The organism is Phytopseudomonas dryadis (assembly GCF_004327355.1).
GTDB lineage: Bacteria > Pseudomonadota > Gammaproteobacteria > Pseudomonadales > Pseudomonadaceae > Aquipseudomonas > Aquipseudomonas dryadis.
Map to the genome: position 1 here is coordinate 168,402 of NZ_QJUM01000001.1, position 115,343 is coordinate 283,744.

A 115,343-nucleotide genomic window follows, 5' to 3' on the forward strand; every position below is an offset into this window, starting at 1 on the left:
ATCGACGTGCCCGAGACGCTGCACCTCGAATTGTGGGACGGCTACTTCGCCCCCCGCTACGGCGAGCCGAACGCGGGCACCCTGGATGCCATTCGCCTGCTGGCGGGCAGCGAAGGCCTGTTGCTCGACCCGGTCTATACCGGCAAGGCCTTCGCCGGCCTGCTCGATGGCCTGCGAACAGGCACACTCGCCGGCGATGGTGCGCTGGTCTTTCTGCATACCGGAGGCTCGCCGGCCCTCTTCGCCTACCACCCGAGCATGCTGAGCTAGACACGTCGAAACAGAAACGAATATGCAAATAATTTTTTAGTATTTTAATGCATATAAATAGGCCCTTAGAGTCATGCCTTTCAACGTCTTCGAAAAACGGCTATCGGGTAACGACAGCTATAAAGCCGCAAAGAGCGCTGAAGGCTGGACGAGAAGATCAACGCCGCATTTCGTCCAGCCTCAAGCCTCCAGCGCTCTTCTCGGCTGTTACCCCTCAGTTGCCAACATGTTGAAAGGCATGGCCCTTAGAGTTGCCGCACATTTGCCCACCACCCCACGAGGCTTACCCATGAAGTTTGCAATGTTGCGTCGCCATTTCCTGATTGGTAGCCTGGGCCTCGCCCTGTCCGCCGGCTTCGGCAGCCCTGCCTTCGCCGCCGACGACCTGCTGCAACAGATCCAGCAGAAAGGCACCCTCAAGGTCGGCCTGGAAGGCACCTACCCTCCGTTCAACTTCCAGGACGAGAGCGGCAAGCTGACCGGCTTCGAGGTCGAATTCGCCGAGGCCCTGGGCAAGCAACTGGGGGTCAAGGTCGAGTTCCAGCCGACCAAGTGGGACGGCATCCTCGCGTCGCTGGAGTCCAGGCGCCTGGACGTGGTGATCAACCAGGTGACCATCTCCGAAGAGCGCAAGAAGAAATACGACTTCTCCACGCCCTATACCGTCTCCGGTATCCAGGTGCTGACCCGTAAAGGCCGGGAAGGCGAGTTCGGCAAACCCGAAGACCTCAATGGCAAGAAGGTCGGTGTGGTGCTGGGCACCAACTACGAACAATGGCTGAAGGACAACGTGCCCCAGGCCGATATCCGCACCTACGACGATGACGCCACGCGCAACCAGGATGTCCGCGTCGGCCGTCTCGATGCCATCCTCGGCGACCGCCTGGCGGCCTTCGAGCTGATCAGCAAGACCGGCGACACCCTGGCCGTGGCCGGCGCGCCCTTCGCCCCCCAGGAAGCCGGCATCGCCCTGCGCAAGGGCAATCCGCAACTGCTGGCGGCGCTCGACGAGGCCATCGCCAAGCTGCGCGCCGACGGCACCCTGCAGGCGATCTCGGAAAAATGGTTCCAGGCTGACGTCACGCAATGATCGAAGCGAGCCTGCAGCTTGCGCTGGACTCCGCGCCCTTCCTGCTCAAGGGCGCCTTCTATACGGTGGTGCTGAGCCTCGGCGGCATGTTCTTCGGCCTGCTGCTCGGCTTCGCGCTGGCGCTGATGCGCCTGTCGCCGCTGAAGCTCCTGTCCTGGACGTCACGCATCTACGTGTCGTTCTTTCGCGGCACCCCGCTGCTGGTGCAGCTGTTCATGATCTATTACGGTCTGCCGCAACTGGGGATTCAACTCGAGCCCTTGCCGGCCGCGCTGATCGGTTTTTCATTGAACATGGCCGCGTACGTCTCGGAGATCCTGCGCGCCGCCATCGCCTCCATCGACCGTGGCCAGTGGGAAGCGGCCGCCAGTATCGGCATGAGCAAGACCCAGACCATGGTTCGCGCGATCCTGCCGCAGGCGGCGCGTACCGCGCTGCCGCCACTGGGCAACAGCTTCATCTCGCTGGTCAAGGACACGGCCCTGGCCGCCACCATCCAGGTGCCGGAACTGTTCCGCCAGGCGCAGTTGATCACCGCGCGGACCTTCGAGATCTTCACCATGTACCTGGCCGCGGCGCTGATCTACTGGCTGCTCGCCACGGTGCTGGCGCACCTGCAAAGCCGTCTCGAAGAGCGGGTCAACCGCCATGAGCAGGATGCCTGATGTTCTCTAGCGCGCAGTACGAGGTCCCTTCATGATCACCGTGCGTAACCTGACCAAGTCCTTCAAGGGCCAGACCGTCCTCAACGGGATCGACTTGAACATCGAGCCGGGCGAAGTGGTGGCCATCATCGGCCCCAGCGGGTCGGGCAAGACCACCCTGCTGCGTTGCCTCAACCTGCTGGAAGTGCCGGATGGGGGCACGATTCGGGTCGGCGACATCGAAATCGATGCGTCGCGTCCGCTTGGCCCGCAGCAGACATTGATCCGCAGATTGCGCCAGCATGTGGGCTTCGTGTTCCAGAACTTCAATCTGTTTCCCCATCGCAGCGCCCTGGAGAACGTCATCGAAGGCCCGGTGGTAGTCAAGAAGGAAGACCCCAAGGCCGCTGCCGAACGCGGGCGCCGACTGCTGGCCAAGGTCGGTCTGGCGGGCAAGGAGGATGCCTACCCCAAGCGCCTCTCCGGCGGCCAGCAACAGCGGGTGGCCATCGCCCGGGCGCTGGCCATGGAGCCCGATGTGATCCTGTTCGACGAGCCCACTTCCGCACTCGACCCTGAGCTGGTCGGCGAAGTGCTGGCGACCATCCGTGCCCTGGCCGAGGAGCAGCGTACGCTGGTCATCGTCACCCACGAGATGAGCTTCGCCCGCGACGTGGCCAACCGGGCGATCTTCATCGACCAGGGCTCGATAGTCGAGCAAGGCGACGCCCGCGAGCTGTTCAGCGCACCGCAGCATGAGCGTACACGGCAGTTTCTCAGCAAGTTTCTCGGCGATGCCCTGAAGTGACCGTGCCACCCAACAGTCATAACGGATAATAGGTGTCCCACAAACGGTTGCGAAACCTGTTGGTGGGATCCAGCTGGCGTTTGAGTACGAAGTATTCCGGTGCCCGCGGGTAAGCCTGCAGAAATTGCTCGCGGCTGGCATGAATCTGATAAGGCAGGTAGTGCCGCCCCCCGCAGCGCAATGCGGCGGCGATCAGGTCCTGCGTCCAGGCCGCAGCTTTGCGCCGTTCGCTGTCCGAGCTGCCCTGGCGGTAGTAGAGCACCAGGGCGAAGACTTCCTCGGGAGCCCAGCTCAGCAAGGTATCGGTATCGGCCTTGGCATGGCGAATGGAGACATTGATCAGCGTGGCCTGGTGCTGATGAGTCAGGCGCGCCAGCTCGCCGATGAAACGCTCCAGCTGTGCCGGCGGCACGAAATACTCTTGCAGCACATAGCTGAAGCCGGGGCCTGATATCGGCTCCAGCTCGCTGACGTCGAGACTGGCCTCATGGTTACGCCATTGCACCTTGGGGCTGCGAAACAACAGCGGGTCGAGCGCCGCTTCACGCAGCCTGATGCCCGGGGATGATCCGCTCAGACGAATCCCCGCGCGCTGCAACTGGCTACCCTGCTGCCTGGGGCTCAGCCGCTCCCCCTCCGTCAGTGCTGCTTCGGTACGCCGGTAGGACACGGCCCGCACCGTGGAAAAGTCATCGGGATAGAGAATGCCGTTGTGCATCACCAGATCCGCCTGGGAGTCGACCTCGCGATAGAACCAGGGGCGATAGTCCTGCAGCGACATGACCTGGCTTTCCCGGACGATCCGGGTGTTCTCCACCAGGCCCAGCGTGGCTTCGACTATCACCCCCAGGCCACCGTAGCCGCCAATCACACCATGGAACAGAGCGGCGTTGTGGCTCGGGCTGGCGTCCACCACGCTGCCATCGGCGAGCACCACACGGATGGCCCGCACCGAACCGACGATTGGCCCTTCACCCACGTAACGGCCATGCACGTTGACCGACAGCGAGCCGCCCACCGTGAAGTTGGCGTAGGACTGCATGATCTGCGGCGAGAGATGGTACGGGTCGATGTGCTCGAGTATGGCCCGCCAGGTGATGCCGCTCTGCACGCGAATCTCGCGACGCTCGGCGGAGAACTCGAGCACCTGATCGAGGCCACGCATGTCCAGTTGCAGCGCGCCGTCCGTGGCCGCCTGCCCACCCATGCTGTAAAGACCGCCGCCGATACTGATCGGCCCGGCATGGCCGCGCAACGCATCGACGACATCCTGCTCGCTTCGTGGCACGACGACCCGCTCGACCACGACGGGGTTGAGGCCGGTCACGTCATTGACCACCTCCCGAGCGGCAACGCCCAGGCTCAGCAGGCACAGACACAGGAGCAAACGATGCATAGACCTTCCTTGGCGAACACAAATGGGGACAGGAATTATGTGAACAGCCCGCCGATCCTTGATGTCAGTCGCGGTCGAGCAGGTGAAACCGGGGCAACGAAAAATGCCAGCGAATAGCGGCCAGGCGAATCGTCAGCACCACCAGCATGGAAACGCCGGTATCCAGCCAGTGTGGCGTTTCCAGCATGCGCAGCAGCACGAAGGTTAGCGCACCGGCCAGGCAGGCGGTGGCGTAGATTTCCTTCTGGAAGATCAGCGGGATCTCGTTGCAGATCACATCGCGCATCACCCCGCCGGCCACCCCGGTCATCACCCCCATGATCACCGCCGTGCTGGACGGCATGGCATACTGCAGGGCTACCTCGGTGCCGATCACGGTGAACACCGCCAGGCCGAAGGCGTCGGCGATCAGCAGGCCCTTCTCGTGGATCGGCCGGGTCAGCCGCACCCAGATCACCGTGGCGACCGCCGCCACCGAGGCGACGACGATATAGGTGTCGTCGCGGATCCAGCTGACCGGGTGGTTGTCCAGGATCAGGTCGCGCAAGGTGCCGCCACCCAGGGCGGTGATGATGGCGATCACCAGCACGCCGAACAGGTCCATGGACTTGCGCCCGGCCATCAGCGCGCCGGTGATGGCGAACACCGCGACGCCGAACAGGTCGGCGAAGTAGAAGAGTTGGGCCATGTCGCGCTCAGTTCAGCGGCGTGTGCAGCGGCGTGCGCAGCGGCGTGCGCAGGGTGACGAACTCTTCCGCCGCGGTCGGGTGCACGCCGAGGGTGTCATCGAACACCTGCTTGGTGGCGCCGGCCTTGAGCGCCACCGCCAGGCCCTGAACGATCTCCCCGGCCTCGGGACCGACCATATGACAGCCGAGCACGCGATCGCTGTCGGCATCGACCACCAGCTTCATCAGGGTGCGCTCGCTGGATTCGGTCAGGGTCAGCTTCATCGGCCGGAAGCGGCTCTCGAAGATGCGCACCTTGTGTCCGGCTTCGCGGGCCTGTTCCTCGGTCAGGCCCACCGTGCCGACGCTCGGCAGGCTGAACACGGCGGTCGGAATGTTCCGGTAGTCGACCTTGCGGTACTCCTCGGGCTTGAACAGGCGCCGGGCCACGGCCATGCCCTCGGCCAGCGCCACCGGGGTCAGTTGCACGCGGCCGATCACGTCGCCAATGGCCAGGATCGACGGGGCCTTGGTCTGGTACTGATCGTCGACCTCGATATAGCCCTTGTCGTCCAGGGTCACGCCGGTGTTTTCCAGGCCCAGGTTGTCCAGCATCGGGCGGCGGCCGGTGGCGTAGAAGATGCAGTCGGCCTGCAGCGCGCGGCCATCCTTGAGGGTGGCCTGCAGGCTGCCATCGGCCTGTTTGTCGATCCGCGCGATATCGCTGTTGAACTGGATATCCAGCCCACGTTTGCCAAGCTCCTCGTGCAAGTGCTTGCGCACCGCGCCATCGAAGCCGCGCAGGAACATGTCACCGCGGTACAGCAGCGCGGTCTCGGCCCCCAGGCCATTGAAGATCGAGGCGAACTCCACGGCGATATAGCCGCCACCGACCACCAGGATGCGCCGCGGTAGCTGCTCCAGGTAGAACGCCTGGTTGGAGTCGATCGCATGCTCGCGCCCGGGAATGGCGGGAATGTGCGGCCAGCCACCGGTGGCGATGAGGATGCGTTCGGCGCTGTAGCGCTTGCCGTCCAGTTCCACGCTATGCGCGTCGAGCAGGCGTGCGTGGCCCTCGAGCAGGGTCACGCCACTGTTCACCAGCAGGTTGCGATAGATGCCGTTGAGCCGTTCGATCTCGCGGTTCTTGTTGGCGATCAGCGTCGGCCAGTCGAAGCGGCTCTCGGCGAGCGTCCAGCCGAAGCCCCTGGCCTGTTCGAAGTCATCGGCGAAGTGGGCACCGTAGACCAGCAGTTTTTTCGGCACGCAGCCGACATTGACGCAGGTGCCGCCCAGGTAGCGGCTCTCGGCCACCGCCACACGGGCACCATAACCGGCGGCGAAACGTGCAGCCCGCACACCACCGGACCCGGCGCCGATTACAAACAGGTCGAAATCGTAGGTCATCACAGCCCTCCTGAACAGGCGCCCAGCATACCCCAAACAGGCCACGCTGCCCGCCTGTGGCGCGGCATGAAGCGAACGGATACGGCAAACTTATCGCCGCCGAAAGCGGTCTGCACAAGAACGGCAACAGCCAAGCACAGGAGCCCGAGCATGCGCCCCACCCTCACCCACCTGGCCCTGCACGTACCGGACCTGCAGGCCTGTATCGCCTTCTACGAGGACTTCTGCGGCATGCGGGTCATTCATCGGCGCCCCGGCAAGGGCGCGAGCATCGTGTGGATGGCCGAACCCGGCAAGGAGCGGGATTTCATCTTCGTCATCATGCCCGGCGGCGAGCCGCGGCAACTGGCCGCCAACGACTACAGCCATTTCGGCTTCGCCCTGCAGAGCCGCGAGCAGGTCGACGCCATCGCCGCCAAGGCCGAAGCCGCCGGCTGCCTGATCTGGGCGCAGCGCGACGAGCCCTACCCGGTCGGCTATTACTGCGGCGTCCGCGACCCCGCTGGCCACTACATCGAGTTCAGCTACGGCCAGCCGCTGGGCCCGGGCGCCGAGCAGGTCAGCCCTAGTTGAAGACGAAGAAGCCGCCCGCAGGCCGGTCGGAGCAGGAAGCGCCTACGGAAGAGCGAAAAACCGCCGCTCGTGTAGGCGCGTCGGCCTCGGCGTGATGCGATGGTGGCATCGCACAAAACGTGTCACGGCCAGCAATCGCCGCGGGGTCGCGGCTCCTACAGGGCCAGGGCAAAGCGCCTTTTGCGGGCCAAACGCTTGGCCCGCAGGCGGAAAAACCGGATCAGTACTTGCCGGTCTTGTACAGGTTCTCGAAGCAGAAGTTGGTGGCCTCGATATAGCCTTCGGCACCACCGCAGTCGAAGCGCTGGCCCTTGAACTTGTAGGCCAGCACGCAGCCGTCCCGTGCCTGCTTCATCAGCGCGTCGGTGATCTGGATCTCGCCGCCCTTGCCCGGCTCGGTCTGGGCGATCAGGCCGAAGATGTCCGGCGTAAGGATATAGCGGCCGATGATCGCCAGGTTCGACGGCGCCTCTCCGGGCTTGGGCTTCTCGACCATGCTGTTCACCCGGAAGATATCGTCACGGATCATCTCGCCGGCGATCACCCCGTACTTGTGGGTTTCTTCCGGCGGTACTTCCTGGATCGCCACGATCGAGCAACGGAACTGGTTGTACAGCTTGACCATCTGCTTCAGCACGCTGTCGCCTTCGAGGTTCAGGCACAGGTCGTCGGCCAGCACCACGGCGAAGGGCTCGTCGCCGATCAGCGGACGGCCGCAGAGGATCGCGTGGCCCAGGCCCTTCATCTCGATCTGGCGCGTGTAGGAGAAGCTGCATTGGTCGATCAGGCGACGGATGCCGACCAGGTACTTTTCCTTGTCGGTATTACGGATCTGCTGTTCCAGCTCGTAGCTGATATCGAAGTGATCCTCCAGCGCCCGCTTACCACGCCCGGTGACCATGGCGATCTCATTGAGGCCCGCCGACAGCGCTTCCTCCACGCCATACTGGATCAACGGCTTGTTGACCACCGGCAGCATTTCCTTGGGCATGGCCTTGGTCGCCGGGAGAAAACGGGTGCCGTAGCCGGCGGCGGGAAACAAGCATTTCTTGATCATTGGAAAGCCCCACACGGAGAGAGTGAACGACGCCGACGCAGTTTATCAGGACGCCGATGGCTTACAACGAACGGCAGAAAACGCGTCAAACGTTCAGCGCCCAGGATAGTCACAACTAATGACATCCCATGACAGCCACAAGCGAGGTCTGCATGTCCATCGACCACGATCTGAAAAAAGAAGTTCTCACCCGCCTGCTACACGCCCATCCAGCCGGCCTGGGCAAGGAAGTGCTGGACAATTTCCGCGGCGAGCACGCCGTCGCCGCCATGCTCAGGCATCTGCAGGAGGGCGGGCTCATTCATGACGGCAGCGTGTCGAGCGCCGCAGAGGAACAGGTCATCCACTACCCCATCAAACTCAGCGCCTCAGGCGTCGAAGCCGCCAAGCTTGTCGATGTCTGAGCCTCGTTGACGTCGCGCAGCGACGGCCCGCGTAGCGACCGCCAGGGATGGCAGGCCCATAAAAAAACCCAGCCATCGGCTGGGTTTTCGGCATGGTGCCCCGAGCCGGAATCGAACCGGCAAGACCTCACGGTCGGCAGATTTTAAGTCTGCTGTGTTTACCAATTTCACCATCGGGGCTTTGGTAAAACGCGAGGGCTGGACTATATACACCCCCACGCGCCCCTGCAAGGTCGATACCGGCAATAAAAAGCTCCGCAAATCAGTGATCTACGGAGCCCGTTTAGAGACCTGGTGAGAGCCGGCGCCGATGGTCGGGGCCTATGCAAGTAACGTTTCCGTCAGGCAGGCAGCCCTGGGGCGAGCATCGATTACTTGCTGCTGCGACCCAGCAACAGGCCGATCAGCAAGCCGAAACCCGAGGCCACAGCGACGGACGTCCACGGATTGCTCTCGATGCGATCCTGAGCGTTTTCGAGGGTTTCACGACCCAGTTCCACGGCTTCCTTGCCTTTCTCGCTGATCGAGCCCTTGGCCTCGTTGAGCAGCGCGATGACTTTTTCGCGAGCCTCGTTAGCCTTGTCGCCCGAGAAGGACTCAGCATCACCCAGCGCCTTGCTGGCTTGATCCAGCAGCTTCTTCAGCTCCTTGGTGCTCTCGTTCTGAAACTGTTCCAGTCCTGCTTCCAGTGAAGTCTTACGAGCCATGGTGATACTCCATAAAAAGTGATTGACCTCCATTTGGAAGGCCTACTGTTGACGATAGTTCAGGCTGTTTGCAGTTCGTTCAGGAATCGAGCCGAATCACGCCGGTATGCGCCGTGTACTCGCCCGCCATGCCGCGCACCCGGGCCCTCAGGTCGAAAGGCATGCTGGGCTTGAAGGTCACGGCATGACCGATCAGCCGGCCAGCGTCATCGACCCGTTCGGTTTCATCCTCCATCCAGGTTTCCAGCTCATCGACCGAGAGCCCGAGTTCATCGGCAAGGAGCGAGTGGTAGCGTTCCAGGTCGTAGTTGTCGAATTTTCCACCATCCATCGTGCAATCCTCCGCAAGCCTGTAGTGCTAGCTATGGCTGTACGAAAAACCACCAGTTCACTATGAATGACGGACTGCAGCCGAAACTCAGGCATCGCGCCTGGCGTTTCTGCCGATTGACCACGGCACAGCCCGGAATGCCTAGCCCAGTTTGTGCAGGTCGCTGCCTGAATTGAGGGTGCGCAGATCCTGGCGCAGTTGCAGCACGAGCGCGGAGATCTGCCGAGAGGACGACAACTCGGAACGGGATATGCCGGTGACATTCAGGTAAACCTGGGCAGTGACCGGATCCCTCACCTGGATGGTCACCGACTCACTGGAGTCGATGGTGCAATGGCAGACCAGGGGCAGAAACGCGCATTCGACGATGCGTCGTTGCTCGAGCACGGACATCATCCTGAGAACTCCTTTCTCGTGTTCATGGATAGGCAAGTCTAGCTCGCGAATGCATTCCGTCCTGGGACATTTTGTCTCAGCGCCTGGCCAGTTCTACGCCAGAATCGAGACGGGGGCCCGGCCGGTATAGCGAGCGCAACGGCATGTTCCGCCCCGAATGAGAACGAGCCGGCATGGCGCAAGTGTCCCGGTTGTAGTGCTCCATAGGCTGGACAAGAATGCTCGTCTCGATCAATAAAGGAAGGCTCTCCGATGCTCTCTGCCCTCTTCGACCGCCTCTTCAAGCGAACGCCGAGCCCCGAGCGCTTCGCCCGGTTGTTTATCGCCGCCGCTCGCAAGGCCGGTTACCGCGGTGAACTCGAGTTCGAGCCCGACGAGTTCCGTGTGTCGCACGACAATGGTTCGTTCTTCAACCTGCACAATGCCTACCATGCCTACAACAAGGCGGGCCGAGCGGAGCGCGACAACGTCCTGCAAGGCTTTGCCAGCACGCTGATGAGTGCCGGAGCGACAAGTGACCTGGACTTCGAGCAGGCCCGCCCCCTACTGCGCCCCATCGTGCGCAACCGGGGAATGCTCGAAGAGATTCGCCTGCACCATGTCCACAGCGAGGGCTGGGATAAGCCATACCCGATGCACTATCGGCCATTCGGTGAAGACTGCATGGTCCTGCTGGCCATCGACCAGCCCGAAGCCACCTCGACACTCACCCAGGGCCCACCCGAAGCATGGGGGATAAGCCTCGATGAAGCCCTCGCCATCGCATGCACCAACCTGCGCGACGACACGCCTGACGCTTTTGCCGAAGTAGCGCCCGGCGTCTTCCGCGGTGCCTGGGCAGATGCCTACGACACCAGCCGCGTCCTGCTTCCTGACGTATTGCAGCGCGTCGCGGTGCGTGGTCGGCCGGTGTTCATGCTGCCCACGCGCGACGTGCTGCTGGTCTCCGGTGACCGTGACGAGGCAGGCCTGGGACACATGCTGGATCTGAGTCATGAAGCCGTCAACGATGGCCGCTGCGTGTCAGCGCTGCTGTACACCTATGAAAACTCGAGCATAACGACCTACGAACCCGAGCAAGCGGCGCACCGCCAGCGCCGCGACGACCTGCGCCGGCTGATCGAGTACGGCAACTACGGCATGCAGAAACAATTCCTGGAAAAGATCCATGCGCGCAACGGGCATGACATCTTCGTTGCCAGTTACCTGCTCTACGAACTGGAGGCAGACAGCGGCCGCACCTTCTCCATGTGCACCTGGACCCGCGATGTGGATACCTCGCTGCCCCACGCCGACCGCCTTGTGCTGGTCATGCCCAGAAACGAGGAAGAGGCCGACACCCTGGTGGTCGGTTGGGAGGAAGCCATATCGGTACTCGGTGAGTTGCTCGAACCCGAGCACGATATGTTCCCGCCACGCCTGCTCACCCGCGGCTTCCCCAGCGCCGAGCAGCTTGCTCGGCTTACGCCCCTGTAGGGCCCGCCTGGCTGGCATTCAAACTCGGGGGGGACGCTCACCGGCGCAATGGAAAAAGCCCCGCAAGCACGAGCTTGCGGGGCTTTCTGTTTGGAGGCTGAGGTCGGAATCGAACCGGCGTTCACGGATTTGCAATCCGGTGCATAACCACTCTGCTACTCAGCCTTGAAACTGAACGGGCCGTACTGGACGGCCCGTTGAAACCGGAGCGGGAAGTCAGACTATAACCTAGCCTACAACTCTTTGATTAATAAGAGTTTTCCGCATCCCCGTTTCAGGAATGGTCGCCATTGTGGACTGGTTCATTGGCATTGGCAAGTCCTACTCCCAAATTTTTCCGTTACAGGTTGCAGAGGGCTATCAACGGCTCCCCTACAGTCCGGAGCCCGGAAACTGTACACCCCTCGGCATCCGACCGGCGTATCAGAACATCTTCATCGGTGCGCACACCGTGCGGTATCGAGTCTCACGCACCAGTCCCCGTCTGTCATAGCAGGCTTCGGCGGGAAGCCGGGGCTTGCACCCTAAACAGGTATTGTCCAGATCGTCCGGCGTGGGTCGGGGGTTCTCGGCCACGATGCGGCAAGCGTTGCGGAAGCTGTACAAGACCCTCTCGCGCGGCTCGCCTTCGATCGCCTCGCCGGTGACGTGATTCAGAAAAACGAAGCTCGCGAAGGGCTGTTCGATGGCGCATTCCTGCTTCAGAAGCGCCAGGTGGGCGTTGAAACGCTCGTCCGCCGCCTGGCGGGCATCGGCGTCGCACTGCCGGCGAATGGCGGCGACCCTGCTGTCTGACAAGGTTGGCGAAGTCCATACATCGTAGGCCTGCTGACTCGTGCCGAAAACGCAGCAGCCGGAAAGCGACAGGACACCAGCGGCGGCGATTAGGATCATGATGGCGCGCATGGCTATCTCCCCTCTTCCTGCCCGTGCAAAGAGTCGAATTGAAACACAGGCAAAGACAGGAAATGCACTACCACGTCCCAATGCAGCGTGCCTGTGCCATGACCTCTTCCTGGTCGGTGACAGAGCCCGCGCCGCGCCAGCAACAATCCGCAACCGAGCACCCGCCCACCAGGACTTGAAAATGGACTTAAAAGTCATGGCTGCGGGCGCTTTCCGGCAGATCTGCCTGGAACGAAAAAAGGACCCTAAGGTCCTGTTTTCAATGACTTACAGACGCCAATGGAAGCCTGCAGATCATAATAATTTGGAGCGGGAAACGAGACTCGAACTCGCGACCCCGACCTTGGCAAGGTCGTGCTCTACCAACTGAGCTATTCCCGCTTGTCTTGTCGACGGGCGCCATTCTATAGCTTCGATACCTCCAGTCAAGCCCTTGATTCAAAAAAGTTTATTTCTTCTCCGCGGTGGTGCTGAGGTGGGGCCAGGCGGCAAGCAGGTATTGCAGCATCGACCACAGGGTCAGTACCGCAGCGACGATCAGCAGCACGTAACCCAGTAGCACCCAGAAATTGAACAGGGGCGGGTTGCCCAGCAGGATCACCAGGGCGACCATTTGCGCGGCGGTTTTCCATTTCGCCAGGTTGGACACGGCCACATGGGCCCGTGCCCCGAGCTCGGCCATCCATTCGCGCAAGGCGGAGACGACGATCTCGCGGCCGATGATGATCGTCGCCGGCAAGGTCAACCAGAGGTTGGTGTGCTCTGCGACCAGCAGCACCAGGGCGGTGGCGACCATCAGCTTGTCGGCGACCGGGTCGAGGAAGGCGCCGAATGGCGTGCTCTGCTCCCAGCGCCGCGCCAGATAGCCGTCGAGCCAATCGGTAACGGCAGCAAAGGCGAAGACCCCACTCGCCGCCCAGTAGCTCCAGGGAAAGGGCATATAGAACAGCAGGATGAAGATCGGGATCAGCAGAACGCGGAGCACCGTAAGCAGGTTGGGGATATTCATCGGCTCGACTGGACGGTTAGGTGAGGCGGCATTCTACTCGCTGTGCAAGGCAGCATAAATCAACTCGGCAAGCTTTTTACTGATGCCTGGCGCTTTGGCGATCTCCTCGGTACTGGCCCGTGACAGCTCCTGCAGGCCGCCGAAGTGATGCAGCAGCTCACGCCGCCGCTTCGGCCCGACCCCGGCGACCTCCTCCAGGCTCGAGGTACGCCGCGTCTTGCCGCGTCGGGCACGGTGGCCGGTAATGGCGAAACGGTGCGATTCGTCGCGGATCTGCTGGATCAGGTGCAGGGCCGGCGAATGTCCCGGCAGGGTGAATTCATGGGCGGCATCGTTCAGGTACAGGGTTTCCAGGCCCGGCTTGCGGGTCGTGCCCTTGGCCACGCCGAGCAGGATCAGATCCGGCACGGCCAGCTCTTCGAGCACCTCGCGGGCCATGGCCAGTTGCCCTTTGCCACCGTCGACCAGGAGCACGTCCGGCAGCTTGCCCTCGCCGTCCTTGATCTTGCTGAAACGCCGCGTCAGGGCCTGGTGCATGGCGGCGTAGTCGTCGCCCGCGGTCACGCCTTCGATGTTGTAGCGCCGGTAGTCCGACTTCAGCGGCCCTTCCGGGCCGAATACCACGCAGGAGGCCACCGTGGCTTCGCCGCTGGAGTGGCTGATGTCGAAGCACTCCAGGCGTTGCGGCACTTCGTCCATGTGCAGGGCTTCGGCCAGGGCATCGAAACGCCCGGCCATGTGCTGTCGATTGGCCAGACGCGCGCCCAGGGCCTGCTCGGCGTTGGTCACCGCCAGGTGCTGCCAGCGCGCCCGGGTGCCGCGCACCCGGTAGCTGATGCCCAACTCGCGCCCGCGCATTTCCTCGATGGCGGCGATCAGGGTGGGGAAATCCTCGTGCTGTGCGTTGACGATCAGCTCGCTCGGCAGGTCCCGCTCCTGGCTGCCCAGGTAATACTGGGCGAGAAAGGCCAGCAGCACGTCCTGGATCTCTTCCTCGATGGCCACCTGGGGAAAGAAATTCTTGCTGCCCAGCACCCGCCCGCCACGCACGCTGATCAGGTGCACGCAGGCGCCTCCGGGATTGACCATGGCCGCCACCACATCGACATCGCCACTGCCGCCTTCCATGCTCTGCTGATCCTGCACGCGGCGCAGCAAGGCCATCTGATCGCGCAACTCCGCCGCCCGCTCGAAGTCCAGCTCCATGGCGGCTTTCTGCATATTGGCCGACAGCTCGTCGTTGAGGGCATTGCTGCGCCCCTCGAGAAACATCACCGAATGGCGTACGTCCTCGGCATACTCGGCCGGCTCGACCAGGGCCACGCACGGCGCCTTGCAGCGCTTGATCTGATACTGCAGGCAGGGCCGCGTGCGGTTCTTGAAGTAACTGTCCTCGCACTGGCGCACCAGGAACGCCTTCTGCAGCAGCCCCAGGCTTTCGCGGATGGCGCCGGCACTGGGGTAAGGCCCGAAGTAGCGGCCCTTGCGCTTCTTCGCGCCGCGGTGGATATCCAGCCGCGGATAGTCGCCGTCGGAGAGAAACACATAGGGGTAGGACTTATCGTCGCGCAGCAGGATGTTGTACGGCGGCCGCCACTCCTTGATCAGCGTCTGCTCGAGCAGCAGCGCCTCGGTCTCGTTGGCGGTGATGGTGGTTTCCACCTGGACGATCTTGCCCACCAGGGCGGCCGTCTTCGGCGCCAGCCCGGTCTTGCGGAAATAACTGGCGAGACGCTTTTTCAGGTTCTTGGCTTTGCCGACGTAGAGCAGATTGGCGTCCGCGTCGAACATGCGATAGACGCCTGGGCGAGCGCTGCAGGTGGCAAGAAAGGCACTGGCGTCGAACACGGGGGCTAGGTCAACTGGTGGCATCGACCATGCCGTGCCGCACAGCGAGCAATGCCAGCTCCACATCGCTGGTGATCGAGAGTTTCTCGAAGATCCGGTAGCGGTAGGTGTTCACCGTCTTGGGCGACAGGCAGAGCTTGTCGGAAATGCTCTGCACCTTCTGGCAGCCGGCGATCATCAGGGCGATCTGGATCTCGCGCTCGGAGAGCAGGTCGAATGGCGAATTGCTGGTCTGCGGCTGAAAGGACTTCAGGGCCAGTTGCTGAGCGATCTGCGGGCTGATGTAGCGCTGCCCGGCAAAGACCATGCGAATGGCCTGCACCATTTCCTCCAGCGCCGCGCCCTTGGTCAGATACCCCGCCGCACCGGCCTGCAGCAGTCGGGTCGGGAATGGATCTTCCTCGCAGACCGTTACCGCCACCACCTTCAGATCGGGATGACTGCGAAGCAGTTTGCGCGTCGCCTCCAGACCGCCGATGCCGGGCATCTTGACGTCCATCAGCACGACATCCGGCTTCAGTTCGCGCACCCGCTTCAACGACTCTTCGCCGGAACTGGCCTGGCCGATGACCTGAAGCCCCTCGATATCGGCCAACATGCGCGAAATGCCCGTACGAACCAGGTCATGATCATCGACAACCAATACCTTAATCAAACGAACACCTCATACCCTGCACCGACTGCCGCACAGTGACTTTATGGAGACGCGTCACCATAACAAAAAAGCTGACGCCTGAGCCAATTCCGCAACGTCAAATGGCAAGCGTCAATTATAGGTGCTGACGATGACGACTTCATCGGTACGCCGACGGATGTCCCTGGAAGCCGAATGGAGCGCATCAGCGCCCTCCTCCCCGCCGCACATGTCGCCGGTGACGCTCGGTTGCAAGCCCGCTGATTGATAGCGCTCGGGTTCGAGGAATGCAGGCGCGCAGGCACCCGCACGAGCAGAAACGCAAAAAGCCCCGATTTTCGGGGCTTTTTGTATCAAATATGGCGGAAGCGGTGAGATTCGAACTCACGGAAGAGTTTCCCCTTCGACGGTTTTCAAGACCGTTGCATTCAACCGCTCTGCCACGCTTCCGGATTGCTGGCGGGCGCATCGGACGGGCCGAAACATCCCTTTGCAACCTGCTCGGCTGCGGGCGGCATCTTACCGGAACGTAACACACTGTCAAACACTCTGATTTTGCAGTATCCAAGGCTCTGTTATCATCCCGCCACGGAACCATTAGCCTTTCTACAGGAGTGTCGCCATGCGCGAACAAGATTACGTAGCCTCTACGCAGGTTGCACAAAGCGAAGTCAGCAGCGTTTTGCGCAACACTTACGGCTTGTTGGCCCTCACACTGGCGTTCAGCGGCCTGGTGGCCTTCATGGCGCAGCGTGCCAACGTACCTTATCCGAACATCTTCGTGGTGCTGGTCGGCTTCTACGGGCTGTTCTTCCTCACCGCCAAACTGCGTGATTCGGGCTGGGGCCTGCTGTCCACCTTCGCCCTGACCGGTTTCATGGGTTACACCCTGGGCCCGATCCTCAACCGCTACATGGGCATGGCCAACGGTGCCGAAGTCGTCAGTTCGGCGTTCATGATGACGGCGCTGGTGTTCTGCGGCCTGTCCGCCTACGTACTGACCACCCGCAAGGACATGAGCTTCCTCAGTGGCTTCATCACTGCCGGTTTCTTCGTCCTGCTGGGCGCGATCATCGCCAGCTTCTTCTTCCAGATCAGCGGCCTGCAACTGGCCATCAGTGCCGGCTTCGTGCTGTTCTCGTCGGCCTGCATCCTGTTCCAGACCAGTGCGATCATCCACGGCGGTGAGCGTAACTACATCATGGCGACCATCAGCCTGTACGTGTCGATCTACAACCTGTTCGTCAGCCTGCTGCAGATCTTCGGCATCATGGGCGGCGACGACTGAGCACCGAAGCCCTGACACGAAAAGGCCCGTCTCTTCCAGACGGGCCTTTTTCTTTGCGCCACAAATCCGCTCACTGCACCTTGTCGCGCATGCCTTTGAGGGTGTTGAACGGCGCATCGACGACGAACTTGTTGGCCAGCCAGGAAGGCACGCTGCCGCCCGGCTCGGTATGCACCTGGTAGACGACCTCGACCATGCCATCCGCCTTGGGCGTCATGCTCCAATGGCCCTCCACGCTACTCACGCGCACATAGCCCTTTTCCTCGGGCAGGTAGTCGGGCACGCCGTGCAGCTTGCGGATGACACTGCCATCGCTGCCATGCTCGGTGGTGACCTCGATAACCGAGTCACGCGGGTCGACCGGCCACGGCGTGTTGAAACGCGTGTAGGTCCAGCTCTTGTCGCCGTCGCGCTTGAGCAATTTCTGCTCCTTGCATTCGTGGATCCAGGCGCAGGAAGCCGCCACGTCCTCCTGCAACGCGCTGAGGGTGCCGATATCGGCCTTGATCAGGGTCACGCCACGATAGGCCTTGTACTTCGAGCCGGCCACTTCGCTCAGGTATACCTTGATACCCGATTCATCCTTGGCCAGGCGCCACTCTTCGGCATGCGCGGCAGCCGCTACGCACAAGGCCATGCTTCCCAACAACAAGCGGGTCAACGCCATCATCTTCTCCCAGGCTCACGCCTTGCGATGCATCAGGTTGACTGCCTCAGCTGGCTATCGCCGTGCTGTGTTCCAGCCAGTCGAGCAGTCGTATAGCCTCTTCACGGCTATTACCGCAGACAGCGAAATCGGCCGAAAATGCCGAACAAACCTCGGGCCGCTCCGGGCGACCGAACAGGGCGCAGTGGTTGTCCGGGGACAGGTGCAGGCAGCGCTCACCCGCTGGCTTGCCGTCGGGCATGCCGGGAATGAACGAACTGATGGATGGGGCGATGCAGCAGGCGCCACAGCCGGGACGGCATTGCATGACGTGATACCTCGGATCAGCAAGGCTGCGAAAACGGCGCCAATTCTACCCTGCCGATATGGGCCTGGGCAGCCACTCAGGGCAGATCCAGACGAACGCTGAAGCAACTGCCCTGCCCCGGCGCGCTGACGACATCCAGTTGCGCGCCGAGGATGTCGACCGCCAACTGGTGGGTGATGTGCAGGCCCAGCCCTGTTCCACCAAGCCCGCGGCGCGTGGTGAAGAACGGATCGAAGATCTTCGCCAATATCTCCGGGGGCATGCCCTGGCCATTATCGCTCACCTCGATCAGGCAGTGCCGGGCACGCTCATCCAGCTCGATCCTCACGCGCACCACACCCCGCACACCCGGCTCGAATGCATGGATCAGGGCATTGTCGATCAGGTTCTGCAGAATCTGCCCCAGGGGGCCGGGGTAGCTGTCGATCATCACGCTCTGCGGCATATCCAGCTCGATGCGATGCTCGCTCTGCCTGAGCCTGGGCTGCAGCAACAGGATCACCTCGTGCACCACTTCGCTCAGGTCGAAGGTACGCCGTTCGGTGCCGGCCCGGTCGCTGGCCAGTTGCTTGAAGGCGCGGGTGAGCTGAGCCATGCGTTCGAGGCCGGTCAGAACGATGCCCAGTCCTTGCTCATTGCGCAGCACGAAGCGCTCCAGCGTGGCACGTTTCAGGCCTTCGCCCATGCTGGCCTGCAGCTCCTGGCTGGAGGTCAGCAGGCTCGAGGCCGCGACGCTGGCGGCACCGAGGGGCGTGTTCAGCTCATGGGCCACGCCCGCGACCAGCGTGCCCAGGGACGAGAGCTTTTCCGCCTGCAGCAGTGCCCGACGGGTTCGCTGCAACTGATCGACCGTATCCCGCAGCTCGCGGTTGCTATTCTCCAGGGCCTTGCTGCTGGCTTGCAGCTGGCGCTGGGCGCGCAGACGGCCTTCTTCGGTGACGGCCAGGCGCACGCTCACCAGCAGCCCGAGCCCCAGCATGCAGCCGAGCAGCAACAGAACGCGCCAGAGCACGACCAGGCGCAACGCCTGGATGCGCTCATTGGGCAGATGCGACAGTAACAGCCAGCGTTGCGTGGACACATGGGCCGAACCCGTGCCGTCGCCCGGCTGGAAATGACTGAACGCCCAGACCCCGGACGCATCGGTGAAAGAGCCACGCTCGCTCTCCTGCATACGTCGCCAGACCGCTGGCTGGCGGCTGGCCAGGGTCGCATCGGGCTTGCCCTGCATGAAACCCCAGGCATCCTCGGGACGTTCGCCGAGTAGCCAGTAACCTTCGTGATCGAGCAATTGCAGTGTGCCGCCGTAAGCCCGCGAGGTTTCTTCCAGGCGTTGCAGCAGGCGCTTGCCCAGGTAATCGAGAATCAGGATGCCGCGACGCTCGCCCTGCTCGCCGAATACCGGCGTGGCGGCCCTGAGTGTCGGTTTCAGGGGAATCTCGAGCCGTCCGTACTCGCGATTGAGGTCGAAACGTGACAGGTGGACATCGCCTTTCTGCAGGCGCATCGCTTCGGCGAAATAGTCATGACCCGCCTTGTTCTGCAGGCTGTCGCCAGGCACCTGGTGCGCCTGCCCTCCGACATGGCTGACCCGCACCTGCTCCATGCCGGACTCGTCCAGCCAGCGGATCCGATCGTAGCTTCCCCGGCTATCGGAAAACTCCCGGAACAGCTGTCCCAGGGCGGCATAACTGTCGGGCGAGGTGTATTTGATGGCCCTGGCCAGCAGGGGCTGCTGGCTGAGGAACTGCAAATCGCCGCGCAGGCTCGACAGGTGTCTCTCGAGTACGCCATTGCCCTCGCCGAGACTGTCCAGCTGATCACTCAGCAAGGGCTCGAGACGATCCTCCAGCATACGGTCATAGAGCAGCGCACTGAGCAGGCAGATCAGCGCCGCCCAGGGCAGGAACAGCACCAGCAGATTGCGTGGCAAGGGCAGCGCCAGGTTCCTTCGCCAGCGTGCCGACAGGTTCAACCTTGCGCCTCCGCCCGCCTATCCAGCCAACTCAGCAGGTGCGCCAGCGGCATGGGCCTGGCCAACAGGTAGCCCTGGGCCTCGATACAGCCATGGCTGAGCAGCCAGTCGGCCTGCTCGTGACTCTCCACGCCTTCGGCGATGACCCTCATGCCCACCCGGGCGGCGATCTGGATCACCGCCTCGGCAATCAGCTTGCCATCGTCCAGCGTCCCCAGCTCTTGCACGAAGCTGCGGTCGATCTTCAGGCGATCGGCCGGGAGCAGGCGCAAGTAGCTGAGCGATGAGAAGCCGGTACCGAAATCATCGATGGCCACGGTCACCCCCATCCGACGCAATGCCAGCAGCTGTTCGCAGACCAGCTCGAAGGAGCGCATGGCCACGGACTCGGTGATCTCCAGCTCGACCTGCTCGGGCCGTACTCCGCTCGACTGCAGGTGGCGGGTGAAACGCTCGATGAAATCGCGCTGCAGCAGTTGCGCGGCGGAAACGTTGATCGCGACGCGGATACCGCCATGCCCGGCCTGCTCCAGGCGCTTGGCCGCCTGCAGCGACAGGCGCATGAGCAGCTCGCCCAGCGGCAGTATGTAGCCGGTCGCCTCGGCCAACGGGATGAACTGCAACGGTGGGATCGACTTGCCGTCGGGCTGATACCAGCGCGCCAGTGCCTCCACGCCCGTCACCGCCCCCGTGAGCAGGTCGACCTGGGGCTGCAGCTCGACCGTGATGCGGTCACTGGCCAGGGCATCACGCAGCGCCAGCAACAGGCGGAAGGACTCGGCGTGGGCACTCTGCAGCTGCCGGTCATGCACCACATGCTGATCATGCCCCAGTTGCTTGGCCTGCTTGAGGGTCAGTCGCGCCTCCTGCAAAGCCACGCTGGCCGTGTCGTCGAAATCGCGCAGGTGCAGGGTCACGCTGCTGAGGCTGTGCACCTGGCCCAGTTCGTAGGGCCGGCTCTGGCGGCGGAACAAGGCGACGATACGTTGCGCCTGCACCTGCTCTTCAGGCCCGAGAATGGCGAACAGGTCGTCCCGCACCCGGGCGATGAGCACATTGTTGTCGAACGCATCGCGCAGCTTCTTGGCCACCAGCCCCAGAATGAAATCGCCATAGCCCGTGCCAAAGGCCGTGTTGGCGCCGGAGAAATTATCGATATCGATCAACACCAGCACCCGGTCGGCCTTGGCCGCGCCATTCAGGGTCATATCGAGCATGCGGATCAGGGCATTGCGGTTGGGAATCTTCAGCAGGTCGTCCTGATAGGCCATTTCCTCCAGGCGGCTGAACAGGGCGACGTTGTACAAACCGCGACTGATGCTGGCACTGAAGACTTCCAGCAGTTCCAGTTCGGTGTCGTCGAGGGTGCGTTCGGTGGCGACATAACAGGCGTAGTCCGCTCCGGCCTGGAAGCGCGGAAAGAACAGCACCGTGCAATCGTCGAAGCGCAGCGTGCTCTGTCTTTGCAGGCTGCAGCGCAGGGCGCCGGCCACGGCCTCGTCGTCGAGACTGTCCAGGTCGCCATCGATCGAAGGGTAGAAACGCCCGCTGGCGCTGACGATATGGGCATTGGACGGCGCTCCGGGCTCACTTTCCTTGGCCCGCACACAGACGATGCCCTCGGCCTGCAGATCCAGCAGGGAGGCGATTTCGGCGAGAATCCTGGCCGACAGCTCACGGGTATTCTTCGAGCAGGACAGCGCATTGCTCGACTCCACGATCATCTGCAGCCCGCGCCTGGCACGCGCCGTCGCGTGCAGCTGCGAATAGCCGCGCACCCCGACGGTGAGCACGGTGCGCAGCCGTTCCGCAGTCAACTCGCTTTTGCTCCAGTAATCGTTGATATCGTACTGGCTCATGACCTCCTGCACCGGCGCCATGCCCGGTTCGCCGGTCAGCAGCACGACACGAACCTCGGCATTGCCGATCACCTCGCGCAGCGTCCTGACCAGACGCAGCCCCGCATCATCGCTTTCCATCACCACGTCGAGCAGGATGAGGGCGATATCCTTCTGCTCGGCCAGCAGCATCGCCGCCTCACGATAACTGAAGGCCTGCTGCAGCTCGATGGGCTGGCCAAGGATTTCCATGTCGCTCAGGGCAAAGGCCGTGGCACGCTGGAAATCGACATCGTCATCCACCGTCAATATGCGCCACGCTGGCTGCGCACTGGCGCTGGCCGGCTCATCATCGAGGAACAGCACTGAATCTTCCATGAACCTAGCCCACCCGTTATCCAGAGGAAACCGCCCGAGCCGTGCAAGTATAGCCAGCGCCGAAAAGAGGCAAGAACCGCCCTGCATTCTTGTCAGGAAGAACAGGGATACGGCACAAATGGCACCTATCAACGGTCTCTGCGGTCGAAGAATCGGTTTGACGGTGTTGCCTGCTGCAGACAGGCTTTTGCGGACACAAGGAAAGGCGATGGGACACTGGCTGATAATCGACCTGGAGGCCACCACCGAAGAAGGCGGCTGGCCAGTCGAAGACATGGAGGTCATCGAGATCGGCGCCTGCCTGGTCAATGCGGCCGGGCATGAACTCGATCACTTCCAGCGCTTCGTACGCCCGCTGCGCCGCCCTCACCTGACGCGCTTCTGCCGCGACCTGACCCATATCAACCAGGCCGATGTCGACAGCGCCATGAGCCTGCCCGTGCTGTGGCCGCAGTTCGAACGCTGGCTGCTGGGCCATCAGCCTCGCCTGGTGGGCTGGGCCAGCTGGGGCGAATACGACCGCCGGCAGTTGGAGCAGGACTGGCGCCTGCACGGGCTCGACAGCTGCCTGAGCCGGATGGCGCATCTCAACCTCAAGCGGCGCTTTGCCGAAGTGCGCCAGTTGCCGCGCCAGGTAGGCCTGAACATGGCGTTGCAACTGGCGGGAGTGACCTTCAGCGGCCAGCAGCACCGCGCCCTGAGCGACGCCCGCAATACCGCCCGCCTGCTGCCGCTGGTGCTGCCCGCCTGAGCGAGCAGGTGACGCGACCAGCCGGCTTGGGCATACTTGCCAACCCTTTATTCAGGCCCTTTGCGAGGATGCATATGTTCAAGGTCAACGAGTATTTCGACGGTACCGTCAAATCCATCGCCTTCGGGATGGCTGAAGGGCCGGCGACCATCGGCGTGATGGCCGCGGGCGAGTACGAGTTCGGCACCAGCCAGCTGGAAGTGATGCACGTCATCGCCGGTGCGCTGACCGTCAAGCTGCCGGGCAGCGAAAACTGGGAGACCTTCACCGCGGGCAGCCGTTTCACCGTTGCCGCCAACAGCAAGTTCCAGCTCAAGGTCGCCGAAGACAGCGCCTATCTGTGCGAATACCGCTGAAGCGACCCGCGAAGGCCAAACGCCCCGACTGGATCGGGGCGTTTTTGCATCACTGAAGGATCGGCTGCCCGTCAGGGGCGGCCCCATGCTCAGTCGCGACGACGGTCGCAGTGCTTGCCAGGCGGAAACTAGACGCGCAGTTGCATGCCTTCGCGTAGGAATTGGGGGGCGATGTAACGCTCGTAATGCGCTTCGGAGAGCAGGAAGAACTCCCGGTCGATGGCATCGCGCAGCGCTGGCAGGGTCCAGTTGCGGAACTCCGGCAACAACACCATGCCATAGGCCTCCAGTTGCGTGATGACCCGCGCCCCGCGGGCGATGAGCTGGTAGGCCCAGCAATAGGGCGATTGCTGCGGCACGAAGCGGATCTGTCGCTGCTGCAACTGCTGGAGCAGGCGCTGCTCGTCGAAGACCTCCAGCTTGGCCGCCATCACCTGCACCAGAAGCACCTCCAGGCGCAGCCAGACGGCCTGTTTCTCCGCGTCGCTGTAGCCGTTCCAGTTGATCACCTCGTGATGGAAGCGCTTGCAGCCACGGCAGACGGTGTCACCGTAAACCGTGGAACACAGGCCGACACAGGGCGTCTTGATACGTTGATTGGACATGCGCGGAATCGATACACAGAAGTAAACGTCGTGCATCTTAGCCCTTTGTCTAAGGCAGATCACCCCAGGGGGAGACGGGTCTTTCGCTTAACTTTACCGCAGCTTTCCAGTAGAATCGTCCCGCCTTGCTAAAGGCGCCAATGTCCGTTGGAAGCTGTTTTCAAAGCGTCACGAGCACAGTCATCCTGCAGGTACGATGTTGGCGCGGTCATCGCCATGACCACGCCAACCCCTCATCTACCCCGTCCTGCCGGCGTAAAACTTTGAAAACAGCTTCTGGATGGAATCGTTGAAACCATCGCGTGCCGCTCATGAAGCGGCTGTGCGGATGTGTCTGGCGATTCCCTGCATGCGTCCCGGACACCCCTTTGGGACCACTGATGAGGGTAATAACTGTGCTTGAAGCCTACCGCAAACACGTAGCAGAGCGTGCCGCCCAGGGTATCGTGCCCCAGCCGCTAAACGCCGAACAAACCGCGGGTCTGGTCGACCTGCTGAAGAACCCGCCAGCCGGCGAAGAAGAATTCCTCCTCGACCTGATCACCAACCGCGTACCGCCAGGCGTCGACGAAGCCGCCTACGTCAAGGCCGGTTTCCTCTCCGCGCTGGCCAAGGGCGAAGCCTCCTCCCCTCTGCTCGACAAGAAGCGCGCCGTCGAACTGCTCGGCACCATGCAGGGCGGCTACAACATCGTCACCCTGGTCGAACTGCTGGACGACAGCGAGCTGGCGCCGGTCGCCGCCGCCCAGCTCAAGCACACCCTGCTGATGTTCGACGCCTTCCACGACGTCGCCGAAAAAGCCAAGGCCGGTAATGCCCATGCCCAGGGCGTGCTGCAATCCTGGGCCGACGGCGAATGGTTCAAGAATCGTCCGACCCTGGCCGACAAGATCAGCCTGCGCGTGTTCAAGGTCACCGGCGAAACCAACACCGACGACCTGTCGCCGGCGCCCGATGCCTGGTCACGCCCGGACATCCCGCTGCACGCCCTGGCCATGCTGAAGATGGCGCGCGAGGGTATCGTCCCCGACCAGCAGGGCGTCATCGGCCCGATGAAGCAGATCGAGGAAATGCGCGGCCAGGGCTTCCCCATCGCCTATGTCGGCGACGTGGTCGGCACCGGCTCCTCGCGTAAATCGGCCACCAACTCGGTGCTGTGGTTCTTCGGCGACGACGTGCCCTACGTGCCGAACAAGCGCGCCGGTGGCTTCTGCTTCGGCAGCAAGATCGCGCCGATCTTCTACAACACCATGGAAGACGCCGGCGCCCTGCCGATCGAGTTCGACGTTTCGAACATGAACATGGGCGACGTCATCGACGTATACCCCTATGCCGGCAAGGTCACCAAGCACGACAGCGACGAAGTGCTGACCACCTTCGAACTGAAGACCCCGGTTCTGCTCGACGAAGTCCGTGCCGGCGGCCGTATCCCGCTGATCATCGGCCGCGGCCTGACCGAGAAGGCGCGCGCCGAGCTGGGCCTGCCGCCGTCCGACCTGTTCAAGAAGCCGGAAGCCCCCGCCGAAAGCAGCAAGGGTTTCACCCTGGCACAGAAGATGGTCGGCAAGGCCTGCGGCGTCGCCGGCGTTCGCCCGGGCACCTACTGCGAGCCGAAGATGACCACCGTCGGCTCCCAGGACACCACCGGCCCGATGACCCGCGACGAGCTGAAAGACCTGGCTTGCCTGGGCTTCTCCACGGATCTGGTGATGCAGTCCTTCTGCCACACCGCGGCGTATCCGAAGCCGATCGACGTCACCACCCACCACACCCTGCCCGACTTCATCATGACCCGTGGCGGCGTGTCCCTGCGTCCGGGCGACGGCATCATCCACAGCTGGCTGAACCGCATGCTGCTGCCCGATACCGTCGGCACCGGCGGCGACTCGCACACGCGCTTCCCGATCGGCATCTCCTTCCCGGCCGGTTCCGGCCTGGTCGCCTTCGCCGCCGCCACCGGCGTCATGCCGCTGGACATGCCGGAGTCGATCCTGGTGCGCTTCAAGGGCAAGCTGCAGCCCGGCGTCACCCTGCGTGACCTGGTGCATGCCATTCCCTACTACGCGATCCAGAAAGGCCTGCTGACCGTCGAGAAGAAAGGCAAGAAGAACGCCTTCTCCGGCCGCATCCTGGAGATCGAAGGCCTGGAAACCCTGACCGTGGAACAGGCCTTCGAACTGTCCGACGCCTCGGCCGAGCGCTCCGCTGCCGGTTGCACCATCAAGCTGTCGAAAGAGTCGATCACCGAGTACCTGAACTCCAACATCACCCTGCTGCGCTGGATGATCGAACAGGGTTACGGCGATCCGCGCACCCTGGAGCGCCGCGCGCAGGCGATGGAAGCCTGGGTCGCCAATCCCGAGCTGATGGAAGCCGACAAGGACGCCGAATACGCCGAAGTCATCGAGATCGACCTGGCCGACGTCAAGGAGCCCGTGCTCTGCGCGCCGAACGACCCGGACGATGCCCGCCTGCTCTCCAGCGTCGCCGGCGAGAAGATCGACGAAGTGTTCATCGGTTCGTGCATGACCAACATCGGTCACTTCCGCGCGGCCGGCAAGCTGCTGGAGCAGGTCAAGGGCCAGTTGCCGACCCGTCTGTGGCTGTCGCCGCCGACCAAGATGGACGCCCACCAGCTGACCGAGGAAGGCTACTACGGCATCTACGGCAAGGCTGGCGCACGCATGGAAATGCCGGGCTGCTCGCTGTGCATGGGTAACCAGGCGCGTGTCGAACCGAACTCCACCGTGGTGTCGACCTCGACCCGTAACTTCCCGAACCGTCTGGGTGACGGCGCCAACGTCTACCTGGCCTCGGCCGAGCTGGCGTCCGTCGCGTCCATCCTGGGTCGCCTGCCGACCGTCGAGGAGTACATGGAATACGCCGGCAAGATCGACAGCATGGCGGCGGACGTATACCGCTACCTGAGCTTCGACCAGATCGCCGAGTTCCGTGAAGCGGCCGCCAACGCCAATATCCCGGTCGTGCAAGCCTGACGCGTCATCGGTAACTAAAGAGCCCCGCCCCGTGCGGGGCTTCTTTTTGCCCGACATGCAGGAAAGCCGCAGGCTTGAACAGGCTCTTGGCTGCCGCTTGCGTCTTGCCCGGCGTTTTTCACGAACCTCTCGACAAAGCCCGCGGCGGCGCTTATCGTCGCGTTCTGGCCACCGCAGTGGCCAACGTCGCTCGGACGGTTCCGGGCGCTTACGTTCTCCGAGGAAAGCATGGCTGACCAGGCTTCGCGCCGCTTTGCGCGCATCGATCGTCTCCCCCCCTACGTATTCAACATCACCGCCGAACTGAAGATGGCCGCCCGCCGCCGTGGCGAGGACATCATCGACCTGAGCATGGGCAACCCCGATGGCGCGACACCGCCGCACATCGTGGAAAAGCTCGTCCAGGTCGCCCGGCGCGACGACACCCATGGCTACTCCGCCTCGCGCGGCATCCCGCGTCTGCGCCGGGCCATCTCGCACTGGTACAAGGACCGCTACCAGGTCGACATCGACCCGGAAAGCGAGGCCATCGTCACCATCGGCTCCAAGGAAGGCCTGGCGCACCTGATGCTGGCCACCCTCGACCATGGCGACACCGTGCTGGTGCCCAACCCCAGCTACCCGATCCACATCTATGGCGCGGTGATCGCCGGCGCCCAGGTGCGCTCGGTGCCGCTGGTGCCGGGCGTGGATTTCTTCGTCGAGGTCGAGCGGGCAATCCGCGAGAGCATCCCCAAGCCGAAGATGATGATCCTCGGCTTCCCCTCCAACCCCACCGCCCAGTGCGTGGAGCTGGACTTCTTCGAGCGCGTGGTGGCCCTGGCCAGGCAGTACAACGTGCTGGTGATCCATGACCTGGCCTACGCCGACATCGTCTACGACGGCTGGAAGGCGCCCTCGATCATGCAGGTGCCCGGCGCCAAGGACATCGCCGTGGAGTTCTTCACCCTGTCCAAGAGCTACAACATGGCCGGCTGGCGCATCGGCTTCATGGTCGGCAACCCGGAACTGGTCAACGCCCTGGCGCGGATCAAGAGCTACCACGACTACGGCACCTTCACGCCCCTGCAGGTTGCCGCCATCGCCGCCCTGGAAGGCGACCAGCAGTGCGTGCGCGATATCGCCGAGCAGTACCGGCAACGGCGCAACGTGCTGGTCAAGGGCCTGCACGAGATCGGCTGGATGGTCGAGAACCCCAAGGCCTCGATGTACGTCTGGGCGAAGATCCCCGAGCCTTACGCCCGCCTGGGCTCGCTGGAGTTCGCCAAGAAGCTGCTGGCCGAGGCCAAGGTCTGCGTGTCGCCGGGCATCGGCTTCGGCGAATACGGCGACGACCACGTGCGCTTCGCCCTGATCGAGAACCATGACCGTATCCGCCAGGCGGTACGTGGCATCAAGACGATGTTCCGCAGCGACGGGCTGATCCAGCCTCCCGCCCTGAAGCCTGCGCGCAAGGCGCCTGCCGCGCCATAGGCGCCGAGCGTGGTACGCCCCGGCGTGCCACGCGCAACTGGTTTATGATCGGCGCACCCACTGCGCGCCGCGACCACGAGCGATATGAACAACCTCGGCAACTACCCCCACGTTCGCCAACTGGCGATACGGTCGCTGTTCGAAATCTTCGAGCAGTCCAGCGAAGGCACCATCATCGTCGACCGTGACGCGCGCATCGTCTGGATGAACGAGCGCTATGCCCAGCGCTTCGGCCTCGAGCGGGCCAGCGAGGCCATCGGCGAACCCTGCGAAAGCGTGATTCCCGGCAGCCTGCTGCGCGAGGTGGTCAACAGCGGCCGGCCGATCCTGCTGGACATGATGGATACGCCCAAGGAACCGCTGGTGGTCATGCGCCTGCCCATCCACGATGACGCCGGCGCGGTGATCGGCGCCATCGGTTTCGCCCTGTTCGACGAATTGCGCTCGCTGTCGCCGCTGCTGAGCCGATACCAGGCCATGCAGGAAGAACTGGCCTCGACCCGCTCGCTGCTGAAGGCCCGCCAGGCCAAGTACAGCTTCGCCCACTTCATCGGCACCAGCGCCCGCAGCCTGGAGGTCAAACGCCTGGCCCGGCGCAGTGCCGCCAGCGAGTCCCCGGTGCTGCTGCTCGGCGAGACGGGCACCGGCAAGGAATTGCTCGCCCACGCCATCCACAATGCCTCGGCACGGGCGAACAAGCCCTTCGTCAGCCTGAACACCGCCGCCATTCCGGAAACCCTGCTCGAAGCCGAGTTCTTCGGAACCGCCCCTGGCGCCTTCACCGGGGCCGACCGCAAGGGGCGCGCCGGCAAGTTGCAGATCGCCAGTGGCGGCACCCTGTTCCTCGACGAGATCGGCGACATGCCGCTGCCCCTGCAGAGCAAGTTGCTGCGCGTGCTGCAGGAAAAGGAATTCGAACCGCTGGGTTCCAACGAGGTGCTGCACAGCGACGTGCGCCTGATCGCCGCCACCTCGATCGATCTGGCAGCGGCCGTGCAACGCGGCGCCTTCCGCGCCGACCTGTACTACCGGCTCAACGTGCTGAGCATCGCCGTGCCGCCCCTGCGCGAGCGCCTGGACGACCTGCCGGCCCTGTGCGAAGCGATCCTCGATACCCTGCTGGGCCAGCACGAGCTGCATCCCGAAGCGCTGGCGCTGCTCGCCCACCACGCCTGGCCGGGCAATGTGCGCGAACTGCACAATGTCCTCGAACGCGCCTGCCTGCTCAGCGACGAAACGCTGCTGGACAGCGCCGCGCTGGCCTCGGCCATCGGAACCCTGCAGACGCCCAGCGCCCGTTCCCCGGCCGCGAACGGCGGGCAGGTCGAAGACTTTCATCAGGCCAGAGCCCATTTCGAACGCCAACTGATCGGCCAGGCGCTGGCCGCGACCGCGGGCGATGTGCGGCAGGCCGCGCAACACCTGGGTCTGGGGCGTTCGACCCTATACCGGAAGATGCTCGAACTCGGCCTCTCGTCCTGATTCCGGGACTTGTCCCAATACCGGGACAAGCGTCTGCGGCGGCCTTTCTGGCGCATCGCCACGAGCTTCTCGTCCCACAAATGGGAAAAACCTTCTTTCCCTGCCCCGAGCATAAAAATAAATCCTTACAAATCATAAAGTTATAAAAATGGCATGAATCTCGCTACAGAGCGATTGCGGGATACCCCGTCGCCGACAACAAAAACAAAAGCGCCCACAGCGCCTGTGCGAGTTTCTCGAATGGCCCCGGGCAGCCTTTCGCTTCGCCATGCTGCAGGGTCAGGAGATCGCCGATGAGTGTCATCATCGCCCTCGCTTCACTGGCTCTACTGATGCTGGCCGCCTACCGCGGCTACAGCGTCATCCTCTTCGCTCCCATCGCCGCCCTCGGCGCCGTGCTGTTCACCGACCCCAGCGCCGTGGCCCCGGTCTTCACCGGGGTGTTCATGGAAAAGATGGTCGGTTTCATCAAGCTGTACTTCCCGGTGTTCCTGCTCGGCGCCGTGTTCGGCAAGCTGATCGAACTGTCCGGCTTCTCGCGCTCGATCGTCGCCGCGGCCATCGGCCTGCTCGGCAGCGGTCAGGCGATGCTGGTGATCGTGCTGGTCTGCGCCCTGCTCACCTATGGCGGCGTATCGCTGTTCGTGGTGGTGTTCGCGGTCTATCCCTTCGCCGCCGAGATGTTCCGCCAGAGCGACATCCCCAAACGCCTGATTCCGGCGACCATCGCCCTTGGCGCATTCAGCTTCACCATGGACGCCCTGCCCGGCACGCCGCAGATCCAGAACATCATCCCCACCACCTTCTTCAATACCACGGCCTGGGCCGCCCCCTGGCTGGGCCTGATCGGCAGCCTGTTCGTCTTCGGCGTCGGCATGCTCTACCTGCGCCGGCAACTGGCCAAGGCCCAGCGCACCGGCGAAGGCTATGGCCAGGCGTTGCGCAACGAACCGGAAACCCCGGATGACATCAGGTTGCCGAGCCCCTGGCTGGCCATTGCGCCGCTGTTGCTGGTGGGTATCGCCAACCTGCTGTTCACCCACTGGATTCCCGAGTTCTACGGCACCAGCCACAGCCTGCAGCTGGCCGGCATGCCGGCGCCACTGCAGACCGACGTGAGCAAGCTGACGGCGATCTGGGCCGTGCAGGCCGCCCTGCTGCTGGGTATCCTGCTGGTGCTGGTGAGCGCCTTCGGAGTGATCCGCGAAAAGCTCGCCGAAGGCACCAAGAGCGCCGTGGGCGGTTCGTTGCTGGCGGCGATGAATACCGCGTCGGAATACGGCTTCGGCGCGGTGATCGCCGCGCTGCCGGGCTTCCTGGTGCTCGCCGATGCGCTCAAGAACATCCCCGACCCGCTGGTCAACGAGGCGGTTACCGTGACCTTGCTGGCGGGCATCACCGGCTCGGCGTCGGGCGGCATGAGCATCGCCCTGGCGGCCATGTCGGACAGCTTCATCGCCGCCGCCAACGCCGCCAACATCCCGCTGGACGTGCTGCACCGCGTGGCCTCCATGGCCAGCGGCGGCATGGACACCCTGCCGCACAACGGCGCGGTGATCACCCTGCTGGCGGTGACCGGGCTGAGCCACCGGGAAGCCTACAAGGACATCTTCGGCATCACCCTGATCAAGACCCTGGCGGTGTTCTTCGTGATCGCCGTCTTCTACGCCACCGGCATCGTCTGAAGCCACCACGGCGGGCGGCGCCCGCAAGGAGTCCAGCATGAACCTGAACGGCAAGCGCGCACTGGTCACCGGTTCCACCAGCGGTATCGGCCTGGGCATCGCCCTGGTGCTGGCCGAGGCCGGGGCCGACCTGATCCTCAACGGCTTTGGCGACAGCCAGGCGGCCATCGACGCGGTGGCGGCATTCGGCGGCAAGGTCGGCCACCACCCTGCCGACGTGGCCGATCCCGAACAGATCGCCGCCATGATCGCCTATGCCGAGGACGAATTCGGCGGCGTCGACATCCTGGTCAACAACGCCGGCATCCAGCATGTCGCGCCGCTGGAAACATTCGCCCCGGAGCGCTGGGACGCCATCATCGCCATCAACCTGTCCTCGGCCTTTCACAGCATGCGCCTGGTACTGCCCGGCATGCGTCGGCGCAACTGGGGGCGCATCGTCAATGTCGCCTCGGCCCACGGCCTGGTCGCATCGCCCGGCAAGAGCGCCTACGTGGCGGCCAAGCACGGGCTGATCGGCCTGAGCAAGGCCGTGGCCCTGGAAACCGCCACCACCGGCATCACCTGCAACGCCATCTGCCCGGGCTGGGTGCTGACGCCCCTGGTGCAGGCGCAGATCGACGCCCGCGCCGCGCAAAGCGGCGACAGCGAAGCGGCGCGGCGCGCCCTGCTGGCGGAAAAACAGCCGTCACTGGAATTCGTCACCCCGCAGCAGCTCGGCGAGCTGACCCTGTTCCTGTGCAGCGACGCCGCCGCCCAGGTGCGCGGGGCGGCCTGGAACATGGATGGCGGCTGGTTGGCCCAATGACCCGGCCGCAGCGCTGATCGACCATACTCTCCCAAGACAACAAGAATTAGAGGTAGCACGATGCAACAACCGCTCTGGACACCCTCGCCCGCCCGTATCGGCGCCACCCGCATGGACGCCTTTCGCCGCTTCGTCAACCAGCGCCATGGCCTCGAGCTGGCCGACCATGCGGCGTTGCACGCCTGGAGCGTGGCCGAGCGCGCGGCCTTCTGGCAGGCCATCGTCGAGGTCTTCGCTATCCGCTTCAACCAGGCGCCCCGCAGCGTGCTCGAAGAAGGCCAGCGCATGCCCGGCGCGCACTGGTTTCCCGGCGCCACGCTGAACTTCGCCGAGCAGTTGCTGCGCCGGCGCGACCCGCACCCGGCGATCATCGCGATCGGCGAGGATGGCAGCCGCGAACAACTCAGCCATGCCGAGCTGGCCGAACATGTGGCTGGCCTGCAGCGCAGCCTCCAGGCCGCTGGCGTGGGTGTCGGTGACCGCGTGGCGGCCTGCATGCCCAATACCTGGCAGACGGTGGTGGGCATGCTCGCCACCGCCAGTCTCGGCGCGATCTGGTCGAGCTGCTCGCCGGACTTCGGTACCCAGGGCGTGATCGATCGCTTTGGCCAGATCGAACCCAAGGTGCTGATCGCCTGCGCCGGCTACCGCTACGCCGGCAAGAGCCTCGACCTCACCGACAAGCTCAACCAGATCCTCGCCCAGTTACCCAGCCTGCAGCAGTTGGTGGTGGTGCCCTACTCCCGTGCCGAAGCCAAACCAACCGATTACAAGTCGGTGGCTCCAACCACCCTCTGGCAAGACTTCTACAGCCCCGGCGGCGAGCCGCAGTTCACCCCGGTACCCTTCGAACAACCGCTGTACATCCTCTACTCCAGCGGCACCACCGGCGTGCCCAAGTGCATCGTCCACGGCGTCGGCGGCACCCTGCTGCAGCACGTCAAGGAGCTGGGCCTGCACAGCGACCTGCAGGCCGAAGACACCCTGTTCTACTACACCACCTGCGGCTGGATGATGTGGAACTGGCAGGTTTCCGGCCTGGCCCTTGGCGCGACCCTGGTGCTGTACGACGGCTCGCCGTTCCAGCCCGACACCAACCGCCTGCTCGACCTGATCGACGCCGAGGACATCAGCATCTTCGGCACCAGCGCCAAATATATCGCCGCCCTGGAGAAGGCCGGCGCCAGGCCGCGCGAAAGCCACCGCCTGCAACGGCTCAAGGCGATTCTCTCGACCGGCTCGCCGCTGGCCCACGAGAGCTTCGATTACGTCTACCGTGACATCAAGGCCGATGTCTGCCTGTCGTCCATCTCCGGCGGCACCGATATCGTCTCCTGCTTCGCCCTGGGCAACCCGGTGTTGCCGGTGTACCGCGGCGAGATCCAGTGCAAGGGCCTGGGCATGGACGTGCAGGTCTGGAACGACGACGGCAAGGCGCTGCTCGGCGAAAAGGGCGAGCTGGTCTGCGCCCGACATTTCCCCGCCATGCCGGTGGGCTTCTGGAACGACGCCGATGGCGAGAAATTCCGCAGCGCCTACTTCGACACCTTCCCTGGCGTCTGGGCCCATGGCGACTACGCCGAACAGACGGCCCACGGCGGGGTGATCATCCATGGCCGCTCCGATGCCGTGCTCAACCCGGGCGGCGTGCGGATCGGTACCGCGGAAATCTACCGCCAGGTGGAAAGGGTCGAAGAAGTGCTGGAATCCATCGCCATCGGCCAGCAATGGGATGGCGATGTGCGCGTGGTGCTGTTCGTGCGCCTGCGCGACGGCGTCGAACTCGACGAGGCCCTGCAGGCGCGCATCCGCCAGACCATCCGCAGCCATACCACCGCCCGCCACGTACCGGCGCGGATTATCGCCGTGGCGGATATCCCGCGCACCATCAGTGGCAAGATCGTCGAACTGGCGGTGCGCAACGTGGTGCACGGCCAGCCGGTGAAGAACACCGACGCCCTGGCCAACCCGCAGGCACTGGAGTTGTATCGCGACCTGCCGCAACTGCAGGCGTGAAAGGCGCTTTTGTCGGTGCCGCGATCTGTCGCGAAGGCGCGCTTGGCCGCACCACGGCATTGCCCATGGGCGGACGCTGGCCGCTGGGCGATAATCGCCACGCCAGCGCCGCTGCCCTGGCCCCGTCCCCCCCCTTGCGCAAATGAGGTGCCATCATGGCCAAAGCAATGGCTCGTCACATCCTGGTCAAGACCGAGGATGAAGCCAAGGCCCTGAAGAAACGGATCGCCGCCGGCGAAGCCTTCGACGTGCTGGCCCGCAAGCACTCGACCTGCCCCTCCGGCAAGCGCGGCGGCGACCTCGGCGAGGTACGCCCCGGGCAGATGGTGCGCGCCATCGATCAGATCATCTTCAAGAAGCCGCTGCGCGAGATTCACGGCCCGGTGAAAAGCCAGTTCGGCTATCACCTGGTGCAGGTGTTCTTCCGCGATTGAGCGCTGGTCGGCGCGTCCGGCCGAGTCAAACGTCGGCGCTGGCGACAGCGGATGCTCAGCGCAGCCGGAGGCGCCTGGGTGACCGGCGGATGGCCGCCTGACGCCCGGCACGGAGCCCACCACCATTGCCATAGTCCGCTCGCTCGCGATCAGGCCCTCATCGACGGCACAAGCGCTTAGCGGTACCGGTAGCGTGCCACCCGTTTCTTCTCGCTCACGGTACGTCGACGCCGGACAGCCTGTGGCCATACCTGGCGCGCCACGACGATGATTTCGCATTACAGAAACAAATTTTATTCGATTAGTGAATAAAAATAGCAGCAAAGAGTATTGGTATATACCAGATGCCCTCTCATTAAATCCGCTGCGAGCCGCAAGACAAACGCACTGGAGCATCACGATGGTTACCCTGAGGGTCATGCTGGAGTACTTTCATCCCTGGCCAAACTCGGCCGGCTTCTACCTGGCCCGTGAGCGCGGCTGGTACCGGGAGGCCGGGCTGGATGTGCAACTGCTGGTGCCGGATACCTACCATGGCGACACCCTCGAACACCTGCTGCGCGGCAATGCCGATGTCGGTGTGTTTCCCAGCAACCGCCTGTTGGTACGCCGCGCGCTGGGCCAGCCGCTGCTGGGCATCGCGGCGATCAATCAGCGTGGGCTGGAGGCGATCCAGACGCTGACGGACTCCGGCATCCAACGTCCACGCGACCTGGCCGGCAAACGCCTGGCGCTCAACCCGACACCGCGCGGATTGGCCATGGTTCGCCATCTGGTGGCCGCCGACGGCGGCGATCCCGAGGCGATCGTCATCGTCGACAGCGGTGTGCGCGAACTGCGCCCCGAGCAACTGGCCGCCGGCGCGGCCGATGCCAGCTTCGGCGGCTACTGGGCCTGGGAGGCCCTCATGGACAGCCCCGTTCCCAGCACCCGCCGCGTGGTCTGGCCCGTGGATCAGATCGGCGCACCGGCCTATCACAGTTACCTGCTCGGCACCCACCAGCGCTGGCTCGAGGAGGATCCCGAGCGCGCCCGGGCCTTTCTCGCCGCGACCGCTCGCGGCTTTCTCGCCGCCGCCGCCGAACCCCTGAGCGTTCTGCCGGCCTACGAGGCCACTACGCCCTACTTCCCGAGCGAACTGCTGAGCCGCTCACTGCAGCACATCGCTCCGACCTGGTTGCACCAGGAGCGCTGGGGCGAACAGCGCGAGGCGCTGCTGGCACCTTATGCCGACTGGCTGCACCAGCATGGTGTACTCGCGGATGCCAGCGCCTGGCGCGGCGCGACCAGTAACGCCTACCTGCCGGACGTGCATCCATGAACGGACAGATACGTGCGGCCCATGGCCTGGGCCTGGAGCTGGTCGCCGCCGACTGGCCCGCATTGGGCGAGGAAGAGGTCGCCACACTGCTGCAGCATTATCCGGATAGTGGCACCCTGCACGGCCTGTCCTGGCACAGCCCGCGTCCCTTCTCGGCGGCGGCCAGGGCGCAGACGGCGACGGCAGAGGTATTCGTCAAACGCCACCATCGCCTGGTTCGCGAAGTCGACTGGCTGGAAGAGGAACACCGCTTCATTCGCCACCTGCATGCGCATGGCGCACCCGTGGTCGTGCCCCTGGCCGCCCGCGACGGACGCAGCGCCCTGAGCCTGGGCGACTGGACGTACGAAGTGCTGCCGCTGGCCGCCGGCGTCGACCTTTATCGCGATGCCCAGTCCTGGACGCCCTTTCTCGACCGCCACCACGCCCATGCCGCCGGTGTCGCGCTGGCCGAACTGCACCGGGCGGCGGACGGCTACGCGGCTGCGGCACGGCGCACGCCGGTATTGGTGGCCAATCTGCGCCTGTTCAGTCAGGCCGATCCGCTGGCGGCCATCGAACAGGCGCAGCGGCAACAGCCGGCACTCGCCGCTTACCTGGCGGACAAGGACTGGCGCCGCGACCTGGACGAGCTGATACCTCCCTTGCACCGTGCCCTGCTACCGCTGCTGGCAATCCAGAAGCCGCTCTGGACGCACAACGACTGGCATGCCTCGAACCTGCTGTGGAACGCTGAGCAGGTCTCGACAGGGGTGGCGAGCGTGCTGGATTTCGGCCTGTGCGACCGCACCTTCGCCATGTTCGACCTGGCGACGGCGGTGGAGCGCAATTGCATTCCCTGGCTCGAACTGGACGCCGGTGGCCGTGCCGCCGCGGATCTCGATGCGCTCGATGCGCTGCTTGCCGGCTATCGAAGCAGGCGGCCGCTGAGCCGTCTCGACCTGCTCACACTGGCCGCGCTCCTGCCCTTGGTGCATGCCGACTTCGCCCTGGCCGAAATCGCCTACTTCAACGGCATCGTGCAGTCCGTCGGCAGCGCCGATGTGGCCTACCACGCCTTTCTCATCGGCCATACCCGCTGGTTTCACGACGCGGAAGGTTCGCGCCTGTTGAACCATCTGCAGCGCCTGGCGCAGGCCGATACCTAGGAATCCGCATGCTCTCACTCGACCCTCGGCGAATCCTGATCGACCCGCCCGGCCTGCAGCTCATCCTGGACCAGCCCTCCACACTGGTTGTGGATGCCAGCGTCGAGCTGGCCGCGCCCCGTTTCGATGGCGACTACCAGGTCGCCAGCGGGCGCCAGGCCTGGCTGCAAGACCATATTCCCGGTGCCCGGCATGCCGATCTGCTGGAAGCGCTGGCCGACCCGTCGGCCGACTTCAGCTTCGCCCTGCCCGATCCCCGTTCACTCGAACACGCGCTCGGCGCGCTGGGTGTCGGTCGTGCCGAGAACATCGTGCTCTATGATCGCCACGACGGTTTCTGGGCCGCCCGCCTGTGGTGGATGCTGCGCAGCCTGGGCATCGCCGCACGCATGCTCGATGGCGGCTTCAAGGCCTGGCGTCGCGCCGGACTGGCCGAATGCAGCGGCGAAGAAGCCGGCGGCGAAAACCCAACCGAACTCACCCTCACCCCCCTGCCCGGCTACTGGGCCAGCCACGAGACGGTACAGGCCGTGGCCGCCGGGGAGGCGCCGGGAACCCTGGTCTGCGCGCTGTCGGCCGCGCTGTTCGAAGGGCGGGCGGTGACCCGCTATGCCCGCCGCGGACATATCCCCGGCAGCCTCAATCGCCCGGCTCGCGCGCTGTTCGATGCGCAGGGGCGTTACCTGCCGCCCGCCGCGCTGGCCCAGGCCCTGGGCGCCGACCTGCTGAACGGCACGCAACCCCTGATTCTGTATTGCGGCGGCGGCATATCGGCGGCGGCGACGGCGCTCGCCCTGACCCTGCTGGGCCGCGAACAGGTGGCCATCTATGACGGCTCACTGCAGCAATGGGCAGCCGACCACGCCTTACCAATGACCACCGGAGCAGCTCCGGCCTGACCTTCACAACAGTAGCAGGCACGTCAGCGCGAGGATGCGAGGCTTCCTCTCCCGCGTTGTCGGCCCTCAAGGAGTCGCCCATGGCACCCGTACCCCGACACCGTTTCCGCCTCGGCCTGCTGGCCCTGGCCCTTCACCCCGGCCTGCTCTGGGCGCAGTCGAGCACCGTCCTGGACACCGTCACCGTGCTTGGCCAGCAGAGCGATGGCTACCAGGCCACCAAGGCGGCGGTAGGCGGCTTCGACGAAGCCGCCCTGGTGGACACCCCGGCATCGGTGGCGGTATTCACCGAACGCCTGCTGCAAGACCAGCAGGCCAGGCTGCTCAGCGACGTCCTGCAGAACGACGCTTCGATCGGCGAAGCCTATGCGCCGATCGGCTATTACGAGAACTTCGTGATCCGCGGTTTCTCGCTGAACGCCGCCAGCAGCTACAGGATCAACGGCCGCACCATCGCCGGCGAGCAGAACGTCGCGCTGGAGAACAAGCAGCAAGTGGAAGTGCTCAAGGGCCTGTCGGGCTTGCAGAGCGGCGTGAGCGAACCCGGCGGGCTGGTCAACTATGTCACCAAGCGCCCGCAGAACGTGCGCTCGCTGAGCGTCTCGAGCAACGAGCAGGGCGAGCGCTACATCGCCACCGACCTCGGTCGCTGGTTCGGTAGCGAGCAGCAGTTCGGCATCCGCGCCAACCTCGCCCACGAGGACATCCGCTCCTACGTCGAGCACACCGACGGCAGCCGCGACTTCGCCTCCCTGGCCCTGGACTGGGGCATCAGCCCGGCGGCCCAGCTGCAACTGGATGCGGAATACCAGAGCCGCGAGCAACGCTCGGTACCCGGTTACCAGTTGCTCGGCGGCAGCGAGGTGCCCCGTGGCATCGACCCCAAGGATCTGCTGGCCTACCAACCCTGGTCCAACCCGGTCGGTATCGACTCGCTCAACCTCAACGGACGCTTCCAGTACCAGTTCGACGACAACTGGAGCGGCAGCCTGAGCGCCTCGCGCAGCCGCGTGGTGATCGACGACTACAGCGCCTTCGCCTGGGGCTGCTACGGCGCCGCCAGTTGCGCCACCGCGAGCGTTCCCAATTACTTCAGCGCCGAGGGCGAGTACGACATCTACGACTACCGCAGCCCCGACGACACCCGCCGCAATGACGAACTGCAAGCGGCGTTCGCCGGCAGCTTCGACAGCGGCCCGTTCAGGCATGAACTGACCATCGGCAGCAGTGCCTCGCGGCGCCTGGTCGACCGCCGCGGCTCGGTCAACGAATGGATCGGCAGCGGCACGATCGACCAACCCGTGGCCGAGCTGAGCCCGACCGACGTCCCGCTCGGGCATACCTACCAGCGCCTGGACAGCCGGCAGTACGGGCTGTTCGCCAACGACCGGATCAGCCTCGGCGAACACTGGCAGGCAGTGCTCGGCGCACGCCAGGTGCGCCTGGACGAGGAAACCTACGACCGGGACGGCGACACCACCCGCCATACCCGGCGTTCGGAGCTTCTGCCGAGCGTGGCATTGATCTACAAGCCACGCCCCGATACCTCGCTCTACGCCAGCTACAGCAAAGGGCTGTCGCTGGGCGGCGAAGCCCCCTGGTTCACCACCAACGCCGACGAATTCCTCGCCCCCACGGTATCCAGGCAGTTCGAGCTGGGTATCAAGCGCGACTGGCAGCGCCTGAGCCTGACGGCCGCCCTGTTCCAGATTCGCAAGGCCTATCAATACTCGCAGCCCAACGACGATGGCAGCTTCACCTACGTGCAACAGGGCCAGCAGAAGAACATCGGCCTGGAGCTGTCCGCCAGCGGCTGGCTGAGCGAACGGCTGCAGCTGTCGGCCAGTGCCGCGGCCATTCGCGCCCGGGTCGACGGCAGTGGCAGCGAGGCCTACGAAGGCCATCAGTCGCCCAACGTGCCGACCTTGCGCGCCAGCCTGTATGCGGACTACAGCGTACCCGGCGTGAATGGCCTGGCGCTGCTCGGCGGCGCCCGCTACAGCGGCAGCAAATACGCCAACCAGGCCACCGAGGCCAAGGTCGGCGCCTATACGGTGTTCGACCTGGGCGGCCGCTACAGCACCCGCATCGACGGTTACGAGACCGTATTCCGTCTGACCGTCGACAACCTGTTCGACAAGCGCTACTGGCGCGACGTCGGCGAATCCGCGGGGGATGGCTACCTGTTCCCCGGCGCGCCACGTACCGCGCGCCTCTCCGCCAGCGTGAACTTCTGAGGCATGCCCATGCGCCCATGCGGTTTTCTTGCCAGCCTGCTGCTGGCCGCCCTCACCGGCTGCCAGCAGCACCCGCCGGCCAACGACCAGCTCGACGCGGTGTTGTGGACGCAGACCTCCATCGAGCACGAACTGATCTATCGCCAGGTATTCGCCGCCGCCACCCGCCAACTGCAGACCGCCCTGGGCGATCCCGCCTGGGACGCACTGGCCCAGGCGCCACGCGAGCTGCACGGGCTGCCGCCGGCGCTGATCGTCGATATCGACGAAACGCTGCTGGATAACACGTCGCTGAACGCCCACGCCATCGTCGCCGACCAGCCTTATGACTACGGGCTGTGGAATCAGTGGGTCGAAGACGCCCGCGCCCCGGCGCTGCCCGGGGCGCTCGAGTTCATCCAGGCCGCCGTCCGCCTGGGGATCAAGCCTTACTACCTGACCAACCGTAGCCATGGCCAGGAACAGGCGACCCTGGCCAATCTGCAACGAGCCGGATTTCCCATCGCCGGCAGCGAACAGATTCTCACCGCCGGGACGCCGACGGGAGGCTGCCAGGCCAGCGGCTCGGACAAGACCTGCCGGCGCCAGTGGGTCGGGTCGCGAGCTCGCGTGCTGATGCTGGTGGGCGACTTCATCGAGGCGCCGAACAGCCTGGCAGCCGGGCGCGACGCCGCCGCGCCTTACCTGGCCTGGCTGGGGCAGCGCTGGTTCCTGCTGCCCAATCCGACCCATGGCGGCTGGTACAGCGCGCCCTACCAGGATCGTGAAGCCTTGCCCCTGCCCCGCAAACGCGCGCTCAAGCAACAGGCGCTGCGGCGCTAGCGGCGGCTAACCGTACCTGCCGGCTACGCCGGTCAATCGAGGAAACACCGATGTCTACGCTGGAAGTCGTGGCGGTCATCTTCAATATCGTCGGCGTCTGGCTCACCGCGCAGCGCATACGCTGGTGCTGGCCGGTCAACGTTGTCGCGGTGCTGCTCTACGCATGGATTTTCCATGGGGTGAAGCTCTACTCCGACATGCTCCTGCAACTGGTTTTCGCCGTGCTGCAGGGTTACGGCTGGTGGCGCTGGAGCAGCGGGCACAGTGTCTCCGGCAAGGTGCGGATCGAACGCCTGCCGGCACGCGAAGGCCTGCTGGGACTGGCCGTCGGCCTGGCAGGCGCGGGCCTGCTGGGGGCATTGATGCAGCACTTCACCGATGCCGCGCTGCCTTGGCTGGACTCGGCCCTGAGCGCCTTCAGCCTGGTCGCCAGCCTCTGGGCGGCGCGCAAGTATGCCGCCAGCTGGTATTTGTGGATCGTGCTGGATAGCGTCTATGTCGGTCTGTTTCTGTACAAGGATCTGTACCTCACCGCGGCCCTGTATGCCGGCTTCATCGTGCTGGCGGTTTATGGCCTGCGCACCTGGCAGAAGGATCTGCAGGCCCAGGAGCGGAGCCGGACAGCCCTCCCGGACGCCGCTACACAGGCGGCACGATGAGAGGAGATACCAGCATGGATGACGCTCAGGCACCTCCAGGGCAACGCCGGATGACCCTGCGCGCCAGCCAACCGCATTACCTGCGTATCCGCGATCAACTGGTCATCGACATCAGCCAGGGCGCCCTGGCCAGCGCGAGCAAGCTGCCACCCGAGCGCGACCTGGCCGAGCGCTTCGGCTGCACGCGGGTGACCCTGCGCCAGGCCTTGCAGTTGCTCGAGACCGATGGCCTGATCTATCGGGAAAACCGCCGCGGCTGGTACCTCAGCCCGCCGCGCGTGCGCTACGACCCTACGCGCACCAGCGGCTTCATGGAGTATGTCGTGGCCCAGGGGAGAATACCGGTCACCGAATGCCTGCACGCCGAGCTGCGCCCCGCTGGCGCCTGGCTGGCCAAGCGCATGGGGCTCGATCACCCCGAACAGGCGGTGTTCTATCTGCAACGCCGACGCTGGGTGGATCGACGACCGGTGCTGCTGGAATACAACGCCCTGCTCGCCAGCTGGTGCCCCGGGCTGCTCTCGCACGACCTCAACGGCTCATTGACCGCCCTGCTGCGCGAGCGCTTCGCACGGGTACATTCGCGCAGCGAGATGAGCATGCGCCCCGGAACGGTCAATGACGTGCAGGCCGAACTGCTGCAGGTATCCCCCGGCTCGAGCAGTTTCTACCTGGAACGGCTGAACTTCGGCGAGCACGATCAACCGGTGGAATTCGACCAGGAACTGTGGCGCTCCGACTCGCTGACCGTCGTGCTCGATACCCGCTACCCGGGCTGACGGCATCTTCAGTCCTTGCTGCCGAGCTGTTCGGCAAGCTCGTCAATCCGCCCGGGAATCCGTGGCAACCTGGAAAGCACGAAAGCTCGCTGGTTACCCACGAAGGTTTCGACGATGTAAAGCCTGTCACCCACATCCACCCCCAACTCCTGCAAGGCTTCGTCGGGTAGCCGTATGGCGCCGTCGCCGTCCCAGTCCTCGATCGTTACCGCCATCGTCTCCATGGTCTTTTCCTGTGTCAGTGAGAATGACTCGCTGCGAGCTGCAGGGCGGCTGGCACAAAGCCTTCAGCCGTTGGGGATTTATCCTGAACCTATATCGCGCCAGACAGTTCGATACCCATAGGCCTACCAAGGCCATGGGTACCGAGCCAGAGCAAGTACTACAAAAGCGCTCGATGCCTTCGACTGCAGACGAAACTGCGCCCAACCGATGCGCAGCAGCACCGATGAGGATAAAGCAAATGGCTTCGCGTAAACCGTCATCCCCGAAATCCCCGGCCGCCGACAGTGCCTATCTGAAAAGCGACAGTGCTGCCAACGCGGCACCGCCTGCCGGTACCGGCAAGGCCGTCATCGAGCAGAAGCGTGCCGTCGGCGAAACCGTCGATGCCATGCCGCACAACCCCAACAAGGCCGGCGAATACGGCGCGGCCTCCGGCAAACCGCAACGCGGGGCCACGGTCGGCTGCCCGTTCAGCGTCGGCGCCAGCAGCGTCAGCGAAGCCAACAGCAATGACAAGACCGGGCAAGCGCCGGAACCCGGCGTCAACGCCGCCAGCGGCGAACTGCCCAGGGTACGCGCCGACAGCACCGGCCAGGGGCTGACCACCAACCTCGGCGTGCCGATCGCCGACAACCAGAGCTCGCTCAAGGTCGGCCTGCGTGGCCCGGCGCTGCTCAAGGACTTCATCCTCCGTGAGAAGATCACCCACTTCGACCACGAGCGCATTCCCGAGCGCATCGTGCATGCCCGCGGCTCGGCCGCCCACGGCTACTTCGAGAGCTACGAGTCGCTACAGGATCTGACCTGCGCCTCGCTGTTCGCCGAAGCGGGCAAACGCACGCCGGTGTTCGTGCGTTTTTCCACCGTGGCCGGTGAGCGCGGCTCCAAGGATACCGCGCGCGACGCCCGCGGCTTCGCCGTGAAGTTCTACACCGATCAGGGCAACTGGGATCTGGTGGGCAACAACATCCCGGTGTTCTTCATCCAGGATGCGATGAAGTTTCCCGACCTGATCCATGCGGTCAAACCCGAACCCCATCACGGCATGCCGCAAGCGGCCTCGGCCCATGACACCTTCTGGGACTTCATCTCGCTGATGCCCGAGTCGGCGCACATGATCATGTGGGTCATGTCGGATCGCGGCATACCGCGTAGCTACCGGATGATGCAGGGCTTCGGCGTGCACAGCTTCCGCTTCGTCAATGCCGAGGGCAAAGCGCACTTCGTCAAGCTGCACTGGAATCCCAAGCTCGGTACCCATTCCCATGTCTGGGACGAAGCGGTGAAGATCTCCGGCGCCGACCCGGACTATCACCGCCGCGACCTGTGGGAAGCCATCGAGGCTGGCGAATACCCGGAATGGGAACTGGGCGTGCAGGTCGTTTCGGAAGAGGATGCCGAGTCGTTCAGCTTCGACATCCTCGACCCGACCAAGCTGATTCCCGAGGAACTGGTGCCGGTGCGGCCGATCGGGCGCATGGTGCTGGATCGCAACCCGGACAATTTCTTCGCCGAAACCGAACAGGTCGCCTTCTGCGCCGCCCATGTGGTGCCCGGTATCGACTTCAGCAACGACCCGCTGCTGGCCGGGCGCATCCACTCCTATGTGGACACCCAGATCACCCGCCTGGGCGGCGCCAACTTCCAGGAACTGCCGATCAACGCGCCGGTGGTGCCGGTGCACAACAACCAGCGCGACGGCATTCACCGGCAGACCATCCACCGTGGACGCGTGGCCTACGAGCCCAACTCCCTGGCCGGCGGTTGCCCCTTCCAGAGCGGTGAGACGGGCTTCGTGCCCTTCCCCGAGCCAGTCCAGGGTGACGAAGTGCGCGGCAAACCGGAGAAATTCGCCGAGCACTACAACCAGGCCAGCCTGTTCTTCAACAGCCAGGCGCCCCACGAGCAGCAGCACATCATCGATGCCCTGCGTTTCGAGTTGAGCAAGGTGACGGTACCCGGGATCCGCAACCGTACCCTGGCGATGCTGCGCAACATTTCCGAGGTACTGGCCCAAGGCGTCGCCGAGGGCTTGGGCGCGGAACTGCCCGCGCCGTTGCCGAAGGCCACGGCCAGCGAGAGCAAGCCCGAAGTGGAGACATCGCCCGCCCTGTCACTGCTGGCAAGACCCGGCGATGGCGGCATCCGCACGCGCCAGGTCGCCATCCTGCTCGCTGCGGGTGTGGATCGGGCCTCCCTCGAGTCGGTCTCCGAGGCCCTGCAGGCCGAAGGCGCCGTGGTGCGTCTGGTCGGCCCGCGGGTCGGGCCATTCGCCAGTCGCGACGGCAGCCCCATCGAAGCCGACGCCTCGCTGGAAAACCAGCCCGCGCCCCTCTTCGACGCGCTGGTGGTACCCGACGGCAAGGACGCCAGCGCGGCGCTGCAGGCCGACGGTCGCGCCCTGGAGTTCGTGCGTGACAGCTTCCGCCACGGCAAGACCATCCTCGCGGTAGGCGCCGGCACCCAGCTACTGGAAAAGGCGGACGTGCCCCTGCAGGACAACCCGCCCGGCGTCTTCAGCGGCGGCAAAGCCGACAAGGCGCTCATCAAGCAACTGATCGCCGGCATCGCCCAGCACCGCCATCCCGAGCGGGAGACCAACCCACCCCAGGTCTGACCCCGGCGATACTCGAGCCCGGCACCTGCCGGGCTTTTTTCTGCGGGCCGCGCCCCTGTCACGGGCCATACGGCTCTCGCTCTCGTCGCGCCAACAGCAGCGTGCCCCTGGCTGTCTGGTAGTGCCCAGTGCCTGCCACACCGGCCACCGTATAACTGCAGGCACAGCTATGCCACAATATGCCTCATGTCGGGAATGAACCCTGCCTTCATCGCTGAGCCTGCACGGCACAGCGTATAAACATAATGTCGCTGGCACCCTATGCCCGCCGGGTCGAACCGCGCTTCGACTGGAACACGGTGGCAGACTCCACCTTGGCCCGTCATGGCCCCGCTGCCCCAGACCACTTCTAACCTACTGATCGGTAAGTACCTTTGATTTCCACCGCTAACATCACCATGCAGTTTGGTGCCAAACCCCTGTTCGAGAACGTGTCGGTCAAGTTCAACAACGGCAACCGCTACGGCCTGATCGGCGCCAACGGCTGCGGCAAGTCGACCTTCATGAAGATCCTCGGTGGCGATCTCGAGCCCTCCGCTGGCCAGGTCATGCTCGAGCCGAACGTGCGCCTGGGCAAGCTGCGCCAGGATCAGTTCGCCTACGAAGAATTCAACGTGATCGACACCGTGATCATGGGCCATGAGGAGTTGTGGAAGGTCAAGGCCGAGCGCGACCGCATCTACGCGCTGCCGGAGATGAGCGAAGAGGATGGCATGAAGGTCGGCGAGCTCGAAGGCGAGTTCGCCGAGATGGACGGCTACACCGCCGAATCCCGCGCCGGCGAGCTGCTGCTCGGCCTGGGCATCCCGCTGGAGCAGCATTTCGGCCCGATGAGCGAAGTCGCCCCCGGCTGGAAGCTGCGCGTGCTGCTGGCCCAGGCGCTGTTCTCCGATCCCGACGTGCTGCTGCTCGACGAGCCGACCAACCACCTAGACATCAACACCATCCGCTGGCTGGAAAACATCCTCACGGCGCGTAACAGCACCATGATCATCATTTCCCACGACCGCCACTTCCTCAACGCGGTCTGCACCCACATGGCCGACCTGGACTACGGCGAGCTGCGCCTGTTCCCGGGCAACTACGACGAGTACATGACCGCCGCGACCCAGTCGCGCGAGCAACTGCTGTCGGACAACGCCAAGAAGAAAGCGCAGATCGCCGAACTGCAGACCTTCGTCAGCCGCTTCTCGGCCAACGCCTCGAAAGCCAAGCAGGCCACCAGCCGCGCCAAGCAGATCGACAAGATCCAGTTGGCCGAGGTCAAGCCGTCGAGCCGGGTCAGCCCGTTCATCCGCTTCGAGCAGAGCAAGAAACTGCACCGCCAGGCGGTCACCGTCGAACAGCTGTCCAAGGGCTTCGACGGCAAGACGCTGTTCAAGAACTTCAGTTTCACCGTCGAAGCGGGCGAACGCGTCGCCATCATCGGCCCCAACGGTATCGGCAAGACCACCTTGCTGCGCACCCTGGTCGGCGAGCTGAGCCCGGACGCCGGCAGCGTGAAGTGGACGGAAAGCGCCGAGCTGGGCTATTACGCCCAGGATCACGCCCATGATTTCGAGGACGACTGCAACCTGTTCGACTGGATGGGCCAGTGGACGCAGGGTGGCGAGCAACTGGTGCGTGGCACCCTGGGCCGCATGCTGTTCTCCAACGACGAGATCCTCAAGTCGGTCAAGGTCATCTCCGGCGGCGAACAGGGTCGCATGCTGTTCGGCAAGCTGATCCTGCAGAAGCCCAACGTGCTGGTGATGGACGAACCGACCAACCACCTGGACATGGAATCCATCGAGGCGCTCAACCTGGCGCTGGAGAACTACCCGGGCACGCTGATCTTCGTCAGCCACGACCGCGAGTTCGTCGGTTCCCTGGCCACGCGCATCATCGAGCTGTCGGAAAACGGTGTGACCGACTTCAGCGGCAGCTACGACGACTACCTGCGCAGCCAGGGCGTGATCGTCTGAGCGCCTGAGCGCAACAGAAAAAGCCCCGTCGTCCCAAGGATGACGGGGCTTTTTGAGTTATGCGGTTGAAACCTGCTCATGACCTTGCGAGCCGGGGCCGACGCGCAGCTGCTCGTCAGCGGCGTAGCCTGGGTTGAGCAGCGCGATACCCAGGGCGTTCTCCCGGGTGTCGCTACGCTCGACCCGGGCTACGAGGCCAAGCAGATACAGAAACGCCGCTCGAATCGAGCGGCGTTTTCATTACAGCCGTTGCATCACGCAGCGACGTAGCCTGGGTTGAGCATCGCGATACCCAGGGCATTTTCCCGGGTGTCGCTGCGCTCGACCCGGGCTACGAGGCCAAGCAGATACAGAAACGCCGCTCGGGTCGAGCGGCGTTTTCATTACAGCCGTTGCATCACGCAGCGACGTAGACTGGGTTGAGCAGCGCGATACCCAGGGCATGCTCCCGGGTGTCGCTACGCTCGACCCGGGCTACGAGGCCAAGCAGATACAGAAACGCCGCTCGGGTCGAGCGGCGTTTTCATTACAGCGGTGGCATCACGCTGAGAGCTCGACCAACAGCTTGTTCAGACGCTGCACGTAGGCGGCCGGGTCCTTCAGGCTGTCGCCCGCGGCCAGCGCGGCCTGGTCGAAGAGGATGTGCGACAGGTCGGCGAAACGATCTTCGTCCGGCTCGGCATCCAGTTTCTCGATCAGCGGGTGGCTCGGGTTGAACTCGAAGATCGGCTTGGATTCCGGCACCTTCTGCCCGCTGGCTTCGAGGATCTGGCGCATCTGCAGACCCAGATCCTGCTCGCCAATGGCCAGGATGGCCGGCGAATCGGTCAGGCGGTGGGAGACGCGCACCTCGGCCACCTGCTCGCCCAGCGCCCCCTTGAGGCGCTCGACCAGGCTTTCCTTGCTCTTGGCCACTTCTTCCTGGGCCTTCTTGTCCTCTTCGGAGTCCAGCGCGCCCAGATCCAGGTCGCCACGAGCGACGTCGACGAAGGACTTGCCGTCGAACTCGGTCAGGTAGCTCATCAGCCACTCGTCGATGCGGTCGGTGAGCAGCAGCACTTCGATGCCCTTCTTGCGGAAGACCTCCAGGTGCGGGCTGTTCTTGACCTGCGCGTAGGACTCGCCGGTGAGGTAGTAGATCTTGTCCTGGCCTTCCTTGAGGCGGCCGATGTAGTCGCCCAGGGAAACGCTCTGCTCGCCCTCGCCGTCCTGAGTGGAAGCGAAGCGCAGCAGGCCGGCGATCTTCTCCTTGTTGGCGAAATCTTCCGCCGGGCCTTCCTTGAGCACCTGGCCGAAGTGCTTCCAGAAGGTCTTGTACTGCTCCGGCTCGTTCTTCGCCAGTTTCTCCAGCATGTCCAGCACACGCTTGGTCAGTGCCGACTTCATGGAGTCGATCACCGGATCCTTCTGCAGGATTTCGCGGGAAACGTTCAGCGACAGATCGTTGGAGTCGACCACACCCTTGATGAAGCGCAGGTACAGGGGCAGGAACTCGTCCGCCTGGTCCATGATGAACACGCGCTGCACATAGAGCTTCAGGCCACGCGGCGCCTCGCGCTGGTACAGATCGAACGGCGCGCGGCCGGGTACGTACAGCAGCGAAGTGTATTCCAGCTTGCCTTCGACCTTGTTGTGGCTCCAGCTCAGCGGATTGTCGAAGTCGTGGGAGACGTGCTTGTAGAACTCCTGGTACTGCTCGTCGCTGACCTCGCTGCGCGGCCGCGTCCACAGCGCGCTGGCGCGGTTGACCACTTCCCACTCGGGCTCGGCCGGCTTGTCCTTCTCCTCGCCATGGAACTCCTTGGGCAGTTCGATGGGCAGGCCGATATGGTCGGAGTATTTCTTGATGACGTTGCGCAGGCGCCAGCCGTCGGCGAATTCTTCCTCACCGCTCTTGAGGTGCAGCACGATACGGGTACCGCGCTCGGCTTTCTCGACGTTGGCGATCTCGAACTCGCCCTCGCCCTTGGAGGCCCAGTGCACGCCCTCGCTGGCCGGCAGACCGGCACGACGGGTGAACACCTCGACCTTGTCGGCGACGATGAACGCGGAGTAGAAGCCCACGCCGAACTGGCCGATCAGGTTCGAGTCCTTCTTCTGGTCGCCGGAGAGGTTCTGCAGGAAGTCGGCGGTGCCGGACTTGGCGATGGTGCCCAGGTGCGCGATGGTCTCTTCCCGGCTCATGCCGATGCCATTGTCGTCCAGGGTGACGGTCCTGGCTTCCTTGTCGAAGCTGACGCGGATCTTCAGCTCGGCGCCGCCCTCGAGCAGTTCGGGCTTGGCCAGCGCCTCGAAGCGCAGCTTGTCGACGGCGTCGGAGGCGTTGGAGATCAACTCGCGCAGGAAGATTTCCTTGTTGGAATACAGCGAGTGGATCATGAGGTGCAGCAGTTGCTTCACCTCTGTCTGGAAGCCCAGGGTTTCTTTTTGAGTTTCCACACTCATGGTCATCTAACTCCAGATTGATGGCTAAGCCGCGGTACGGCGGATGTCCATCAGGTGGGGGCATGAGTTGGAATTTCAAGGCTGCCCGTTCAGGGTTCGAGCAACTCGATATGCCTGACGTCGGCCGGCTGCAGGGAAAAACGCGCCTCACCGGCGCCATTGAGGCGTTGGCGCAGGATGATTCGCCCTTCGCCGTCGAGCTCGACGAAATGCCCCTGGGCCGACGTACCCTGCTCGCTGGTCACGCGCATCGGCCGGTTGACATAGCGGGCGGGGTCGCTGAGCAGCCGCACCAGGGAAAAGTCGCGGCGCAGATCCTCGCTTGCCGGCTTGCTCGCTACGCGGGCCGGCTCTCGCGGCGGGCGCACAGGCGCTGGCGCCGCTGCCACGGCGGCGGGCAGCGCGGCGAAATGGTCATCGTCCACCCGCCAGCCAAGGTTGGCATGCTTGCTCATGGCCAGCGGCAGGCGCTGCACCTGTCCATCGACCCGGGCCTGCACCTCGAAGGTCAGGTGCGTCGCCGGCAAGGTCAGCGGCGGCAGGGGCTCCAGCTGCACATCGCGCGTGGCGAAGCGGCGCTGCAGGTAATCGTCGAGCACATGGCCCAGGGTGTCGCGCGAATCGACGTGGGTGTCGACCACGCCGTCGCGGTAACGCAAGCCATTGCGAAACAGCTCGACCGTGCCGCTCAGGGTGGTGTCGAACTGCGGCGGCAGCACCAGATGGAAATCCCCCGCCAGCTTGTTCGGCGGCAACGGCTGCAGATCCAGGTGCAGGGTATAACCACGTGTCAGCATGCGGGCCTCCGGCAGATCCTGTTCCGGCAGCAGCCAGCTCACTTCGACCTCGGGCAGCGCGCCCTCATCATTGGGCAACACGTCCAGGCGCATCGACTCGCCCGCCATCGGCAGGCCGCGGATGACCAGCTCGCGGCTGGCGAAGAAATCCTGCCCCTCGCGCAGGCTCAGCACGCCATCGATCAGTTCGCCCTGCTGCGGCGCGAAGGGCTCGCCATTGAGCTGTCCGTGCAACTGGATGAGCAACTCGGCCGGCGCCTGCTGTTCGGGCTGCAGCCATTGCAGGCCGAGTATGGCCTCCAGGCGTTGCGCATCCTGGCTGGCCATCACCGTCAGGCCGACGATAAGCGGAATGAAGCCGAGCGCGGACAGCGCCAGCGCCTGGCGCGCGCGGCGCCAGTGACGCGCCACGAAGAGCAGGGTCAGCGGCGGCAGCAGGCAGGCCCAGCCCCACAGCAGACTGGTGCCAAAGGCTCGCATCACCAGCCATACCAGTCCGGCGAGAATCAGCAGCAAGCCACCAAGGATCAGCAACGCATCCATTCGGGTTCCTTAGATACAGAGAGTTTTACCCGCACATCAACCCGGCATTCGCGGCTCATCGATCTTGAAGTGGGCGCGAGCGGTCGCGATGGGTTCGTTGCGATCGGCTTGCCAGGCGGTGACCGCCACATTGGCGACCCGCCGCCCCTGGCGCCAGACCTGGCAGCGTGCGTAGGTGTCACGATAAAGACCCGCGCGCAGGTAATCTATCGAGAAGTCGATGATTTTCGGAAAATGTGACGTGCCCATGCACAACAGCAGATGCACCAGGGCGGCATGTTCCATGAATCCGGCTATCACACCGCCATGGATGGCCGGGAGCACTGGATTGCCGATCAGTTCCTTGTTCGCTGGCAGGCGGAACAAGGGTTCACCGTCCTGTGGCCGGCACTCGATGGCGAGCAGACGCGCATAGGGAATCAGTTCGAGCAAGGCGCCATAGTCCCGAGTGTCCCGCGCCTGGCGCAACAGCGCCTGCAGATCGCTCATGAGCGTGCCGTCCGGCCAGGCGTGGCGCCCAGGCGCATGAAGGTGGCGAGCACATGGGCAATGGGCTCGGCCGGATCGTCCTGATAGGCATAGCCACGGGTGAAGATGATGGTGGTCGTCACCCGGTAGCTCTCGGCAAAGCCGAAGACATCCTTCCCCGGCTGCGCCGCGCGTATGTAGTCGACGCGCAGATCCAGCGTCGGACAGACCTCGAAGCCGGGCAGCACGCAAATCGTGGAAACCCCGCAGACCGTGTCCATCAGCGTGGTGATGGCGCCGCCGTGGATCACCCCGCTCTGCGGGTTGCCGACGATCCGCTCGCTGTAGGGCAGGCGCAGCGTCAGCCCGCTCTCGGCGACCCCCTGCAGGGTGACGCCCAGCAGCGCACAGTGCGGCAGTGCCGAAAGAAAGCGTTGCGCCCGTAGGCAAACCTCGTCAGCACTCATGCAGCGGCTCCCGTTTTCTCGCCAGGCGGCGGCTCATCTGGCCCATACCGGCAAACGTACTGAACTAATGGCGCCGCCGTGTCTCGAAAGGCCGTAATGGTATTTACACAAGGAGAAGATCCACCATGCAGAAATCAATTGCTTACGCCTTTATGCTAGCTGCCACGCTGGGCCTCGCGGCCTGCGACAAACCCTCCGAGAACAAGGCCCAGGAAGCCCAGGAAGCCCGGAACGACGCTCAAGAATCGATGAACGAAGCCGCCGAACAAAGCAACGAAGCGGCACAGAAGGAAGCCGAAGCCGCTCAGGAGCGCGCCGAGGAGCAACAGGAAGAACAGGCACCGACCGGCGCACCGGTAGCGCCTGATGCCGCCACACCGGATCCAGCGGTACCGGCCGATCCGGCAGCCCCGGCAGGCGAACCCACCCAGCAGTAAGTTTCAGCGACCCGCGGCGCGCCGCGGGTTGCCCTCCTCCCCCGCCCGCTGTCACAGCGCTGGCGTCAGCATCAACAGCAAGCTGCAGAGCAGACCGAGCATCCACATGAGGCTGCGCTGCCAGTGCAGATCGGCCCAGTACAGCAGCAGATACAACACCCGCGAAACGACGAAGGTCACTGCCAGCAGATCGACCAGCCAGCCGTTGCTCTGACTCACATGGGCCATCAGCACCCCCACGGCGAACAGCGGGAAAGCCTCGAAGCTGTTCATGTGGGCCGCCAGTGCCCTGGCACCGAAGCCGCTCAGGCGCGCCTGCTGTGCACGCGGATGGTGATTGTCGTATGCGCCACCTTCCTCCTTCATGGCCCAGGCCACGGGAATCTTCGCCACGAAGATCAGCAAGACGCTGATGAAGATGCACCAGAACGGCAGACTCATTCGCTCTTCTCCCTGGCCGGCTCGAAGGCGGGCGTTTGTGTATAGACCATCACTTCCAGCACATCGGAATGGAATTCGCGACGGTACAACACGACCACCACGCCGGCCGTCACCAGCATGAAGAACCAGGGGTTGATGAACCAGGCCAGGGTCGCCATGCCGAAGTAGTAGGCCCGCAGGCCGTAGTTGAACTGGTTGGCCGCCATCGAGATGACCCGCGCGGTGCGCTCGGCGAAGGCCTTGCGCTCCTGCTCGGTGACATGCCGTTCACCGATCATCGGCGCCGACCCCACCAGCACGGCGGCGAAGTTGTACTGGCGCATGCACCAGCTGAAGGTGAAGAAGGCATAGACGAAGACCACCCCCAGGCACAGCAACTTGAGCTCGGACATGCCGCGGCTGGCTGCCTGCACGAACGGCAGATCGGCGAGTAGCGACACCGCGCGATCCGAAGCGCCCAGCACGGTGAGGATGCCGGCCAGGATGATCAGGGTGCTGGAGGCGAAGAACGAGGCATTGCGCTCCAGGTTGCCAATGACGTTGGCGTCGGCGATGCGGTTGTCGCGCAGCAGCATGCGGCGCATCCAGTCCTCGCGATACAGATGCAGGACGCTGGCCAGACAGGGGGTGGTGCGGCCCTTGGAGTGGGCGTAGCGGGTATAGCCTCCCCAGCAGATGACGAACCAGAGAACAGCCAGCAGGTGTGGCAGATAATCTTCGCTGATGGGCATGAAAGCTCCTTGAATGACTGGAGCGATTATAGCCAGCGCAGATGAGAAGCAGATGAGAAAAAGCCGCTCGGGGGAGCGGCTCCTTCGATCAAACGATGTGAATCGACGGTCAGGCCAACGCCGGGCGCCTCGTCCCCAGCACCCTGTCGGCCAGGCATGCCAGCACCAGGGTTACCAGTGCCGGCACCAGCCAGCCCAGACTCTGCGCGGCCAGGGGCAAGTTGCCGAAGAATGCGGGGACCTGTTCACTCCAGCCCGCGGCGTTCATGCCGTCGACGATACCGCACACCAGGGTGACCGCCATGACCGGCACGAACACACGGCTCTGTGACAGCCACAGACGATTGGCCAGGCTCAGCGCCACCAACACGATGGCCAACGGGTAGAGCCCGACCAGCACCGGCACGGAAACGCTGATCAACTGGCTCAGGCCCTGATTGGAAACCGCCAGGCTGAACAGGGCCAGAACGATGACCACACCACGGTAAGAGATGTTGAACAGATCGCTGAAGAACTCGCCGCAGGCTGTCAGCAACCCCACGCCGGTGGTCAGACAGGCCAGAATGATCACCACCGCCAGCAGCAGGGAGCCCGCGGGCCCGAAGGTCTGGTTGACGTATGCCGTGAGGATCTGCCCGCCATTCTCAGCCCCCGCAGCCAGTTCGTGGCTGGTGGCGCCGAGGTAGAACAGCGCCAGGTAGACCAGCGAAAGCGCCACCGCGGCGATGATCCCGGCGACCACGCAATAGCGGGTGATCAGGCCATCATCGCTGATGCCGCGCGCGCGTATGGCGTTGGCGATCACGATGCCGAACACCAGAGCCCCCAGGGCATCCATGGTCAGGTAGCCTTGCAGGAATCCCTGTACCAGCGGCTGATCGCGGTAGGCACCAGTCGCCTCGCCCACCTCGGCGGCGGGTGCGAGCACCGCCGCTCCGCCAAGCACGATCAGGGCCACGATCAGCACCGGCGTGATGAACTTGCCGATCCGGTCGACCAGACGGCCCGGATTCAGGGAAAGGAACAGCACCGCCGCGAAGTAGGCCGTGGTGTATGCGAACAACGCCATGGCGCTGCTGCCGACGAAAGGCTGCATGCCGATCTCGAACGACGCGACGGCCGTACGAGGGGTGGCGAACAGCGGGCCGATGGTCAGGTATACGGCAACCGCCAGCACGATGCCGGCCCAGCGCCCCAGAGGGCTGGTCAGCGTTGGCAGGCCGCCGCCGACCCGGGCCAGGGCCACGACCGTGAGCAATGGCAGGCCAACGCCGGTGAGCAGAAAGCCGAGGGCCGCCGCGGCGATGTTTTCGCCCGCCGACATGCCGGCACTTGGCGGGAAGATGATGTTGCCGGCGCCGAGGAAAAGCGCAAACGTCATGAAACCGAGAGCCAGGAGATCCAGGCCTTTCAAACGCGTCATAGGGGGGAATACCACAGGCAGAAAATCAAAGTGTTCCGGAGGGTTTCCATCAGGGTCGGGGAAACGTTGCCCGGGCTCGTGGGCCAGGCCGCTGCCGGCACCGTCGGCCGCTTTTGGCGGCCGGCAATGACGAGGGGCGACATGTTAACGAAAAACGGCCAATAACTCGAAATTGACGGACAGGCTGTCGAACCTCTGTAATTTCGCGTCGCGCCAACGAAAAAGGCCACCCGAGGGTGGCCTTTTTTCACAGTCGCAACACCTTAGGCGTTCTTGACTTCCCAACCGGTCAGCTCGGCCAGGGCCTTGCCGATGTCGGCCAGGGAACGCACGGTTTTCACCCCGGCGTCCTGCAGGGCGGCGAATTTCTCGTCCGCAGTGCCCTTGCCGCCGGAGATGATGGCGCCGGCATGGCCCATGCGCTTGCCGGGCGGAGCGGTCACACCGGCGATGTAGGAAACCACGGGCTTGGTCACATTGGCCTTGATGTAGGCCGCCGCTTCTTCCTCGGCAGAACCGCCGATCTCGCCGATCATGACGATCGCCTCGGTCTTCGGGTCTTCCTGGAACAGCTTGAGGATATCGATGAAGTTGGAGCCCGGGATCGGGTCGCCACCGATGCCCACGCAGGTGGACTGGCCGAAACCGGCGTCGGTGGTCTGCTTGACGGCTTCATAGGTCAGGGTGCCGGAACGCGACACGATGCCGACCTTGCCCGGCAGGTGGATGTGACCCGGCATGATGCCGATCTTGCACTCGCCCGGCGTGATCACGCCCGGGCAGTTCGGGCCGATCAGGCGCACGCCCAGCTCGTCGCACTTGACCTTGGCGTCGAGCATGTCGAGGGTCGGGATGCCTTCGGTGATGCACACGATCAGCTTGATGCCGCCGTTGGCCGCTTCCAGGATCGAGTCCTTGCAGAACGGTGCCGGGACGTAGATCACCGACGCGTCGGCGCCGGTGGCCTCGACGGCCTCCTTGACGGTGTTGAACACCGGCAGGCCCAGGTGAGTGGTGCCGCCCTTGCCCGGGGTCACGCCGCCGACCATCTTGGTGCCGTAGGCGATGGCCTGTTCGGAGTGGAAAGTGCCCTGGCTACCGGTGAAGCCTTGGCAGATGACTTTGGTGTCTTTGTTGATCAGGACGCTCATTACTTGCCCTCCGCGGCTTTGACGACCTGCTGGGCAGCGTCGGTCAGGCTGGTTGCCGCGATGATGTTCAGACCGCTGTCGGCCAGTACCTTGGCACCCAGCTCGGCGTTGTTACCTTCCAGGCGGACGACCACCGGAACCTTGACGCCGACTTCCTTCACCGCGCCGATGATGCCTTCGGCGATCATGTCGCAACGAACGATACCGCCGAAGATGTTGACCAGAACGGCCGCGACATTGCTGTCGGACAGGATGATCTTGAAGGCTTCGGTCACACGTTCCTTGGTTGCGCCACCACCCACGTCGAGGAAGTTGGCCGGCTTGCCGCCGTGCAGGTTGACGATGTCCATGGTGCCCATGGCCAGACCGGCACCGTTGACCATGCAGCCGATGTTGCCTTCCAGCGCGACATAGTTCAGTTCGAACTGGGCGGCGTGGGCTTCACGGGCATCGTCCTGGGACGGGTCGTGGAAGGTCTTCAGCTTGGGCTGACGGTACATGGCGTTGGCGTCGATGTTGATCTTCGCGTCCAGGCAGTGCAGGTCGCCGTCGGCCTTGATGACCAGCGGGTTGACTTCCAGCAGGGCCAGGTCGTGGTCCTTGAACAGCTTGGCCAGACCCACGAAGATCTTGGCGAACTGAGCGACCTGCTTGCCTTCCAGACCCAGCTGGAAGGCCAGTTCGCGGCCCTGGTAAGGCTGTGCGCCAACCAGTGGATCGACGGTGGCCTTGAGGATTTTCTCAGGAGTGTCGTGGGCGACTTTCTCGATGTCCACGCCACCTTCGGTGGAGGCCATGAACACGATGCGGCGGCTGGAACGGTCCACCACGGCACCGAGGTACAGTTCCTTGGCGATATCGGTGCAGGACTCGACCAGGATCTTGGTGACCGGCTGACCATTGGCGTCGGTCTGGTAGGTCACCAGACGCTTGCCCAGCCAGTTGGCGGCGAAAGCCTTGGCGTCTTCCTTGTTCTTGACCAGTTTCACACCACCCGCTTTACCGCGGCCACCGGCGTGTACCTGGGCCTTGACGACCCACTCGGTACCACCGATCTTGTCGCAGGCCTCTGCGGCCTCTTCCGGGGTGTCTACGGCGAAGCCCTTGGATACGGGCAGGCCGTATTCAGCGAACAGCTGCTTACCCTGATACTCGTGAAGATTCATGCTTGTCTACCGTCTTCGTTTAGGTATTGCGCATCGGTGCTGCACCTGCGTGCCGCACCACCTGTGACCGCCTTGTCGGCAGTCCGGCGCACATTCCGCGCAGAAGCCTCTGGCTCGACGCGGGCAATGCCCCGTGGTTCTGCTTCGCGAAAAAGCGTCTGAACGACACCGGCCCTCGACAGGCCGGCATCGGGCGAACGACTTCTCAGCGTTTCTTGCGATTGGCGACGTGGATGGCGCCGCCATTCACCGCCAGCGCTGCCTCGTGCAGGGCTTCGGACAGGGTCGGGTGCGAGAAGACCATCATGCCCAGGTCTTCGGCGCTGGTGCCGAACTCCATGCCGATGGCACCTTGCTGCACCAGTTCCGCTGCGCTCGGGCCGATCACGTGGACGCCCAGGACGCGGTCGGTAGTGGCATCGGCGATGACCTTGACGAAACCGCCGGTATCGTTGGCGGCCATGGCACGGCCACTGGCGGCGAACGGGAAGGTGCCGACGTTGACTGCAACGCCCTCACCCTTCAGTTGCTGCTCGGTCTTGCCGACCCAGGCGATTTCCGGATGGGTGTAGATGACCGAAGGAATCAGGTCGTAGTTCATCTGCGCCTTGTGCCCGGCGATGCGCTCGGCCACCATCACGCCCTCTTCCGAGGCCTTGTGCGCCAGCATCATGCCGCGCACCACGTCACCGATGGCGTAGACGCCCGGCACGCTGGTGGCGCAATGATCGTCGACGAAGATGTAGCCGCGCTCGTCGAGGTCCACACCGCTGTCGGAGGCCAGCAGGTCGGTGGTGACCGGGCGACGGCCGACTGCAACGATCAGCTTGTCGAAGACGATCTTCTGCTCGCCTTCGCCATCGGTATAGTTGACGGTGACCTGCTTCTTCTTCACTTCGGAACCGGTCACGCGGGCGCCCAGCTTGATCTTCAGGCCCTGCTTGGTGAGGGTCTTCAGGGCTTCCTTGGCAATCGCTTCGTCAGCCGCCGGCAGGAACTTGTCCAGGGCTTCCAGTACGGTCACTTCGGCACCCAGGCGCGCCCACACCGAACCCAGCTCCAGGCCGATCACGCCAGCGCCGATGACGCCCAGCTTCTTCGGCACAGCCTGGAAGTCCAGGGCGCCGGTGGAGTCGACGATGACGTCCTGGTCGACCGGAGCCGGCGGGATGTCGATCGGACGCGAACCGGAAGCGAGGATCACGTTCTCGGCCTCGACGACCTGGACCTTGCCATCCTTGTCGGTGACTTCGACCTTCTTGCCGGCCAGCAATTTGCCGTGGCCTTCGAGCAGGGTCACGCCGTTGGCCTTGAACAGGGTGGAAACGCCGCCGGTCAGGTTCTTGACGATGGTGTTCTTGCGACCCACCATGGCCGGCACGTCGATGGTGACGCCCTTGGCGGCGATACCGTGAACGGCGAAGCCTTCATGGGCTTCGTGGTATTTCCAGGAGCTGTCCAGCAGCGCCTTGGAGGGGATGCAACCGACGTTGAGGCAGGTACCACCGAGGGCGATCTTGCCCTCCTTGTCCTGATACTGCTCGATGCACGCGGTCTTCAGGCCGAGCTGGGCAGCCTTGATAGCGGCCACGTAGCCGCCAGGGCCGGCACCGATGACTACCACGTCGAATTTCTGGCTCATAAAAAAGATTCCTTTTCAGCTTCAAGCATCAAGCCACGAGCGGCAAGGCGAAGCGCTTCTGCTTGAAGCGCGTCGCTTGCAGCTTGTAGCTGGCGTATTAGATGTCCAGCAGCAGGCGAGCTGGGTCTTCCAGCAGGTTCTTGATGGTCACCAGGAACGTCACGGCTTCTTTGCCATCGATCAGGCGATGGTCGTAGGACAGGGCCAGATACATCATCGGCCGGATCACCACCTGACCATTGATCGCCATCGGACGCTGCAGGATGTTGTGCATGCCCAGGATGGCCGCTTGCGGCGGGTTGACGATCGGGGTCGACATCATCGAACCGAAGGTACCACCGTTGGTGATGGTGAACGTACCGCCAGTCATCTCGTCGATGGACAGTTTGCCATCACGGGCTTTCTTGCCGAAGGTGGCGATGCCGCTCTCGATTTCGGCCAGGCTCATCGACTCGGCGTTGCGCAGTACCGGTACCACCAGACCACGGTCGCTGGATACGGCAACGCCGATGTCCGCGTAACCATGGTAAACGATGTCGGAGCCGTCGATCGAGGCGTTGACCGCCGGGAAACGCTTCAGCGCCTCGGTGGCGGCCTTGACGAAGAACGACATGAAGCCCAGGCGTACGCCGTTGTGGGACTTCTCGAACAGATCCTTGTACTTCGAACGCAGGGCCATGACTTCGGTCATGTCGACTTCGTTGAAGGTGGTCAGCATGGCCATGTTCGACTGTGCCTCGACCAGGCGACGAGCGACGGTGGCACGGACACGGGTCATCGGCACGCGCTTCTCGGTGCGATCGCCAGCGGCCACGACCGGAGCCGCCGCAGCGCTCGGCTTGGCCGCGGGAGCGGCAGCCGGGGCATTCTTCTTCGCGTCGACAGCGGCGACCACGTCTTCCTTGGTCACGCGACCGCCCTTGCCCGAGCCGCTGATGCTGTTCGGGTCGATGCCGTTTTCTTCGGCCAGCTTGCGTGCGGCAGGCGACAGGATCTGCTCGTCACCAGCAGCCGCGGGCGCTGCGGCAGCGGTCTGCGCCGGTGCGGCAGCCTGGGCTGGAGCGGCGGCCGGTGCAGTTGCAGCGGCACCGCCTTCGGTCAGCGTGCCCAGCACTTCGTTGCTGAGCACGGTGTCGCCTTCGTTCTTGACGATTTCGGCGACCACGCCATCGGCTTCGGCCAGCACTTCGATCACGACCTTGTCGGTCTCGATGTCGACGATCAGCTCATCGCGCTTGACCGCCTCGCCCGGCTTCTTGTGCCAGGTGGCCACGGTGCCATCGGCGACCGATTCCGGGAAGGTAGGGGCTTTGATCTCGATAGCCATTGCGTTCGTTTCCTTAAATTCGGTTTCTTCTACGAGGCGGCCTCAAGGCCGCCTCCTGCGCGAAAGCGTTAAACGGTAAAGGCGTCCTGGAGCAGCTTTTCCTGTTGCTCGGCATGCAGCGAGGCATAACCGCAGGCAGGGGCGGCCGAGGCATCACGTCCCGCGTACTCGAGCACCAGTGCCTTCTTGTGGGCGCTGGCGACGCGACGCATGTGATGCTGACTGCAGTACCAGGCACCCTGGTTCATCGGTTCTTCCTGGCACCAGACGATGTGCTTGAGGTTCTTGTAAGCGGAGAGAACCTCGGTCAGATCGTCTTCCGGGAACGGATAGAGCTGTTCGATACGCACGATGGCGACGTCTTCGCGGCCTTCGGCGCGGCGCTTCTCCAGCAGGTCGTAATAGACCTTGCCGCTGCACAGGATCAGGCGTTCGACCTTCTTCGGCTCGATCGAGTCGATTTCCCCGATGACGGTCTGGAACGAACCGCCGGCCAGATCTTCCAGGGTCGATACCGCCAGCTTGTGGCGCAGCAGCGACTTCGGCGTCAGCACCACCAGCGGCTTGCGCAGCGGGCGGATGACCTGACGACGCAGCAGGTGGTAGATCTGCGCCGGCGTGGTCGGCACGGCGACCTGGATGTTGTGCTCGGCACACAGCTGCAGGTAACGCTCCAGGCGCGCCGAGGAGTGCTCCGGGCCCTGCCCTTCATAACCGTGCGGCAGCAACATGGTCAGGCCGCACAGACGGCCCCACTTGTGCTCGCCGCTGGAAATGAACTGGTCGAATACCACCTGCGCGCCGTTGGCGAAGTCGCCGAACTGGGCTTCCCAGATCACCAGCGCATTCGGCGTGGTGGTGGCGTAGCCGTATTCGAACGCCAGTACCGCCTCTTCCGAGAGGAGGGAGTCGTACAGGTCGAAACGTGGCTGGCCTTCGTACAGGTTCTGCAGCGGCAGGTAGGTGCTGCCGTCCTTCTGGTTGTGCAGCGCCGCATGGCGGTGCGAGAAGGTGCCACGGCCCACGTCCTGACCGGTGATACGGATCGGGTGCCCCTCGACCAGCAGGGTCGCGTAGGCCATGGTTTCGGCGTAGCCCCAGTTCAGCGGCAGGCCGCCCGCGCCCATCTTCTGGCGATCTTCGTAGATCTTCGCCACCTGGCGCTGGACGACGAAGCCTTCCGGCGTTTCCAGCAGCTTGCTGGACAGTTCCTGCAAGGTCTTCAGGTCGAAACGGGTATCGTGGCGCGCGGTCCAGGTGTGACCCAGGTAGGGACGCCAATCGACGAACAGCTCCTTGTTCGGCTCCTTGACCAGGCTCTTGACCACGTGCTGACCGTTGTCCAGCGCGGTGCGGTACTCGTCGACAGGCGCCTGAACGGCTTCGGCCGACAGGCGTCCGGCATTGGTCAGCGCCTCTGCATACAGCTCACGGGTGGTGCGCTGCTTGGCGATCTGCTGGTACATCAGCGGTTGGGTGCCGCTCGGCTCGTCGGCCTCGTTGTGGCCGCGGCGACGGTAGCAGACCAGGTCGATGACCACGTCGCGCTTGTACTGCATGCGGTAGTCGACGGCCAGCTGGGTGACGAACAGCACGGCTTCCGGATCGTCGCCGTTCACATGGAAGATCGGCGCCTGGATCATCTTGGCGACGTCGGTGGCGTACTCGGTGGAACGCGCGTCGTCGGCCCGGTTGGTGGTGAAACCGACCTGGTTGTTGATCACGATGTGAATGGTGCCGCCGGTCTTGTAGGCACGGGTCTGCGACATCTGGAAGGTTTCCATGACCACGCCCTGACCGGCGAAAGCCGCGTCACCGTGGATGGAAATCGGCAGAACCTTGTCGCCGGCCGCGTCGCTGCGACGATCCTGACGGGCACGCACGGAACCCTCGACCACCGGGGAGACGATTTCCAGGTGCGACGGGTTGAACGCCAGGGCCAGGTGCACTTCGCCACCGGTGGTCATCACGTTCGAGGAGAAACCCTGGTGGTACTTCACGTCACCGGAGCTCAGGCCTTCGACCTTCTTGCCCTCGAACTCGTCGAACAGGTCGCGCGGGTTCTTGCCGAAGGTATTGACCAGCACGTTGAGGCGGCCACGGTGGGCCATGCCGATGACGATTTCCTTGGTGCCGTAGGAGCCGGAGCGCTGAATGATCTCGTCCAGCAGCGGGATCAGGCTCTCGCCGCCTTCCAGGCCGAAGCGCTTGGTGCCCGGGTACTTGGTGCCCAGGTACTTTTCCAGACCCTCGGCGGCGGTCAGGCGCTCGAGCAGGTGCCCCTGCACCTCGGCCGAGATCTGCGGACGCCCGCGCACGCCTTCCAGGCGCTGCTGGAACCAGCTGCGCTGCTCGGAATCGGTGATGTGGGTGAACTCGGCGCCGATGGTGCGACAATATGTCTGATGCAAAGCATCGCGAATTTCGCGCAGAGTGGCCTCTTCCTTGCCGATGGCCAGACCACCGGTACGGAAGGTGGTGTCGAGATCGGCATCGGTGAGGCTGTAGTGGTTGATCGACAGATCAGCCGGCACCGGACGCTGCCACAACCCCAGCGGATCGAGTTGTGCAGCCTGATGGCCACGCATGCGGAATGCCTGAATCAACCGCAGCACTTCGACCTGTTTCTTTTCGTGCTCACTGCTCACGCTACCGGCGGACGCAGGCTGAGCGCGACGCTGGTTTTTTGCCAGCAACACGAAATGATCACGGATCGTCGAATGCGATACGTCAGTGGCAGTACTGCCTTCGGACGGCAACTTATCGAAATAAGTACGCCACTCTTCCGGCACGGCGTTGGGATCGTGCAGGTAGAGCTCATAGAGCTCTTCCACGTAGGCAGCGTTACCACCGGATAGGTGGGCACTGTCCCACATGCGCTGCATCACGCTTTCTTGCATGCTTGGTCACCCTCGGTAAGGGGACACCACCGGCGTGGAAACCGCTCGGGCTTTCGAAGTCCTGAAGCAGCGACTTCGATAAAGCCACCACGGATCCCGCAGATAGTCCGGGCACCAGCCCGGATGCCCCTGCTGGTCGTCATATTTTTCGAGTAAGGGCCGCGGCGGCTAGGCCGTAGCCCTGGCTATACTACAACACCGACTCGAGGTCGGTGTTGCAGGCGTTGCAGGTCTAGCAAAGAACTTGCTCAGGTTCCGCTTTGCAGCAGCATGTTACGCACGTGACCAATGGCCTTGGTCGGATTGAGACCTTTGGGGCATACGTTCACGCAGTTCATGATGCCGCGGCAGCGAAACACACTGAATGGATCATCCAGGGACGCCAATCGTTCCGCAGTCTTGGTATCACGGCTGTCGGCCAGGAAGCGATAGGCCTGCAGCAGCGCGGCGGGACCGAGGAACTTGTCCGGGTTCCACCAGAACGAAGGACAGCTGGTCGAGCAGCAGGCGCACAGGATGCACTCGTACAGGCCATCCAGCTTCTCGCGCTCGTCCGGGGTCTGCAGGCGTTCGATGGCCGGCGCCGGCGTATCGTTCTGCAGGAATGGCTGCACCTTCTCGTATTGCTTGTAGAAGATGCTCATGTCGACGACCAGGTCACGGATGACCGGCAAACCGGGCAGCGGACGGATGACCAGCTTGTTGCCCTTGATCACGCTGGAGATCGGCGTGATGCAGGCCAGGCCGTTCTTGCCGCTGATGTTCATGCCGTCGGAACCGCACACGCCCTCGCGGCAGGAGCGACGGTAGGAGAAGCCTTCGTCCTGTTCCTTGATCAGGGCCAGCACGTCGAGCACCATCAGATCCTTGCCGTCGATGTCGACCTGGAATTCCTGCATGAACGGCGCAGCGTCCTGTTCCGGGTTGTAGCGATAAACGCTGACTTGCAAAATTTTGGCTAACGACATATCGCTCACCCTTAATAAGTACGAACTTTGGGTTCAAACGCCGGAACCGTCTTCGGCGCAAAGTTGACATCGCGCTTGGCCACGCGCTTCTCACCCGGGAAGTACAGGGTGTGGCACAGCCAGTTGGTGTCGTCGCGGTCCTCGAAGTCTTCGCGGGCGTGGGCGCCACGGGACTCGGTGCGGGTGTCCGCAGCGATGGCGGTGGCTTCGGCCACTTCCAGCAGGTTCTGCAGCTCCAGCGCCTCGATCCTGGCGGTGTTGAAGGCCTGGCTCTTGTCGGCGATCTTGACGTTGGCGATACGCTCGCGCAGGTCGCCCAGCTGGGCGATGCCCTTCTTCATGTATTCGCCGGTGCGGAATACGCCGAAGTAGTTCTGCATGCACTGCTGCAGTTCCTTGCGCAGTGGCGCAACGTCCTCACCGCTGCTGCGCTCGTTGACGCCGGAAAGACGCTTGAGCGAAGCCTCGATATCGCTCTCGCTGGCACCACGGACGTCCACGCCTTCCTTCAGCGCCTTTTCCAGGTGCAGGCCGGCGGCACGACCGAACACCACCAGGTCGAGCAGCGAGTTGCCGCCCAGGCGGTTGGCGCCGTGTACCGATACGCAGGCCACTTCGCCCACGGCGAACAGGCCCTCGATGATGCGGTCGACACCGTTGGCGTCCTGGGTGATGGCCTGGCCATGGATGTTGGTGGCGACGCCGCCCATCATGTAGTGGCAGGTCGGGATCACCGGCACCGGCGCGACCACCGGGTCGACGTGGGCGAAGGTCTTGGACAGTTCGCAGATACCCGGCAGGCGGCTGTGCAGCACTTCCTCGCCGAGGTGGTCGAGCTTGAGCAGCACGTGATCCTTGTCCGGGCCACAGCCGTTGCCGGCGATGACTTCCTTGACCATGGAACGGGCGACCACGTCACGACCGGCCAGGTCCTTGGCGTTCGGCGCATAACGCTCCATGAAGCGCTCACCATGGGCGTTGATCAGGTAGCCACCCTCACCACGGCAACCCTCGGTGACCAGTACCCCGGCGCCGGCGATGCCGGTCGGGTGGAACTGCCACATTTCGATGTCCTGCACCGGCACGCCGGCACGCAGGGCCATGCCCACGCCGTCACCGGTGTTGATCAGGGCGTTGGTGGTCGAGGCGTAGATACGGCCGGCGCCGCCAGTGGCCAGCACCACGGCCTTGGAACGGATGTACACGGTTTCGCCGGTTTCGATGCAGATGGCGATGGCACCGACCACGGCGCCGTCCTGGTTCTTCACCAGGTCGACGGCATACCACTCGTTGAGGAACGAGGTGCCGGCCTTCAGGTTGGCCTGGTACAGGGTGTGCAGCAGTGCGTGACCGGTACGGTCGGCCGCGGCGCAGGTACGCGCGGCCTGGCCACCCTTGCCGAAGTCCTTGGACTGGCCACCGAACGGACGCTGATAGATGCGGCCCTGCTCGGTACGGGAGAACGGCAGCCCCATGTGCTCGAGTTCGAACACCGCTTCCGGGCCCACGGAACACATGTATTCGATGGCGTCCTGGTCACCGATGTAATCGGAACCCTTGACGGTGTCGTACATGTGCCAGCGCCAGTCGTCGTTGGGGTCGTTGGAGGCGATCGCGCAGGTGATGCCGCCCTGGGCGGACACGGTGTGCGAGCGGGTCGGGAAGACCTTGGTGACCACCGCGGTCTTGTGGCCGCCCTGCGCCAGCTGCAAAGCAGCGCGCATGCCGGCGCCGCCACCACCGACGATGATGGCGTCATAAGAAAGAGTACGAATGCTAGTCATGAATCAGAAACCCCAAAGAATCTGCACGCCCCAGACGAAGAACACGAACATGGCGATGCCACACGCGGCCTGGAAGAGAAAACGCACCACGGTCGCCCACTTGCCCAGCGCGGTAGGCGTCAGGTAGTCGGTGGAAATCGTCCACATGCCGACCCAGGCGTGGACGCCCAGCGCCACCAGGGTCAGCAGACTGAAGATGCGCATTGCATTATTGGAGAACAGACCATGCCATTCGGCATACCCCATGCCCGGATTGAGCAGGATGTAGCTCAGCAGGAACAGGACATAAGCCGCCAGAACAACCGCGGAGACGCGCTGGGCCATCCAGTCATAAAGGCCCGAGCGCGAGAAATTCGTGACATTAGTTACCATATCCACACCCCCAGCAGCACGATCACGATCGCCGAAACGACGAGTACGATTTTCGAGCCCAGCTTGCCGCCTTCCAGCGTCTCGCCGATGCCCATGTCCATGATCAAGTGGCGTACACCGGCCACCAGGTGGTACAGCAGAGCGGACAGCAATCCCCAGATCACGAACTTGGCCAGCGGGCTGGTCAAGCATTCTTTCACCTGGGCGAAGCCCTCCTCCGACGACAGCGACTTGTCGAGCCCGAACAGCAGCACGGCAATGCCGACGAAGAGGATGACGCCAGAGATACGGTGAAGAATGGACGTGTAAGCAGTGACTGGGAGTTTGATAGTCCTAAGGTCTAAGTTTACAGGTCTTTGGCTATTCACGGCTTTATTATCACACTGAGAGCCCCTAACTATCAGGGCAAAGTTGTCGGGAAGTGCACTGGTCAGGTACCCATCACCCAAGGAGTGACAACCACCAGAATACAGGCCCAGGGCCCGTGGCAGTCGGGCGCAGAGTATAGACAGTTAGGTCGCTAATGACAACGCGGAGACCTCGACCTTATACCGATTGCACGGCACGTGAAAATGACGTAAAGGGGCGTGCCATTTTGTCGCACAGGAGCGCGCAAACCCTTCTGCCAGCTGGGTTTTCGCAAATTGACTTTCGGATTTATCACACTATAGTGGTGCGGGCCCTGCGTGGGGGGCCGTACTGATGATTTCAAGCATAACTAGGAGGCCAAACATGGCTGACAAAAAAGCGCAGTTGATCATCGAGGGCGCAGCCCCCGTCGAGCTGCCCGTTTTATCCGGCACCCTTGGTCCCGATGTGATCGACGTACGGGGCCTCACCGCCACGGGCCGTTTCACCTTTGATCCTGGCTTTATGTCCACGGCGTCGTGCGAATCGCAGATCACCTATATCGACGGCGACAAGGGCATTCTGCTGCACCGCGGCTACCCCATCGAGCAACTGGCAGAGAAGTCCGACTACCTGGAGACCTGCTACCTGCTGCTCAATGGCGAGTTGCCCAATGAAGAGCAGAAAGCCCAGTTCGTCAGCACCATCAAGAACCACACCATGGTTCACGAACAGCTGAAGACCTTCTTCAACGGCTTCCGCCGCGACGCCCACCCGATGGCGGTGATGTGCGGCGTGGTCGGCGCCCTGTCGGCCTTCTACCACGACTCCCTGGACATCAAGAACCCGCAGCACCGCGACATTTCCGCGATGCGCCTGGTCGCCAAGATGCCGACCATCGCCGCCATGGTCTACAAGTACTCCAAGGGCGAGCCGATGATGTACCCGCGTAACGACCTGACCTACGCGGAAAACTTCCTGCACATGATGTTCAACACCCCGTGCGAGATCAAACCGATCAGCCCGGTGCTGGCCAAGGCCATGGACAAGATCTTCATCCTCCATGCCGACCACGAGCAGAATGCCTCGACCTCCACCGTGCGCCTGGCCGGCTCGTCGGGCGCCAACCCCTTCGCCTGTATCGCCGCCGGCATCGCCGCCCTCTGGGGCCCGGCCCACGGCGGCGCCAACGAAGCCGTCCTGGCCATGCTCGACGAGATCGGCGACGTGTCGAACATCGACAAATTCATCGCCAAGGCCAAGGACAAGGACGATCCGTTCAAGCTGATGGGCTTCGGCCACCGCGTGTACAAGAACTTCGACCCGCGCGCGCAGGTCATGAAGCAGACCTGCGACGAAGTGCTGGCCGAGCTGGGCATCAACGACCCGCAGCTGGAGCTGGCGATGAAGCTCGACGAGATCGCCCGTAACGATCCGTACTTCAAGGAACGCAACCTGTACCCGAACGTCGACTTCTACTCGGGGATCATCCTCAAGGCGATCGGCATTCCGACCAGCATGTTCACCGTGATCTTCGCCCTGGCGCGTACCGTCGGCTGGATCTCGCACTGGAAGGAAATGCTCTCCAGCCCGTACAAGATCGGTCGCCCGCGTCAGCTCTACACCGGCCACACCCAGCGCGACCTGGACAAGTAACAGGCATCCAGCCTCAGCCGCTACGGACAATGCCCATATCCCGCGATATGGGCATTTTCATTTCTACTCCGAGCCACGCTGGCCTTATCATGACGCCCTGTTTCGTCCGACGGGCCTGCCATGAAATTCGCCATTGCCCTGTTTTCCCCGCCGTCGGCGCCCTCCTCGCGCCGCGCCCTGCGTTTTGCCGAGGCCGCGCTGGCCGACGGCCATGAGATCGTGCGCCTGTTCTTCTACCAGGACGGCGTGCACAGCGCCTCGAGCAGCATCGTCAGCGCCCAGGACGAAACCGACGTCGCCGGCCAATGGCGCGCCCTGGTCGCCGAGCACCGGCTCGATGCCGTGGTGTGCATCGCCGCGGCCTTGCGCCGTGGCGTGCTGGATGCCGATGAAGCGCGGCGCTACGAGCGCGACGCCGCCAACCTGCAGGCGCCCTGGGTGCTGTCCGGCCTGGGCCAGCTGCACGAAGCGGTCCAGTTGGCCGACCGCCTGATCTGCTTCGGAGGAAACTGAGATGAGCCACTCCCTGCTGGTCATCAGCCGCCAGTCGCCCTGGAGCGGCCCCGGCGCGCGCGAAGCGCTGGATATCGCCCTGGCCGGCGGCACCTTCGACCTGCCCATCGCCCTGGCATTTCTCGACGATGGTGTGTTTCAGTTGAGCGCCGGCCAGCAGCCGGCGGCCGTGCAGCAGAAGGACCTGGGCGCCAACCTGCAGGCCCTGCCGCTGTTCGGCGTGCAGGCCCTGTACGCCAGCCAGCGCAGCCTCGAAGAGCGCGGCCTGGGCGACAGCCCACTGAACCTGGAGGTGCAGCGCCTGGATGACGCGCAGTTGCGCGACCTCATCGACCGTTATGACCAGGTGATCACCCTCTGATGGCTACCCTGCACCTTCTCTCCCACTCGCCCTTCAGCGATACCCGCCTGGACAGCTGCCTGCGCCTGCTCGGCCCGGGCGACGGCCTGCTGCTGTGCGGCGACGCCACCTACGCCCTGCAGCCGGCCAGTCGCCATATCCGGGCCCTGGCGCAACTGGACGAGGGCATCGAGCTGTTCACCCTGGAGGAAGACATGCAGGCTCGTGCCTTGCAAGCCGGGCCAGTGCAAGTGATCGACTACCCGCAGTTCGTCGCCCTCGCCTGCCGCTTCGACAAGGTCAACAGCTGGCTATGAACGCACTGATCGTCGACAACCGCGCCATCGCCCTGGACAAGGACGGCTACCTGGTCGACCTCGACGACTGGTCGAACGGCGTGGCCGAGGCCCTGGCCCAGCGCGAGGGCCTGGCGCTGAGCGCCGAGCACTGGGAAATTCTCACCCTGCTGCGCGCCTTCTACGGCGAATTCCAGCTGTCGCCGGCCAATCGCCCGCTGATCAAGTACGCGGCCCTGAAACTGGGCGCCGACAAGGGCAACAGCCTGCACCTCAACCGCCTGTTCAATGGCACTCCCGCCAAACTCGCCGCCAAGCTGGCGGGCCTGCCGAAGCCGACCAATTGCCTATGAACCTGACCACCCCCGCCGAGCATCCCTTCGCCCAGTTCGTCCGTATCCTCGGCAAGGGCAAGCGCGGCGCCCGCAACCTGACCCGCGAAGAAGCCCGCGAGGCGATGGGCATGTTGCTCGACGACCAGGTCGAGGACACCCAGCTCGGCGCCTTTCTGATGCTGCTGCGGCACAAGGAAGAAAGCGCCGAGGAAATGGCCGGCTTCGCCGAGGCGATACGCGCCCGCCTGCAGGTCCCGAGCCTGGCGGTCGACCTGGACTGGCCCAGCTACGCCGGCAAGAAGCGCCACCTGCCCTGGTTCCTGCTGGCGGCCAAGGCGCTGGCAGCCAGTGGCGTGCGCATCTTCATGCATGGCGGCGGCGCCCACACCGCCGGGCGCCTGTACAGCGAGCAACTGCTCGGCGAACTGGAGATCCCCCTGTGCCGCAGCTGGATCGAGGTGCAACGGGCGCTCGATGAGCAGCACCTGGCCTTCATGCCGCTGGGCGACTGGATGCCCCGCCTGCAGCGCATGATCGACCTGCGCAATACCCTGGGCCTGCGCTCGCCGATCCATTCCCTGGCGCGCATTCTCAACCCCCTGTCGGCGCGGTGCGGCCTGCAGAGCATCTTCCATCCCGGCTACCAGGCCGTGCACCGCGAAGCCAGCCAGCTGCTCGGTGACCCGGCCCTGGTGATCAAGGGCGACGGCGGCGAGATCGAGCTCAATCCCGATGCCGTCAGCCACCTGTACGGCACCGCCGCCGGGCAGAACTGGGACGAGGACTGGCCGATGCTGTCGCCACAACGCCACGTCAAACCCGAACGCCTGGACCCGGCGCAACTGCGCGCCGTGTGGCTGGGCGAGGCCGAAGATAGCTACGGCCAGCTCGCCGTCATCGGCACCATGGCCCTGGCCTTGCGCGGCCTGGGCCTGCCGCGCGAGCAGGCCTTCGAACAGGCGCACAGGCGCTGGGCCGCGCGGCGTCTATCGAGCTAGGGGGCGCGTCACACATCAAATGTCGTATCCGGGCAAACGGACGGAGTGATCGCTCAAAGACGATAACGGCCGCTCACCCCATAGGGTGGGAAATGCTCTTTTCCCCACCATTGCGATTACAGATCGGTGGATGGGTCGAGCCGCGCAGGGTGAAGCCTCAGCTACGCGCCCAGGTTCGCTACGGATTGCCTCCTGAAGAGCCCCTCTCCCCAGCCCTCTCCCGGAGGGAGAGGGAGCCGATCCGTGGTGGTTCCGGGGCTTGTACCAGCCTCAGGGCTTGCGCATGTCTCGCCTGCCGGATTCAGGCAAGCCTGCTTTGCTCCCCTCGCCCTCCGGGAGAGGGGCCGGGGGAGAGGGAGGAGGCGCACGCGGTATTTCTTTTCACAAGAACGTAGCCGGGATTAGCCGCAGGCGTAATCCGGCTGATCCTCCGTTTAACGCGGATCATCGGCCGGCTGCTTGCGCCTTATAGCTGCCATCCCCCATTACGATTGCCCCGTTCGCTGCCTCGGGCACATCGACCACTCTGGCCGACATATGGCCGTTGTCGCGACACTAGCCGATCCTCGGCGCCCGGTTTTTATATCCCACGCTCATGGTCAGCTGGTTACACTCCAGCTTCCGGGGAATCGCCTCGTCATGCAACGGGAGTACAGACATGGGCCTGCTGATCGAAGGGCAATGGCACGACCAGTGGTACGACACCGGCGCTGGCGGACGCTTCAAACGGGAAAACGCGCAGCGCCGCAACTGGATCACCGCTGACGGCGGCGCCGGCCCGTCCGGCGAAGGCGGCTTCGCCGCCGAGGCCGGACGCTACCATCTGTATGTCTCCCTGGCCTGCCCCTGGGCTCACCGCACCCTGATCCTGCGCGCGCTCAAGGGCCTCGAGGCGCTGATCGAGGTGTCGGTGGTGAGCTGGCTGATGCGCGAGAACGGCTGGACCTTCGACACCGAGCACGGCTCCAGCGGCGATGCCCTGGATGGCCTGTCGTTCATGCACCAGCGCTACACCCTCGACGATCCCGAGTACACCGGGCGCGTCACCGTGCCGGTACTCTGGGACACCCGGCAGCAACGGATCGTCAGCAACGAGTCGGCGGAGATCATCCGCATGTTCAACTCGGCGTTCGACGAGCTCACCGGCAATCGGCTGGATTTCTACCCGCAGCCCCTGCAGGCCGAGATCGACGCACTCAACGCGCGTATCTACCCGGCGGTCAACAATGGCGTCTACCGCGCCGGCTTCGCCACCACCCAGGCCGCCTACGAAGAAGCCTTCAGCGAACTGTTCAGCGAGCTGGAAACCCTGGAAACGCGGCTGGGCAAGGCGCGCTACCTGACCGGCGAGTACCTGACCGAGGCCGACTGGCGCCTGTTCACCACGCTGATTCGCTTCGACGCGGTGTACTACGGCCACTTCAAGTGCAATCAGCAGCGCATCGCCGACTACCCCAACCTGAGCAACTGGCTGCGCGAGCTGTACCAGTGGCCCGGCGTGGCCGATACCGTCGACCTGCGCCACATCAAACACCACTACTACGCCAGCCACCTGACGATCAATCCTACCGCCATCGTTCCCAAGGGCCCGCAACTGGACTTCAGCGCCCCCCATGACCGTAACCGGCTGGCGGGCCTGGGCATCTGGCTGCGGGCCTGATCAGCGCAGCCCCCGGGCCTGCTCGATCGCCTGCATGAAGGCATCGGCCGGTAGCGGCCGGCCGAGCAGGAAGCCCTGCAGCGAATCGCAGCCCAGGTCGGTGAGGAAGTCCTGCTGCCTGGCGGTTTCCACGCCTTCGGCGACGATGCGCAGATTCAGCGCCCGGCCCAGGGCGACGATGGCGGAGATGATCGCCGCATCGTCGCTGTCGTGTTCCAGTTCGCGGACGAAGCCACGATCGATCTTCAGCTCGTTGGCCGGCAGGCGCTTGAGGTAGAGCAGGCTGGAATAGCCGGTGCCGAAATCGTCGATGGACAGGTCGACGCCCATGTCGGCCAGCCGCCGCAGCACCAGCATGCTGGCGTCGACGTCGCTCATGGCGGTGGTTTCGGTGATTTCCAGGGTCAGGCAATTGGCCGGCAGGGCGTGCTCGGCCAAGGCGCCGGCGACACTGCCCAGCAGGCCGGCATGGGAGAACTGCAACGCCGACAGGTTGACCGCCACGCGCCAATCGCGGTACCCGGCGGCATACCACTGCTGCATCTGTCGGCAGGCCTGGCGCAGCACCCATTCGCCGATGGCAATGATCAGTCCGCTGCGCTCGGCCAGGGGGATGAAGGTATCCGGAGCCAGCAATCCACGCACGGGGTGCTGCCAGCGCAGCAGCGCCTCGGCACCGACCGGCCGGCCATCGAACGCATCGAACTTGGGCTGGTAATGCAGCACGAACTCTTCATTCGCCAGGGCGGCGCGCAGGTCGTGCAGCAGTTGCAGCTGGTTATGCGCATTGGCGTTCATCGACGCCTCGAAGAAGCTGTAATCGTTCTTGCCGCTCCCCTTGGCGTGATACATTGCCGCGTCGGCATTTCTCAGCAACTCCTGCCGGTCGTCGCCATCGCCCGGATACAGGACGATGCCGACGCTGGTCGAGATTCTCAGCTCATGCTCGTCCACCTGGAAAGGCTGGCCGAGCAGCGCGACTATCTGTGCGGCGATGGTGGCCGCATCGTCGCGCTCGCCCAGTTCGGCGAGCAGGACGAATTCATCCCCGCCTACGCGTGCCAGGGTGTCCTGGGCCCTCAGGCTGCGCCGCAGGCGCTGACCGACCTCACGCAGCAACAGGTCGCCGACATGGTGGCCGAAGGCGTCGTTGACCGGCTTGAAGCCATCCAGGTCCATGAACATCAGCGCGAAGTGCCCGCCATTGCGACGGATCTTGTGCAGGCTCTGCTCGATGCGATCCTCCAGCAGCAGGCGATTGGGCAGGCGCGTCAGGTTGTCGTGCAGGGCCAGCAAGGTCAGTTCCTGATTGGCCTCGGCCAGCGAGCTGTTGAGCATCGCGGTCTGCGCCTCCAGGCGCGCATCGAGCACCGAGGTGAGCAAGGCAATGGCCAGCACCGCCAGGGTGACGATGATGATCAGGCTGGCCAGCCAGCCGGTGTTCAGCCCGCCGTTGGCGGCGCCACAGAAACTGCCGAGCGGAAAGTTGGCCGCCGCCATGCCGGTGTAATGCATGCCGACGATGGCCAGGCCCATGATCACCGCCGCCCCGGCCCGCGCCGGACGCACGAAGGGCGTATGCCGGCGCAGACGGAAGGCGATCCACAGCGCGGCGGCGGAAGCGAGCACGGCAATCACCAGCGACGCCGCGAAGAGCCACGGGTCGTAGTCGATGCCGGGTTGCATCAGCAGGGCCTGCATGCCGATGTAGTGCATCGAGCTGATGCCGGCGCCCATCGCCAGCGCCCCGAGCAACCAGTGCCAGAACGGCATCCGCGCCTGACTGACCAGCCACAGGGCAAATCCCGAGGCGAGCATGGCGATCGCCAGGGACAACAAGGTGATGACCAGGTCATAGCCCAGGGGAATCGGCAGGCTGAAGGCGAGCATGCCGATGAAATGCATCGACCAGATGCCGATCCCCATGGCCAGCGCGCCACCGCCGATCCACAGCGGCACCGCGGAGGCCTTGGCGGTAGCGATGCGCCCGCTCAGATCCAGCGCCGTATAGGAGGCGAGGATCGCCACGCACAGAGAAATCAGAACCAGGGAAAGGTCGTAGCTACCCGTCAGCATTGCAACTCTCGATAAGTAACGGCTTGTCGCCATGCACCGAGTTGCCGGATCGCCGAATCAACAGCCACCACACGCCATATATCCGTAAGGGCACATACTCGCCTGCGTACAGGGGCATACGCATATGTCGCGACATCAAGCATGCAATTGTAGCGAAAAGGCCGCTAACTAAACAGCCATCCACATGATAGCCAGTGGCCCACTGGTCAGGCTATTCGTCGCCCTGGGCAAGCTCCAGCACATCCCAGCCGCCGCCCAGCGCGGCGATCAGCTGTACGCTGGCGGTCAGGCGGCTGCCAAGCAGCGTCAGGTTGCTGCGCTCGTTGTTCAAGGCCGTGGCCTGGACATTGACCACGCTGTTGTAGTCCACGGTGCCGGCGCGGTACTGGTTCTCGATCAAGCGCAACGATTCGCGGGCGGCATCCAGGGCCTGCAGCTGCACAGCGGTTTCCTGCTCCAGTACACGCAGTTGCACCAGGTAGTCCTCGACCTCGCGGAAGCTGTCGAGCACGGCCTGGCGATATTGCGCCACGGTCTGGTCGTAGACGGCCTCGGTGCGTTCGCGCTCGGCGCTGCGCCGGCCACCATCGAACAGGGTCAGGGCCAGCTGCGGCCCCACCGACCAGAAGCGGTTGGGCAGGTTGACCCAGTCGGCGAAGCTGCTGCCCCGGTAACCGCCGGAGGCCGACAGCGTCAGGTCGGGGTACCAGGCCGCCTTGGCCACGCCGATCTCGGCGTTGGCGGCGATCACCCGGCGTTCGGCGGCGGCCACGTCCGGACGCCGCTCCAGCAGTTGCGACGGCACCATCGCCGGCACCTCGGGCAGTTCCGGCAGCTGTTCGCGGCGGGCGATGTTGACCTCGCTGGGCGGCACGCCGATCAGCACCGCGATCGCATGCTCGAGCTGGGCGCGCTGCCATTGCAGGTCGATGGCCTGGGCCTCGGTGCTGCGCAGCTGGGTCAGTGCCTGGCTGACGTCGGACTTGGGCACGATACCGGCGCGGTACTGGTTCTCGGTCAGGCGCAGGGCGCGCTGATAGGCCACCACCGTGGCATCGAGCAGGCGCTGCTGGCCATCCAGCACGCGCACCTGCAGGTAGCTCTGCACCAGTTCGGCCTGCAGGCTCAGGCGCACCGCGGCGAGATCGGCGGCGCTGGCCTCGAAACCGGCCTGGCTGGACTCCAGCGAGCGCCGCAGCTTGCCCCAGATATCCAGCTCCCACGCGGCGTTGAGGCTCAGGTCGTAGCTCTTGGAGATGCTTGCCGTATCCGAACCGCCGACACTGAAACCGTCCGAGGTACGCAGGGTGCTGTCGCCCCCGCCCTGCCCGGCCCGGCTCACGCCCGCCGTGCCGGACAGGGTCGGATAGAACGCCGCCCGGCCACCGCGCACCAGCGCCCGGGCCTGGCGATACTGGGCCTCGGCGGCAGCCAGGTTCTGGTTGGAGACATTCAGCCGGCCGACCAGGCCATTGAGCTCGCCATCGCCGTACAGCTCCCACCAGGCGCCCCGCGCCACGGCATCGGCCGGCACCGCGACCTTCCAGCCATCGGCCTGCTTGAAATGCGCCGGCGTGCTCAGGTCGGGACGCTGGTAATCGGGACCGATGGCACAGCCGGAAAGGACGAGCCCCAGCGTCAGCAGGCTGAGGACATGGCGAGAGGAATGACTCATAGGGGCGTTTCCAGGGCAGCGTCGGTGCGCACGCCACGCCAGCGATTGACGCGGCGGCGCAGACGGTCGAAATAGAGATAGACCACCGGGGTGGTGTACAGCGTGAGCAACTGGCTGAGGATCAGGCCGCCGACGATGGTGATGCCCAGCGGCTGGCGCATTTCCGAGCCTTCGGCGCTGCCGAGCACCAGCGGCAAGGCGCCCAGCAGCGCCGCCAGGGTGGTCATCATGATCGGCCGGAAACGCAGCAGGCAGGCGCGGCGGATCGAGTCGGCCGGGCTCATGTGCTCATGGCGCTCCAGTTGCAGGGCCAGGTCGATCATCAGGATGGCGTTCTTCTTCACCACGCCGATCAGCAGGAACAGGCCGAGCAGGGAGATCAGGCTGAACTCGGTGTTGAGCAGGCGCAGGGCGAGCAAGGCCCCGACCCCGGCCGATGGCAGGGTCGAGAGAATCGTCAGCGGGTGCACGTAACTCTCGTAGAGGATGCCGAGCACGATGTACACCACCAGCAGCGCCATGAGGATCATCCATGGCTGGTTCTGCTGGGTCTGCAGGAAGGCCGCACCGGTGCCGCCCATCACGCCCTGCACGTCCGTGGGCAGGCCCACCAGGGCCACGGCGCGGTCGATGGCGCGGGTCGCCTGGTCCAGGCTGACGCCCTCGGCCAGGGAGAAGCCGATGTTCTCCACGGCGAACTGGCCGCGGTGGCTGATGCGGTCGTCTTCCAGGCTGCGCTCCCAGTGGGCGAAGGTCGACAGCGGCACCCGGGCGCCATCGGCGGTGATCAGCTGGATCTGCTCCAGCGCCTCGGGGCTCTGCGCATAGCGCGGGTTGATCTCCATCACCACGCTGTACTGGTTGAGGCTGTCGTAGATGGTCGACACCTGGCGCTGGCTGAAGGCGTTGTTGAGCACGCTGGTGACCATGCTCATGTCCACGCCCAGGCGCTTGGCCGCATCGCGATCGACCACCAGGCGGATCTGCTGCGCGCCACCGGCTTCCGAAGCGTCGATATCGGTCAGCTCCGGCAGCGCCCGTAACGCCTCGCGCACCTTGGGCAGCCATCCGCGCAACGCATCCAGGTCGCCGGACAGCAGCATGAATTCGTTTTCCGAACTGCGTCCCTGGCGCCCGCCGATCTGCAGATCCTGGTCGGGCATGAGGAACATCCGTCCGCCGGGGATCTTCGGCGCATTGGCGCGCAAACGGTCGATCACCTGCTGCGCGGAAAGTCCGCGCTCGCCGATCGGCTTCAGGCGCACGATCATCATGGCGTTGTTGATGCCGCTGTTGCCGCCGATGAAGCCGGCCACGCTGTCCACCGCCGGGTCGGCCAGTACCGCGCGGCGATAGGCCTCCATCTTCGGCTGCATCACCTGGAAGGACAGGCCGTCATCGCCACGGATGAAGCCCATCAACTGCCCCGTGTCCTGCTGCGGCATGAAGGTCTTGGGAATGCTGACGAAGAGGAACAGGTTGAGGGCGATGGTCGCCAGCAGGCTGATCAGCATCAGCAGCGAATGGCGCAGCGCCCAGTCCAGGCTGCGCTGGTAGAAGCCCAGAACGCGCGCCTGAATGCGTGTGCCGAAGCCCTGCCAGCGGCCCGTTTCGGCCAACGGCTGCGGCGCCTCCGGCTTCAGCCAGCGCGCGCAGAGCATCGGCGTCAGGGTCAGCGACACCAGCAGGGAAATCACGATGGCCACCGCCAGGGTGATGGAGAACTCGCGGAACAGGCGCTCGACGATACCGCCCATGAACAGGATCGAGAGGAACACCGCCACCAGCGAGACGTTCATCGACAACAGGGTAAAACCGACCTCGCGGGCGCCCTTGAACGACGCCGCCAAGGGCGTTTCGCCGGCCTCGATATGCCGCGAGATGTTCTCCAGCACGACGATGGCGTCATCCACCACCAGCCCGGTGGCGATGATCAGCGCCATCAGCGACAGGTTGTTCAGGGAAAAGCCCAGCAGGTACATCACCGCGAAGGTGCCGACCAGCGACACCGGCACCGCCAGGGCCGGGATCAGCGCCGCGCGCCAGCGGCCAAGGAAGGCGAAGACCACCAGGATCACCAGGGCCACGGCGATCAGCAGGGTGTGCTCGGCCTCCTTGAGGGTGGCGCGGATCACCGGCGAGCGATCCATGGCCACTTCCAGGTCGACGCTGGCGGGAATCACCCCGCGCAGCTCCGGCAACAACGCACGGATGCCGGCGATGGTTTCGATGATGTTCGCCCCGCTCTGGCGGTTGACCACCAGCAACACGGCCTGCTTGTCGTTGTAGAAGCCGCTGTTGTAGCGATCCTCCACGCCATCGGTGACCGTGGCCACGTCGCCCAGGCGGATCGCCGCGCCATCCTGGTAGCGCAGGATCATCGGCACGTAATCGGCGGCCCGCTCCAGCTGGTCGCTGGCCTGCACCTGCCAGTGGCGCTGGGCATCTTCCAGCGAGCCCTTGGGCCGTTTGGCGTTGGCCGAAGCGATCGCCTGGCGCACATCGTCCAGGGCCACGCCGTACTGATCGAGCAGGCGCGGCTCCAGGGCCACCCGCACCGCGGGCAGCGAGCTGCCGCCGACCTGCACTTCGCCGACACCACTGATCTGCGACAGCTTCTGCCCGACGATGGTCGAGGCGACGTCGTACAGCTGGCCCTTGTCGAGCACCTGCGAGGTCAGCGACAGCACCATGATCGGCGCCTGGGACGGGTTGATCTTGCGGTAGGTCGGCATGCTGCGCATGCCGCTGGGCAGCAGCTCGCGGGCGGCGTTGATTGCCGCCTGCACCTCGCGCGCCGCGGCGTTGATGTCGCGATCCAGATCGAACTCGATCATGATCCGCGTGTTGCCCTGGCTGCTGTTGCTGTTCATCTGGCTGACCCCGGCGATGGCCCCCAGGGAGCGCTCCAGCGGCGTCGCCACGGTGGCCGCCATGACCTGCGGGCTGGCGCCCGGCAGGCTGGCCTGCACGGTGATCACCGGGAAATCCATGTTCGGCAGCGGCGCCACCGGCAGCAGACCGAAGCTGACCCCGCCGAGCAGCATGATCGCCAGGCTCAGCAGCAGGGTCGCCACCGGACGGCGGATGAAGGGGGCGGACAGGTTCATAAGGAGAAAGCCGCCATAGGCTGGAGGCTGGAGGCTGGACGAAAAAGCCGGAACACAGGCAGGACTGGCCTTTGCGTCCAGCCTCCAGCCTCGAGCGCTCTTATCGTCTTCATGCCGTTGCCGCCGCGCTACGGCGGCTGAAACGCCGCGCCAACCGGTCGAAGTACAGGTAGATCACCGGCGTGGTGAACAGCGTCAGCACCTGGCTGAGCAACAGGCCGCCGACCATCACCAGGCCCAGCGGCTGGCGCAGTTCGGCGCCGGAACCCGAGGCCAGCATCAGCGGCACGGCGCCGAACAGGGCCGCCAGGGTGGTCATCAGGATCGGCCGGAAGCGCAGCAGCGCCGCCTGGTAGATCGCCTCGGGCGGGGCCATGCCCTGGTTGCGTTCGGCGTCCAGGGCGAAGTCGATCATCATGATGGCGTTCTTCTTGACGATACCGATCAGCAGGATGATGCCGATGATCGCGATCAGCCCCAGGTCGTTGCCGGTCAGCAGCAGCGCCAGCAGCGCACCGACACCGGCCGACGGCAGCGTCGAGAGGATGGTGATGGGGTGGATGTAGCTCTCGTAGAGCACGCCGAGGACGATGTACATGGTGACGATGGCCGCCAGGATCAGCAGCAGGGTACTCGACAGCGAGGCGCGGAAGGCTTCGGCGGCGCCCTGGAAGGTCAGTTGCACGCCGACCGGCATGCCGATCTCCTGCTGTACCCGCTCGATCACCGCCACCGCATCGCCCAGGGCGACGCCGGCGCCGAGGTTGAACGACAGGGTCGCCGCCGGGAACTGGCCGATGTGGTTGATCAGCAGGCTCGCCGCGCGCTCCTCGATGTGCGCCAGGGACGACAGCGGCACTTGCCCACCATCGGCGGTGGCGACATGGATCTGGCGCAAGGCGGCCGGGCCGATGCTGCCGCCATTGGCGCTTTCCAGCACCACGCGGTACTGGCTGGCCTGGGTGTAGATGGTGGATATCTGCCGCTGGCCGAAGGCGTCGTACAGCGCGTCGTCGATGTCGGCCACGCTGACGCCGAGGCGCCCGGCCATGTCGCGGTCGATCTGCAGGTAGACCTGCAGGCCGCGGCTTTGCAGGTCGCTGGTCACGTCGCTGAGTTCGGGCTGCTGGTTCAGCGCATCGACCAGTTTCGGCGCCCAGGTTTCCAGCAGGGCCAGATCCGGCGATTCCAGGCTGAACTGGAACTGGGTACGGCTGACCCGATCCTCGATACTCAGGTCCTGCACCGGCTGCAGGAACAGCTCGATGCCACTGAGCCGCGCCAGCTCCGGCCGCAGCCGCTCGATCACCTGGCTGGCGGTGACGTCGCGTTCGGCATGGGGCTTGAGGTTGATCAGCATGCGTCCGCTGTTGAGCGTCGGGTTGTCGCCATCCACACCGATGTAGGACGACAGGCTGGCGACCGCCGGATCCTTGAGCACCACATCGGCCAGGCGCTGCTGGCGCTCGCTCATGGCGGTGAAGGAAATCGATTGCGGCGCCTCGGAGACGCCCTGGATCACCCCGGTGTCCTGCACCGGGAAGAAGCCCTTGGGCACGGCCATGTACAGCAGCACGGTCAGGCCCAGGGTGGCGATGGCCACCAGCAGGGTCAGCGGCTGATGACGCAAGACCCACTGCAGGCAGATGCCATAGCGCTCGATCATGCCTTCGATGAAGGCACCGCTGGCGCGGTAGAAACGCCCCTGCTCGGCCTCCGACTCGTGCTTGAGCAGGCGCGCGCACATCATCGGCGTCAGGGTCAGGGAGATCACCAGGGAGATCAGGATCGCCACCGCCAGGGTAATGGCGAATTCGCGGAACAGGCGGCCGACCACATCGGCCATGAACAGCAGCGGGATCAGTACCGCGATCAGGGAAATGGTCAGCGAAACCAGGGTGAAGCCGATCTGCCTGGCGCCCTTGAGCGCCGCATTGAGCGGTGTCTCGCCCTCCTCCAGGTGACGGGCGATGTTCTCCAGCATGACGATGGCGTCGTCCACCACGAAGCCGGTGGCGATGGTCAGCGCCATCAGGGTCAGGTTGTTGACCGTGAACCCGGCCAGGTACATCACGCCGAAGGTGCCGATCAACGACAGCGGCACGACGATGGACGGGATCAGCGTCGCCGACAGCTTGCGCAGGAACAGGAAGGTCACCAGCACCACCAGGATGATCGCCAGCAGCAGTTCGTGCTGCACGTCGGTCACCGCGGCGCGGATGGTCTGGGTGCGGTCGGTGAGCACCGTGACGTCGATGCTGGCCGGCAGCCCCTGGGTCAGGCTGGGCAACAGTGCCTGAATCCGATCGACCACGTCGATGACGTTGGCGCCGGGTTGACGTTGCACGTTGACCAGCACCGCGGCGTTGCGGTTGGCCCAGGCGGCCAGGCGCTGGTTCTCGGCGCCGTCGACGATCTCGGCGACGTCCTTGAGGCGCAAGGTGCCGCCGTTGGCATAGGTCAGGATCAGCTCGCGGTATTCCTCCGGCGAGCGCAACTGATCGTTGGCGTCCAGCTGCGAAACCCGGGTCGGGCCGTCGAAGTTGCCCTTGGGCTGATTGACGTTGCTGGCGTTGACCAGGGCACGTACGTCGGAGAGGTTCAGGCCATAGGAAGCCAGCGCCTCGGGATTGACGCGGATGCGCACCGCCGGGCGCTGGCCGCCGGCCAGGGACACCAGGCCGACGCCGGTGGTCTGGGCCAGCTTCTGTGCCAGGCGGGTGTCGACCAGGTCATTGATCCGCGTCAGCGGCAGGGTCCTGGAGGTCACCGCCAGGGTCATCACCGGGGTGTCGGCCGGATTGACCTTGTTGTACACCGGCGGTGCCGGCAGGTCGCCCGGCAGCAGGTTGGTGGCGCCATTGATCGCCGCCTGCACCTCCTGCTCGGCGACATCCAGTTGCACGTCGAGGTTGAAGCGCAGGGTGATCACCGAGGCGCCACCGGAACTGGTCGAGGACATCTGCTGCAACCCGGCCATCTGCCCGAACTGGCGCTCCAGCGGCGCGGTCACCGCACTGGTCATCACGTCCGGGCTGGCGCCGGGGTACAGGGTCATCACGCGGATGGTCGGGTAATCCACTTCCGGCAGCGCGGACACCGGCAACAGGCGGTAGGCGATCAGCCCGCTGAGAAAGATCGCCAGCATGATCAGGGTGGTGGCGACCGGCCGCAGGATGAACAGGCGTGACGCGTTCATGTGTTGGTCCGTACCCGCGGCGCACTGTCCTGGCTAGCCGGTTGCTCGCTTTCGCCTTCGCCGATCACCTCGACCTTGTTACCCTCGCGCAAGCGATCGGTACCCTCGACCACCAGGCGCTCGCCGGCGCTGACGCCCTCCTCGATCAGGGTGAACTCGCCGTCGCCGGGACCGGCCTTGACCGGCCGTATCAGTACCTTGTTCTCGGCATCGATGACATAGACGAAGGTGCCGTTGGCGCCGAACTGCAGCGCCGCGACCGGCACCACCAGGGCCTTCTCACGGGTCGAGACGCGCAGGCGGACGTTGACGAACTGGTTGGGGAACAGCAGCTCGTCGGCATTCTCGAAGCGCGCCTTGAGCTTGACCGTGCCGGTGGCGGTATCGATCTGATTGTCCAGGCTTTCCAGCACGCCGTTGGCAAGTTGCAGGTTCTCGCTGCGGTTCCAGGCCTCCACACTCAGGGTGCGGTCGTTGCGCACCTGGGCCAGCACGCCGGGCAGCTCCGCCTCGGGCAGGGTGAAGACCACCGCGATCGGCAAGGTCTGGGTGATCACCACCAGCGGATTCTCGTCGCTGGCGCGCACCAGATTGCCCAGATCCACCTGGCGGATGCCCAGGCGCCCGGAGATCGGCGCCCGCACCTGGGTGAAATCCAGGTTCAGCTTGGCCTCGGCCACCGCCGCCTGGTTGCTCTGCAGGGTGCCGCGATACTGGTTGACCAGCGCCTCCTGGGTATCCAGGGTCTGCCGGGCGATGGAATCCTCGGCGAACAGGCCACGGTAGAGCGCCAGATCCTTTTCCGCGTTCTTCAGCTGCGCCTGGTTTTCCTGCTGCGTGCCACGGGCCTGCTGCAGGGCGATCTCATAGGGACGCGGGTCGATCACCGCGAGCAGATCGCCGGCCTTGACCAGTTGCCCGTCCTGGAACAGCACCTTCATCAGTTCGCCGTCCACACGGCTGCGCACGCTGACCGTGTTGTAGGCCGTCACCGTGCCCAGGGCCTTCAGTTCGATGGGGAAGTCACGCTCCTCCACGCTCGCCACACGCACCGGCACATTGTCGAAGCCGCCCCAGCGCGCATTGCCCTGCACGGCCGGTTGTGCGGGCCAGAACCACCAGATCAGAGCGATGGCCAGCGCCAGCAGAACCAGACCGATGAACCACTGACGTTTCGAGGAGGGGGCGTTGCGCGTTGCGTTTACTTCGGACATGGGGCGGGTCGCTTCCTTGGGGAGCGTGAACGATAAGCAGTGTCCGCCGCGAAGCAAAGCCCCTTTACCGGCAATTTACGTCCGGAAGCTGTCCCAGGGCCATCAAACGACAAGAAAAATGACCGTTGACCCTGCATGACCGAGGGTTACTCGAGTATTTCCGGGTATTGCCTGTTCTGCTTTTGCTTTTGCTTTTGCTTTTGCTTGAAGCTTGAAGCTTGAAGCTTGAAGCTCAAAGAATAACCCGATGCTCGGCCTGACCACGTACCTGCAGCTCGACCGCGAACAGCTTGCCGGCATCCGGCTCCCTGGCCAGCTCCTCGGCGCTCATGCCCTCGCGGGCGGAGCTGACGAACAGCGTCGACAGCCCGGCGCCGCCAAAGGCCGGACAGGAGATCTGCGAAGCCGGCAAGCCAACCGCGTGCAGAAAACGCCCTGCGGGGTCGTAGCAGGCGACCCGGGACGCGCCCCACTGGGCATTCCACAGCCGGCCCTGGCTGTCGACCACCGCACCGTCGGGATGCACGCCCTGCCTGGCGCAGTCGATGAAGCGCTCGGCTTCGCCCAGGGGCCAGCCATGCCGTTCATCCAGCGGCTGGCGCCAGATCAGATCCCGCGCGGTATCGGCGAAATAGGCGAAGCGCCGGTCCGGGGAGAAACAGATGGCGTTGGTGATGCTGATGCCCGGAAACAGACAGCGCAGCTCGCCCCGGTAATAGCGATGGATGGCCCCGCCCTGCGGTTGCGCCTCCAGGCCCATGGTGCCGATCCAGAAACCGCCCCAGGGGTCGGCACGGCCATCGTTGGAGCGGGTCAGCGGGTTATCCGCTTCCAGCGCGCAGAGCGTCTGCCTCGCCCGGGTCCGCAGGTCGAAGGTCAGCAACGCCGTCTCGCTGGCGATCAGCAGGGTATCGCGGTCGAGCCAGCCGGCGGCGGACACGCGCTGCTCGAAGGCCCACTCGAGGGGCTGGCCATCGCGCTGACTGAGCAGGCGGCGGCCGGGAATATCGAACCAGAACACCTGCTCCCGCTCGGGGTGCCAGAACACGCCCTCGCCCAGGGTGCAGCGGCGCTGATCCGCGACGCGGGGCAACGTCATGCCGTGATCACGCCAGCGAACGCATTGAGCGGTACGTCGATCCGCGTGACGCCTGCCCCGCAGAGCGCTTCCATCTGCGCCGGCATGATCCCGCGCAGCCTGGCGATCAGGTCACGATGCATATCAGCCTCCTCGGGACAAGTTGTGCGGGTGTGGCGACCCGTCCCGCCAGGATTCGCCTGTCGGCAGTCAGCGTCATGGCGACTCTATGAGGACCCGCCGATGATACTGACCCTGCCTCCACGACAGGGTTCATGCCGATCGCCACGGCATCCCCGACGGCTATCGCCGCCGCACGTGCCCGCCACGGGGCCAACCAGCCCCACGAAGCCCTGCACGCCGCCGAAACGAAAACGGCCCGCTCGAGGCCGGGCTTACTTGAGCACGGCCAGGGCGGCGGCGTAGTTCGGCTCGCTGCCGATCTCGGCGACCAGTTCGCTGTGCAGCACCTTGTCGTTCTCGTCGAGCACCACCACCGCGCGGGCGGCGACACCGGCCAGCGGGCCGGAGGTCAGGGCCACGCCATAGTCCTCGAGGAACCCGGCGCCGCGCATGGTCGACAGGTTGACCACGTTTTCCAGGCCTTCGGCACCGCAGAAACGCGCCTGGGCGAATGGCAGGTCGGCGGAGACGCAGAGCACGACGGTGTTCTCCAGCTTGCTGGCTTCGGCATTGAACTTGCGCACCGAGGTGGCGCAGGTCGGCGTGTCGACGCTGGGGAAAATATTCAGCACCTTGCGCTTGCCCGCCAGGCTGCTCAGGCTGACATCGGCCAGGCCCGCGCCGACCAGGGTGAAGGCAGGCGCCTGTTGACCGACTTGCGGCAGTTGACCGGCAACCTGAACCGGGTTGCCGCGCAGGGTTACTTCAGCCATGGGAATATCCTCTTTGGGTGGTAGGTATGAACGCTGAGAATGGAAAGGCGGCGGGCCAGACGGGAGCCCAGGCCATGCTGCTCCCTGGCCATGCCGCCCCTAGAAGTCACGTTTGTAGAACAGATCGAGCGAACTGGCCAGGCCGCTGGCCGCCTCCAGGTACAGGCGCCGACTGAGGGCGTAACGCAGCGCCACGGTATTCACCGGCTCGAACACGCCGACGCCATAACGCAGGGTCAGGCGCTCGGACAGGTTACCGCTGGCCACCACGCTGGTGGTATTGCCGCTACCCTCGGTATCGAGCTGGAAGTCCTGGATGCCCAGAGTCTCGGCTACCGAGCCGGTCACCGAGGAACTGCCGGCCAGGCCCAGCGCCAGAGCCGCCTGGGCGAGCATGTTGTTGTCTTCGCTACCGCTGGACAGCGGCCGGCCCAGCACCAGGTAGGACAGCGCCTGTTCCTGGCTCATGGCCGGCTCGGAGAACACCTCGCTGCGCGGCTGGTCGGCGCTGCCGGTCAGGCGCAGACCGGCGACGACCTCGTCGACTCGGCGGATGGCTTCGATATCGAGGAACGGCTGGTCGATGGGGCCGGCGAACAGCAGGCGCGCGCGGCGGATAGTCAGGCGCTGGCCGTAGCCACGGAAATTGCCCTTGTTCAGGTTCAGCTCGCCACGGGTATCCAGGTCGTCGCCGATGTGCACCCGCCCGGCCAGTTCGGCCGTGAGACCGAAACCGCTGAAGGTCAGCTTGTCCTGGCCGACCTCGACGTCGATGTCCATGCTGATCGCCGTGGCTTGCCGTTCGCGCTCTTCGGCGCCGACGATGACCGCATCGTCGGAGACCTTGACCGTGGACGGCGGCAATTCGCGGACGACGATCTCGCCACGGGGAATGGCCACCTTGCCGGTCACCGCCAACTGATCGTCGCCCAAGCGCACCTGTATGTCCGGCTCGACCTCCAGGGTGGCATAGGGCTCCACGGTCACCGGCAGGCGGGTGCCCTTCACGCTCAGGCTGCCGGCCAGTTGCTCGCCCCAGCTCAGCGCGCCGCTCAGTGCCCCCTGGCCCTGCTCGCCGCTGCGCCAGCCGCCGTTCAGTTGCAGGCTTTCGCCGGCGATCAGCGCACGCACCTGCAGTGCCTCGATACTGGTCGGCAACTCACCGCCGGAAATCTCTCCGCCACTCAGTTGCAACTGGCCATTGACCAGCGGATTGAGCAGCTCCCCGGAGAGGCTGCCGCTGCCATCCAGGCGACCGGCCAGGCGCTCGACCATCGGCACGAACGGCCGCGCCAGGGCCAGATCCAGGCCGCTGAGGCGGAATTGTCCGGAAAGGGGTTTGTCCTGCGGGCGCGGGTCGAGCTGGGCCTGCAGGGACAGCTCGCCGATTTTCGGCCCGCGCAGGTTCAGCTCGGCATCGATACGCTGAGGCCGCAGTTCGCTGCTCAGGCGCAGATTGTCATAGCTGAAATCCAGCCACTGCTCCTGATCGCGCACGCGCCAGGTGCCGCTGCCGGCATCCAGCACGATGCGCCCGCTGGGGCCCGCGGCGGGTATATCCAGGTGGATCTCGGCATTGAGCGTGCCTTGCCAGGCAAAGTCCTTGGGCAGCCAGGGCGACAGGCTGTCGAGCGGGAAATTGGCCAGGTTGTAGCGGATTCGCGGTTGCGGCTGCAGACGCTGGTTCTCACCGCACAGGCTGGCCTCGCCGGAGCGCCAGCAATGGGCGCCCAGGTCGAGCTCGCCGGTGGCCAGGCGTACCAGTGTTGCCGCCTGCTGCAGGCGCCAGTCCTGTCCGCCGGCCTGGATCTCGCCACGGCTCAGGCGACCGCGCCAGTTGCCCTTGTCCAAGGTACCATCGAAGGCCAGGCTGCTCTGCAGCGCCCCGCCCTGCAGGCTCAGTTGCAGTTGCTGCCGTTTCGCATTGCCCTGGCCATCGGCGCTCAGGTCGCCGATGGCGGTATCGCCGCTGGCGATCCCCAGGCCACTCAACCGCACCCGGGCCTGCTGATTGGCGTCCAGCTCGGCCTCCAGGCCGAGCTGGCGCAGGCTCAGCTCGTTGAAGCCCAGGCTCTGGCCACTCAGGCTCAGCGTTCCCTGTGGCGCATGCAGGCTGCCCGCCAGGTCCGCACGCCCCTGCAACTGGCCCCGCAGCCCCGGCCACAGTTGCCCCAGGCGCGGCAACGCCAGGCGCAACTCGCCCTGCAGTTGCCGATCCAGGCGGCCACTGCCCTCGATCCGGTTGTCGCCCAGGCGTACAGCGAGCGCAGCGAGCGACCAGCGCTCGCCCACTCCGGAAACCTGGGCCTGCAGCAACGCGGGCTGGCCGCGCAGGCGGCCTTGCAAGTCCAGGTCGCCACTCAGTTCCAGGGCGCCATCATGCAGCTGTCCCTGGCTGCGCACAGGGCCGGCGATACGCCCCGGCAACTCGGCAACCCAGTAGGCCGGGTCGAAATCGCTGACCTGCAGCCGCGCATCCCAGCGCAGCACATCGGCGAAGCCCAGGGTCACCTGCCCGTCGATCCGCCCCTGCCCCGCGCGCCCCTGCAGTTGCGGCAAATGCACCTGCTGCAGATCGCCGCTGATCGGGCTCTGCACGCTGAAGTCACCCGCCGGGCCGCCCAGCGCCGCGGCGAAGTTGCCCAGATAACTGCCGTCGTCGTAGGCGAAATCGCCATTCAGCTTGTGCAAGGTGACCGCTGGCGCTTCCTCCATCGGATACAGGCGCAGCCAGGGGAAATCCAGCCAGTCGACGTGCGTATCGGCCTTGAACCCCTCCTGCCAATCCAGGCGGCCGTTCACGGCCAGGTACTGGTTGTCCTCGGCGGCCAGACGCAGGGTGGCGATATCCGCGCCCTGGGCATCCACCCGCCCGCTCAAGGTCAGCGCCACCGGGCCGCCATCGCCCGGCAGGCGAGCGCTGCCGGCGATGCTGTAACCGTCCTGCAGATCGCCGTGGGCGGTCAGTTCGAGGGCATCCAGGCGCAGGGTGTCGGGCAGTGAGGCATCGGCCTTGAAGCCATCGGCGCTGAGGCTCAGCGTGGCCGGAACATGCTCGACCAGGGGCTGCACCTCGCCGCTCAGGCGAGCGGCCAGGTAGCCGCTGCTGTCGATGGCGATGCGCAGACTCTTCTGCAGATCGCCCTCCACCTGCAGCGCCAGGCTCCACGGCTGCTCGTCCGGCGCCGGCAGCCTGGCGTTGCCCTGCAGGGTCAACGGCCAGTCGCCACTGGGTTGCAAGCGCCCCTGCAGATCGATGGCCAGCTCGTCACGCCGCACCTGCAACCTGTCGATGCGCATGCCGGCCGCGTCCCAGCTGGCGGCCAGGTCCAGCCCCTGCAACTGCTCGTCGCCATTGAACTGCAGGCTGCCGATGTGCAACTCACCCAGTCGCAGGGCCAGGGGCAGATCGATCTGCGGCAGGCGCAACGGCTCGCTGCCGGGCGCTTCTTCGCTGGGCGCGAAGCGCAATTCGATACGTTCGGCGCGCAGGCTGTCGATGCACAGGGTCAGGCGCAGCAGGCAGGCAGGCGACCAGTTCAGGGTCGGCGCCAGCACCACGACCTGATCGTCTCCCTGCTGCCAATCCAGGCGCTCGGCGCTCCACGCTCCGCCCAGACGACCCTGGAAGTTTTCCAGCTGCAGCCCCGGCACCAGGCCCAGCGCCCAGCGGCTGCCGGCATTGCTGGCCAGCACCCAGCTGGCGAACAGCAGTACCAGCAGCAACAGGCCGGCCATGCTCAGCAGGCCATACTTGAGCGCGCGCCTCACAGTTCAGGCCCCATGGAGAAATGCAGGCGCACGCCGCCCTCGTCATCCAGCGGATGCGCCAGGTCGAGGCGCAACGGCCCGACCGGCGAGACCCAGCGTACGCCCATGCCGACCGCGCTCTTCAAGGTGGGGAAGTCCAGCGAGCTGAAGGCATTGCCCTGATCGTAGAAGGTCGCCACCCGCCACTTCTCCGCCACGCTGTACTGGTACTCGACGCTCGCGGCGAGCATATAGCGGCCGCCGATCTTGTCGCCCTGGTTGTTCTCCGGCGACAGGCTCTGGTAGTCATAGCCGCGCACGCTCTGGTCGCCGCCGGCGAAGAAGCGCAGCGACGGTGGCACGGAGGAATTGAAGCCCCTGGACTCGGTACCGCCGAACTGCACGCGGCCGAGAAAACGGTGCTTCTGCGCCAGGGTGGTGAGGCCCTTGAGCAGCACGTTGCCATGGATCACGTCGGAATCCGAGAGCAAGCCTTCCTTGGCCGCCGACATATCGAACTGCAGGCGGTAGCCATGGCTGGGATCGATACGGCTGTCGCTCTTGAGGTAGGAATAGCTGATGCCGGGCATGAGCAAGGTGCTCAGGCCGGAATCGTCGCCCAGGCGGTACTCCTCACGCTGCCACTTCAGCGAGATCACCCGCTGCCAGCCGCTGTCCAGCTGGCTGTGCCACTCGGGGCCCACGGTGAGCAGGCGGCTGAGGCTGTCGGTATCGGCGATTTCCTCGTACTGATAGCCGCCGGCGATGCGCAACTTGTCGGTCAGCGGCGGGTCCAGCGGGATGTCGTACCACAGGCCGACATTCTGCCGCGGCGCCGACAGCTCCATCTCGGCGCCATAACTGTGCCCCTGGGCATTGGCCCAGTGCCGCTCCCAGTTGGCCCGACCACGTGGCCCCACGTCGGTGGAGAAACCCAGGCCCAGGCCCATGGTACGCGGCAGGCGGGTCTGCAGTTGCACGTTGACCGGGATGACCTGCTGCTCGGCCTCCGCCGGGTTGGCGTCGACCCGTACCGACTCGAAGTAACCGCTGGAACGCAAGGCCTGATAGAGCTCGGCAATGCGTTCGGAGTCGTAGGGGACGTTGGCCTGGAACGGCACCATGCGCTGCAACAGGTCGTCATCGAAGGGCATGTCGCCCTCGAAGCTGACCGGGCCGAGAAAGTAGCGCGGGCCGCTGTCGTAGACCAGTTCGATATCGGCGAGGCCCGCCTGGGGATCGATGCTCAGCCGCTGCCGGGTGAAATGCCCGCGAAAGAAGCCGTAGCGCGAGGCCTGGTTCTGGATGAAGCGCTTGGCGGCATCGTAACGGCCATGGTTGAGCACGGCGCCCTGGGTCAGCTGTGCGTCGCGCGGTAGGCGGAACGCACTCAGCTCGCTGGCCGGCCCCTCGACACGCACGGTGACGCTGCCGAGGCGTATCGGCTCGCCCGGCACGATACGCACGTTCAGGCGTGGCGGCGTCTGCTCGACCACTTCGCTGGTGATCTGCGCATGGTAATAGCCCAGCGCCTGGGCGGCTTGCTGCGCCTGGCCCTCGACCACCCGGCGCAGCCGCTGCAGGGCCTCGGCGTCACGATCGCCGAGGCTGCCGATATAGCCCTCGACGTTACTCTTGAGTGCATTGTTGGCCGGCTGAACGCTGACCACCAGCCGGGCTTCAGCCAGCAGCGTCGAGCTGAACAGCAGCAGTGCGCATCCCGCGCCTATTGTGCAAGAAACTCTCATGGCGGCGATGCTATCACGAGGCAGATACCGTATCAGACGCTTATTGTGCGGGTATCGGTGCCACCGCTGGCGCACTGGGCTGGAGAAATATGTGCTCGACCACGGGACCCACCGCCACCTCGCCGATCTCCTGGTAACCATGACGTCGATAGAAGTCCAGATAGCGGGCATTGCCGGTATCCAGGACGATGCCCGCGGAACCTGAATCCTGCGCGCACCACTCATGCAGGGCCGTCAGCAATTGCTCGCCATACCGGTGCCCCTGATATTCGGGATGGATGCCGATCAGCGGCAGCACGTGATAGGCCCCCGGCGGCAGGCTGGCCAGCACCGCATCGTGGTAGGCGAGATAGCGCTGGGTGCAACCGAAACCGGTGCTGAGCACCATGCGCAGGCGCCAGAGCCAGCTTTCGGTGATTTCCAGGCGCCGCCGCGGCGGCGCGATCAGCGCCATGCCGATCAGCCGGTCATCGAGCAGCAGCCCGATGGCCGGCAGCTCTTCGTCGAAGTGGCGCTGCACCAGCTCACGCACCGTGGCCCGCACCCGCTGATCGAAACCGGCGCGGCCGGCCCGGAACAGATAGGCGAAGGTGGGGTCGTGGCGATAGGCCTGATACAACAGCGAACGGGCCTCGCGGGCATAGCCGCCATCGAGCAGACGGGTTTCGGCATGGCGATCGGGCATGGGGAATATCTCGTGAGTGACGAAGGTCTGTCTTGTCGCGAATGCTGGGTTTCTCGACGTTTATTTGCGACAAGCAAGGCCGCGTCCGTATGACCCCCAGGGAGGCGGAAAATGCCACGCGAAAAAACGGACTCCGACGCGGCCGTGCTGCAAGGCTAAGCCTAGCAGCTCTTGGCAAGCCTTACTGGCCCTGAAGCGGCGCTATCGGCTAGCATCGCCCCTCTCACGTCACCAGAGCGCCAGGATTCCTGCCATGAAGATCATCTCCTTCAACATCAACGGCCTGCGGGCTCGCCCCCATCAACTGGCCGCGTTGATCGAAAAGTACCAGCCGGACGTGATCGGCCTGCAGGAAACCAAGGTATCCGACGACCAGTTTCCCGAAGCGGAAATCCGCCAGCTCGGCTACCACGCCCACTACCATGGCCAGAAAGGCCATTACGGCGTCGCCCTGCTCTCGCGCCAGGCGCCGCTGCAAGTGGACAAGGGCTTCCCGGATGACGGCGAAGAATCCCAACGCCGCTTCATCTACGCCACCTATGCCGACGCCCAGGGCAAGCCGCTGACCGTGATGAATGGATACTTTCCCCAGGGGGAAAGCCGCGATCACCCGACCAAGTTTCCGGCCAAGCAACGCTTCTACGCCGACCTGCAGCAACTGTTGCTGAACCGCTTCGACAGCCAGCAGCCCCTGCTGTTGATGGGCGACATCAACATTTCCCCCGAGGACATCGACATCGGTATCGGCGAAGCCAACCGCAAGCGCTGGCTGAAAACCGGCAAATGCAGTTTTCTCCCGGAAGAACGCGAATGGCTGGCGACCCTCAAGAGCTGGGGCCTGATCGACAGCTTCCGCCAGTTGCATCCGCAGGTCGACGACCGTTTCAGCTGGTTCGACTACCGCAGCCGCGGCTTCGAGGACGAGCCCAAGCGTGGCCTGCGCATCGACGTGATCCTCGCCTCCCAAGTCCTGCAGGCGCGGCTCAAGGACGCCGGCATCGACTACGACCTGCGCGGCATGGAGAAACCCTCCGACCACGCGCCCATCTGGCTCGAGCTGGACTGAGCAGGGCTGAGCGAAGCGTCATATTCCAGTCACGTTTCTGTCTTATCGTCGCAGCACTTCAACCCACCACAAGGTGTTTGTCGCATGCTGCGCGCCCTCCCTGTCTGTGACCGCGAAACCTGGAACCGGACGGTAACCTTCCTGCTGCTCGGTTTTCTCTGCTATGCCATGCCCTGGACGGCTTTCGCCGCCCTGCCCTTCGACCAGGACGAGCGTCCCGTCCTGCGCATCCAGGGCTCCAACACCATCGGCGCCCGCCTGGGCCCCGAACTGATCAAGGGCCTGTTGCAGCAACAGGGGCTGAGCGATATCCGCATCGCCGACGGCGCCCGGGAAAACGAACAGCTGGTATCGGCCATGACCGGCGCAGGCCGCAGCGTGACCATCCTGGTGGCCGCCCATGGTTCGGGCACGGGCTTCGGCGCCATCCTGCAGGGCAGCGCCGAACTGGCCGCGTCCTCGCGGCCGATCAAGGACAGCGAAGTCGCCAGCCTTGCCAGCCTCGGCGACATGAAAAGCCTGGATGCCGAGCACATCATCGCCATCGACGGCCTGGCCATCATCCTCCACCCGGACAACCCCATCGGCACACTGCGCACCGAGCAATTGGCCCAGGTATTCGCCGGCGAGCTGAACGACTGGGCACAACTGGGCGGCCGCGCCGGCCCCATCACCCTGTATGCCCGCGACGACAACTCCGGCACCTTCGATACCTTCAAGGAACTGGTGCTCAGTGCCCACGGCAAGCAGCTGGCAGGCAACGCGAAACGTTTCGAGTCGAGCGAACAGCTTGCCGACGGCGTAGCCCAGGATCCTTCGGCCATCGGTTTCATCGGCCTGCCTTATGTGCGCAAGGCCAAGGCCGTGGCCATCGCCGCTGGCGAATCGCAAGCGATGCCGCCCAGCGTGACGCTGATCGCCACCGAGGACTACCCGCTGTCGCGCCGCCTGTTCTTCTATGGCCCGCCACGGGGCGACAATCCCTGGGCCGAAGCCCTGCTGCGCTTCGCCCAGAGCCCGCAAGGCCAGGCCATCGTCGCGCAGAACGGTTTCATCGCGCAGACCGTGCAGGCGGTCAAGGTCGAGGCCAGCCCCGGCATGCCGGCGGCCTATCAGACCCTGGCCCGCGAAGCGCAGCGGCTGTCGGTGAACTTCCGTTTCCAGGAAGGCAGCGCCAGCCTGGACAACAAGGCGCGCCAGGATATACGCCGCGTGCTCGACTACCTCACCCAGCACGACAAGCTGCAGCACAAGGTCGTCCTGGTCGGTTTCGGCGACCCCAAGGCCGCGCCCGAGCGCGCCGAACTGCTGTCCAAGCTGCGGGCCATGGCGGTTCGCCGCGAGCTGGTGAAGAACGGGGTCATCCTCCACGAAGTCGCCGGCCTCGGGGACGAACTGCCGGTGGCCGCCAACGACGACAGCGGACGCAACAAGAACCGCCGGGTCGAAGTCTGGGTGTATTGACCAGGACAGGATGCCGCAGGCGCATGCCAGCCTCTTGCTCTGGACGGCATTTCACCTTAGCCTTGTATACATGTGACGCCGGGCCCCTCTGGCGGTGAGTTCTCTCACCGTGATGTCGGAGTCACTAAGTTGAATCTCAACTTAGGCATTTTACAGGGAGGGCCCATGACAGCTCTACATGCCTTTTTATCCACGCCGTTCCTCGGCACCCCCTACTGGTTCTGGCTGGCGTTCATCGCCATCGTGCTCGCCCTGCTGGTCTTCGACCTCGGCGTGCTGCACCGCGACCAGCATGAAATCGAAATGCGCGAAAGCCTGCTGCTCTACAGCGGCTATTTCAGCGTTGGCGTCGCCTTCGGCGGCTGGGTCTGGTGGCAACTCGGCGCCACCAAGGCGCTGGAGTTCTACACCGGTTTCCTGGTCGAACAATCGCTGTCGATGGACAACGTGTTCGTCATGGCGATGATCCTCGGCTTCTTCGGCATCCCGCGTAAATATCAGCATCGCGTGCTGTTCTGGGGGATTCTCGGGGTCATCGTGCTGCGCGCGATCATGATCGGCCTGGGCACGGCCCTGGTGCAGCAGTTCGACTGGATCCTCTACGTGTTCGGCGCCTTCCTCCTGTTCACCGGCGTGAAGATGCTGCTGAGCAAGGACCACGAGGAACACCCCGACCTGTCGCAGAACAAGCTGCTGCTCTTCCTGCGCAAGCACATCCGCGTGACCGACGAACTGCATGGCGGGCACTTCCTGGTACGCCAGCGCGATCCCGCCAGCGGCAAGATGCTGCTGTTCGCCACGCCCCTGCTGCTGGCGCTGGTGCTGATCGAGCTGGCCGACCTGGTGTTCGCCGTGGACAGCGTGCCGGCGGTGTTCGCCATCACCCAGGACCCGTTCATCGTCTACACCTCGAACATCTTCGCCATCCTCGGCCTGCGCGCGCTGTACTTTGCCCTGGCCGCGCTGATGCACCGCTTCGTGTACCTGAAATACGCCCTGGCGATCGTCTTGATGTTCATCGGCAGCAAGATCTTCCTGCATGGCTTCATCCAGGTTCCCGCCCTGCTCTCGCTGGGCGTGACCCTGGGCGTACTGGCAGGTGGCGTACTGCTTTCGCTGCTGAGAACGCGCAAGACGAGTAGCGAGATCGACTGAGGCAGCGGCCTGCGCGGCTCGAGATCGGGCAGCACGCTGGCCGTTGGTTGGTCCTTCACCCGGTACAGCTTCAGGCCGAGGACGGCGACAGCCCTCTTCGCGCCTGGGCAAGCCGCGCAGCGAATGAGCAGACGCCCAGGGGCGGTCCTAGCGACTCGCCCTGATCTGTTCGCGCGATACGTATTTACCGATTTCGTATTTGCCGATAGCCGCGCGGTGCACCTCGTCCGGCCCATCGGCCAGGCGCAGGGTGCGCTGCATGGCGTACCAGTAGGCCAGCGGAAAATCGTTGCAGACCCCCGCTCCGCCATGCATCTGGATCGCCCGGTCGATGACCTTCAGGGCGACATTGGGCGCCACCACCTTGATCTGGGCGATCTCGCTGGCGGCGATCTTGTTGCCCACGGTATCCATCATGTGGGCCGCATTGAGGGTCAACAAGCGCGCCATGTTGATCTCCATGCGCGAGTCGGCGATCAGGTCGATGTTACCGCCCAGCCGGGCCAGCGGCTTGCCGAACGCCGTGCGCTCGATGGCCCGCTCGCACATCAGCTTCAGCGCCCGCTCGGCCATGCCGATGGAGCGCATGCAATGGTGAATACGGCCCGGGCCGAGTCGACCCTGGGCGATCTCGAAACCGCGTCCCTCGCCGAGCAATACGTTCTCGTAGGGCACCCGCACGTTCTCGAACAGCACTTCGGCATGACCGTGGGGCGCATCGTCGTAACCGAATACCGGTAGCGCCCGGATCACCCTCACACCGGGGCTGTCCATCGGTACCAGAATCATCGAATGCTGCTGGTGCCGAGGCCCTTCCGGGTTGCTCAAACCCATGAAGATCATGACCTTGCAACGTGGATCGCAGGCCCCCGAGGTCCACCATTTGCGTCCGTTGATCACCCACTCGTCACCCTCGCGCAGCGCGCGGGCCTGCATATTGGTGGCATCCGACGAAGCCACCTCCGGCTCGGTCATGGCGAACGCCGAGCGGATCTCGCCGGACAGCAGGGGGACGAGCCACTGGCGCTTCTGCGCCTCGCTGCCATAACGCACCAGAACCTCCATGTTGCCGGTATCCGGCGCGGCGCAGTTGAACGGCTCGGAACCGATCAGCGAACTGCCCATGATTTCCGCCAGCGGCGCATATTCGCTGTTGCTCAGCCCGGCCCCCAATTCGGAGTCCGGCAGAAACAGGTTCCACAGCCCCTCGGCCCTGGCCTTGGACTTCAACGTCTCCATGATCGCCGTCGGCTGCCAGCGATCCCCCTCGGCCACCTGCTGTTCGAATACGCTTTCGGCCGGATAGACATGGGCCTGCATGAATGCGCTGACGCGCTCGCGCAACTGCTGAACCTTCGGGGAGTAAGCGAAATCCATCGGGGCACCTTCAGGGTTGTTTCTCTCTATGTGTCGGATGCTAGAAGACGGGATATGATTTATCTAATCTATTTTCAGCGTGTATTAACATTCATCACCGATATATGATCGAGCGGAATCCGCCGAGGTATCAGCGCATGCGCGTTGCCTCATGGCAGTCCTAATAAGAACAACATCAGGAGTAGCAGCGCCATGAACCTGAACAAGGTCGACCTCAATCTGTTCATCGTCTTCGACGCCATCTACACCGAGGCCAACCTGACCCGGGCCGGACAGATCGTCGGCATCACCCAGCCCGCGGTGTCCAACGCCCTCGCCCGCCTGCGCGAAACCTTCAACGACCCGCTGTTCGTGCGCACCGCACAAGGCATGGTGCCCACGCCCATGGCGCAGAACATCATCACCCCGGTACGCAACGCCCTGCAGCAACTGCGCATCTCCGTGCAGGAGAGCCGCACCTTCAATCCGAGCCAGGCGAACAAGACCTACCGCATCAGCATGACCGACCTGACCGAAGCCGTGGTGCTGCCCCCGCTGTTCCAGCGCCTGCGGCGCCTGGCGCCCAACGTGATCATCGAAAGCATGCTGGCGCGGCGCCGGGAAACCACTAAGGAACTGGCTGCCGGCCGCCTGGATTTCGCCGTCGACGCGCCGCTCAATACCGACCCCCAGGTACGCCACGTCAAACTGATGGAGGATCGCTACGTCTGCGCCCTGCGCAAGGAGCATCCGCTGGCCAAGGACAGGATCAGCCTGGAACAGTACCTGTCGCTGACCCATATCCATATTTCCAGCCGCCGCAGCGGCCTGGGCTATGTCGACCTGGCCCTGGGCAAGATGGGTATCCAGCGGCGCATCGCCTTGCGCTCGCAGCATTACCTGATGGCCTCCAACGTGTTGCACGGCACCGATATGGCGATCACCGTGCCGGAGCGCTTCGCCCGACACAACGACCTGCATTTCGTCGAACTGCCGGTGAGCGATATTCCGTTGCTGGAAACCCACCTGTACTGGCACGAAAGTACCGATCAGGATCCGGCCAATCGCTGGATGCGCGAGCAGATCATCGAAATCTGCCAGCGGGTTACCGCCGAAGAGAAGAAAGCCACTGCGCAGGCCCGCGGAGGTCAGCAGGCATAACGGACGAACGCTGACCCACGATGGATGGGCAGGCAAAAGCTCCACGCGTCGATGCCAACGGGAAGCAGCGTTCCTGCTCGAAGCACTGCAGTCACATCACAATAATCTTATATAAAACATTAATAAAATATCGTAACTAACTGAAATTAAATGCGATTACAAACCTAATGTAATTTCTAGCTTGGGCCGCCAAGGCCTGCCGTCCTTCCAGGTCAGCTCGAGTAATCCAGAACCGTCCAGACACGGCTCAACCCCTCACCGATCACACAGCCCGCTGCGCTGAGCCGCTCGTCGCCCTGCACAACCATTCGGCTCGTCGTCCCGTCCGCCACATCCTGCCGCTCGACCAGCCACTGCACCTTGCCGCAGTTCGGCGTGTCGATGACATAGCTCGCCGCCACCGCGGCATGACTGCTCGCCAGCTTGATCGCATCGACCACCACACCCTGTTCCTCGACGCGCTTGCCATCGGATACCAGCACCGCCCAGGCCTGATCGTCCTCGATGACCAGATAGCTGGCATTGACCCTGGGTTGTTCGACCTGCGGCTGAACGCAGCCAGTCAGAGTGATCAACAGCACAATTGTCATAAGCATCTGTTGCATTGCTAATAGCCCTCGGCAATGGCCATCGACCCGGTGCGTCGGTGATGGCGGATACGGGTGTCATGAAGCGCTGAGGCCTACTATTATCGAATACTGTTTATTTGTACAGTTATTTTGGATTACCCTGTATGCATCACCTCACTGGCCGCTGCCGGGAACCTACCCGGCGAACCACGGCGACAAAACGGGAGCCTAAGGATGCTGGACGTATTGCAACTCAAACACTCGGTGAACAGGATGTCACTGGACAAGGTTCGCCCCACCGTCGAGGAACTGCACCTGGAGGGGATCGTTACCGAAGGTAAAACCCCTTTCACACGCCTGCACTTCAATACCTGCTTCGCCGAAATCGAAGCCCTGTTGCAACGCGCGGGCTACCACAAGCAACTGGATGTGGTCGGTTACCAGGGCCAGGCCTACGCCATGTTCGATCCGGCGCGCTGGGAAGCCGTGGCCGTACTGCGCTGGCTGAAGGATTACGTGGAAGAAGCGCAGGCCTGCCCCGCCTCTTAACGAGTCACCCTTCAACGATGGTGCACGGCCATGGCCCACGAGGACGTGCCGTGAGCAGAGTCCCTGCCCGAGACAGAAGCGCTCTGACGGTGCTTTCAGCAGGTGCCGGGCGACGGCTCCGGATATGGCATGTTGTTTGCCTTGGATCGATACAAGATATCCGCCGCCTCCAGGAGTGGGAAGGCGGGTAACGGACACGGCGTCTGCCAGATCACCTTCCCCCATCGGGTGGTCTGACAGATGCCGTTTTTATTGGTGCGGCCCTCCTTGCCACCCAGCCCGAAGAACGCCGATAAGCCGTGTCGATGCACGCCGGCCCTTTTCGCGGGCAAAGAAAAACCCGGCCGAAGCCGGGTTTTTCCTGACGCCTTGGCCTATTACTGGGCCTGGGCTTCTACTTCGGCTTCTACGCGACGGTTGATCGCGCGGCCTTCTTCGGTGGCGTTGTCGGCAACCGGACGGGACTCACCGTAGCCGGCAGCGTTGACGCGTTGGGAATCAACACCGTACTGGTTGACCAGCACTTCACGAACGGCGTTGGCACGACGCTCGGACAGTTTCTGGTTGTAAGCGTCGGTACCGACGGAGTCGGTGTGACCTTCAACAGTGGTGCTGGTTTGCGGGTACTGGTTCATGAAGTCGGCCAGGTTCTTGATGTCGCCGTAGCTTTCTTCTTTGACAGCGGCTTTGTCGAAGTCGAACTTGACGTCCAGCTCGACACGAACGACCTGAGGCGCTTCTTCAACGGCCGGAGCCGGCTCCGGGATCGGCTCGGGAGCAGCTTCGACAACCTGAGCGACCTGACGGGTGCTGCCACCGAAGTTCAGACCGACACCAACGCCGGCTTGCCACTCGGTGTCACCCTGATCGATGTTGTACAGGGCGTCGACACCAGCACGTGCGTAGAAGATCTCGGTGAAGTAGTACTTGGCACCGGCACCGGCGATAGCCAGGGTGGAGTGGTTACGACCGCCGCTGTTGGCGTCGCCGATGCTCTGGTGACCGAAGCCGCCAGAAACGTAGGGACGCAGGCCTACACCTGGCTGACCGAAGTGGTAGATGGCCTTCAGATCGGTCAGGTTGCCCTTGATGTTCTTGCTGCCAGCGGCGCCTTCGCCGCGCAGGTCGTGGTATTCGCCGTAGGACAGCGCCAGCTCGACATCGTCGGTCAGGTAGTAGCCAATGCTGCCACCGAACAGGTTGCCTTCATTGTGAGCATAGTCACGCTGAACGTCGGTGAAATAGCGATTGGCAAAGCCTTCCACCTCGACAGCGCCTTGGCCTTGAGCCAGCACGCCCATGGAGGTAGCGGCTACCAACGAGCCAATGACTACGCCTAAGGTGTTTTTCAGTTTCATCCGTTAAATCCCCATCTATGATTGATTGAATCGCATGCAGGTAGACATGCGAGTCGTCGGTAAGTTTAACAAAACTCACCTTATGCCAGAGATCGTTTGCCCGAACTAACTTTCGGTAACGCCCGCAAACTTCTCACGCAATCTGTCTAACGCGCGCTTGTAGCGCATTTTGGTGGCGCTGAGCCCCATGTGCATGATGTCAGCTATTTCCTGAAATTCCAGTTCTGCAACAAAACGCAACACCAGAATTTCCCGATCAATTGGGTTGACATGCACGAGCCAGCGATCCAGGCCACCACGATCCTCTATTTTAGGCGCCTTTTCTTCCGACGCCTCCTCCAGCGGATCCAAACTTAGCGCATCCATCAGGCGGCGCTTGCGCCGCTCCTTGCGGTACTGAGTGATGCATTCGTTGTAAGTAATGCTATACAACCAGGTCTTGAATTTTGATTTACCCTCGAAGTTCTTCAGGCCATAAAGAACTTTCAGCATCACTTCCTGACAGACATCATCGGCATCACGATCGTTCCCTAAATATCGCGCACAGACATTGAACAGGGTGCGCTGGTAGCGGCGCATGAGCTCCTCGTAGGCCCGGGTGATATGAAACAGTTCATCGTGGGCACGCGCCACCAACTCCTCGTCGGAGAGCTCGCGGGGGTCATAACGCACGGGCGGTGATTGAATGGTGTTCAAAGCAGATCGGGCCAACGGTCAGGACGAAAACAGCCAGCACCTGATCGAGCAGGTCGCTGGCTGGGCGCATAGGGTAGCAGGAATGCCCCCTCAGCGGCTGCTTACCCGCTGCTCGAGCAGAACCCGGTTGGACAGGGAAACCAGGTCGCCCGAAGCGGTCAGCAGCGTGGTCTTGACCGTACCGATCTCTTCGATCTGCCCGGCGACATCGCCGACCTCTATCTGCTGACCGACCTGGTACAACTCACGTACGTAGATGCCGGCGAGGATCTGGCTGGCCAGGTCGCGACTGCCCAGCCCCAGCGCCAGGGCGACCGCCAGGCCAACGGAAATCAGCACGATGGCGATGACGTTGTTGAGCAGGTCGGTCTTGACCTCCAGCTGACCGATGGCCACGGAGATGCTGATGATGATCACCAGCCCCTGGGCCAGCCGCGCCAGACCATGGGCATAGTCCAGCCCCACGCCTTCGGCGGCGCCACGCACCAGGCCACTGAGCAGCTGCGCCAGCAGCACGCCGGCCAGCAGCACCAGAGCGGCGCCGAATACCTTGGGCAGATACAGGGCCAGCACATCCAGCGTGGCGGACACCCGCTCCAGGCCCAGCGACTCGGCCGCCGAGACCAGGAACACCAGCAGCACGAACCAGTAGATGATCTTGCCGATCAGGGCCGACACCGGCACCTGGATACCGGCACGCCCGAGCAGTTTGGTCAGCCCGGTACCGGCCATCAGGCGGTCGAGGCCGATCTTGCCGAGCAGCTTCGACAACAGGGTGTCGAGCAGCTTGGCCACGACGAAACCGAGCAGCACCAGCACCAGCGCCACGAACAGGTTGGGGATGAAACCGGCGACTTTCGTCCACAGCGCCGTCATCGCGGCAACCAGGCTATGCGTCCAGGGGTCGAGTTCCATTTCAGTCAGCCTTATCAGAAGAACGAGCGGAGGAGTGGCGACGCGACACCGGCGTCACATGCGGCGAGCCACTGTTGAGGGCGAGCATCAGGGCTCCTGCCCAATGCCCCATCAAACCGAACAGATCACCGGCCCCGACCTGGCGGTTGGCGGTCTTCAGGACGCGGTGCAGGCAGGCGTCATCGTCACGGGACGACGACGGGCTTTTCAGCAGATCACGCAAGGATTCTTCAAATGGATCGTGCATGGCAGAGACCTCACAGGACGTCTCGGCTAGACGAGACCAGCATCGCCCAAGTCACATCAGACCCAGCGCAAGCGGCGGAACAGCAGCCATTGCCCGACGGCGATCAGCAGCATCAGCGAGCAGGCGATGAGGAAGCCGTAGGGGCTGTCGGCGCCAGGGATACCGCCGACATTGATCCCCAGCAGGCCGGTGATGAAACTCATCGGCAGGAAGATGCAGGTGATGATGCCGAAACGGAACATGATGTGATTCATGCGCAGATCCATGCGCCGGTTTTCCGTTTCCAGCAGCAGGCCGATACGTTCGCGGGTCAGCTCCAGCTCTTCCAGATAGCGCAGCAGCCTGTTGTTCAGCTCGTTCCAGTAGACACTGTCCTCGACCACCAGCCAGGGCAGCTGGCTGCGGGTGAGCTGGGCATAGATGTCGCGCTGGGGCGACAGGAAGCGGCGCAGCCCGGCGGCCCGGCGACGGATCTGCAGCAGCAGCCCGTGATCGGGCAAGGCGCGCTCGTCGGCATCGACCCTTTCCTCCTGCGTATCGACCCGTTCGGCCAGCCCGGCGACCAGATCCTCGACCTTGTCCGTCAGGTAATCGGCCAGTTGCAGTACCAGTTCGGAGGCGCTTTTCGGCCCCTTGCCAGCCTGTAGCTGCTCGATCAGGTCGTCGGTCGCCCGCAGCGGACGCAGGCGCAGGGAAATGACCCGCCGCGCCTCGGCGAAAATGCGCACGGAGACCATGTCTTCGGGCTCGGCCCCCGGGTTCAGGTTGACCCCGCGCAGGAACAGCAGCAGTTGGTCATTGGCCAGGGCCAGGGCCCGCGGCCGGGTATTCTCCTCCAGCAGCAGATCGCAGGCGAACTCGCTCAGCCCGCTTTCGCGGCGCAACCAGCTCTGCGTCTGCGGATGGCTGCGGTCCCAGTGCAACCAGAGGCTTTGCTCCTCACTCAGGTGCAGTTCACCCAGTTGCTCGCGGGCAATCGGCCGCGCCCCACCCTTTCCGTCCAGCACGAGGGCGTGCACCAGCCCCCACTGCGCATTTTCTTCCTCGTACATCCAATCCCCTGACGACATTGGGATCCCGTTCTATTGCGGCATGCGCAAGGCGCTGGGCGAAACGATGATGCCGTTGTTGTCGGCATAGACGTACTCGCCGGGGCGGAACGTGACGCCAGCGAAGGTGACCGTCACGTTGAGATCGCCGAGACCGCGCTTTTCGGTCTTCATCGGATGACTGGCCAGGGCCTGGACGCCGAGATCGGTCTGCGCCAGCACGTCGACGTCGCGCACGCAGCCATAGATCACCATGCCTTCCCAGCCATTCTTCGCCGCCTTCTCGGCGATCATGTCGCCGAGCAGCGCGCAGCGCAGTGACGCGCCACCATCGACCACCAGCACCTTGCCCGTGCCGGGCTGATCGGCCTGGGACTTGACCAGGGAATTGTCCTCGAAGCATTTGACCGTGACGATCTCGCCGCCGAAGGAATCGCGACCGCCGAAATTGCTGAACATCGGCTCGACGACCGTTACCTGCTCGGGATAGGCGTCACACAGATCGGGCGTGATGTAATGCATGGCGAAGCTCCTGTTGGAAGGTGATCGAAACCAGCAGCATAGACAGTGGCAGGCGCTCGTGCCGCAGCGCTTGCGCGCATGCGACGGCACGCCACAGCGGACAACGGCCAGGAAAATGACCGGAAACCGTCATGGCGTCACATCTTAGCCGCATCAGGGCGCGACAGGAATGCCTTGCGCCTGCTCTGGCGGCGACGCCAGGGAAGCCGATTGCGCCTGATTCAACCAGCGCAACACCAGTGGCCACACCTCGATCTGCGCCCCTTTGCTGACCAGCATACCCACATGGTCGTAGTCGTGGGCGAAGCCCTGGGCGCGGCCGAGGCTGACGAACGCCCCGCTCGCGCCGGCGAACTGCTCGAACAGGGCCCGGCAGGCCCAGGGCGGGTCCTGTCGATCGCCATCGGCGGTCACCGCCAGCAGCGGCAGGCGAACCTCGCGCAGCCCCGACCACCAGTCGCGCTCGGCATCGGCGAAACGCCCGAACAGCCGATGCCAGCGCAGGCTTTCCAGGGCGATGCCAATGGGCTCGTCTTCCGGGCCGCGCTTGAGCCGCGCCCCGGACAGCACGGAAAAACGCCTGAGCAGCAGGCGCGCGCCCCACGCGAGCGGCGGGATCTTCAGCGGCCAATGGACACGGCTCACCTGGGCGCCGAACAGGGCGACACTGGCCATCCGGGCCTGTTCCAGGTAGGCGCCCCCAAGGGCGGCGGCCAGGGTGATTGCGCCCAGGGAATGGCCGATCCAGTGGGCCTTCTGCGGATTCTGCTCATGCACGAAGGCGGCGATGGCCGGCAGGTCGTAACGTGCATAGTCGGCCACGCAATTGCTGCGGTAAGCCTGGTTGCGGGGCGACAGGCCATGGCCGCGCATTTCCGCGATCCACACATCGAATCCGGCCCGGGCGAGAAAAGGCCCCAGGCCGATGCATGTGGGTGAATACCAGAAACGCCGGTTGGAAAAACTGCCGTGCAGCAGAATCACCGGTTCGCCGCGAACCGCTTCCGGTCCGGCGATACCGAGCCGGGTCAGCGCCAGTTCGACGCTGGGGTCGGGGCTGTTGTTCGGTTTCAGGCGGTAGACATCTTCACTCAGGTCGCCACGCAGTTCTGCGCTGATCAAGGCGACGGGAAACAACTCGCTGCTGCTTTGCATCTTCGCTCTGGCATGAAAAAGGGCAGGTAGAACCTGCCCTCGGGTCATCATTCGAATATCGCTGTTCCTGGCGCGTGCTCACGCTCTCGCGGCGACGCGCAGTGGATCGCGATCCTGTGTTCAGGCCTGCTGCTGGCCCTCCGCCAGGAAGAACCAGGTCTCCAGCACCGAATCCGGGTTCAGGGAAACGCTCTCGATGCCCTGCTCCATCAGCCACTTGGCCAGATCCGGGTGGTCGGAAGGCCCCTGACCGCAGATACCGATGTACTTGCCGGCCTTGTTGCACGCGGCGATGGCGTTGGCCAGCAGCTTCTTGACCGCTGGATTACGCTCGTCGAACAGGTGGGCGACGATACCGGAATCGCGATCCAGGCCCAGGGTCAGCTGGGTCAGGTCGTTGGAGCCGATGGAGAAGCCGTCGAAGAACTCGAGGAACTCGTCGGCCAGGATGGCGTTGGAGGGCAGCTCGCACATCATGATGACCTTGAGGCCGTCCTGGCCGCGCACCAGGCCGTTTTCGGCGAGCAGATCGACCACCTGCTTGGCTTCGCCCAGGGTACGCACGAACGGCACCATGATCTCGACGTTGGTCAGGCCCATCTCGTTGCGCACTTTCTTCAAGGCGCGGCATTCGAGCTCGAAGCAGTCGCGGAAGGACTCGCTGATGTAACGCGAGGCGCCACGGAAACCCAGCATCGGGTTTTCTTCTTCCGGCTCGTACAGCTTGCCGCCGATCAGGTTGGCGTATTCGTTGGACTTGAAGTCGGACAGGCGCACGATGACCTTCTTCGGCCAGAACGCCGCGGCCAGGGTGCTGACGCCCTCGACCAGCTTCTCGACATAGAAGCCCACCGGGTCGTCGTAACCGGCGATGCGTTTCGCCACGCTCTCCTGGATTTCCGGCGGCAGGCCGGCCATGTTCAGCAGCGCCTTGGGGTGCACGCCGATCATGCGGTTGATGATGAACTCCAGGCGCGCCAGGCCCACGCCGGCATTGGGCAACTGGGCGAAATCGAAGGCGCGATCCGGGTTGCCGACGTTCATCATGATCTTGAACGGCAGTTCGGGCATGGCGTCGACCGAGTTCTTGCGAATGTCGAAGCCCAGCTCGCCTTCGAAGATGAAGCCGGTATCGCCCTCGGCGCAGGATACGGTCACGCCCTGGCCGTCACGCAGCACATGGGTCGCGTTGCCGCAGCCGACCACTGCGGGGATGCCCAGCTCGCGGGCGATGATCGCCGCGTGGCAGGTGCGCCCGCCACGGTTGGTGACGATGGCGCTGGCGCGCTTCATCACCGGCTCCCAGTCCGGATCGGTCATGTCGGAGACCAGTATGTCGCCGGGCTGAACCTTGTCCATCTCCGAGACGTCGTTGATCACCCGCACCTTGCCGGCGCCGATCTTCTGGCCGATGGCGCGGCCTTCCACCAGCACGGTGCCGGTTTCCTTGAGCAGGTAGCGTTCCATGACCGTGGCGTTGGCGCGGCTTTTCACCGTCTCCGGACGTGCCTGGACGATGTACAGCTTGCCGTCGTCGCCGTCCTTGGCCCACTCGATGTCCATCGGCCGGCCGTAGTGCTTCTCGATGATCATGGCCTGCTTGGCCAGTTCGCTGACTTCGGCGTCGCTGAGGCAGAAACGGGCGCGGTCGGCACGCTCGACGTCGACCACCTTGACCGACTTGCCGGCCTTGGCTTCGTCGCCGTAGATCATCTTGATCGCCTTGCTGCCCAGGTTGCGGCGCAGGATCGCCGGACGGCCGGCCTCGAGGGTGTGCTTGTGCACGTAGAATTCGTCAGGGTTGACCGCGCCCTGCACCACGGTCTCGCCGAGGCCGTAGGCGCCGGTGATGAACACCACGTCGCGGAAGCCCGATTCGGTGTCCAGGGTGAACATCACCCCGGCGGTGCCGGTTTCCGAACGCACCATGCGCTGCACGCCGGCGGACAGGGCGACCAGCTTGTGGTCGAAGCCCTGGTGCACGCGGTAGGCGATGGCGCGGTCGTTGAACAGCGAGGCGAAGACTTCCTTGGCCGCGCGGATCACGTTGTCCACGCCGCGGATATTGAGGAAGGTCTCCTGCTGGCCGGCGAACGAGGCGTCCGGCAGGTCTTCGGCGGTGGCCGAGGAGCGCACGGCCACGGCTATATTGTCGTTGCCGCCGGCCATGGCGGCGAACGCCGTGCGGATCTGCGCATCGAGCTCGGCCGGGAACTGGGCCTCCATCACCCACTGGCGGATCTGCGCGCCGGTCTTGGCCAGGGCGTTGACGTCGTCGACATCCAGGGCATCCAGCGCCGCGTGGATCTGCGCATTGAGGCCGCTCTGCTCGAGAAAGTCGCGATAGGCCTGAGCGGTAGTGGCGAAACCGCCGGGGACCGACACGCCGGCACCCGCCAGGTTGCTGATCATCTCGCCAAGGGAGGCGTTCTTGCCCCCTACGTGCTCGACATCGTGGTTGCCGAGCTTATCGAGGGAAACTACGTACTCTGCCAAGGTGATCTCTCCACTTCAGTGTTGGAAAAGCTCAATGGGGCTGGCGATGCCGCTGGCTGTAAGCCCCGCGACGATGGCCTGGCCCTGGAAAATAAGTCACAATGCCAGCCCATTCGGGCCAGCCGAAACTGGCCTATCATAGCCAAGATTCGCTCCCAGCTTAAGGCCATTGGCGCAATGAAACGAACCGCGTACTTCATCTCGGACGGCACCGGCATCACCGCAGAAACCCTGGGGCAAAGCCTGCTGGCGCAATTCGAAACCATCGGTTTCAGCAAACTCACGCGGCCCTATGTCGACAGCGTGGAAAAAGCGCGCGCAATGGTACAACAAATCAACAATGCCGCCGAAAAAGACGGCGCCAACCCGATCATCTTCGCCACCATCGTCAACCAGGAGATCCATGACATCCTGGCCGAGTCCCGCGGCTTCATGATCGACATCTTCTCGACCTTCCTCTCACCGCTGGAACAGGAGCTCAACTCGCATTCCTCCTACTCGGTGGGCAAGTCCCACTCCATCGCCCACAACGCCAACTACATGGAGCGCATCGAGGCGGTCAACTTCGCCCTCGACAACGACGATGGAGCGCGCACGCATTACTACGACAAGGCAGATCTGATTTTGATCGGTGTATCGCGTTGCGGCAAAACGCCCACTTGCCTGTACATGGCCATGCAGTATGGCATCCGAGCCGCCAACTACCCCCTTACCGAAGACGACATGGAGCGGCTGCAGCTGTCCGACTCGCTGAAAAAGTACCGCGACAAGCTGTTCGGCCTGACCATCGACCCGGACCGTCTCACCGCCATCCGCAACGAACGCAAGCCCAACAGCCGCTACGCCAGCTATGCGCAGTGCGAATTCGAAGTGCGCGAGGTGGAAAACCTGTTCCGCCGCGAGTCGATCAATTACATCGACTCCACGCACTTCTCGGTGGAAGAGATTTCCGCCAAGATTCTGGTGGAGAAAGGCGTCGAACGCCGTTTCAAGTAACCCTCCCTTTTCCGGACACCCGCCATGACCCTGATCGATGCCGTGCTGTTTGCCCCAGTCGCCATGCTGATCGCCCTGACCCCGGGGCCGAACAACTTCTGCGCGATGAACAACGGCATCCGTCATGGCATCGGCGCGGCCGTGCTGGCCACCAGCGGGCGTGCCCTGGCCTTCGCCATCTTCCTGAGCATTTCCGCCATCGGCCTGGGCGCCATGCTGCTGGCGTCGGAAACGGCCTTCACCGCGATCAAGTGGGTCGGCGCGCTCTACCTCCTGTACCTGGGCATCAACGCCTGGCGCAGCCGCGAGTTCAACGGCCTTGATCTGGACAACGCGGCAGTGCCGCCGTTGCAGCCGCAACGGCAACTGAGCCGGCTGATGCTGCAGGAGTTTCTGATCGGCATCAGCAATCCCAAGGCGATCCTGCTGTTCGCCGCGGTATTCCCGCAGTTCATCAAGCCGGGCCAGCCGGCCATCGAGCAGTTCGTCTACCTGGGCGCCACCTACCTGCTGGCGGAATATGCCGCCTCACTGGTCTACGCCCTGTTCGGCCGGCAGATCCGCCGCTTCATCCGCACCCGCCGTGGCGCACGACGCCTGAACCGCACCACCGGCGCCTTCTTCATGGGCGCCGGCGGTTTGCTGCTAGGGTCTGTTGACGGTTCAGCGCGAGCCGCGTTGCCGCGAGAAATCTCGCCAGGCTAGGCGGAGGACGCCGGGAATGGTGTTCCCTTGCCAAGTCCTCCAACAACGCATGGCGAGATTTCCCGCGCAACCCGCAGGGCCGGGCCCGTTTTGCCGCGATGCGGCGTTTCTCGCCGGCTCATTTAGCCCGCTAAACTTCGCGGCTCGTGCCTTGCCTCGCGGCAAAACGGGCTCCGGCGCGGCCGTGCGTGAAACGTCAACAGACCCTAGGGGCGACTCAACACTGAGTTGCTCCGGCACGCGACGTCAGAGCACGAACAGGTCCATGAAGCGATGTACCGCAGTGCCCTCCAGCGCCTGGGCGTCCTTGCACAATGCGAAGATGCGGGCGCTGCGCGACGCGGTGAAGCGCGTGGCCAGGTTGGCCTTGAACTTGTCCTCCAGCAGCGGGATGCCTTCGGCGCGGCGCCGGCGGTGGCCCACGGGGTACTCGACCTCGACCTTCTCGGTCGCGCTGCCGTCCTTGAAGAACACCTGAATGGCATTGGCGATGGAACGCTTGTCCGCCTCCAGGTACTCGCGCGAATAACGGGGGTCCTCGACCACTTCCATCTTCTCGCGCAGGCGATCGATCTGCGGATGGGCGGCGTGGAAGCCATCCTCGTAATGCTCGGCGACCAGGCCACCGGTCAGCAGCGGCACGGCGATCATGTACTGCAGGCAGTGGTCGCGATCCGCCGAATTGGCCATGGGCCCGGACTTGGAAATGATGCGGATCGCCGACTCGTGGGTGCTGATCTCGATGCGCGCGATGTCATCCAGGCGCTCGCGGATCTGCGGATGCAGGATCACCGCCGCCTCCACCGCCGTCTGTGCATGGAACTCGGCCGGGAAGCTGATCTTGAACAGCACGTTTTCCATCACGTAGCTGCCGAAGCCCTGGGAAAAGCTGAAAACACGCTTGTCCTCGGGCTTGCTCGCCAGATCCTTGTTGGTATGACTGAAGGCCACGTCGTAGAAGCCCCACTGCGGCGCCGACAGGACACCGGGGATGCCCATCTCGTCACGCAGGGCGATATCGGCCAGGCGCACCGCCCGGCTGGTGGCGTCACCGGCGGCCCAGGACTTGCGCGAACCGGCGTTCGGCGCATGGCGATAGGTGCGCAGCGCCTGGCCATCGACGAAGGCGTGGGACAGCGCCGACAGCAACTGTTCGCGGCTGGCGCCCATGAGCTTGGCGCAGACTGCCGTGGAGGCGACCTTGACCAGGATCACATGGTCGAGACCGACGCGGTTGAAGGCGTTTTCCAGCGCGAACACGCCCTGGATTTCGTGGGCCATGATCATCGCCTCGAGCACCTCGCGCATCAGCAGCGGCGCTTCGCCACGGGAAACCCGCAGCTGCGACAGGTGATCGGCCACGGCAAGAATGCCGCCGAGGTTGTCCGAGGGATGGCCCCATTCGGCGGCCAGCCAGCAGTCGTTGTAGTCCAGCCAGCGGATGATGCAGCCGATGTCCCAGGCGGCCTTGACCGGATCGAGTCGGTAGCTGGTGCCCGGCACCCGGGCGCCATGGGGCACCAGGGTGCCTTCGACGATCGGCCCCAGGTGCTTGGTGCATTCGGGGAAGCGCAGCGCCAGCAGGCCGCAGCCCAGGGTGTCCATCAGGCAGTTGCGCGCCGTGTCCAGCGCCTCGGGGGACTCGACCCGGTAGGTCAGCACGTAGTCGGCGACCTGCTGCAGCACGCTGTCGTAGTCCGGTCGCTCGTTACGGTCGGTATTGCTACTCATGAAATCGTTCCTTTTACGTAGGGTCTGTTGCCAGGCGAACCGGTGATGCGCCCGCTCTCCACTGGGAGGGGCGTCGTTATCGAAATCAGAAGGAGTCGGCGGGCACCCTCACCCAGCCTTCCATCAGCACCCGTGCACTGCGGCTCATGATGGCCTTGGTCACCGTCCATTGCCCGCCGCCGCGACGGGCTTCGGCGCCAACCCGCAGGGTGCCCGAGGGGTGACCGAAACGCACCGCGCTGCGCTCACCGCCACCCGCCGCCAGATTGACCAGGGTGCCGGGAATGGCCGCAGCCGTGCCGATGGCCACCGCCGCGGTGCCCATCATGGCGTGGTGCAACTTGCCCATGGACAGCGCCCGCACCAACAGATCGATGTTCTCGGCCTCCACCGGCTTGCCGCTGGACGACAGGTAAGGCTTTGGCGACGCGACGAAGGCCACCTTGGGCGTGTGCTGGCGGCTCTGCGCCTCGTCGAGCGTCTTGATCAAGCCCATGCGCAAGGCGCCATGGGCGCGGATCGCCTCGAACCGGGCCAGCGCCTCGGGATCGCCGTTGATGGCGTCCTGCAGCTCGGTGCCGCTGTAACCGAGGTCGTCGGCGTTGACGAAGATAGTGGCGATGCCGGCGTTGATCAGGGTGGCCTTGAAGGTGCCGACGCCGGGCACCGCCAGCTCATCGACCAGATTGCCGGTGGGGAACATGGCCCCACCCTCGCCTTCCTGCGCATCGGCCGGGTCGAGAAATTCCAGTTGCACCTCAGCGGAGGCAAAGGTCACGCCATCGAGCTCGAAATCACCGGTCTCCTGGACGGCGCCGGCACTGATCGGTACATGGGCGACGATGCGCTTGCCGATATTGGCCTGCCAGATCCGCACCGTGCAGATGCCGTCGCGGGGGATACGCCCGGCATCGACCAGCCCGGCCTGGATGGCGAAGGCACCCACGGCGGCGGACAGGTTGCCGCAGTTGCCGCTCCAGTCGACGAAGGCCTTGTCGATGGAAACCTGGCCGAACAGGTAGTCGACATCGTGCCCGGGCCGGCTGCTGCGCGACAGGATCACCGCCTTGCTGGTACTGGAGGTGGCGCCGCCCATGCCGTCGATCTGCTTGCCATAGGGGTCGGGGCTGCCGATCACCCGCAGCAGCAATGCATCGCGGGCGACGCCAGGCACCTGGCAGCGCTCGGGCAGATCGTCGAGACGGAAGAACACGCCCTTGCTGGTACCGCCACGCATGTAGGTGGCGGGAATTCTGATCTGGGGTGCATGAACCATACGTGCTGTCCTGAGTGAGCAGTTGCCATAGCCGCAAGCTGCAAGCCACAAGCGGCAAGTTAAAGCCAGGCGGATCGAGATCCTCCACCGGCAACCTGTGGCGGCGACGCCTGGCTAGCCGGCCGCCCGGGCCGAGCCATCGGTGCCGGCCTCCAGGAAGTCCTGGGCGAAACGTTGCAGCACACCACCGGCCTCGTAGATCGACACCTCCTCGGCGGTGTCCAGCCGGCAGGTCATGGGGATCTCCAGGGTCTCGCCATCGCGCCGATGGATAACCAGGGTCAGGTCCGCCCGCGGCGTGCGGGCGCCGACCACGTCGAAGGTTTCACTGCCGTCGATGCCCAGGGTCAGGCGCGTGGTGCCCGGCTTGAACTCCAGCGGCAGCACGCCCATGCCGATCAGGTTGGTGCGATGGATGCGCTCGAAACCTTCCGCGGCAATCACCTCGACACCGGCCAGACGCACGCCCTTGGCCGCCCAGTCACGGGACGAGCCCTGACCGTAGTCGGCGCCGGCGACGATGATCAGCGGCTGCTTGCGCTGCATGTAGGTCTCGATGCCCTCCCACATCCGCACCACCTGCCCCTCCGGTTCCAACCGGGTCAGCGAGCCTTTGCGCACCTGGCCATCGACCACGGCCATTTCGTTGACCAGTTGCGGGTTGGCGAAGGTGGCGCGCTGGGCGGTCAGGTGATCGCCACGGTGGGTGGCGTAGGAATTGAAGTCCTCTTCCGGCAAGCCCATTTTCGCCAGGTATTCGCCAGCGGCGCTGTCGGCGAGGATGGCGTTGGACGGCGACAGGTGGTCGGTGGTGATGTTGTCCGGCAGCACCGCCAGCGGGCGCATGCCCTTGAGCGTGCGCTCGCCAGCCAGGGCACCCTCCCAGTAAGGCGGACGCCGGATGTAGGTGCTCATCGGCCGCCAGTCATACAGCGGGCTGATACGCTCGCCATTGTCCGGCTGCACGGCGAACATCGGGAAGTAGACCTTGTGGAACTGTTCCGGTTTGACGCTGGACGCCACCACGGCGTCGATGTCCTCGTCCGCCGGCCAGATGTCCTTGAGGCGGATTTCCCGCCCGTCGACCACGCCGAGCACGTCCTTCTCGATGTCGAAGCGGATGGTGCCGGCGATGGCGTAGGCGATCACCAGTGGCGGCGAGGCCAGGAACGCCTGCCTGGCGTAGGGGTGGATGCGCCCGTCGAAGTTGCGGTTGCCCGACAGCACGGCGGTGGTATACAGGTCGCGCTCGATGATTTCCTGCTGGATCGCCGGATCCAGTGCACCACTCATGCCGTTGCAGGTGGTGCAGGCGAAGGCGACGATGCCGAAACCGAGCTTTTCCAGTTCAGGCAGCAGGCCGGCGGCCTCCAGATATAGCTGCACGGCCCGTGAACCCGGCGCCAGGGACGACTTGACCCAGGGTTTGCGCAGCAGGCCCAGTTGATTGGCCTTTTTCGCCAGCAGCCCGGCGGCGATCACGTTGCGCGGGTTGCTGGTGTTGGTGCAACTGGTGATGGCGGCGATGATCACCGCGCCGTCGGGCATCTGCCCGGGCACCTCTTGCCAGGCACCGGCGATGCCGCGTTCGGCCAGCGCCGAGGTCGGCAGACGCTTGTGCGGGTTGGACGGGCCGGCCATGTTGCGCACCACGCTGGACAGGTCGAAGCTCAGCAGCCGCTCGTACTCGGCGCCGGCCAGGTCGTCCGCCCACAAGCCGGTGGCCCTGGCATAGGTTTCCACCAGGCGCACCTGCTCGTCGTCACGGCCGGTCAGCCTGAGGTAGTCGATGGTTTGCTGGTCGATGGCGAACATCGCCGCCGTGGCGCCGAACTCCGGGGTCATGTTGGAGATGGTCGCGCGGTCGCCCAGGGTCAGCGCCGCCGCCCCTTCGCCGAAGAATTCCAGATAGGCGCCGACCACCCTGGCCTGGCGCAGGTATTCGGTGAGCGCCAACACCACGTCGGTGGCGGTGATACCCGGCTGCGGCCGGCCGGTCAGCTCGACGCCGATGATGTCGGGCAGGCGCATCCACGAGGCACGGCCAAGCATCACGCTCTCCGCCTCCAGGCCACCGACACCGATGGCGATCACCCCCAGGGCATCGACATGCGGGGTGTGGCTGTCGGTGCCGACGCAGGTGTCGGGAAAGGCCACGCCCTGCTGCACCTGCACCACCGGCGACATCTTCTCCAGGTTGATCTGGTGCATGATGCCGTTGCCCGGCGGGATCACGTCGACGTTCTTGAACGCCTTCTTCGTCCATTCGATGAAGTGGAAGCGATCCTCGTTGCGGCGATCCTCGATGGCGCGGTTCTTGGCGAAGGCATCGGGATCGTAACCGCCGCATTCCACGGCCAGGGAATGGTCGACGATCAACTGGGTCGGCACCACCGGGTTGACCTGGGCCGGATCGCCGCCCTTGGCGGCGATGGCATCGCGCAGGCCGGCCAGGTCGACCAGAGCGGTCTGGCCGAGGATGTCGTGGCACACCACCCGTGCCGGGTACCAGGGGAAATCCAGGTCGCGGCGGCGCTCGATCAGTTGCGTCAGCGAGGCGCTGAGCGTGGCGGGATCGCAGCGACGCACCAGGTTTTCCGCCAGCACCCGCGAGGTATAGGGCAACGTGGCGTAGGCGCCGGGCTGGATGGCATCGACCGCGGCGCGGCTGTCGAAGAAGTCCAGCGAGGTGCCGGGTAACGGCTTACGGAATAGATTGTTCATATTATGTTCAGGCTCGCTCACGGTATTCGGTAGGCAGCTTTCGCTGCCCTTTGCAGGAATTGCGGGGGCGCCCACCAGCCTTGCCCGCGATGTTCGCTCATCGGATCCGGCGCAATCGCGGACAAGCCCGCTCCTACAGGTGGTGCTCTTTCAGCGTCGC

99 protein-coding genes, 4 tRNA genes and 1 pseudogene (2 of these 104 cut by a window edge) are annotated in these 115,343 nt (G+C 64.3%); 42 read left to right on the plus strand and 62 right to left on the minus strand.

Annotated features, from left to right (window positions below):
* The 4 genes from DNK34_RS00770 to tcyN form a co-directional block, all read left to right on the plus strand.
* Positions 1-270, plus strand: the end of a protein-coding gene (locus DNK34_RS00770) for a D-cysteine desulfhydrase (protein WP_131174238.1). 732 nt of this gene lie to the left of the window's left edge; 270 of the gene's 1,002 nt are visible here — the last part of the coding sequence; its start codon lies beyond the left edge, outside the window; its stop codon occupies positions 268-270.
* A gap of 289 nt (positions 271-559) precedes the next feature.
* Positions 560-1,360 (plus strand): cystine ABC transporter substrate-binding protein, encoded by an 801-nt coding sequence (gene tcyJ, locus DNK34_RS00775; RefSeq protein WP_131174237.1) that lies wholly within the window; start codon positions 560-562, stop codon positions 1,358-1,360.
* Positions 1,357-2,025, plus strand: a complete 669-nt coding sequence (gene tcyL, locus DNK34_RS00780) for a cystine ABC transporter permease (protein WP_131174236.1) — start codon at positions 1,357-1,359, stop codon at positions 2,023-2,025. The genes tcyJ and tcyL overlap by 4 nt, the downstream gene beginning before the upstream one ends.
* Before the next feature lie 31 nt (positions 2,026-2,056).
* A complete protein-coding gene (gene tcyN / locus DNK34_RS00785; RefSeq protein WP_131174235.1) occupies positions 2,057-2,812 on the plus strand; it encodes an L-cystine ABC transporter ATP-binding protein TcyN in 756 nt (251 codons plus the stop codon).
* 16 nt (positions 2,813-2,828) lie between these two features.
* On the opposite strand, the gene DNK34_RS00790 is transcribed toward tcyN, so the two are convergent.
* The 3 genes from DNK34_RS00790 to gorA form a co-directional block, all read right to left on the minus strand.
* Entirely contained in the window at positions 2,829-4,208 is a 1,380-nt protein-coding gene (locus DNK34_RS00790) for an FAD-binding oxidoreductase (protein ID WP_131174234.1), read from the minus strand.
* 64 nt (positions 4,209-4,272) lie between these two features.
* A complete protein-coding gene (locus DNK34_RS00795) occupies positions 4,273-4,896 on the minus strand; it encodes a trimeric intracellular cation channel family protein (RefSeq protein WP_131174233.1) in 624 nt (207 codons plus the stop codon).
* Between the two features lie 7 nt (positions 4,897-4,903).
* Positions 4,904-6,283, minus strand: coding sequence for a glutathione-disulfide reductase (gorA, locus tag DNK34_RS00800; RefSeq protein ID WP_131174232.1), 1,380 nt, complete (start codon positions 6,281-6,283; stop codon positions 4,904-4,906).
* Between the two features lie 150 nt (positions 6,284-6,433).
* Here gorA and DNK34_RS00805 point away from each other — a divergent pair, with 150 nt between their 5' ends.
* Positions 6,434-6,856: a VOC family protein gene (locus DNK34_RS00805; RefSeq protein WP_131174231.1), complete on the plus strand. Its 423-nt coding sequence runs from the start codon at positions 6,434-6,436 to the stop codon at positions 6,854-6,856.
* A gap of 220 nt (positions 6,857-7,076) precedes the next feature.
* Here the strand turns inward: DNK34_RS00805 and galU are convergent, their stop codons facing one another.
* The gene (galU, locus tag DNK34_RS00810; RefSeq protein ID WP_131174230.1) at positions 7,077-7,913 is read right to left on the minus strand and encodes a UTP--glucose-1-phosphate uridylyltransferase GalU; all 837 of its coding nucleotides are present in this window, start codon (positions 7,911-7,913) and stop codon (positions 7,077-7,079) included.
* A 152-nt stretch (positions 7,914-8,065) separates the two neighbouring features.
* On the opposite strand from galU, the gene DNK34_RS00815 reads away from it, so the two are divergent.
* Entirely contained in the window at positions 8,066-8,317 is a 252-nt protein-coding gene (locus DNK34_RS00815) for a hypothetical protein (protein WP_131174229.1), read from the plus strand.
* A gap of 93 nt (positions 8,318-8,410) precedes the next feature.
* Here DNK34_RS00815 and DNK34_RS00820 read toward each other — a convergent pair.
* The 4 genes from DNK34_RS00820 to DNK34_RS00835 form a co-directional block, all read right to left on the minus strand.
* A tRNA-Leu gene (locus DNK34_RS00820) sits at positions 8,411-8,497 on the minus strand.
* 191 nt (positions 8,498-8,688) lie between these two features.
* Positions 8,689-9,057 carry an ElaB/YgaM/YqjD family protein gene (locus DNK34_RS00825; protein WP_131174228.1) on the minus strand — a complete coding sequence of 123 codons (369 nt, stop codon included), beginning with the start codon at positions 9,055-9,057 and terminating at the stop codon, positions 8,689-8,691.
* 46 nt (positions 9,058-9,103) lie between these two features.
* Positions 9,104-9,355, minus strand: coding sequence for a hypothetical protein (locus DNK34_RS00830; protein ID WP_131174227.1), 252 nt, complete (start codon positions 9,353-9,355; stop codon positions 9,104-9,106).
* 141 nt (positions 9,356-9,496) lie between these two features.
* On the minus strand, positions 9,497-9,751 hold the full coding sequence (locus DNK34_RS00835) for a DUF1652 domain-containing protein (protein WP_131174226.1): 255 nt from the start codon (positions 9,749-9,751) through the stop codon (positions 9,497-9,499).
* 252 nt (positions 9,752-10,003) lie between these two features.
* On the opposite strand from DNK34_RS00835, the gene DNK34_RS00840 reads away from it, so the two are divergent.
* Positions 10,004-11,227, plus strand: a complete 1,224-nt coding sequence (locus DNK34_RS00840; RefSeq protein WP_131174225.1) for a DUF1444 domain-containing protein — start codon at positions 10,004-10,006, stop codon at positions 11,225-11,227.
* A gap of 91 nt (positions 11,228-11,318) precedes the next feature.
* Here the strand turns inward: DNK34_RS00840 and DNK34_RS00845 are convergent.
* The 7 genes from DNK34_RS00845 to DNK34_RS00875 form a co-directional block, all read right to left on the minus strand.
* Positions 11,319-11,392 (minus strand) — tRNA-Cys (locus DNK34_RS00845).
* Positions 11,393-11,650: 258 nt separating this feature from the next.
* The gene (locus tag DNK34_RS00850) at positions 11,651-12,133 is read right to left on the minus strand and encodes a hypothetical protein (RefSeq protein ID WP_131174224.1); all 483 of its coding nucleotides are present in this window, start codon (positions 12,131-12,133) and stop codon (positions 11,651-11,653) included.
* 305 nt (positions 12,134-12,438) lie between these two features.
* A tRNA-Gly gene (locus DNK34_RS00855) sits at positions 12,439-12,514 on the minus strand.
* A 67-nt stretch (positions 12,515-12,581) separates the two neighbouring features.
* Positions 12,582-13,142 (minus strand): CDP-diacylglycerol--glycerol-3-phosphate 3-phosphatidyltransferase, encoded by a 561-nt coding sequence (gene pgsA / locus DNK34_RS00860; RefSeq protein ID WP_131174223.1) that lies wholly within the window; start codon positions 13,140-13,142, stop codon positions 12,582-12,584.
* 33 nt (positions 13,143-13,175) lie between these two features.
* Positions 13,176-15,014 carry an excinuclease ABC subunit UvrC gene (gene uvrC, locus DNK34_RS00865; protein ID WP_131174222.1) on the minus strand — a complete coding sequence of 613 codons (1,839 nt, stop codon included), beginning with the start codon at positions 15,012-15,014 and terminating at the stop codon, positions 13,176-13,178.
* A complete protein-coding gene (gene gacA, locus DNK34_RS00870) occupies positions 15,001-15,645 on the minus strand; it encodes a response regulator transcription factor GacA (RefSeq protein WP_131174221.1) in 645 nt (214 codons plus the stop codon). Before gacA ends, uvrC begins: the two co-directional genes overlap by 14 nt.
* Before the next feature lie 339 nt (positions 15,646-15,984).
* Positions 15,985-16,074: transfer RNA gene (locus DNK34_RS00875), tRNA-Ser, on the minus strand.
* A 172-nt stretch (positions 16,075-16,246) separates the two neighbouring features.
* On the opposite strand from DNK34_RS00875, the gene DNK34_RS00880 reads away from it, so the two are divergent.
* Complete coding sequence (locus tag DNK34_RS00880) at positions 16,247-16,912, plus strand: Bax inhibitor-1/YccA family protein (protein ID WP_131174220.1); 666 nt, start codon at positions 16,247-16,249, stop codon at positions 16,910-16,912.
* Positions 16,913-16,982: 70 nt separating this feature from the next.
* Here the strand turns inward: DNK34_RS00880 and DNK34_RS00885 are convergent, their stop codons facing one another.
* From DNK34_RS00885 to DNK34_RS00900, 4 genes are all read right to left on the minus strand, one after another.
* Positions 16,983-17,582 carry an START domain-containing protein gene (locus DNK34_RS00885; protein WP_131174219.1) on the minus strand — a complete coding sequence of 200 codons (600 nt, stop codon included), beginning with the start codon at positions 17,580-17,582 and terminating at the stop codon, positions 16,983-16,985.
* Between the two features lie 43 nt (positions 17,583-17,625).
* The gene (locus DNK34_RS00890; protein ID WP_131174218.1) at positions 17,626-17,886 is read right to left on the minus strand and encodes a YkgJ family cysteine cluster protein; all 261 of its coding nucleotides are present in this window, start codon (positions 17,884-17,886) and stop codon (positions 17,626-17,628) included.
* Positions 17,887-17,962: 76 nt separating this feature from the next.
* Positions 17,963-19,819 (minus strand): sensor histidine kinase, encoded by a 1,857-nt coding sequence (locus DNK34_RS00895; protein WP_131174217.1) that lies wholly within the window; start codon positions 19,817-19,819, stop codon positions 17,963-17,965.
* A gap of 38 nt (positions 19,820-19,857) precedes the next feature.
* Positions 19,858-22,077, minus strand: a complete 2,220-nt coding sequence (locus tag DNK34_RS00900; RefSeq protein WP_165497292.1) for a putative bifunctional diguanylate cyclase/phosphodiesterase — start codon at positions 22,075-22,077, stop codon at positions 19,858-19,860.
* Between the two features lie 208 nt (positions 22,078-22,285).
* On the opposite strand from DNK34_RS00900, the gene DNK34_RS00905 reads away from it, so the two are divergent.
* Together DNK34_RS00905 and ppnP are read left to right on the plus strand one after the other, a co-directional pair.
* Positions 22,286-22,828, plus strand: a complete 543-nt coding sequence (locus DNK34_RS00905) for a 3'-5' exonuclease (RefSeq protein WP_131174215.1) — start codon at positions 22,286-22,288, stop codon at positions 22,826-22,828.
* Positions 22,829-22,902: 74 nt separating this feature from the next.
* Entirely contained in the window at positions 22,903-23,184 is a 282-nt protein-coding gene (gene ppnP / locus DNK34_RS00910) for a pyrimidine/purine nucleoside phosphorylase (protein ID WP_131174214.1), read from the plus strand.
* A gap of 128 nt (positions 23,185-23,312) precedes the next feature.
* On the opposite strand, the gene DNK34_RS00915 is transcribed toward ppnP, so the two are convergent.
* On the minus strand, positions 23,313-23,789 hold the full coding sequence (locus DNK34_RS00915) for a DUF1289 domain-containing protein (RefSeq protein WP_131174213.1): 477 nt from the start codon (positions 23,787-23,789) through the stop codon (positions 23,313-23,315).
* Positions 23,790-24,184: 395 nt separating this feature from the next.
* Here DNK34_RS00915 and acnB point away from each other — a divergent pair, with 395 nt between their 5' ends.
* The 14 genes from acnB to DNK34_RS00985 all read left to right on the plus strand — a co-directional run bounded on the left by acnB (position 24,185) and on the right by DNK34_RS00985 (position 42,548).
* On the plus strand, positions 24,185-26,785 hold the full coding sequence (gene acnB / locus DNK34_RS00920) for a bifunctional aconitate hydratase 2/2-methylisocitrate dehydratase (protein ID WP_131174212.1): 2,601 nt from the start codon (positions 24,185-24,187) through the stop codon (positions 26,783-26,785).
* Positions 26,786-27,013: 228 nt separating this feature from the next.
* Positions 27,014-28,258, plus strand: coding sequence for an alanine transaminase (alaC, locus tag DNK34_RS00925; protein WP_131174211.1), 1,245 nt, complete (start codon positions 27,014-27,016; stop codon positions 28,256-28,258).
* Between the two features lie 84 nt (positions 28,259-28,342).
* On the plus strand, positions 28,343-29,740 hold the full coding sequence (locus DNK34_RS00930) for a sigma-54 interaction domain-containing protein (protein WP_131174210.1): 1,398 nt from the start codon (positions 28,343-28,345) through the stop codon (positions 29,738-29,740).
* 293 nt (positions 29,741-30,033) lie between these two features.
* A complete protein-coding gene (locus DNK34_RS00935; RefSeq protein ID WP_131174209.1) occupies positions 30,034-31,425 on the plus strand; it encodes a GntP family permease in 1,392 nt (463 codons plus the stop codon).
* Between the two features lie 37 nt (positions 31,426-31,462).
* Positions 31,463-32,233, plus strand: coding sequence for a 3-hydroxybutyrate dehydrogenase (locus tag DNK34_RS00940; RefSeq protein ID WP_131174208.1), 771 nt, complete (start codon positions 31,463-31,465; stop codon positions 32,231-32,233).
* Between the two features lie 60 nt (positions 32,234-32,293).
* A complete protein-coding gene (locus tag DNK34_RS00945) occupies positions 32,294-34,249 on the plus strand; it encodes an acetoacetate--CoA ligase (protein WP_131174207.1) in 1,956 nt (651 codons plus the stop codon).
* Between the two features lie 155 nt (positions 34,250-34,404).
* Positions 34,405-34,683 carry a peptidylprolyl isomerase gene (locus DNK34_RS00950; RefSeq protein WP_131174206.1) on the plus strand — a complete coding sequence of 93 codons (279 nt, stop codon included), beginning with the start codon at positions 34,405-34,407 and terminating at the stop codon, positions 34,681-34,683.
* A 400-nt stretch (positions 34,684-35,083) separates the two neighbouring features.
* Positions 35,084-36,004 carry an ABC transporter substrate-binding protein gene (locus DNK34_RS00955; RefSeq protein ID WP_131174205.1) on the plus strand — a complete coding sequence of 307 codons (921 nt, stop codon included), beginning with the start codon at positions 35,084-35,086 and terminating at the stop codon, positions 36,002-36,004.
* Complete coding sequence (locus DNK34_RS00960; RefSeq protein WP_131174204.1) at positions 36,001-37,152, plus strand: phosphotransferase enzyme family protein; 1,152 nt, start codon at positions 36,001-36,003, stop codon at positions 37,150-37,152. Before DNK34_RS00955 ends, DNK34_RS00960 begins: the two co-directional genes overlap by 4 nt.
* An 8-nt stretch (positions 37,153-37,160) precedes the next feature.
* Complete coding sequence (locus tag DNK34_RS00965; RefSeq protein ID WP_131174203.1) at positions 37,161-38,051, plus strand: sulfurtransferase; 891 nt, start codon at positions 37,161-37,163, stop codon at positions 38,049-38,051.
* Between the two features lie 80 nt (positions 38,052-38,131).
* The gene (locus tag DNK34_RS00970) at positions 38,132-40,288 is read left to right on the plus strand and encodes a TonB-dependent siderophore receptor (protein ID WP_131174202.1); all 2,157 of its coding nucleotides are present in this window, start codon (positions 38,132-38,134) and stop codon (positions 40,286-40,288) included.
* A 9-nt stretch (positions 40,289-40,297) separates the two neighbouring features.
* On the plus strand, positions 40,298-41,110 hold the full coding sequence (locus tag DNK34_RS00975; RefSeq protein ID WP_131174267.1) for a 5'-nucleotidase, lipoprotein e(P4) family: 813 nt from the start codon (positions 40,298-40,300) through the stop codon (positions 41,108-41,110).
* A gap of 50 nt (positions 41,111-41,160) precedes the next feature.
* Positions 41,161-41,769 (plus strand): nicotinamide riboside transporter PnuC, encoded by a 609-nt coding sequence (gene pnuC / locus DNK34_RS00980; RefSeq protein WP_131174201.1) that lies wholly within the window; start codon positions 41,161-41,163, stop codon positions 41,767-41,769.
* A 50-nt stretch (positions 41,770-41,819) separates the two neighbouring features.
* On the plus strand, positions 41,820-42,548 hold the full coding sequence (locus DNK34_RS00985; RefSeq protein ID WP_131174266.1) for a UTRA domain-containing protein: 729 nt from the start codon (positions 41,820-41,822) through the stop codon (positions 42,546-42,548).
* A gap of 8 nt (positions 42,549-42,556) precedes the next feature.
* Here DNK34_RS00985 and DNK34_RS00990 read toward each other — a convergent pair whose 3' ends face one another.
* Positions 42,557-42,772 (minus strand): AbrB/MazE/SpoVT family DNA-binding domain-containing protein, encoded by a 216-nt coding sequence (locus DNK34_RS00990; RefSeq protein ID WP_131174200.1) that lies wholly within the window; start codon positions 42,770-42,772, stop codon positions 42,557-42,559.
* Between the two features lie 239 nt (positions 42,773-43,011).
* On the opposite strand from DNK34_RS00990, the gene DNK34_RS00995 reads away from it, so the two are divergent.
* From DNK34_RS00995 to DNK34_RS01005, 3 genes and pseudogenes are all read left to right on the plus strand, one after another.
* Positions 43,012-45,390 (plus strand): catalase, encoded by a 2,379-nt coding sequence (locus DNK34_RS00995; protein WP_131174199.1) that lies wholly within the window; start codon positions 43,012-43,014, stop codon positions 45,388-45,390.
* A gap of 138 nt (positions 45,391-45,528) precedes the next feature.
* Positions 45,529-45,743 (plus strand): annotated as a pseudogene (locus DNK34_RS25945) (hypothetical protein); the annotation flags it as partial.
* Between the two features lie 21 nt (positions 45,744-45,764).
* Positions 45,765-47,354, plus strand: coding sequence for an ABC-F family ATPase (locus DNK34_RS01005; protein ID WP_131174198.1), 1,590 nt, complete (start codon positions 45,765-45,767; stop codon positions 47,352-47,354).
* A 540-nt stretch (positions 47,355-47,894) separates the two neighbouring features.
* Here the strand turns inward: DNK34_RS01005 and htpG are convergent.
* From htpG to DNK34_RS01025, 4 genes are all read right to left on the minus strand, one after another.
* Positions 47,895-49,799: a molecular chaperone HtpG gene (gene htpG, locus DNK34_RS01010; protein WP_131174197.1), complete on the minus strand. Its 1,905-nt coding sequence runs from the start codon at positions 49,797-49,799 to the stop codon at positions 47,895-47,897.
* Positions 49,800-49,888: 89 nt separating this feature from the next.
* On the minus strand, positions 49,889-51,139 hold the full coding sequence (locus DNK34_RS01015) for an MFS transporter (RefSeq protein WP_131174196.1): 1,251 nt from the start codon (positions 51,137-51,139) through the stop codon (positions 49,889-49,891).
* A 36-nt stretch (positions 51,140-51,175) separates the two neighbouring features.
* The gene (locus DNK34_RS01020) at positions 51,176-51,628 is read right to left on the minus strand and encodes a PaaI family thioesterase (protein ID WP_131174195.1); all 453 of its coding nucleotides are present in this window, start codon (positions 51,626-51,628) and stop codon (positions 51,176-51,178) included.
* Entirely contained in the window at positions 51,625-52,074 is a 450-nt protein-coding gene (locus DNK34_RS01025; protein ID WP_131174194.1) for a PaaI family thioesterase, read from the minus strand. Before DNK34_RS01025 ends, DNK34_RS01020 begins: the two co-directional genes overlap by 4 nt.
* 125 nt (positions 52,075-52,199) lie before the next feature.
* On the opposite strand from DNK34_RS01025, the gene DNK34_RS01030 reads away from it, so the two are divergent.
* The gene (locus DNK34_RS01030; RefSeq protein WP_131174193.1) at positions 52,200-52,511 is read left to right on the plus strand and encodes a hypothetical protein; all 312 of its coding nucleotides are present in this window, start codon (positions 52,200-52,202) and stop codon (positions 52,509-52,511) included.
* A gap of 51 nt (positions 52,512-52,562) precedes the next feature.
* Here DNK34_RS01030 and DNK34_RS01035 read toward each other — a convergent pair whose 3' ends face one another.
* The 12 genes from DNK34_RS01035 to sdhC form a co-directional block, all read right to left on the minus strand.
* Positions 52,563-52,952, minus strand: a complete 390-nt coding sequence (locus tag DNK34_RS01035) for an MAPEG family protein (protein ID WP_131174192.1) — start codon at positions 52,950-52,952, stop codon at positions 52,563-52,565.
* Entirely contained in the window at positions 52,949-53,683 is a 735-nt protein-coding gene (locus tag DNK34_RS01040) for a DUF599 domain-containing protein (RefSeq protein ID WP_131174191.1), read from the minus strand. Before DNK34_RS01040 ends, DNK34_RS01035 begins: the two co-directional genes overlap by 4 nt.
* Before the next feature lie 109 nt (positions 53,684-53,792).
* Positions 53,793-55,106, minus strand: a complete 1,314-nt coding sequence (brnQ, locus tag DNK34_RS01045; RefSeq protein WP_131174190.1) for a branched-chain amino acid transport system II carrier protein — start codon at positions 55,104-55,106, stop codon at positions 53,793-53,795.
* Positions 55,107-55,369: 263 nt separating this feature from the next.
* Entirely contained in the window at positions 55,370-56,257 is an 888-nt protein-coding gene (gene sucD / locus DNK34_RS01050) for a succinate--CoA ligase subunit alpha (protein WP_131174189.1), read from the minus strand.
* The gene (gene sucC, locus DNK34_RS01055) at positions 56,257-57,423 is read right to left on the minus strand and encodes an ADP-forming succinate--CoA ligase subunit beta (RefSeq protein ID WP_131174188.1); all 1,167 of its coding nucleotides are present in this window, start codon (positions 57,421-57,423) and stop codon (positions 56,257-56,259) included. Before sucC ends, sucD begins: the two co-directional genes overlap by 1 nt.
* A gap of 205 nt (positions 57,424-57,628) precedes the next feature.
* Entirely contained in the window at positions 57,629-59,065 is a 1,437-nt protein-coding gene (gene lpdA / locus DNK34_RS01060; protein ID WP_131174187.1) for a dihydrolipoyl dehydrogenase, read from the minus strand.
* Between the two features lie 97 nt (positions 59,066-59,162).
* On the minus strand, positions 59,163-60,392 hold the full coding sequence (gene odhB / locus DNK34_RS01065) for a 2-oxoglutarate dehydrogenase complex dihydrolipoyllysine-residue succinyltransferase (RefSeq protein WP_131174186.1): 1,230 nt from the start codon (positions 60,390-60,392) through the stop codon (positions 59,163-59,165).
* A gap of 68 nt (positions 60,393-60,460) precedes the next feature.
* Complete coding sequence (locus DNK34_RS01070; protein WP_131174185.1) at positions 60,461-63,292, minus strand: 2-oxoglutarate dehydrogenase E1 component; 2,832 nt, start codon at positions 63,290-63,292, stop codon at positions 60,461-60,463.
* A 248-nt stretch (positions 63,293-63,540) separates the two neighbouring features.
* Positions 63,541-64,245, minus strand: coding sequence for a succinate dehydrogenase iron-sulfur subunit (locus DNK34_RS01075; RefSeq protein WP_131174265.1), 705 nt, complete (start codon positions 64,243-64,245; stop codon positions 63,541-63,543).
* 26 nt (positions 64,246-64,271) lie between these two features.
* A complete protein-coding gene (gene sdhA / locus DNK34_RS01080) occupies positions 64,272-66,044 on the minus strand; it encodes a succinate dehydrogenase flavoprotein subunit (protein ID WP_131174184.1) in 1,773 nt (590 codons plus the stop codon).
* Between the two features lie 3 nt (positions 66,045-66,047).
* Entirely contained in the window at positions 66,048-66,416 is a 369-nt protein-coding gene (gene sdhD, locus DNK34_RS01085; protein ID WP_131174183.1) for a succinate dehydrogenase, hydrophobic membrane anchor protein, read from the minus strand.
* Positions 66,410-66,784: a succinate dehydrogenase, cytochrome b556 subunit gene (gene sdhC / locus DNK34_RS01090; RefSeq protein WP_131174182.1), complete on the minus strand. Its 375-nt coding sequence runs from the start codon at positions 66,782-66,784 to the stop codon at positions 66,410-66,412. Before sdhC ends, sdhD begins: the two co-directional genes overlap by 7 nt.
* A 364-nt stretch (positions 66,785-67,148) precedes the next feature.
* On the opposite strand from sdhC, the gene gltA reads away from it, so the two are divergent.
* The 7 genes from gltA (at position 67,149) to DNK34_RS01125 (ending at position 72,562) form a co-directional block, all read left to right on the plus strand.
* Positions 67,149-68,420 carry a citrate synthase gene (gene gltA, locus DNK34_RS01095; protein WP_131174181.1) on the plus strand — a complete coding sequence of 424 codons (1,272 nt, stop codon included), beginning with the start codon at positions 67,149-67,151 and terminating at the stop codon, positions 68,418-68,420.
* 120 nt (positions 68,421-68,540) lie between these two features.
* Positions 68,541-68,933, plus strand: a complete 393-nt coding sequence (tusD, locus tag DNK34_RS01100; RefSeq protein ID WP_131174180.1) for a sulfurtransferase complex subunit TusD — start codon at positions 68,541-68,543, stop codon at positions 68,931-68,933.
* A gap of 1 nt (position 68,934) precedes the next feature.
* Positions 68,935-69,294 carry a sulfurtransferase complex subunit TusC gene (gene tusC, locus DNK34_RS01105; RefSeq protein WP_131174179.1) on the plus strand — a complete coding sequence of 120 codons (360 nt, stop codon included), beginning with the start codon at positions 68,935-68,937 and terminating at the stop codon, positions 69,292-69,294.
* The gene (gene tusB, locus DNK34_RS01110; protein ID WP_131174178.1) at positions 69,294-69,590 is read left to right on the plus strand and encodes a sulfurtransferase complex subunit TusB; all 297 of its coding nucleotides are present in this window, start codon (positions 69,294-69,296) and stop codon (positions 69,588-69,590) included. Before tusC ends, tusB begins: the two co-directional genes overlap by 1 nt.
* Positions 69,587-69,922, plus strand: a complete 336-nt coding sequence (locus tag DNK34_RS01115) for a TusE/DsrC/DsvC family sulfur relay protein (protein ID WP_131174177.1) — start codon at positions 69,587-69,589, stop codon at positions 69,920-69,922. The genes tusB and DNK34_RS01115 overlap by 4 nt, the downstream gene beginning before the upstream one ends.
* A complete protein-coding gene (locus tag DNK34_RS01120; RefSeq protein ID WP_131174176.1) occupies positions 69,919-70,902 on the plus strand; it encodes a glycosyl transferase family protein in 984 nt (327 codons plus the stop codon). The genes DNK34_RS01115 and DNK34_RS01120 overlap by 4 nt, the downstream gene beginning before the upstream one ends.
* A gap of 658 nt (positions 70,903-71,560) precedes the next feature.
* On the plus strand, positions 71,561-72,562 hold the full coding sequence (locus DNK34_RS01125) for a glutathione S-transferase family protein (protein ID WP_131174175.1): 1,002 nt from the start codon (positions 71,561-71,563) through the stop codon (positions 72,560-72,562).
* On the opposite strand, the gene DNK34_RS01130 is transcribed toward DNK34_RS01125, so the two are convergent.
* From DNK34_RS01130 to DNK34_RS01175, 11 genes are all read right to left on the minus strand, one after another.
* A complete protein-coding gene (locus DNK34_RS01130; RefSeq protein WP_131174174.1) occupies positions 72,563-74,638 on the minus strand; it encodes a putative bifunctional diguanylate cyclase/phosphodiesterase in 2,076 nt (691 codons plus the stop codon).
* A 211-nt stretch (positions 74,639-74,849) separates the two neighbouring features.
* Positions 74,850-76,313 carry an efflux transporter outer membrane subunit gene (locus DNK34_RS01135; protein ID WP_131174173.1) on the minus strand — a complete coding sequence of 488 codons (1,464 nt, stop codon included), beginning with the start codon at positions 76,311-76,313 and terminating at the stop codon, positions 74,850-74,852.
* Entirely contained in the window at positions 76,310-79,423 is a 3,114-nt protein-coding gene (locus tag DNK34_RS01140) for an efflux RND transporter permease subunit (protein WP_131174172.1), read from the minus strand. The genes DNK34_RS01135 and DNK34_RS01140 overlap by 4 nt, the downstream gene beginning before the upstream one ends.
* Positions 79,424-79,532: 109 nt before the next feature.
* The gene (locus DNK34_RS01145; protein WP_131174171.1) at positions 79,533-82,622 is read right to left on the minus strand and encodes an MdtB/MuxB family multidrug efflux RND transporter permease subunit; all 3,090 of its coding nucleotides are present in this window, start codon (positions 82,620-82,622) and stop codon (positions 79,533-79,535) included.
* A complete protein-coding gene (locus tag DNK34_RS01150) occupies positions 82,619-83,836 on the minus strand; it encodes an MdtA/MuxA family multidrug efflux RND transporter periplasmic adaptor subunit (protein WP_131174170.1) in 1,218 nt (405 codons plus the stop codon). The genes DNK34_RS01145 and DNK34_RS01150 overlap by 4 nt, the downstream gene beginning before the upstream one ends.
* A 232-nt stretch (positions 83,837-84,068) precedes the next feature.
* Positions 84,069-84,935 (minus strand): SMP-30/gluconolactonase/LRE family protein, encoded by an 867-nt coding sequence (locus DNK34_RS01155; protein ID WP_131174169.1) that lies wholly within the window; start codon positions 84,933-84,935, stop codon positions 84,069-84,071.
* Positions 84,932-85,057, minus strand: coding sequence for a hypothetical protein (locus DNK34_RS25835; protein ID WP_278248867.1), 126 nt, complete (start codon positions 85,055-85,057; stop codon positions 84,932-84,934). Before DNK34_RS25835 ends, DNK34_RS01155 begins: the two co-directional genes overlap by 4 nt.
* Before the next feature lie 252 nt (positions 85,058-85,309).
* Positions 85,310-85,810 (minus strand): thiol peroxidase, encoded by a 501-nt coding sequence (gene tpx / locus DNK34_RS01160; protein ID WP_131174168.1) that lies wholly within the window; start codon positions 85,808-85,810, stop codon positions 85,310-85,312.
* A 99-nt stretch (positions 85,811-85,909) separates the two neighbouring features.
* Positions 85,910-89,581 (minus strand): translocation/assembly module TamB domain-containing protein, encoded by a 3,672-nt coding sequence (locus DNK34_RS01165; RefSeq protein ID WP_131174167.1) that lies wholly within the window; start codon positions 89,579-89,581, stop codon positions 85,910-85,912.
* Positions 89,578-91,308: an autotransporter assembly complex protein TamA gene (locus DNK34_RS01170; RefSeq protein WP_131174166.1), complete on the minus strand. Its 1,731-nt coding sequence runs from the start codon at positions 91,306-91,308 to the stop codon at positions 89,578-89,580. The genes DNK34_RS01165 and DNK34_RS01170 overlap by 4 nt, the downstream gene beginning before the upstream one ends.
* 40 nt (positions 91,309-91,348) lie before the next feature.
* Positions 91,349-91,993: a GNAT family N-acetyltransferase gene (locus DNK34_RS01175; protein WP_131174165.1), complete on the minus strand. Its 645-nt coding sequence runs from the start codon at positions 91,991-91,993 to the stop codon at positions 91,349-91,351.
* 253 nt (positions 91,994-92,246) lie between these two features.
* Here DNK34_RS01175 and xthA point away from each other — a divergent pair, with 253 nt between their 5' ends.
* The 3 genes from xthA (at position 92,247) to DNK34_RS01190 (ending at position 95,678) form a co-directional block, all read left to right on the plus strand.
* Positions 92,247-93,059, plus strand: a complete 813-nt coding sequence (gene xthA, locus DNK34_RS01180; RefSeq protein ID WP_131174164.1) for an exodeoxyribonuclease III — start codon at positions 92,247-92,249, stop codon at positions 93,057-93,059.
* 84 nt (positions 93,060-93,143) lie between these two features.
* On the plus strand, positions 93,144-94,523 hold the full coding sequence (locus tag DNK34_RS01185) for a substrate-binding domain-containing protein (protein ID WP_131174163.1): 1,380 nt from the start codon (positions 93,144-93,146) through the stop codon (positions 94,521-94,523).
* 165 nt (positions 94,524-94,688) lie between these two features.
* On the plus strand, positions 94,689-95,678 hold the full coding sequence (locus DNK34_RS01190) for a TerC family protein (protein WP_131174162.1): 990 nt from the start codon (positions 94,689-94,691) through the stop codon (positions 95,676-95,678).
* A gap of 147 nt (positions 95,679-95,825) precedes the next feature.
* Here DNK34_RS01190 and DNK34_RS01195 read toward each other — a convergent pair whose 3' ends face one another.
* On the minus strand, positions 95,826-97,055 hold the full coding sequence (locus DNK34_RS01195; protein WP_131174161.1) for an acyl-CoA dehydrogenase: 1,230 nt from the start codon (positions 97,053-97,055) through the stop codon (positions 95,826-95,828).
* Between the two features lie 192 nt (positions 97,056-97,247).
* Here DNK34_RS01195 and DNK34_RS01200 point away from each other — a divergent pair, with 192 nt between their 5' ends.
* Positions 97,248-98,195: a LysR family transcriptional regulator gene (locus DNK34_RS01200; RefSeq protein ID WP_131174160.1), complete on the plus strand. Its 948-nt coding sequence runs from the start codon at positions 97,248-97,250 to the stop codon at positions 98,193-98,195.
* 212 nt (positions 98,196-98,407) lie between these two features.
* Here the strand turns inward: DNK34_RS01200 and DNK34_RS01205 are convergent, their stop codons facing one another.
* On the minus strand, positions 98,408-98,800 hold the full coding sequence (locus DNK34_RS01205; RefSeq protein ID WP_131174159.1) for a hypothetical protein: 393 nt from the start codon (positions 98,798-98,800) through the stop codon (positions 98,408-98,410).
* A 198-nt stretch (positions 98,801-98,998) separates the two neighbouring features.
* Here DNK34_RS01205 and DNK34_RS01210 point away from each other — a divergent pair, with 198 nt between their 5' ends.
* The gene (locus DNK34_RS01210) at positions 98,999-99,313 is read left to right on the plus strand and encodes a transcriptional regulator (RefSeq protein ID WP_131174158.1); all 315 of its coding nucleotides are present in this window, start codon (positions 98,999-99,001) and stop codon (positions 99,311-99,313) included.
* A 377-nt stretch (positions 99,314-99,690) separates the two neighbouring features.
* On the opposite strand, the gene DNK34_RS01215 is transcribed toward DNK34_RS01210, so the two are convergent.
* The 8 genes from DNK34_RS01215 to ppsA all read right to left on the minus strand — a co-directional run bounded on the left by DNK34_RS01215 (position 99,691) and on the right by ppsA (position 107,751).
* Positions 99,691-100,671: an OmpA family protein gene (locus DNK34_RS01215; protein WP_131174157.1), complete on the minus strand. Its 981-nt coding sequence runs from the start codon at positions 100,669-100,671 to the stop codon at positions 99,691-99,693.
* A 105-nt stretch (positions 100,672-100,776) separates the two neighbouring features.
* Positions 100,777-101,367: an RNA polymerase sigma factor SigX gene (gene sigX, locus DNK34_RS01220; RefSeq protein WP_131174156.1), complete on the minus strand. Its 591-nt coding sequence runs from the start codon at positions 101,365-101,367 to the stop codon at positions 100,777-100,779.
* A gap of 90 nt (positions 101,368-101,457) precedes the next feature.
* Positions 101,458-102,282, minus strand: coding sequence for a mechanosensitive ion channel family protein (locus DNK34_RS01225; RefSeq protein WP_131174155.1), 825 nt, complete (start codon positions 102,280-102,282; stop codon positions 101,458-101,460).
* A gap of 1 nt (position 102,283) precedes the next feature.
* Positions 102,284-102,529 carry a CrfX protein gene (locus tag DNK34_RS01230; RefSeq protein WP_131174154.1) on the minus strand — a complete coding sequence of 82 codons (246 nt, stop codon included), beginning with the start codon at positions 102,527-102,529 and terminating at the stop codon, positions 102,284-102,286.
* A 56-nt stretch (positions 102,530-102,585) separates the two neighbouring features.
* A complete protein-coding gene (locus DNK34_RS01235; RefSeq protein ID WP_131174153.1) occupies positions 102,586-103,581 on the minus strand; it encodes a zinc transporter ZntB in 996 nt (331 codons plus the stop codon).
* A 30-nt stretch (positions 103,582-103,611) separates the two neighbouring features.
* Complete coding sequence (gene rraA / locus DNK34_RS01240) at positions 103,612-104,100, minus strand: ribonuclease E activity regulator RraA (protein WP_131174152.1); 489 nt, start codon at positions 104,098-104,100, stop codon at positions 103,612-103,614.
* A gap of 153 nt (positions 104,101-104,253) precedes the next feature.
* Entirely contained in the window at positions 104,254-105,255 is a 1,002-nt protein-coding gene (locus tag DNK34_RS01245) for an alpha/beta fold hydrolase (protein ID WP_131174151.1), read from the minus strand.
* A gap of 120 nt (positions 105,256-105,375) precedes the next feature.
* The gene (gene ppsA / locus DNK34_RS01250) at positions 105,376-107,751 is read right to left on the minus strand and encodes a phosphoenolpyruvate synthase (RefSeq protein ID WP_131174150.1); all 2,376 of its coding nucleotides are present in this window, start codon (positions 107,749-107,751) and stop codon (positions 105,376-105,378) included.
* Between the two features lie 177 nt (positions 107,752-107,928).
* Here ppsA and ppsR point away from each other — a divergent pair, with 177 nt between their 5' ends.
* The gene (gene ppsR, locus DNK34_RS01255) at positions 107,929-108,747 is read left to right on the plus strand and encodes a posphoenolpyruvate synthetase regulatory kinase/phosphorylase PpsR (RefSeq protein ID WP_131174264.1); all 819 of its coding nucleotides are present in this window, start codon (positions 107,929-107,931) and stop codon (positions 108,745-108,747) included.
* Between the two features lie 24 nt (positions 108,748-108,771).
* Positions 108,772-109,452, plus strand: a complete 681-nt coding sequence (locus DNK34_RS01260; RefSeq protein ID WP_131174149.1) for a LysE family translocator — start codon at positions 108,772-108,774, stop codon at positions 109,450-109,452.
* 246 nt (positions 109,453-109,698) lie between these two features.
* Here DNK34_RS01260 and prpD read toward each other — a convergent pair whose 3' ends face one another.
* The 4 genes from prpD to prpC form a co-directional block, all read right to left on the minus strand.
* Positions 109,699-111,183: a 2-methylcitrate dehydratase gene (prpD, locus tag DNK34_RS01265; RefSeq protein ID WP_131174148.1), complete on the minus strand. Its 1,485-nt coding sequence runs from the start codon at positions 111,181-111,183 to the stop codon at positions 109,699-109,701.
* Between the two features lie 85 nt (positions 111,184-111,268).
* Positions 111,269-112,459: a 2-methylaconitate cis-trans isomerase PrpF gene (gene prpF / locus DNK34_RS01270; RefSeq protein WP_131174147.1), complete on the minus strand. Its 1,191-nt coding sequence runs from the start codon at positions 112,457-112,459 to the stop codon at positions 111,269-111,271.
* A 114-nt stretch (positions 112,460-112,573) separates the two neighbouring features.
* The gene (gene acnD, locus DNK34_RS01275) at positions 112,574-115,183 is read right to left on the minus strand and encodes a Fe/S-dependent 2-methylisocitrate dehydratase AcnD (RefSeq protein ID WP_131174146.1); all 2,610 of its coding nucleotides are present in this window, start codon (positions 115,181-115,183) and stop codon (positions 112,574-112,576) included.
* Positions 115,184-115,333: 150 nt separating this feature from the next.
* Positions 115,334-115,343: the end of a bifunctional 2-methylcitrate synthase/citrate synthase gene (prpC, locus tag DNK34_RS01280; RefSeq protein WP_131174145.1), read on the minus strand. Its footprint extends 1,118 nt past the window's final position; the window shows 10 of its 1,128 coding nt (coding positions 1,119-1,128); its start codon lies beyond the right edge, outside the window; its stop codon occupies positions 115,334-115,336.

Excerpts from the sequence above, each read along its gene's own strand:
- tcyJ (WP_131174237.1), top strand. The coding sequence starts at position 560 with ATGAAGTTTGCAATGTTGCGTCGCCATTTCCTGATTGGTAGCCTGGGC.
- tcyL (WP_131174236.1), top strand. The coding sequence starts at position 1,357 with ATGATCGAAGCGAGCCTGCAGCTTGCGCTGGACTCCGCGCCCTTCCTG.
- tcyN (WP_131174235.1), top strand. The coding sequence starts at position 2,057 with ATGATCACCGTGCGTAACCTGACCAAGTCCTTCAAGGGCCAGACCGTC.
- DNK34_RS00790 (WP_131174234.1), bottom strand. The coding sequence starts at position 4,208 with ATGCATCGTTTGCTCCTGTGTCTGTGCCTGCTGAGCCTGGGCGTTGCC.
- DNK34_RS00795 (WP_131174233.1), bottom strand. The coding sequence starts at position 4,896 with ATGGCCCAACTCTTCTACTTCGCCGACCTGTTCGGCGTCGCGGTGTTC.
- gorA (WP_131174232.1), bottom strand. The coding sequence starts at position 6,283 with ATGACCTACGATTTCGACCTGTTTGTAATCGGCGCCGGGTCCGGTGGT.
- DNK34_RS00805 (WP_131174231.1), top strand. The coding sequence starts at position 6,434 with ATGCGCCCCACCCTCACCCACCTGGCCCTGCACGTACCGGACCTGCAG.
- galU (WP_131174230.1), bottom strand. The coding sequence starts at position 7,913 with ATGATCAAGAAATGCTTGTTTCCCGCCGCCGGCTACGGCACCCGTTTT.
- DNK34_RS00815 (WP_131174229.1), top strand. The coding sequence starts at position 8,066 with ATGTCCATCGACCACGATCTGAAAAAAGAAGTTCTCACCCGCCTGCTA.
- DNK34_RS00825 (WP_131174228.1), bottom strand. The coding sequence starts at position 9,057 with ATGGAGGTCAATCACTTTTTATGGAGTATCACCATGGCTCGTAAGACT.
- DNK34_RS00830 (WP_131174227.1), bottom strand. The coding sequence starts at position 9,355 with ATGGATGGTGGAAAATTCGACAACTACGACCTGGAACGCTACCACTCG.
- DNK34_RS00835 (WP_131174226.1), bottom strand. The coding sequence starts at position 9,751 with ATGATGTCCGTGCTCGAGCAACGACGCATCGTCGAATGCGCGTTTCTG.
- DNK34_RS00840 (WP_131174225.1), top strand. The coding sequence starts at position 10,004 with ATGCTCTCTGCCCTCTTCGACCGCCTCTTCAAGCGAACGCCGAGCCCC.
- DNK34_RS00850 (WP_131174224.1), bottom strand. The coding sequence starts at position 12,133 with ATGCGCGCCATCATGATCCTAATCGCCGCCGCTGGTGTCCTGTCGCTT.
- pgsA (WP_131174223.1), bottom strand. The coding sequence starts at position 13,142 with ATGAATATCCCCAACCTGCTTACGGTGCTCCGCGTTCTGCTGATCCCG.
- uvrC (WP_131174222.1), bottom strand. The coding sequence starts at position 15,014 with ATGCCACCAGTTGACCTAGCCCCCGTGTTCGACGCCAGTGCCTTTCTT.
- DNK34_RS00880 (WP_131174220.1), top strand. The coding sequence starts at position 16,247 with ATGCGCGAACAAGATTACGTAGCCTCTACGCAGGTTGCACAAAGCGAA.
- DNK34_RS00885 (WP_131174219.1), bottom strand. The coding sequence starts at position 17,582 with ATGATGGCGTTGACCCGCTTGTTGTTGGGAAGCATGGCCTTGTGCGTA.
- DNK34_RS00890 (WP_131174218.1), bottom strand. The coding sequence starts at position 17,886 with ATGCAATGCCGTCCCGGCTGTGGCGCCTGCTGCATCGCCCCATCCATC.
- DNK34_RS00900 (WP_165497292.1), bottom strand. The coding sequence starts at position 22,077 with ATGGAAGATTCAGTGCTGTTCCTCGATGATGAGCCGGCCAGCGCCAGT.
- DNK34_RS00905 (WP_131174215.1), top strand. The coding sequence starts at position 22,286 with ATGGGACACTGGCTGATAATCGACCTGGAGGCCACCACCGAAGAAGGC.
- ppnP (WP_131174214.1), top strand. The coding sequence starts at position 22,903 with ATGTTCAAGGTCAACGAGTATTTCGACGGTACCGTCAAATCCATCGCC.
- DNK34_RS00915 (WP_131174213.1), bottom strand. The coding sequence starts at position 23,789 with ATGTCCAATCAACGTATCAAGACGCCCTGTGTCGGCCTGTGTTCCACG.
- alaC (WP_131174211.1), top strand. The coding sequence starts at position 27,014 with ATGGCTGACCAGGCTTCGCGCCGCTTTGCGCGCATCGATCGTCTCCCC.
- DNK34_RS00930 (WP_131174210.1), top strand. The coding sequence starts at position 28,343 with ATGAACAACCTCGGCAACTACCCCCACGTTCGCCAACTGGCGATACGG.
- DNK34_RS00935 (WP_131174209.1), top strand. The coding sequence starts at position 30,034 with ATGAGTGTCATCATCGCCCTCGCTTCACTGGCTCTACTGATGCTGGCC.
- DNK34_RS00940 (WP_131174208.1), top strand. The coding sequence starts at position 31,463 with ATGAACCTGAACGGCAAGCGCGCACTGGTCACCGGTTCCACCAGCGGT.
- DNK34_RS00945 (WP_131174207.1), top strand. The coding sequence starts at position 32,294 with ATGCAACAACCGCTCTGGACACCCTCGCCCGCCCGTATCGGCGCCACC.
- DNK34_RS00950 (WP_131174206.1), top strand. The coding sequence starts at position 34,405 with ATGGCCAAAGCAATGGCTCGTCACATCCTGGTCAAGACCGAGGATGAA.
- DNK34_RS00955 (WP_131174205.1), top strand. The coding sequence starts at position 35,084 with ATGGTTACCCTGAGGGTCATGCTGGAGTACTTTCATCCCTGGCCAAAC.
- DNK34_RS00960 (WP_131174204.1), top strand. The coding sequence starts at position 36,001 with ATGAACGGACAGATACGTGCGGCCCATGGCCTGGGCCTGGAGCTGGTC.
- DNK34_RS00965 (WP_131174203.1), top strand. The coding sequence starts at position 37,161 with ATGCTCTCACTCGACCCTCGGCGAATCCTGATCGACCCGCCCGGCCTG.
- DNK34_RS00970 (WP_131174202.1), top strand. The coding sequence starts at position 38,132 with ATGGCACCCGTACCCCGACACCGTTTCCGCCTCGGCCTGCTGGCCCTG.
- DNK34_RS00975 (WP_131174267.1), top strand. The coding sequence starts at position 40,298 with ATGCGCCCATGCGGTTTTCTTGCCAGCCTGCTGCTGGCCGCCCTCACC.
- pnuC (WP_131174201.1), top strand. The coding sequence starts at position 41,161 with ATGTCTACGCTGGAAGTCGTGGCGGTCATCTTCAATATCGTCGGCGTC.
- DNK34_RS00985 (WP_131174266.1), top strand. The coding sequence starts at position 41,820 with ATGACCCTGCGCGCCAGCCAACCGCATTACCTGCGTATCCGCGATCAA.
- DNK34_RS00990 (WP_131174200.1), bottom strand. The coding sequence starts at position 42,772 with ATGGAGACGATGGCGGTAACGATCGAGGACTGGGACGGCGACGGCGCC.
- DNK34_RS00995 (WP_131174199.1), top strand. The coding sequence starts at position 43,012 with ATGGCTTCGCGTAAACCGTCATCCCCGAAATCCCCGGCCGCCGACAGT.
- htpG (WP_131174197.1), bottom strand. The coding sequence starts at position 49,799 with ATGAGTGTGGAAACTCAAAAAGAAACCCTGGGCTTCCAGACAGAGGTG.
- DNK34_RS01015 (WP_131174196.1), bottom strand. The coding sequence starts at position 51,139 with ATGGATGCGTTGCTGATCCTTGGTGGCTTGCTGCTGATTCTCGCCGGA.
- DNK34_RS01020 (WP_131174195.1), bottom strand. The coding sequence starts at position 51,628 with ATGAGCGATCTGCAGGCGCTGTTGCGCCAGGCGCGGGACACTCGGGAC.
- DNK34_RS01025 (WP_131174194.1), bottom strand. The coding sequence starts at position 52,074 with ATGAGTGCTGACGAGGTTTGCCTACGGGCGCAACGCTTTCTTTCGGCA.
- DNK34_RS01030 (WP_131174193.1), top strand. The coding sequence starts at position 52,200 with ATGCAGAAATCAATTGCTTACGCCTTTATGCTAGCTGCCACGCTGGGC.
- DNK34_RS01035 (WP_131174192.1), bottom strand. The coding sequence starts at position 52,952 with ATGAGTCTGCCGTTCTGGTGCATCTTCATCAGCGTCTTGCTGATCTTC.
- DNK34_RS01040 (WP_131174191.1), bottom strand. The coding sequence starts at position 53,683 with ATGCCCATCAGCGAAGATTATCTGCCACACCTGCTGGCTGTTCTCTGG.
- brnQ (WP_131174190.1), bottom strand. The coding sequence starts at position 55,106 with ATGACGCGTTTGAAAGGCCTGGATCTCCTGGCTCTCGGTTTCATGACG.
- sucD (WP_131174189.1), bottom strand. The coding sequence starts at position 56,257 with ATGAGCGTCCTGATCAACAAAGACACCAAAGTCATCTGCCAAGGCTTC.
- sucC (WP_131174188.1), bottom strand. The coding sequence starts at position 57,423 with ATGAATCTTCACGAGTATCAGGGTAAGCAGCTGTTCGCTGAATACGGC.
- lpdA (WP_131174187.1), bottom strand. The coding sequence starts at position 59,065 with ATGAGCCAGAAATTCGACGTGGTAGTCATCGGTGCCGGCCCTGGCGGC.
- odhB (WP_131174186.1), bottom strand. The coding sequence starts at position 60,392 with ATGGCTATCGAGATCAAAGCCCCTACCTTCCCGGAATCGGTCGCCGAT.
- DNK34_RS01070 (WP_131174185.1), bottom strand. The coding sequence starts at position 63,292 with ATGCAAGAAAGCGTGATGCAGCGCATGTGGGACAGTGCCCACCTATCC.
- sdhA (WP_131174184.1), bottom strand. The coding sequence starts at position 66,044 with ATGACTAGCATTCGTACTCTTTCTTATGACGCCATCATCGTCGGTGGT.
- sdhD (WP_131174183.1), bottom strand. The coding sequence starts at position 66,416 with ATGGTAACTAATGTCACGAATTTCTCGCGCTCGGGCCTTTATGACTGG.
- gltA (WP_131174181.1), top strand. The coding sequence starts at position 67,149 with ATGGCTGACAAAAAAGCGCAGTTGATCATCGAGGGCGCAGCCCCCGTC.
- tusD (WP_131174180.1), top strand. The coding sequence starts at position 68,541 with ATGAAATTCGCCATTGCCCTGTTTTCCCCGCCGTCGGCGCCCTCCTCG.
- tusC (WP_131174179.1), top strand. The coding sequence starts at position 68,935 with ATGAGCCACTCCCTGCTGGTCATCAGCCGCCAGTCGCCCTGGAGCGGC.
- tusB (WP_131174178.1), top strand. The coding sequence starts at position 69,294 with ATGGCTACCCTGCACCTTCTCTCCCACTCGCCCTTCAGCGATACCCGC.
- DNK34_RS01115 (WP_131174177.1), top strand. The coding sequence starts at position 69,587 with ATGAACGCACTGATCGTCGACAACCGCGCCATCGCCCTGGACAAGGAC.
- DNK34_RS01120 (WP_131174176.1), top strand. The coding sequence starts at position 69,919 with ATGAACCTGACCACCCCCGCCGAGCATCCCTTCGCCCAGTTCGTCCGT.
- DNK34_RS01125 (WP_131174175.1), top strand. The coding sequence starts at position 71,561 with ATGGGCCTGCTGATCGAAGGGCAATGGCACGACCAGTGGTACGACACC.
- DNK34_RS01130 (WP_131174174.1), bottom strand. The coding sequence starts at position 74,638 with ATGCTGACGGGTAGCTACGACCTTTCCCTGGTTCTGATTTCTCTGTGC.
- DNK34_RS01135 (WP_131174173.1), bottom strand. The coding sequence starts at position 76,313 with ATGAGTCATTCCTCTCGCCATGTCCTCAGCCTGCTGACGCTGGGGCTC.
- DNK34_RS01140 (WP_131174172.1), bottom strand. The coding sequence starts at position 79,423 with ATGAACCTGTCCGCCCCCTTCATCCGCCGTCCGGTGGCGACCCTGCTG.
- DNK34_RS01145 (WP_131174171.1), bottom strand. The coding sequence starts at position 82,622 with ATGAACGCGTCACGCCTGTTCATCCTGCGGCCGGTCGCCACCACCCTG.
- DNK34_RS01150 (WP_131174170.1), bottom strand. The coding sequence starts at position 83,836 with ATGTCCGAAGTAAACGCAACGCGCAACGCCCCCTCCTCGAAACGTCAG.
- DNK34_RS01155 (WP_131174169.1), bottom strand. The coding sequence starts at position 84,935 with ATGACGTTGCCCCGCGTCGCGGATCAGCGCCGCTGCACCCTGGGCGAG.
- DNK34_RS25835 (WP_278248867.1), bottom strand. The coding sequence starts at position 85,057 with ATGCATCGTGACCTGATCGCCAGGCTGCGCGGGATCATGCCGGCGCAG.
- tpx (WP_131174168.1), bottom strand. The coding sequence starts at position 85,810 with ATGGCTGAAGTAACCCTGCGCGGCAACCCGGTTCAGGTTGCCGGTCAA.
- DNK34_RS01170 (WP_131174166.1), bottom strand. The coding sequence starts at position 91,308 with ATGAGAGTTTCTTGCACAATAGGCGCGGGATGCGCACTGCTGCTGTTC.
- DNK34_RS01175 (WP_131174165.1), bottom strand. The coding sequence starts at position 91,993 with ATGCCCGATCGCCATGCCGAAACCCGTCTGCTCGATGGCGGCTATGCC.
- xthA (WP_131174164.1), top strand. The coding sequence starts at position 92,247 with ATGAAGATCATCTCCTTCAACATCAACGGCCTGCGGGCTCGCCCCCAT.
- DNK34_RS01185 (WP_131174163.1), top strand. The coding sequence starts at position 93,144 with ATGCTGCGCGCCCTCCCTGTCTGTGACCGCGAAACCTGGAACCGGACG.
- DNK34_RS01190 (WP_131174162.1), top strand. The coding sequence starts at position 94,689 with ATGACAGCTCTACATGCCTTTTTATCCACGCCGTTCCTCGGCACCCCC.
- DNK34_RS01195 (WP_131174161.1), bottom strand. The coding sequence starts at position 97,055 with ATGGATTTCGCTTACTCCCCGAAGGTTCAGCAGTTGCGCGAGCGCGTC.
- DNK34_RS01200 (WP_131174160.1), top strand. The coding sequence starts at position 97,248 with ATGAACCTGAACAAGGTCGACCTCAATCTGTTCATCGTCTTCGACGCC.
- DNK34_RS01205 (WP_131174159.1), bottom strand. The coding sequence starts at position 98,800 with ATGCAACAGATGCTTATGACAATTGTGCTGTTGATCACTCTGACTGGC.
- DNK34_RS01210 (WP_131174158.1), top strand. The coding sequence starts at position 98,999 with ATGCTGGACGTATTGCAACTCAAACACTCGGTGAACAGGATGTCACTG.
- DNK34_RS01215 (WP_131174157.1), bottom strand. The coding sequence starts at position 100,671 with ATGAAACTGAAAAACACCTTAGGCGTAGTCATTGGCTCGTTGGTAGCC.
- DNK34_RS01225 (WP_131174155.1), bottom strand. The coding sequence starts at position 102,282 with ATGGAACTCGACCCCTGGACGCATAGCCTGGTTGCCGCGATGACGGCG.
- DNK34_RS01230 (WP_131174154.1), bottom strand. The coding sequence starts at position 102,529 with ATGCACGATCCATTTGAAGAATCCTTGCGTGATCTGCTGAAAAGCCCG.
- DNK34_RS01235 (WP_131174153.1), bottom strand. The coding sequence starts at position 103,581 with ATGTACGAGGAAGAAAATGCGCAGTGGGGGCTGGTGCACGCCCTCGTG.
- rraA (WP_131174152.1), bottom strand. The coding sequence starts at position 104,100 with ATGCATTACATCACGCCCGATCTGTGTGACGCCTATCCCGAGCAGGTA.
- DNK34_RS01245 (WP_131174151.1), bottom strand. The coding sequence starts at position 105,255 with ATGCAAAGCAGCAGCGAGTTGTTTCCCGTCGCCTTGATCAGCGCAGAA.
- ppsR (WP_131174264.1), top strand. The coding sequence starts at position 107,929 with ATGAAACGAACCGCGTACTTCATCTCGGACGGCACCGGCATCACCGCA.
- DNK34_RS01260 (WP_131174149.1), top strand. The coding sequence starts at position 108,772 with ATGACCCTGATCGATGCCGTGCTGTTTGCCCCAGTCGCCATGCTGATC.
- prpD (WP_131174148.1), bottom strand. The coding sequence starts at position 111,183 with ATGAGTAGCAATACCGACCGTAACGAGCGACCGGACTACGACAGCGTG.
- prpF (WP_131174147.1), bottom strand. The coding sequence starts at position 112,459 with ATGGTTCATGCACCCCAGATCAGAATTCCCGCCACCTACATGCGTGGC.
- acnD (WP_131174146.1), bottom strand. The coding sequence starts at position 115,183 with ATGAACAATCTATTCCGTAAGCCGTTACCCGGCACCTCGCTGGACTTC.